The organism is Burkholderia sp. WP42, assembly GCF_000745665.1.
Lineage (GTDB): Bacteria > Pseudomonadota > Gammaproteobacteria > Burkholderiales > Burkholderiaceae > Burkholderia > Burkholderia vietnamiensis.
Window position 1 is genome coordinate 57672 of record NZ_JQJT01000017.1, and the last position, 112914, is coordinate 170585.

Consider the following 112914-nt stretch of genomic DNA (forward strand, 5'->3'; position numbering starts at 1 on the left):
CCGACCCGGCGCGGCACGCTCGCAGTCGCGGCGGCGCTGCTGTGCGGCGCCGGCGCGGTCGCGTCGCGCGCGGGCTGGTTGGGGCCGAAGGTTCTGCCCGGCGCGACCGCGTTCGCGATCGTTGCGTTCGCACTCATTTTCGCGGTTCGGGCGGTCGGCGATTTCCGATACGTCGGCTTCTTCAAGCGTGTCCGCGGGTCGCGCTTCGCGCGCATGGACACGCTGTGTTATTCGCCGCTTTGCGTGGCGCTGGCGCTGGCTTTCGCGTCGATGTACTGGGCGAGGTGAGCGGCGCGCGCGCCGGGTCGACCGGAGCCATCCGGCTGGCGCGCTCCTGCCTGCCGCCCGCCGTCTCGCGCTGCGGCGGCCGGCGATCGCGCCGCGCCATTTTTCAACTGTTGCGCTTCGCGATGCAATGGCATGCCTCGAACTCATTTTGCAATGGAACCGGTTCCATTTATAATGCGCAGCACGTCGCTTGCCCCTGACGAGGGCCGTGCGCGTCGCGCTTGCCGGTGGCGGGCGTGGCGTTCGAGGTAATTCGGGGGAAGGGCGATGAGGGCGGATGACGGCAATAGTCGTGCGTTTGCCCGACGATAGCCCGCGAAGAGGCCGACCATGCGCGGCGGCCCGCAGCCGGCACGCCGCGCGCGGGCATTGACGCACCGCGTGCGGCGTCCGGCCGATGCCGGACGCGCCGAGGTTCGCAGTGTTGCCAATCCAGGACGGCCGGCCGCACGCGGCATGGCTGCCGTGCCGGGCATGCCGCATGCGGAACGCGCCTTCCCGGATCTCGCCCCCAACGATCAACATCCCGACCATGTCCACGCCCACCGACAAATCCAACTCGCGGCGCCGCTTCCTGCGCACGTCGGTCGCCCTCGTGCCGATCGCCTCGGTCGCAGGCTGCGATCTGCGCTCGCCGCCATCTTCCGGCCGCCCGTCCGGCGCGGCCTCCGCGGCATCGGCGAGCGCCGAACGCGCGCCGTACAAGCCGACCTTCTTCGACGCGAAGGAGTGGGCGTTCGTCCAGGCCGCCGTCGACCGTCTGATTCCGGCCGATGCGGAAGGCCCCGGCGCGCTGGAGACCGGCGTGCCGGAGTTCATCGACCGGCAGATGGAAACGCCGTATGCGCACGGCGCGACCTGGTACATGCAGGGGCCGTTCCAGCAGGGCGTGCCCGAGCTCGGCTACCAGCTGAAGCTCGTGCCGCGCGACATCTACCGGCTCGGCATCGCGGCCGTCAACCGCTATTGCGAGAAGGCGCACGGCAAGGCCTTCGCCGATCTCGACGCGCCCACGCGCGATAGCGTGCTCGGCGCGCTCGAGAAGGGCGCGACGCCGATCGACGACGTGCCGTCCGCGGTGTTCTTCGGCCAGTTGCTGCAGAACACGCGCGAAGGGTATTTCTGCGATCCGGTGCACGGCGGCAATCGCGACATGGCCGCGTGGAAGATGATCGGTTTTCCGGGCGCGCGCGCCGACTTCATGGACTTCGTCAACCAGAACGGCAAGCCGTATCCGTACGGCCCAGTTTCGATCAACGGGGAGCGCACCTGATGGCCGCAGAACACAAGCCGCACGTCGATGCGGTGATCGTCGGCTTCGGCTGGACCGGCGCGATCCTCGCGAAGGAACTGACCGAAGCGGGGCTGAACGTGGTCGCGCTGGAGCGCGGCGAGTATCGCGACACCTATCCGGACGGCGCGTACCCGAACACGATCGACGAACTGACCTACAACGTGCGCAAGAAGCTGTTCCTCGACCTGTCGAAGACGACCGTGTCGATCCGGCACGGCGTGCAGGACACCGCGCTGCCGTACCGGCAGCTGGCGGCGTTCCTGCCGGGCGAGGGCGTCGGCGGCGCGGGGCTGCACTGGTCGGGCGTGCACTTCCGGATCACGCCCGAAGAACTGCGGCTGCGCAGCCACTACGAAGAACGCTACGGCAAGAAGTTCATCCCGGACGGGATGACGATCCAGGACACGGGCGTCAGCTACGACGAGCTCGAACCGTACTTCGATTTTGCGGAGAAGGTGTTCGGCACGTCGGGGCAGGCGTACCAGGTCGGCGGCAAGGTGGTCGGCGACGGCAACGTGTTCGAGGCGAACCGCAGCGATCACTTTCCGCTGCCCGCGCAGCTCAATACCTATTCGGCACAGCGCTTCTTCGATGCCGCGAAGTCGCTCGGGCTGCATCCGTACCGGTTGCCGTCGGCCAACACGTCGGGGCCGTACACGAACCCGTACGGCGTGCAGATGGGGCCGTGCAACTTCTGCGGCTACTGCAGCGGCTACGCGTGCTACATGTACTCGAAGGCGTCGCCGAACCTGAACATCCTGCCCGCGCTGCGGCAGACGCCGAACTTCGAGCTGCGCTCGAAGTGCCACGTGCTGCGCGTGGATCTCGACGACACGAAAAAACGCGCGACCGGCGTCACCTACGTCGATCCGGCCGGCCGCGAGATTCACCAGCCGGCGGATCTCGTGATCGTCGCGGCGTTCCAGTATCACAACGTGCATCTGCTGCTGCTGTCGGGCATCGGCAAGCCGTACGATCCGATCTCGGGCGAGGGCGTCGTCGGCCGCAATTTCGCGTATCAGAACCTGTCGACCATCAAGGCGTACTTCGACAAGGACACGTACACGAATCCGTTCGTCGGCGCGGGCGGCAACGGCGTCGCGGTGGACGATTTCAATGCGGACAACTTCGACCACGGGCCGCTCGGCTTCGTCGGCGGCTCGCCGCTGTGGGTGAACCAAGCGGGCGTGAAGCCGGTCAGCGGCATCGCGACGCCGCCCGGCACGCCGCAGTGGGGCTCGGCGTGGAAGAAGGCCGTGAAGGACAGCTACGCGCACACGATCTCGATGGACGCGCACGGCACCAACATGTCGTACCGCGACGTCTACCTGGACCTCGATCCGACCTATCGCGACTCGTATGGCCAGCCGCTGCTGCGCATGACCTTCGACTGGAAGGACAACGACATCAGGATGGCGCAGTACGTGACCGGGCAGATGAAGAAAATCGCGGAAGCCATGGGGCCGAAGGCGATCGGCGTGTCGACGCGCGAATTCGGCAAGCACTTCGATACGCGCGCGTACCAGACCACCCATCTGGTCGGCGGCGCGATCATGGGCACCGATCCGAAGACGAGCGTGCTGAACCGCTACCTGCAGTGCTGGGACGTGCACAACGTGTTCGTGATGGGCGCGTCGGCGCTGCCGCAAGGCATCGGCTACAACCCGACCGGGATCGTCGCCGCGCTGGCCTACTGGTCGGCGCGTGCGATCCGCGAGCAGTACCTGAAAAATCCCGCCCCGCTGGTGACCGCATGAACCGCACGATGAACTCTCGCAACGCGGCGCGCCGCGTGTTTCCGCTGCGGCGCGCCGCGTTGCTCGGCGCTGCATGGGCGGCGATCGGCGTCGCGGGTGCGCCGGCTGTCGCGCAACCTGCCTCTCAATCGGTCGCGCCAGCGCCCACCGCAACCCGCGCCGCGCAATCGGCGGACGCCGACCTCGTCAAGCGCGGCGCATACCTCGCGCGCGCCGGCGACTGCGTCGCGTGCCACACCGCGAGCGGCGGCAAGCCGTTCGCCGGCGGGCTGAAATTCGACACGCCGATCGGCGCGATCTATTCGACCAACATCACGCCCGACCGGAACACGGGCGTCGGCGGCTGGACGCTCGACGACTTCGCGCGGGCAGTGCGCGAGGGCGTGCGCAAGAACGGCGACACGATGTACCCGGCGATGCCGTATCCGTCGTACTCGCGCCTGTCCGACGACGACGTGAAGGCGCTGTACGCGTACTTCATGCACGGCGTCGCGCCGGTCGAGCAGCAGAACCGCGCGGTCGACATCGTGTGGCCGCTGTCGATGCGCTGGCCGCTGGGGTTCTGGCGCAAGATGTTCGCGCCGGCGCCGAAGCCGTTCGATGCGGCGCAGTACGGCGATCCGGTCGTCGCGCGCGGCGCGTATCTCGTGCAGGGCCTCGGCCATTGCGGCGCCTGCCATACGCCGCGCGCGGCGACGATGCAGGAGCGCGCGCTGACCGACGCCGGCGGTCTGGATTTCCTGGCCGGCGGCGCGGCGATCGACGGCTGGGTGCCGACGAGCCTGCGCGGCGAGCCGCGCACCGGGCTCGGCACGTGGAGCGAGACCGAGATCGTGCGGTTCCTGAAGACCGGCCGCACGCTCCGCACCGCGGCGTTCGGCGGGATGACGGACGTGGTCGGCCACAGCATGCAGCACCTGAGCGACGACGACCTGACCGCGATCGCGCGCTATCTGAAGACGTTGCCGCCGCGCGTGCAGGGCGAGCAGCCGCACGTGTACGACGCGGCGGCCGCCACCGCGCTGCGGGCCGGCGATGCGAGCAAGCCCGGTGCGGCCGTCTATCGCGACAACTGCATGGCATGCCACCGCAGCGACGGCCACGGCTACACGCGCGTATTCCCGGCGCTGGCCGGCAACCCGGTGGTGCAGGGCGATGATCCGACGTCGCTGATTCACGTGGTGCTCGAGGGCAGCGCGCTGCAAGGCACGCATACCGCGCCGTCGACGTTCACGATGCCGCCGTTCGGCTGGCGCCTGTCGGACCAGGAAGTCGCGGACGTGTCCAACTTCGTTCGCACCAGTTGGGGCAATTCCGGCACGCCGATCACGGCCGAGCAGGTCGCGAAGCTGCGCAAGCGCGTGCCGTCGACGCGACCGGAGCCGCCCCCCGGCGCACGCTTCCCGCAGGCGTCGCGCTGACGCGCGCGGCGGTTGCGCGCCGGTATTCGCCGCCGTGCGTCGGCGTGCGGCTGCGGCGACGGGCCGGCCGCCGCCGTGCGCAGCACCGTGCTGCCACGCCGCCATGGCGCGCCAGGCCGCGAATTTTTCGCGGCGGCGCGCCATTTCCTTGTCCCATCCCGTATCCTTTGGTTTTTGAGCCTTACTAAATAGTTACAAGACCTTGGGAGAGGGGATGCCACATGACGTCAGCCTGATTGCACTGCTCGCGGCCGGTTTCGGGCTCGCGATGGTCTTCGGTTATCTCGCGTCGCTGCTCAGGATGCCGCCGCTGGTCGGCTATCTGCTCGCCGGCATCGTCATCGGCCCCGGCACGCCGGGGTTCGTCGGCGATCTGTCGCTCGCGCAGCAGCTCGCCGAAGTCGGCGTGATGCTGCTGATGTTCGGCGTCGGTCTGCACTTTTCGCTGCGCGACCTGCTCGCTGTGCGCAAGATCGCGCTGCCCGGCGCGGTCGTGCAGATCACCGTCGCGACGCTGCTCGGCGGCGCGCTCGCGCTCGCGTGGGGCTGGAGCGTCGGCGCGGCGCTGGTGTTCGGCCTCGCGCTGTCGGTGGCGAGTACGGTCGTGCTGCTGCGTGCGCTGGAAGGGCGCGGGCTCGTCGAGACGGTCAACGGGCGCATCGCGGTCGGCTGGCTCGTCGTCGAGGATCTCGTGATGGTGCTGGTGCTCGTGCTGCTGCCGCCGGTCGCGGGCCTGCTCGGCGGCACGCCGCCCGGCGATGCGCAGGCGGCGGGCGGCGGCGTCTGGAGCACGCTCGGCGTCACGATGCTGAAGGTGGCGGCGTTCATCGCGCTGATGCTCGTGGTCGGCAAGCGCGTGTTCCCGCGCATCCTGTGGCTCGTCGCGCGCACCGGGTCGCGCGAGCTGTTCACGCTGTGCATGATCGCCGCGGCGGTCGGCATCGCGTTCGGCGCCGCGAAGCTGTTCGACGTCTCGTTCGCGCTCGGCGCGTTCTTCGCCGGCATGATGATGCGCGAATCGGAATTCAGCCGGCGCGCGGCCGACGAGACGCTGCCGCTGCGCGACGCGTTTTCGGTGCTGTTCTTCATTTCGGTCGGGATGCTGTTCGACCCGAAGGTGCTGATCGAACAGCCGCTGCACGTGATCGAGGTCGCGGCGATCGTGCTGATCGGCAAGACGCTGGCGGCCGTCGCGCTGGTGATCGCGTTCCGGTATCCGCTGAACACCGCGCTCACGGTCGGCGCGGGGCTCGCGCAGATCGGCGAGTTCTCGTTCATCCTCGCGGGTCTCGGCCGTGCGCTCGGCTTGCTGTCGGCCGAGGGGCAGAGCCTGATACTCGCGGTCGCGCTGATCTCGATCGCGATGAACACGCTGCTGTTCGCGATGATCGATCCGGCGCTCGCATGGATTCGCAAGCATTCCGCGTTCGCGCGCAGGCTCGAGGCGCGCGACGATCCGCTCGCCGCGCTGCCGATGTCGACGCCGCAGACGCACCTGACCGGGCAGGTCGTGATCGTCGGCTACGGCAAGGTCGGTACGCGCATCGCGCATGCGCTGGACGAGCGCGGGATCGCGTATGTGGTGGTCGAGCAGAACCGCGAGCTCGTCGAGAAACTGCGCGCGGACGGCGTCGCGGCCGTGTCGGGCGACGCGATCGAGCCGGTGGTGCTCGTGCAGGCGCACATCGCGCGCGCGGGGATGCTGGTCGTCACGCTGCCCGACGTGTTCGACGTGCGGCAGATCGTCGAGATTTCGCGCACGCTGAATCCGGCGCTCGAGGTCGTGTTGTGCACGAACAGCAGCGACGAGGCCGGCCTGCTGTCGAGCGAGGGCGTCGGCACGGTGTTCATGAGCGAGAGCGAACTCGCGCGCGCGATGACCGAACACGTGCTCGGCAGAATGGCCAGGCCTGCGGCGGTTGCGCATTGAGGGGCGTGGCGTGGGGCGGCGTGTGTCTTGCTGCTCGTGGCTCGCCGTTCGTAGCTCGCTGCTCGCTGCTCGTAGCTCGTAGCTCGTGGATCGCGGATCGCGGATCGCGGATCGCGGATCGTGGCGAACGGCGAACGGCGAGCGGCGAAGGGCGAAGGGCGAAGGGCGAAGGGCGAAGGGCGAAGGGCGAAGGGCGTGCGGCCGGGCGGCAGCACATGGCACAGGATCGTGCGGCGCGGGACGCGGGCCGTCTGCGGGCGCGGCGTCGGCAATGCGGCCAGCATCCGAAGCCCGAGCGCAACGCGTTCGACGCGGAGCGTCGCGCTGGCACGCTCTCGCCGCCGCGCCAGCCGGCTTCAGCCCGCCGCGGCGTCGGTCCGGGAGCTCACGCGCGGTCCGGCGTCCGCCGTCACCGGCGCCGTCGCTTTCCGCGCGGTTGACGTCTTCGGCGGCGCGGCCGAGTCGGCTGCCGCGGCCGTCTTTTGCCGCGCCGCTGCGCGGTTCGGCGCATTGGGTGCATCGGGCGCCGTCTCGAACGGCGCATCCGGCGGCACGCCGAGCAACTGCAGCGAGCCGCTCGTGATCGACGAGAACACCGGGCCGGCCACCGTGCCGCCGTAATAGCCCTTGCCGCGCGGCTCGTCGATCATCACCGCGACGATCAGGCGCGGGTTGCTCATCGGCGCCATCCCCGCGAACAACGCGCGATATTTCCCCTTCGCATAGCCCGTGCCCACCTGCTTGCGCGCGGTTCCGGTCTTGCCGCCGATCCGGTAGCCGTCGACGCGCGCGCGGCGCCCCGTGCCGCCCTCGCTGACGGCCAGCTCGAGCATCGAGCGGATGGCCGCCGCGGTTTGCGGCGACGTCACGCGATGGCCGCGATGCGCATCGGCCGTGTGCGGGTCGGTGCCGTTCTTCAGTAGCGACACCGGATGCAGCGTCCCGTCGCCCGCATACGCGGTGTACGTCTGCGCGATCTGCAGCAGCGACATCGACAGCCCGTAGCCGTAGGCCATCGTCGCCTGCTCGATCGGCCGCCAGCGCTTGTAGCCGCGCAGGCGGCCCGACGCGACGCCGGGGAACGTCAACTCGGGCGCACGGCCGATCCCGTACTCCTGGTACTTGTTCCAGATCGTCTCGGCGGGCAGATTCAGCGCGAGCTTTGCGAGCGCGACGTTGCTCGACTTCTGCAGCGCCTGCGCGACCGTCAGCGAGCCGTGGTTCGACGTGTCGTGGATCACGGCCGGGCCGATCCTGTAGGTGCCCGGCGACGTGTTGACGATCGTGTTCGGCGTGACCTTGCGTTCGTCGATCGACAGCGCGACGACCAGCGGCTTGATCGTCGAGCCCGGCTCGAACGTGTCGATCACCGCGCGGTTGCGCAATTGCTGACCGGTCAGCCGCGCACGGTCGTTCGGATCGAAGGTCGGGTAGTTCGCGAGCGCGAGGATCTCGCCGTTCTGCGCGTCCAGCACGACGACGCTGCCGGCCACCGCGTTGTTCTCGATCACCGCCGCCTTGAGCTGGCTGAAGGCGAGCTGCTGAATCCGCCGGTCGATCGTCAGCTCGATCGTCGCGCCGTGCTGCGCGGGCACCAGCGGGCGCGTGTCGGAGACGATGCGGCCGAGCCGGTCGCGGATCACCTCGCGCTGGCCCGACGTGCCCGACAGCCGCGCGTTGGCCGCGAGCTCGACGCCTTCCTGGCCCTTGTCCTCGACGTTCGTGAAGCCGACCACGTGCGCGGCCGATTCGCCTTCCGGATAGAAGCGCTTCGAATCGGCGATCTGCGTGATGCCGTCGAGCGCCAGCTTGTCGAGCCGGCTCGCGGTGTCGGCGTCGACCTGCCGCTTCAGCAGCACGAACGTACGATCGTTGCGCAGCCGGCGCTTCACCTCGGCGAGCGGCATGTCGAGCAGCTTCGCGATCTGCGGATAGTCGATTTCGGCGACCTGCTTCGGGTTCGCCCAGATTTCGTAGGTCGACAGGCTGACGGCGAGCATCGCGCCGTTGCGGTCGACGATGCGTCCGCGCATCGCATCGAGCTCGATCGTGCGCTGGTAGCGTTTCTGGCCTTCGCCGACGTAGAAGTCCTGATTCGCGACCTGCACCCAGAATGCGCGTCCGATCAGCGCGGCGAAGCCGGCGGACACCATGATCACGACGAACTTCGAGCGCCACATCGGCAAGCGCGACGCCAGCATCGGATGCTTGGTCGCGGCGGAATACGGGTCGGCGGGGTGGGTCTTCTTCTTTGCGCTCATGCAAGGGCCGGGTCGGGCCGCCGGGCGGCGGCAGGTCAGTCTGAATAATGTGATTGTAATAAATGAGTAAGCATTGCGTGGGGAAAGTGTGGGCCGCCGGCCGGCCGCTGCTGGCCGCGCAGCACAAGCAACGAGGACGACGGAAAAGAATGGACGCGCTCCGTGGCCGCGCGCGAGCCGCGACCCGCGAACCCGCGACACGTGCGCCGGCCGTTATTGCCGAGCTGGGCGGATTTACCCGTCCCCGATTAGTTTTCTCGCGCCAAAAGAAAAAGCGCCTCGTCGAGAGGCGCCTTATTGATGAATATCGAAATTAATATCGCGTATCGCGAAATGGGAATATCCCTAAAACCGCAGACGATTGCCGTCAAAAAAACTAACGCGCGACGGAAATAAATTCCTCGTATTCCGGCTCCGCGGTGGAACGATCGACCGCCTGCAGCCGCCAGGCTCCGTCGGGATGCTCGCCGGCGAGCACCGCAGGGCCTTGATCGCGCTGCATCGCGCTGAACGACAGGCCCTTCAGCTGACATACGGCGTTGCCGCTGTCCGCCGCGCACAGTGCCATCGCGCCTTCGACGTGGCGCACCTTGCCCCAGCTCGGAAGATCGATCCCCTCGTGTGCCTCGCGCGACCACAGCCCTTCCTCCGTGTCCACCCACAGCACTGCGTAAGCGTGGCGGGTTGCCGAGTCGCTGCCATTAATACGAATAGTGAGGCGCATTGGATCCTCTCCTGAAGAAAATCACACGTTCGACCGTTTTGGTTTGACCAGTCTAGATAGACTGTGGTGAAACGCAAGTGATAATCCTCAATAAATCGAATTGCGTGCATTCGTGTACGCCATGAAACGACGTCTGACGATCGGCCGAGATCCGAATCTCGCCGGCAAAGACCCGCCGTAGCGCGATCCGTGCGTCGCGGCGGCAAATCGAGTGGCTCCGGACATGCGACGACTCGGATCGACCGGCGTCGAAGTGTCGCGCCGGCGCCGTCACGACATACCCCGACATACGCATACAAATCCTCACACTTTCACGAAACTTTCAGGACAGACATCCGGACGATCGGGCCCCACACTGCCGGTTTCCGATCCTCTGTCGCGGACGCCCCTCCGTGGCGTCCCACGGCCTTCCACGCCGAGACGCGTTCGACGCATATCCCTGCGGCAGCGCAACGGGATCGGGAGCCCCGGGACCCATGCCAGTCCCGGCCGGCCGGGCGCGAGGCGCATCCCGTGAACCGGGGCCGCGCGGCGCCGCGCCGATTTTTCGAAGGAGACTATCGTGCTGATCTGGAAAACCGCGCTATCGCTCAACTGGCGCACGAGCCTCGTCTCGCCCGCCAGCGCACCGGTCGCGGCGGCCAACGTCGGACGGCTGGTGCTGACCGGCGCGACCGGCTTCATCGGCAGCAGCGTGCTGACGGCGCTCGTCAACGCCGGGTTGCTCGAACGCATCGTCTGCGTGGTGCGCGCGGACGACCGCGGCCACGCGCTCGCGCGGCTGCGCGAAGCCGCGCTGCGCGCGGGGCTCGCGCCGTACTGGGCGTCGCGTCTGAGCGACGCGAACGTCGCGCTCGGCGCACTCGGCGACGTGTGGCAGCGCGCCGACGCGCCGCGTCTGGCCGGCGCGACGCACGTGATCCACTGCGCGGGCCATGCGTCGCCGGCCGGCGGCGCGCATCTGCAGGCCGACCTCGCCGATTCGGTCGGCTTCGCCGCGCGCTTCGCGGATGCGCCGCAACTGCAGCGTTTCGTCTACGTCGGCACCGCCTACGCGCATGCGGGCCGCGGCGGCCTCGTGCATGAGGAGTCGCGCAGCGCGGGCGAAGCCGCGCAGGCCGCCCACGCGCTGCCCGGCGCGGTGCTCGCCGCCGACTACCTGCGCGCGAAGGCGGAAACCGAGCAGCGGCTGCGCGGGCTCGGGTTGCCGCTGGTGGTCGTGCGGCCGTCGCACGTCGTCGGCCATACGGTGCTGGGCACGCGGCCCGCGCCGAATTCGTTCTGGACCTTCCGCGTCGCGCATGCGGCGCGCCGCTTCACGGCGCGGCCGATGACGCGCATCGACATCGTGTCGGTCGACGACGTCGCGCGCGCGACGATGCTGCTCGCCGTGAAGCCGACGCTGATGCACGACGTGTACCACGTGTCGGCCGGTGACGAGGCGCCGCAGGTCGCGCAGATCGTGCGCGCAATGGACGAGGCGGCCGGCATGACGGCCGCGCCGCGCTACGCGGCCTGTGCGCCGGCCGAATTGCCGCTGGTGGTGCGCGACGTGCTGGGGCGGCGCGATGCGGCGCTGGAGCGCGTGATCGGCCGCGCGTTGCAGCGCTGCGCGGAGTTCGCGACGGTCGATCGCGTGTTCGACAACAGCCGCGTGCGCGACGAGATCGATTTCGAGCCGCTGCCGTTCGTCGATTACGTCGAGGAATGCATGCGCACGTCGCGCGGTGTCGCGGTAACCGAACTGGTGCGCGGCACGCCGCACTGATCGTTCGCGCCGTTCGCGCGCTTCGCTCGGGCCGCGCCAGCGGCCCGTCGCGGATCGGCCGCGGCGCGCCGCCCGGCGTGCGTCACGGCGCGTTGCCGAGTTCGATCAGCCGGTCGAGTGCGCGATAGATGTCGTCGAGGCCGTCCGCGCCGAACCGTGCTTCGAGCAGACGATACTGCTCGTCGATGCGCGGCCCGATTTCCGATACCAGCTTCCTGCTTTGCGGCGTCAGGCTCACCAGCAGCCGGCGCTGATCCTCCTGCGCGCGCGTGCGCGTGATCAGGCCGTCGCGCTCCATCCGCTCCAGCACGCCGGTCAGGCTCGGACTCAGGATGCAGCAGCGCCGCGCGATCTGTCCCGCCTCGAGCGCGTGCGCCGGTTCGCCGTCGAGCACGCGGACGATCCGCCATTGCTGTTCGGTCAGCGCGAATTCCTTGAGAATCGGGCGGAACATGCCCATCAGCGTCTCGCGTGCCTCGAGCAGCAGCATGGCCAGGTTGCGATGGTCTAGCGTACGGTTCATCGGCGTGGAGAGTGGGCGGGTACGCGGCAATCTTAACAGCGGCCGGAGATGAATTTCGCGTATCAGGGTAATCGAGGTTGTGGGCCGTCCATGCCGTACTTAAGATATTAATTATCGACGATGCGCCGCGACGCGCGGCAGGGGAACGACGCATGGAGCTGTCTTGCAGGACCGCCGGGGCGCCGCCGCTGCCGGTCGCGATCGGCACCGTGTACGGCGCGCTGCTGAACCAGCGCAGCGCGCTCGACGCGCTCGGCGACGCCGTTCATGCGCCGCCCTATGGCCGGCCGCCGCAGGCGCCGGTTCTATACATCAAGCCGGCCAATACGCACGCATGCGACGGCGCGGCGGTCGTCGTGCCGGCCGGCGTCGAGGCGCTGGAAATCGGCGCGTCGGTGGCCGTCGTGTTCTCGCGGCGCGCGACGCGCGTGCCGGCCGAGCATGCGTTCGATTACCTGCACGGCTTCACGCTCGCGAGCGACGTGTCGATTCCGCATCCCGACTATTACCGGCCCGCGGTGCGCTTCAAGTGCCGCGACGGCTTTTGCCCGCTGGGCCCGGCGATCGTGCCGGCGCACGCGCTCGCCGATGCCGACGCGATCGCGCTGAGCGTGAAGATCGACGGTGCCACGGCCGCCGCCGCCTCGACCGCCACGCTGATTCGCCCGGTGCGCGAACTGATCGCCGACGTGACGGCCTTCATGTCGTTCGACGCGGGCGACGTGCTGCTGCTCGGCGTCGCGGGCGGTGCGCCGCATGCGCGCGCGGGCAGCGCGATCGAGATCGCCGCGGCCGGCCTCGGCACGTTGCGGCATACGCTGATCGCGGAGCCTGCGCAATGAAGACCGCACGCGTGATCTACAACGGCGCCGTGCATGCGGCCGAGCCGGCCGACGACGGCGCGATCCGGCTCGATACCGGCCGCGTGCTCGCCGAAGCAGCCGTGACGTGGCTGCCGCCCGTCGTGCCGCGCACGACCTTCGCACTCGGGCTCAACTATGCGGATCACGCGAAGGAACTCGCGTTCGACGCACCGAGCGAGCCGCTGATCTTCCTGAAAGGACCGAACACGTTCATCGGCCATCGCGCGCATAGCGTGCGCCCGACGGACGCGACGCACATGCACTACGAGTGCGAGCTGGCCGTCGTGATCGGCCGGCCCGCGCGCCGCGTGAGCCGCGCGCAGGCCATCGACTGCGTCGCCGGCTACACGGTGGCGAACGACTACGCGATCCGCGACTACCTCGAAAACTATTACCGCCCGAACCTGCGCGTGAAGAACCGCGACACCTGCACGCCGCTCGGGCCGTGGCTCGTGAGCCGCGACGAGATCGGCGATGCCGGCGACCTCACGCTGCGCACGACGGTCAACGGCGTGGAGACGCAGCGCGGCAGCACGCGCGACATGATCTTCGACGTGCCGGCGCTGATCGAGCACATCAGCGGCTTCATGACGCTGTCGCCGGGCGACGTGATTCTCACCGGCACGCCGCAAGGGCTCGCGGACACGCAGCCCGGCGACGAAGTGGTGACCGAAATCGAACGGATCGGCCGGCTGGTGAACACGATCGTCGGCGAAGCGGACTACTATCGCGCCGGCTGAACCGGTCGCGCGAGGAGCACTGATGACCATCAAGCACTGGATCGACGGCCGCGAAGTCGCGAGCCGCGACACCTTCACGACGCTGAACCCGGCAACCGGCGACGTGATCGCCGACGTCGCGTCGGGCGGCGACGCCGAAGTCGATGCGGCGGTGCGCGCGGCGAAGGCGGCGTTTCCGAAGTGGGCGAACACGCCGGCCCGGGAGCGCGCGAAGCTGATGTGCAGGCTCGCTGAATTGATCGAGAAGCACGTGCCGATGCTCGCGGCGCTCGAGACGCAGGACACCGGCCTGCCGATCGCGCAGACGAGCAAGCAGCTGATTCCGCGCGCGGCCGAGAACTTCAACTTCTTCGCGCAGGTGTGCGTGCAGATGAACGGCCGCACGTATCCGGTCGACGATCAGATGCTCAACTTCACGCTGTACCAGCCGGTCGGCGTGTGCGCGCTGGTGTCGCCGTGGAACGTGCCGTTCATGACCGCGACGTGGAAGACGGCGCCATGTCTCGCGCTCGGCAACACCGCCGTGCTGAAGATGTCGGAGCTGTCGCCGCTGACCGCCGACCAGCTCGGGCGTCTCGCGCTCGAAGCCGGCATTCCGCCGGGCGTGCTGAACGTCGTGCACGGCTACGGCGCGACCGCCGGCGACGCATTGGTGCGCCATCCGGACGTGCGCGCGGTGTCGTTCACCGGCGGCACGGTCACCGGCAAGCGCATCATGGAGCGCGCGGGCCTGAAGAAGTATTCGATGGAGCTCGGCGGCAAGTCGCCGGTGCTGATCTTCGACGATGCCGATTTCGACCGCGCGCTCGACGCGTCGCTGTTCACGATCTTCTCGATCAACGGCGAGCGCTGCACGGCCGGCTCGCGCATCTTCGTGCAGCGCACGATCTACGACCGCTTCGTGCAGGCGTTCGCGCAGCGCGCGAACCGGCTGGTGGTGGGCGACCCGGCCGATCCGGCGACGCAGCTCGGCGCGATGATCACGCGCCAGCACTGGGAGAAGGTGACCGGCTATATCCGCCTCGGCGAGCAGGAGGGCGCGCGCGTCGTCGCGGGCGGCGCGCAAGCGCCGGCGGGCCTCGCCGCCCATCTGCGCAACGGCAACTTCGTGCGGCCGACCGTGTTCGCCGACGTCGACAACCGGATGCGCATCGCGCAGGAGGAGATCTTCGGGCCGGTCGCGTGCCTGATTCCGTTCGACGACGAGGACGACGGGTTGCGGCTCGCCAACGAGACCAGCTACGGCCTGGCGTCCTACCTCTGGACCCAGGACGTCGGCAAGGTGCATCGGCTCGCGCGCGGGATCGAGGCCGGGATGGTGTTCGTCAACAGTCAGAACGTGCGCGACCTGCGCCAGCCGTTCGGCGGCGTGAAGGAGTCGGGCACCGGCCGCGAGGGCGGCGAGTACAGCTTCGAGGTGTTCGCCGAGATCAAGAACGTCTGCATCTCGATGGGCTCGCATCACATTCCGCGCTGGGGCGTGTGACCGGCCGCCGCGCGCGCTTCGGTTCGCCGCGCCAGAACAGGAGACTTCACGATGGGCAAACTGTCCCTCGCCGCGAAGGTCACGCACGTGCCGTCGATGTACCTGTCCGAGTTGCCGGGCCGGCATCACGGCTGTCGCGACGCGGCGATTCGCGGCCACCGGCTGATCGGCGAGCGCTGCCGCGCGCTCGGCGTCGACACGATCGTCGTGGCGGACGTGCACTGGCTCGTCAACGCCGGCTATCACGTGAACTGCAACGCGCGATTCGCCGGCACGTACACCAGCAACGAGTTGCCGCATTTCATCCGCGACATGCAGTACGCGTATCCGGGCAACCCGGCACTCGGCCGCCTGATCGCGCAGACGGCCAGCGCGCGCGGCATCGCGACGCGCGCGCACGAGATCGACAGCCTCGAGCTCGAATACGGAACGCTCGTGCCGATGCGCTACATGAACGCCGACCAGCACTTCAAGGTCGTGTCGATCGCCGGCTGGTGCATGTGGCACACGCTCGACGAGAGCCGGCGCTTCGGCGAGGCGCTGCTCGAAGCGATCGGCAACAGCGATTCGAACGTCGCGTTCCTCGCGAGCGGTTCGCTGTCGCATCGCTTCAACGACAACGGCAGCCCCGAGGAATCGATCCACACGATCAGCCGCGAATTCTTCCGGCAGGTCGATCTGCGCGTGATCGAGCTGTGGAAGCAGGGCGACTTCAGCACGTTCTGCGCGATGCTGCCCGAATACAACGTCCATTGTCACGGCGAAGGCGGCATGCACGACACGGCGATGCTGCTCGGCCTGCTCGGCTGGGACCGCTACGACCGGCCGGTCGAGATCGTCACCGACTACTTCGCGAGCTCGGGCACCGGGCAGATCAACGCGATCTTCCCGCTCGACTGAGCGCCGCATTTTCCATCAGGAGCATTGCCATGCCACACATCGTCGTCGAATACACCGCGAACATCCGCGACGACGCGCACGTTCCCGCGCTGCTGCGCACCATCAACGCGACGCTGATCGCGCAGGGCGGCGTGTTTCCGACGGGCGGCATCCGCTCGCGCGCGATCGAGCTGCACGACTACTGCGTCGCCGACGGCACGCACGACGACGCGTTCGTGCACGTGACGCTGAAGATCGCCGCGGGACGCAGCGACGCCACCAAAAAGGCCGCGTGCGATGCGCTGTTCGCAGCGATCACCGCGCACTTCGCGCCGTTGTACGCGACGCGCTACCTTGCGCTGTCTATGGAGCTGATCGAGTTCAGCGAAACCGGCTCGTACAAGCAAAACAACATCCACGCCCGCTATCAGCGGGCCGGTTGAACCCCGCTCCCGAACCGACCATGCTCGAACCCGCCCTCATCGACCAGCTCGCGCGGCGTTTGCACGACGCCGAGCGCGAGCGCAAGCAGATTCGCCAGATTTCGCTCGACCATCCGGACATCACGATCGACGACGCGTACGCGATCCAGTGCGCGTGGGTGGCGCTCAAGCTCGCCGAAGGCCGCACGCTGAAGGGCCACAAGATCGGCCTCACGTCGAAGGCGATGCAGAGCGCTTCGCAGATCGACGAGCCCGATTACGGCGCGCTGCTCGACGACATGTTCTTCGACGACGGCGGCACGATCCCGACCGGCCGCTTCATCGTGCCGCGCGTCGAGGTCGAGCTCGCGTTCGTGCTCGGCAAGCGGCTCGGCGGCCCGCGCTGCACGATCTTCGACGTGTACGACGCGGTCGATTACGTGGTGCCGGCGCTCGAGATCATCGACGCGCGCAGCCAGTCGATCGATCCCGCGACGCAGCGGCCGCGCAAGGTGTTCGACACGATCGCCGACAACGCCGCGAACGCGGGCGTCGTGATCGGCGGCCGGCCGGTGCGGCCGCACGACCTCGACCTGCGCTGGGTCGCGGCGATCATGTCGCGCAACGGCGCGGTCGAGGAGACGGGCGTCGCGGCCGGCGTGCTGAATCATCCGGCCAACGGCGTCGCGTGGCTCGCGAACCGGCTGGCGCGTTTCGACGTCGCGCTGGAGCCCGGCCAGATCGTGCTCGGCGGATCGTTTACGCGGCCCTGCGCGGCGCGGCCGGGCGACACGTTCAGCGTCGATTACGGCCCGCTCGGCACGATCCAGTGCCACTTCGCGTGACGGGAGGGCAGGCGATGCAGATGCCGTCGAATGGCTTCAAGGCCGCGCTCGCCCGCGGCGATGCGCAGATCGGGCTGTGGCTCGGCCTCGCGAATCCGTACAGCGCGGAAGTGGTTGCGGGCGCCGGTTTCGACTGGCTGCTGATCGACGGCGAACATGCGCCGAACACGGTGCCGACGATCCTCGCGCAGTTGCAGGCGATCGCGCCGTATCCGTCGCATCCGGTCGTGCGCGTGCCGTCGAACGATCCGGTGATCGTCAAGCAGGTGCTCGATCTCGGCGCGCAGACGCTGCTCGTGCCGATGGTGCAGAGCGCCGACGAAGCGCGCGCGGCGGTGGCGGCGACGCGTTATCCGCCGCACGGGATGCGCGGCGTCGGCAGCGCGCTCGCCCGCGCGTCGCGCTGGAACCGGATCGGCGACTATCTGCAGCGGGCGAACGACGCGATGGCGGTGCTGGTGCAGGTCGAGACGCGCGCCGGGCTCGATGCGATCGACGCGATCGCGCGGGTGGACGGCGTCGACGGCGTATTCATCGGCCCGGCCGATCTGGCCGCCGATCTCGGGCATCTGGGCAATCCCGCGCATCCGGACGTGCAGGCGGCGATCGACGGCGCGCTCGCGGCGATCAAGCGTGCCGGCAAAGCGCCGGGCATTCTCAGCGCCGATGCGGCGGCTGCGCGGCGCTATCTGCGCGCGGGCGCGTCGTTCGTCGCGGTGGGCGTCGATACGACGCTGCTCGCGCGCAGCGCGGAACGGCTGGCCGCGCAGTTCAGGAACACGGGCGGCGACGCTTCGACGAACGGCGACGCAACGTATTGACGATGCGGGCGGTGGCGCGGTGGGGCGATGAAGCGTCGAGCCGCCGCGCGCCGGCATTCGGGAACCCGCGCCGGATCGCGACGCCCGCCCGCTATGCCGCCCCGCGCACTGCGCTGCCCGCGACCGGATATTTTCCCGGCGTGGTGCCGGTCGCGCGGCGGAACATGTCGATGAAGGCGCTCACGTTGTCGTACCCGAGATCGAGCGCGATCGTCGTCACCGGCGCGCCGTCGGCGATTTTCTCGAGCGCGCGCAGCAGCCGCGCCTGCTGACGCCATTGCGCGAACGTGAGCCCCGTTTCGGCCACGAAGCGGCGGCTCATCGTCCGCGCGCCGATGCCGGCCCATTCGGCCCACTCCTCGAGGCGCCTGTTGTCCGCGAGATTGGCGGCCAGCGCGTCGGTAATGCGCGCGAGCCGCGGCTCCTGCGGCCGGATCAGGCCGAGCGATTCCGCCGGCGCCGCGGCGATCTCGTCGAGGATCACGTCGGCGATGCGCGTCTGCGCCGCGTCGAGCGCCGCGCCGTCCCAGCTCGCCGCACGCTGCACGGCCTCGCGCAACAGCGGCGTGGTGCGGATCGCGCGCGGCGCGGCGGGCAGCGACGCGCATCGCGCGGGCGCGATGAACGCCGACCAGCCGGCGATCGGACCGAACGAGTGCAGCGAATGCCGGAAGTGCGGCGGAATCCACACCGCATGGATCGCGGGGACGACCCATTGCTGATCGTCGAGGCCGATCGACACCAGCCCGCTCAGCGTGCCGACGAGCTGGCCGCGCGCGTGCGCATGCGATGGCGTCACGCGCGGGTCGCGCTGCGTGAGCAGCGCGGCGGCGACGAACGGGCCGTCGTCGGACGCGATCAGATGAGCAGGAAGCAAGGGATCGGGCATGGCCGGATTTCAGTATCGAATGGCTTTTATACCGGAGATTGGCCGGCGCTGCACGCGTACATTGGGCGCATCGACAACCCAAGGGAGTGCTGCACGATGCGAGCCGAACAGGTCCTTCCCGACCATGCCGACCAGATCGACGCGTGCGGAACGACGATCCGCAAGGGCACGGTCGCGGCGTTTCTGATCAATGCGCGCGTGCTGGCCGACCCGCATGCGGAGCCGGCCGAGCGCGCGCGTGCGGAAGCGGACACGATCGCCGCGTTGCCGGCGTTGCGCGCGCTCGGCCTGTTCGACGTGCTGGAGGTGCGCGACGCCGCGCTGCGCGCGTGGCTCGCCGCCCGATGACCGGCGCGCCACCTTGGCCGCCATCCCGATTCAAGGAGTGAACATGAAAGCTGCAGTCGTCACGGGCGCCGGCGAGCGTCCGGTGTATATGGAGTTCGACGCGCCGCGCGCGCTGCCCGGCCATCGGCTGGTGGACGTGGCGGCATCTGCGCTGAGCCGCCTCGCGCAGGGGCGGGCGGCGGGCACGCATTATTCGTCGAGCGGTCGCTATCCGTTCGTCGTCGGCGTCGATGGCGTCGGACGCACGGACGACGGCCGGCGCGTGTACTTCTTCGGCGCGCCCGCTCCGTTCGGCGCGATGGCCGAACGCACGATCGTGCCCGACGACCGCTGGGTGCCGCTGCCGGACGATCTCGACGACGTCTCGGCGGCGGCGCTCGCGATCCCCGGCATGTCGTCGTGGGCCGCGCTGACCGAACGCGCGCGGCTTGCCGCCGGCGAGACGGTGCTCGTGAACGGCGCGACCGGCACCTCGGGCCGGCTCGCCGTGCGGATCGCGAAGTATCTGGGCGCCGCGAAGGTGATCGCGACCGGGCGCGATTCGGCTGCGCTCGATGCGCTGCTGGACGCCGGCGCGGATGCGGTCGTGTCGTTGCGGCAGGACGACGCCGAGCTGGTGCGCGCGCTGGAGCCGCATTTTCGCGCCGGCGTGGACGTCGTGCTCGACTATCTGTGGGGCGGCAGCGCCCGCGCGGGGCTCGTCGCCGCGGCGAATGCGACGGACGAAGGGCGCCGGCTGCGTTTCGTGCAGATCGGCTCGATCGGCGGCGCCGACGTCTCGCTGCCGGGCGCCGTGCTGCGCGCGACGGCGATCGAGCTGATGGGCAGCGGCCTCGGCAGCGTGCCGATGCCGCGTCTGCTCGCGGCGATCCGCGGCGTGTTCGACGCGGCCGCGCCGGCGGCGCTGTCGATCGACACGCGCACCGTGCCGCTTGCCGCGGTCGGCGAGCATTGGGCCGATACGGACAGCCGGACGCGCACGGTGTTCGTGATGCGCGATCGATAAAGCGGGAGCACGGCGCGCATCGAACGCGTCCCGGCCGTCGAGTGCTCGCACCGGCATCGGCATCGACGCCGGCGCCCGCGGCGCGTCTCGCCCTCGAGCCGCGCCGCGGGCCGGATCCGCGTCAGAAGCGCTGCTGAATCCCCGCCGTCACGCCGACCTGCGTCGTCCCGTATCCGGCGACATCGCGCGACACGCCGACCTTCTCGCCATGCTGCGCGATCGCGAACGCGCCGGCCGCATACAGCACCGTGCGCTTCGACAGCGCGTAGTTCGCGCGCACCGACACCAGCGTCGGATCGGCGTCGCTGCCGCCCTTGATGTTCTGGTGATAGACGGCGGCGATCATCGAGAACGTCGGCGTGAACTGGTACGTGCCGCCGACCCACATCATGTCGCTCAACTGGTTCGCGGCGCGCGTATGGTAGGTGCGGCGGTAGTTGCGATAGCCGGCCATCGTTTTCAGGCTGCCGAAGTCGTAGCTGACGCCCGCGTGTATGCCCTGAACGTAGTTGACGGTATCGGTGGGCGCGACGCTGTCGGCCGCGCCGTTCTGCCGGTCGAACGTGACGACCGCCGCGAACGGGCCGGCCTCGTAGCCGAGCGCGAAGTCGTACTTCGAACTGGTCTTCACGCTGCCCGGCACGTTGCCGAAGCCGTACAGCGCGCCGAACCGGAAGCCGCCGAACTCGCCGTCGTAGCGCACGGCGTTCGACGCGCGCGTGAACAGCCCGTCCTTGCGCGCGCCCGTCGCCATCGACGACGTCGCCCACGAGTAGTTCTGTGCGTAGCCCATCGGGTCGAACGGCAGCATGTAGTCGTAGGTGACGGTGAAGTTGCGCCCGAGCGATACCTCGCCCCATTTGCCTTTCAGGCCGACGGTCGCGCGGCGCGCGAAGATCGCGTCGGGGCCGTCGTCCGACGCGCCGTTCGCGAGGTCGATCCCGCTTTCGAGGCGGAACACGGCTTTCAGCCCGCCGCCGAGATCCTCGACGCCGCGCAGGCCCCAGCGCGACGTGTTCTTGTTGCCCGACTTGAGCTTGAACGAATCGCCGCCGTCCGGCGCGGCGTGATTCGCGTATTCGATGCCGGCGTCCATGATCCCGTACAGCGTGACCGACGACTGCGCGTGCACGGCGCCGGCCGCGACGCCGACCGCGAGGGCCGGCACGCTCACGCGGGCGGTGCGGGCGAAACGTTGAACGCATGACTTCATTGACGGTGTCTCCTGGTTCGTTGTGGGTTCGGTGAAACGGATGCGCGGCGCGCGGCGCACGCCGGGGAGCGCGCGCCGCATGCGGGTTGAAACGGGGTGGAACGGGTGGGGGATGCGGCGGCGCGCGGGCCGCCGCAGGCGTGTCAGCCCGCCTTCGCGAACGCCCAGCAGTCGTTGGCCGGGAATTCGATCCAGTGCGCGCCCGCCGCGCGCGGTGCGTGGCCGAACGCGCGCAGCCGCATGTCGCCGCGATGGAACAGGTATTCCCAGCGATCGCCGAGATACATCGACGTGACGAGATCGGCCTGCAGCCGGTTCGCGCCGGGGCCGTCGACGACCTGCACGCGTTCGAGCCGGATCACGGCCTGCGCGGGCTGGCCGGGCGCGAACGCGTCGCGCGCGAGCGCCTGCAGCTGCCAGCCGTCGCCGGCCAGCGTCACGCGCTCGCCGTCGACGGCCGCGACGCGCGCATCGATCCGGTTGTTGCTGCCCATGAATTCGGCCGTGTACAGCGAGCGCGGTGCGCCGTACAGCTCGGCCGGCGTGCCTTCCTGCTCGATGCGGCCGTTGCGCAGCAGCAGGATGCGGTCGGACATCGCCATCGCCTCGGTCTGGTCGTGCGTCACGCACAGCGCCGACAGGCCGAGCGACACGATCAGTTCGCGCAGCCACGCCCGCGCTTCCTCGCGCAGCTTCGCGTCGAGGTTCGACAGCGGCTCGTCGAGCAGGATCACCGGCGGGTTGTAGACGAGCGCGCGCGCGATCGCGACGCGCTGCTGCTGGCCGCCCGACAGTTGATGCGGGAAGCGTTCGGCCAGATGACCGAGGCCGAGCTGGTCGAGCGCGGCATGCACGCGGCGCTTCTGTTCGGCAGCCGCCACGCGGCGCAGCTTGAGCCCGTAGCCGACGTTGTCGGCGACGGTGCGGTGCGGCCACAGCGCGTACGACTGGAACACGAGGCCGAGCGAGCGCTGTTCGACGGGCAGGTCGATGCGCTGCGCGCCGTCGAAGAACACGCGGCCGTCGAGCTGGATGCGCCCGCCGGACGGCTGTTCGAGGCCGGCCACCGCGCGCAGCAGCGTGGTCTTGCCGCTGCCCGACGCGCCGAGCAGGCACACGACTTCGCCGGCCTTCAGTTCGAACGACACGCCGTTGAGGATCGGGTTGGCGCCGTAGCTGAGATGCAGGTCGTCGACGATGAGCTTATCCATGAAGTTTCACTCCGAAGCGCAGGGCCACGCCGAGTCCGGCGCCGACCATCGCGATGTTGATGACAGACAGTGCGGCGACCTGGTCGACGGCGCCGGTCGCCCACAGCGACACGAGCAGCGCGCCGATCACTTCGGTGCCGGGCGACAGCAGGTAGACGGCCGTCGAGTATTCGCGCTCGAAGATCATGAAGATCAGCAGCCACGCGGCGAGCAGCCCGAAGCGCACGAGCGGCAACGTCACGTCGAGCGACACGCGGCTGCGCGTCGCGCCGACGCTGCGGCCGGCTTCCTCGAGTTCCGGGCCGACCTGCAGCAGCGCGCTCTGGATCAGCCGCATCCCGTACGCGAGCCACACGACGGTGTACGCGATCCAGATGCTCCACATCGAGTTCTTCAGCTCGCGCAGGCCCGGCACGAACAGGAAGATCCACAGGAACGCGAGGCCGGCGAGCAGGCCCGGCACCGCGCGCGGCAGCAGCACGAGGTAGTCGAGCAGCCGGGTCGCCCAGTCGTGGCGGCGATGACCCGCGAACGCGACCAGCGAGTAGAAGCCGACCGCGAGCGCGCCGCCGATCACGCCGATGCCGAGCGTGTTGACGATCGCGCGCACGAGGTTGTCCTGCTCGAACAGTTCGACGAAGTTCGCCAGCGTCAGCACGTCGGCGAGCGGCACGCCTTCGCCCCAGTTGGTCACGAACGCGCGCAGCACGATGCCGGAGATCGGCACGATGACGGTCAGCGCGAGCCACAGCGCGACGATCGCGAGCGCGACCCAGCGCCATGCGCCGAGCGGCAGCACGGTCGAGCGGCCGGCCTTGCCCTTGACGGTGACGAAGCGGTTCGCCGTCTTCAGCAGCCGGCGCTGCAGCAGCACCAGCGGAAACGTGATCGCGACGATGCACACCGCGACCGCGGCCATCAGGTGATACGACGGCACGCCGAGCTTGTTGGTCAGCTTGTACAGGTAGGTGGCGAGCACGAGGTGGCCTTCGGGGTCGCCGAGCACGAGCGGCAGCCCGAACACCTCGAAGCCGAGGAAGAACACCAGCACGCCGGCGAACAGCAGCGCGGGCATCGTCATCGGCAGGCTCACGTCGAGCGCGACGCGGAACGGACGTGCGCCCGTCACGCGTGCGGCTTCCTCGACGTCCGAGCCGAGATTGCGCAGCGCCGCCGACGAGTACAGGTACACGTGCGGCACGTGCGTGAGGCCGACGATCACCGTGATCGCGAGGATCGAGTACACGTTCCACGGCACGTCCTGCACGCCGAACAGCTGCCGGAACCAGACCGAGTAGAAACCGACCGGGCCGGCCGCGACGACGTAGCCGAACGCGAGCACCATCGGCGACACGAACACCGGCGTGAGCAGCAGCGGCTCGAGCCAGCGGCGGCCGGGCAGGTCGGTGCGCACCATCAGGAACGCGAGGATGCCGCCGAGCGGGATCGAGATGAACAGCATCCCGCCGGCGATGATGAACGAGTTCTTCACGGCCGACCAGAAATCGGGATCGGCGAAGATGAAGCGGAAGCCTTCGACGCCGAGCGTCTTGTTCGCGTCGAAGAACGGCGCGGTGAGCAGGCTCTGGAACAGGATGAAGCCGAGCGGCAGCGCGACCGCGATGGTCAGCACCGCGACGACGATCCAGCGCAGCATGCCGGCGAGCGGCTGCAGGCCGTTGGCCGGGAGCGCGGGGATCGCGTCGCCGGGGCCGGTGGTGCGCGCAACGGCCGGCGTCGTTGCCCGTGTGCTGGTTGAAAGCATGAGTACACCCCTGCGGCCATCCGGATGGCCGCCTACGGAAAGTCGGTAACGGGAAGCGGCCGGCCCGCGGCATTTTCGGCGGGCGGCCGGGGCTCGGCGGGTCAGCGCATCAGCGGATCAGCGCTTGATCGCCTGCTGCCATTGCTTCAGGAATGCGAGCCGCTTCGACTGGTCGAGATACACGAGCAGGCCGGTGCCGATCTGGATCGGCTTCAGCGAGTCGCCGAGCTCCTTCGTGAGGCTCGCGGCCGACGTTTCGCCGGCGACGTCCGTGCGGATCGCGTACAGGTTCGCCTGGTTCGCGATCAGCGTCTGGCCGCGCTTCGACAGCAGATAGTCGACCCACAGCTTCGCGGCGTTCGGGTTCTTCGCCTTCTTCGAGATCGTCGCGAGGCGGCTCACGACCTGCGTGTAGTCCTTCGGAAACACGTAGCCGATCGACTTGTCCTTCTTCGCCTTCGCGTATGCATACGAGCCGATGATGTTGTAGCCGATCAGGTTCTCGCCGGACGAGATGCGCTCCATCATCGCGCCCGTGCTCGACTGCAGTTTCGGGCCGGTCGCGCCGATCGCCTTCACCAGCTCCCACGTGACCTTTTCGTTCACGTGCGCGTCCTGCGTCAGGTAGTTGAAGCCGACGCCGGACTTCTCGATGTCGTAGGTCGTGACCTTGCCCTTGAACTTGTCGGCCTGCGTCGTGAGCAGCCGGATCAGGTCGGCGCGCGTCTTCGGCACTTCGTTCTCGGGGATCAGGCGCTTGTTGTAGACGATCGCGAGCGGCTCGAATGTCGTGCCGTACGCCTGCTTCTGGTATTGCGCCCATTGCGGCACGTGCTGGCTTTCGGGCGAATCGTACGACGCCATCAGGCCGTCGTTGACGAGCTTCACCTGCAGGTCCATCGCGGAGCTCCACAGCACGTCGGCGCTCGTGCTGCTGGCGGCGTTCTCGCTGATGTAGCGGTTGTACAGCTCGGTGCTGTTCATGTCGTTGTATTCGACCTTCACGCCGTACAGGCTTTCGAAGTCCTTGATCAGCGGGCGCACGAGGCCCGTGTCGGTGGTCGAGTAGACGATCAGCTTGCCTTCCTTCTTCGCGGCGTCCACGACGCCCTGATAGCTGCCCGGATATCCGGCGGGAACCTGTGCGACGGCGGTGCCCGCGACGAGTGCCAGCGCGGCGGCGAGCGGCTTCGGTGCAAACGGCATGTCTTCCTCCAGTGATGCGTGTGTGGTTCGAGTGACGCGGATGTTAATTGCGCGGCACTTTCAGCCTGCTTTCATTTTCTTGAGCAATCGCGTCCGGCGGGTCATGGATTTCCCGGAGACGATGGGGCTGCGGGCGCGGCTGCGCGGGCGCGCAACCGGTATTTGCGCGAAGCGTCGGCGCGGAAAGGATCATGTAATGTAGCGGCCTGTCGCTGACCTTACGGAATCCGAATGCGTGTGCTGCTCGTCGAAGACAACCCGAACCTCGCGCAGTCGCTGCACGACGCGCTGAGCGCCGCGCGCTTCGCGGTCGATCACATGGCGGACGGCGAAGCCGCCGATCACGTGCTGCGCACGCAGGACTACGCGCTGGTGATCCTCGATCTCGGGCTGCCGAAGCTCGACGGGCTCGAGGTGCTGCGCCGCTTGCGCGCGCGTCGCAATCCGGTGCCGGTGCTGATTCTCACAGCGCACGGTTCGGTCGAGGACCGCGTGAAGGGGCTCGATCTCGGCGCCGACGATTATCTGGCCAAGCCGTTCGAACTGACGGAGCTGGAAGCGCGCGCCCGCGCGCTGATCCGGCGCAGCCTCGGCCACGAGCACTCGCGGATCGAATGCGGGCCGCTCGCGTACGACAGCGTCGACCGCAGCTTCCAGCTCGCCGGCGCAGCGCTGTCGCTCACGCCGCGCGAACGCTCGGTGCTGGAGGTGCTGATCCTGCGCAACGGCCGCGCGATCAACAAGGAGACGCTGTCGGAGAAGATCTTCGGGCTCGACGAGTCGGTGAACGCGGACGCGATCGAGATCTACGTGTACCGGCTGCGGAAAAAGCTGGAGAACACCGGCGTCGCGATCGTCACGCTGCGCGGGCTCGGCTACCTGCTCGAAGCGAAGGCCGCCGCATGAGGCGCGCGCCGACGCATCCGCGGGCGGCGGCGTGACGATCCGCCCGAACCTGCGCACGCAGGTCGCGCTGTGGCTGCTGCTGCCGCTGCTCGGCCTGCTCGCGCTCGACTCGTGGCTCACCTACCAGCGCGCGATGAGCGCCGCGCACGTCGCGTTCGACCGCACGCTGTCGTCGTCGCTGAAGTCGATCCGGGAAGGCGTGCGGCTCAACGACGGCGAGATCGAGGTCGACCTGCCGTATCTCGCGCTCGAGATGTTCGAGTCCGGGGACGGCGGCAAGATCTACTACCTGATCCGCGACGATCGCGGCCGCACGATCACCGGCTACCCCGACCTGCCGCTGCCGCCGCGCGGCGGCGCGCTGTTCGTCACGCAGTACTACGACGTCGTGTATCGCGGCGAGCAGTTGCGGATGGCTGCGCTGCGCGTGCCCGTCCACGACGTGCCGAGCGCGCAGACGCGCATCGTGTGGGTGATGGTCGGCGAGACGATCGAGGCGCGCCAGGCGCTTGCGCGCGAGATCCTGACCGGCTCGCTGCTGCAGGAAGGGCTGCTGGTCGTGCTGGCGCTCGGGATCGTGTGGCTCGGCGTCGGGCGCGGGCTGCGACCGCTGAACCGGCTGTCGGCGACGGTCGCCGCGCGCAGCGACGGCGATCCGACGCCGCTCGACACGGCCGGCATGCCGAGCGAACTCGCGCCGCTGGTCGAGTCGATCAATCTGTACATCGCGCGCACGCAGCGGATGCAACTGGCGCGGCGGCGTTTCTTCGCGGATGCCGCCCATCAGCTGAAGACGCCGCTCGCCGCCGTGCAGGCGGGTGTCGAACTGGCGCTGCGGCCCGACGAGCAGCCGCGCGCGACTGCGCATCTGCGGCGCGCGAACGGCGCCGTGCGGCAGGCGGCGAAGATCGTCCAGCAATTGCTGTCGCTGTCGCGGCTCGATTCGGACAGCGGCCACGCGGTCGCGCATCAGCCGGTCGCGCTGCACCGGATCGCCCGCAGCGCGACGCTCGACTGGTCGCCGGTCGCGCGTGCGCGCGACATCGACCTCGGCTTCGAGCACGATGCCGACGTCGACGTACTCGGTCAGCCGGACCTGCTCGGCGAACTGATCGGCAACCTGATCGACAACGCGATCCGCTACGCGGGCGACCGCGCGGTGATCACCGTGCGCGTGTCGCGCGACGGCGCGCACGCGCGCCTCGACGTGATCGACGACGGGCCGGGCATTCCGGCCGGCGAGCGCGACGCGGTGTTCGAACGCTTTCATCGCGGCAGCACCACGCAGACGATCGAGGGCACCGGGCTCGGGCTGTCGATCGTGCGCGAGATCGCGCGCGTGCATCGAGGCAGCGTGACGCTCGCCGATGCGGACGGCGGGGGATTGATCGTGACGGTGTGGCTGCCGGTGTTGCCGGAGGCGGGGTAGGGACTGGTGGTGGAGGCCGAGCGGCTGAGGCGGCCGTTACGAACGAGCCTCGGAACCGGCGCGTCAGAAGGCGGCGCTACGAACGAACGTTGGCGCCGAGCAGCAGCAAAACCGACGCGCCGCGAGCGACGCGTCCACTTCCCCTCAGTCCCCGAACCCCAGCTGCGCGTCGAGCGCCTGCCCGACCTCGAGCCATGCGCCCGCGCCCGCGACGACGATCGCGTTGATGCCGAACGTCAGCGCGCCGTCGAAGTTCGGGTTCGCGCGATACGTCTGCATCGTGTCGGTCGGCTCGTGCGGCCATTGCGGGTTCGGCTCGCCGCTCGCCTGGTCGATCGTCGGGATCGGGCAGCGCGTGCACAGCTTCACGAGGCGCAGCCGCACGGGCGTCGCGCCGGCCGCGTCGAGATGCTCGACGAAGTCTTCCTCGTACGCATCGAGGTCCGACACGACGAGGTTCGGGCGGAAGCGGTTCATCGGAATCGCGGGCGCGCCTTTCGCGGCGAGCCGCGCGTTCAGGTCGTCGAGCGACGACTGGCCGATCACGAGCAGCGGATAGCCGTCGGCGAACTGCGTGTGGGTATCGACGTCGCCGGTCCATTTGCGGTTGCAGCCGCGGCGCGCGCCGTCGCCGAAGCGGGCGAGCTTCAACGGCGTACCGACGAATTGCGTGAGCCATGCGGCCGTCTCGGCGCCCGTGTCGATCGCGTCGACGGTGTCGCGCCACACGGTCGCCGCCATCGCGGGCGTGGCGGGCGTCGCATCGCCGTCGAGCGGCGTGCGGATCTCGGGCATGCCCGGCGCGTTCAGCACCAGCGCGTCGTGCTCGAGCGCCGTGCGGATCAGCGCGAGCCGCGGATGCGTGCGCTGCGTGATCATCATCCCGTCGGGTGTGGTGATCAGCCAGTGGCGATCGTACGCGAGGCCCGTCTCCAGCAATTGCGCGCGCGGCAGCGCGATGCCGGCGCAGGATTTGATCGGGTAGACGAACAGTTCTGAAATGGCTGGCATGACGCTGGCTGGCAAACACGGGATGGGCGAATCGCGATTGTGCCAGATCGTGCGCCGGCCGTTTGGACGGTTGCTCGCGTGTTTGCCTGCACCTGCCTGCCTGCGCGCGCGGCGCCGGCCGGTCACGCGAGCGGGAAGCCGCGGTCGAACGTCGCGCGCACGTCGAGCGGCTCACGCAGTAGCCCGGCCTTCAGATAGAAATCGGCGGTGCGCTGCTGCTGCGCGATCACCGCCGCGTCGATCGGTTGCCAGCGCGTGTTGCGCCGCTCGAACTGCAGCTTTGCCGGCGCCGGCGGGATGCCGATGATGCGCGCGAGCGTCGCGGAATACGCGTCGACGTGCCGGTACGACCACGCCTGCGCACGCACCACGCGTTGCACGAAGTCGCGCAGCACGTCGCGCTTCGCCGCGATCGCGGCATCGGTGGCCGCGATGTAGCTGAGGCCCGACCACAGCCCGCGGCCGTTGACGAGCACGCGCGCGCGGCCGCTCGTTTCGGCGAGCGCGGTGTACGGTTCCCACGTCGCCCATGCGTCGATCGATCCGGTGGCGAGCGCAAGCATCGTGTCGGCCGGCGGCAGGAAGCGGAACGACACGGCGTCGGGCGGCAGGCCGGCCGCATCGAGCGCCTTCAGCGTGACGAAATGGCCGATCGAGCCGCGCGTGGTGCCGATGCGCTTGCCCTTCAGATCGGCCGTGTCTTTCAGCGCTGCGTCGGGCCGCACGAGCACCGCGGTGCCGTATGGGTCCGAGCGGTTCGCGCCGATCACCTTGAGGCGCGCGCCCGACGCGAGCGCGAAGATCACCGGCGCGTCGCCGATCGGCCCGCAGTCGACGGCCGCTGCGTTCAGCGCTTCGGCGAGCGGCGCGGCGGCCGGAAACTCGGTCCACGCGATGTCGTAGGCGACGCCGTTCAGCTCGCCGGCTGCTTCGAGCAGCGCGCGCAGCCCGCCTTTCTGGTCGCCGGCGCGCAGCAGCGGCCGCGTGCCCGATTGCGCATGGAGGATGGCCGGCGCGGTGCCGAAGGTGGCGGCGAGTGCGCTGGCCTGCGCGAGGAAGTGGCGTCGGTTCGGATTCATCGTCGGGTCGGTTCGGTTCGGGCGGAGAAACGGTTCGGGGTGTCAATGCGGCAGCCCGGCCTGCACGTCCTGCACGGGCTCGCTGTCCACGCGCAGCAGCAGCGCGGTCAGCGGATCGGCGTTTGCGGCGTCGTCGGACGGGCGCGTGCTCGTCTGTGCGCGGCATAGCAGGTCGTCGGCGGACCAGCCGCCGCTGCCCGGCAATGCGCGGGCGCGCAGCCAGCCGCGCCGGTCGGCGAGCAGCTGCGTGCCGCCGAACGCAGCGGGCGGCACGCCCGCGATCGTCGCGAACGCCTGCCAGGCGCCGGCCGTCGTCGCGACGCAGTTCGCGCGCGCGCCGGCCGGCGCGTTCGGTGCGGCCGACGTACGAGCGTCGTCGCCGGTCACGAGCAGCGTCTGCCAGCGGGGATCCTCGCGAGGCGGCGTGGCGCCCGCGGCGAGCGCGACGATCCGCACGCGCTGGCCATCGCGCCAGCGCGCGAGCGGCTGCGGCGCGGCGTCGCCGCAGCGCACGTCGAGCGCCGGCAGCGGGACGGGCACGGGCCACGCGCCCTCGGCGCGCGCACCGCTGCCGGCCGACAGCGCTTTCAGGTAATCGAGTACCGCCCACGTGTCGGCCGGCCCGAGCGTCGCCGCAAAGCCCGGCATCGAGGTCGCGCCGTGCGCGTCGCGGGTGCCGTGGCGCACGCGCCAGTACAGTTCGCCGTCCAGCCGCCGCGCGAGCAGCGCGCCCGCGAAGGTCGGCGGCCAATGCGCGAGCGTCGCCGCGAGCGGTCCCTCGCCGCGGCCGTCCGCACCATGACAGGCCGCGCAATGCTGCCCATACAGGCGCGCGCCGTGCGTCACGTTCGCGACGGAAAACGGTTCGGGATTGCGCTGGAAGCTGGTCGGCACGGCGGGCGCGAGCCACAGCGAAGCCGGCGGCCACGGCGCGAAGCAAGCGCCGGCGAGCGCGGCGATCGACGCGGCCGCACGGTACTTGCGGCTCGCGATCGCGACGCAGCCGAGCGCCGCGGCGAACACGGTCGCCGCGACGGCGAACGCAAGCTGCCGCGTGAGGCCGGCGTCGATGCGCAGCGTTTCGAGCGCGACCCGCTGCGCCCACGGCCACGCGGCCTGGCCGTCGGCGTTGCCGGTCAGGCCCAGCGCATGGAGCGTTTGCGCACACGCGAGCTGCGCGCGATACAGCAGTTGCAGGAACCGCAGCGCCCAATCGGCAAACGGCAGCGCGTTCATCCGCGCCGCGCGTGTCGAGGCAAAGCGCCGGTTCGGCGAGCGACGCCGTGCATCTACCAGCTCGCATCGAGTCCGAGATGCCGCAGCGCCTCGTGGCGCAGCTCGGCGAGCCGCGGATCGCCGCGATGGCGCGGATAGGGCAGGTCGACGCGCAGCTCCGCGACGATGCGCGCCGGCCGCGGCCCGAACACGATCACGCGCTGGGCGAGAAACAGCGCCTCCTCGACATCGTGCGTGACGAGCAGCGCCGAGAAGCCGTCGCGTTGCCACAGCGCGGTGAGCTCGGCCTGCATGGTCAGGCGCGTCAGCGAATCGAGCTTGCCGAGCGGCTCGTCGAGGATCAGCAGGCGCGGGTCATTGACGAGCGCGCGCGCCAGCGCGACGCGTTGCGCCATCCCGCCCGACAGCTGATGCGGAAACGCGTTCGAGAATTCCTGCAGCCCGACGCGCGCCAGCGCATCGTCGACGCGATGCTGGGCGCGGCGAGCGACGCCGCGCGCTTCGAGGCCGAGCGCGACGTTGGCGCGCACGCGACGCCACGGGTAGAGCGTCGGGTCCTGGAACACGACGATCCGCGACGGGTCGGGCTGCTCGATCGGCACGCCGTCCTGCGCGATCGTGCCTTGCCGCGCGGCATCGAGCCCGGCGACGAGCCGCAGCAGCGTCGATTTCCCGCAGCCGCTCGGCCCGAGCAGCGCGACGAACTCGCCGGCGGCGACCGACAGCGTGACGTCGTCGAGCACCGGCAGCGGGCCGCCGGGGCCGTCGAACGCATGACTGACGCGGCGGACGTCGATACGTGCACCGCGCGGCGGCGTGGCGTTTCCGGCGACGGGCGCGGTCGCGGCGAGCGGTTCCACAGCGGCGGCGCTTACCATTTGACGGTTCCTTTCTGCCAGGCGAGCACGCGGTCGCGCACGGCGAACAGCAGCGCGATCAGCCCGGAAAACAGCAGCGCCATCACGATCAGCGCCGCATACATGTTCACGTACGATGCCCAGCCCTGCGCCCAGCTCAGATACCAGCCGAGCCCCGACTTGACGCCCATCATCTCGGCCACGACGAGCACCGTGAACGATGCGCTGAGCCCCATGAAGATGCCGACGAACACGTGCGGGAGCGCGGCCGGAATCGCGACGCGCAACACCAGGAAGCGGGCGTTCGCGCCGAGCGTGCGGGCGACGTCGTAGTACTGCCGATTCACGCTCGCGACCCCCGACCACGTCAGCACCGCGACCGGGAAGCCGGTGGCCAGCGCGATCAGGAACGCGGCGGCCGAATAGCTGGTCGGGAAGAAGTAGAACGTGAGCGGCAGCAGCGCGGTGGCCGGCACCGGCCCGAGCACGCGCAGCACCGGATGCACCCAGTAGCCGATGCGGCGCGACCAGCCGATCGACACGCCGACCGCGAACCCCACCGCGACGCCGTACGCGAAGCCGAGCGACAGCAGCTTCAGCGTGTTGGCGGCGCTGCCGGCGAGGCGCGGCCAGTCGTCGACGTAGACCTCGATGAGCGCCTGCGGCGGCGCGAAGAACGGCGTCGGCAGCCACGCGGTTTTCGCGGTCGCGACCTCCCATGCGGCGAGCACGAGCGGCAGCGCGACGAGCCACGGGCCGGCCGGCCGCACGCGGGCGAGCTGCGCGCGCGTGGCCGGCACGCGCTGGCCGAGCGTCGCGGCGAGCAGCAGCAGCGCGGCGATCGCCCATGCGGCGGCGCCGAACGCGTCGGTATACGCCCAGTCGCTGAAACCGGCGATGCGGTTGGGCCACAGCCGCGTCAGCGCGCCGAGCGCGCTCCACGCGAGCGCGGCGGCGACGCCGGTCGGCCAGTTGCGCGCGCGGCGCGCTTCGGCGGCGAGCGTCGCGTCGCAGGCCGTGCAGCCGGCCGCGGACGCGGCGGCCGCGGATGCGCCCGCGATGGACGCGCGGCGTGCGGCGGAGGCGGGTTCGATCGTCGACATCGGCTCACCCCAGCACGTTCGCATAGACCTGCTGCGCGAAGCGCTGCGGGTCGGTGCTTTTCTTCAGCACGTTGATGCGGCGGAAATCGTCCGCATAGAACGCGATTTCCTGCTGCAGGTCGACGTTGGTCGGATGGTGCGTGTAGGTCAGCGTCGCGTACAGCTTGCGCAGGTCGTCGGGGCTGATCTTCGGCGAATACTTCGCGAACACCTTCGCGGCTTCGTTCGGGTTGTCATGCGTGTATTCGGTGGCCTGCACGATCGAGCGCGCGAGCGCGGCCGCCGCCGGCCGATCGTTGCGCACCAGTTCGCCGCGCGCGCCGACCACGCAGCACACCTTGCGCGCGTATTCGCCGGACAGGTTCGTCGCGAGTTCCGCATACGCGCCGTTGCTGCGCTTTTCGAGCAGGTAGAGGTTCGGGTCGCCGTCGGCGATCGCCTGGATCTCGCCCTTGTCGACGGCGACGCCGAGCAGGTCGGCCGGATACTGGCGCCACGTGATGTCGCGCTCGGGGTCGATGCCGTTCTTCGCGAGCAGGATCGAGAAGAAGTGCTTGCCGGGCGCGGCGAGATCGCTGACGCCGACCGTCTTGCCCTTGAGCGCCTGCAGCGTCGTGACGCCGGCCGCCTTCGCGCCGACGAGCCGCACGCAGCCGCCGTGCGAGCTGCCGATGATCTTCACGTCGAAGCCGGCTTCGAGCGGCTTGAGCCAGCGATGGATCATCCCGACCGCGGCGTCGGCCTTGCCGGTCGCGATCGCTTCGAGCAGCTGGTCGGTCGAGCCGCTGTAGTTGATCAGGTCGACCTTCAGCCCGTTCTTTTCGAAGAAGCCGCGTTCCTGCGCGACGACGATCGGCGTCAGGCAGAACGCGTTCTGGTTCCATGCGAACGTGAGCTTTTTCAGCGGCGCCGCGGACCAGGCCTTGCGGCCCAGTGTGATCGCGGGCGCGGCCAGCGCGACGGCGCCAGCCGCGCGCAGCAGCCGGCGACGCTTGTCGCTAGGGGCGCCGGCCGGCGCGGGTGCGGTGGTATCGGTCATTCGTGTGGTCTCCGGTTCCGGTCGTGCGCAAGGGCGCTCAGTCGAGCAGGTCGGGTTCGTCGGCGACGACGCGTTGGAACAGGCTGTCGAACGCGTGCAACGCGCCGTCGGGGCCGCCGATCTGGCCGTGCGTGTGCCGCGCGGTCGCGTGATCGATCGGTTGCGGCGTGCCGGCCGCTTCGGCCAGCAACTGCGTATGCGCGGCGTTGTCGAGCGCGATGTACCACCACGCGGCCGCCTCGACGCTCGGGCCGGCCGTCAGGATGCCGTGGTTCTTCAGGATCACGCCCTTGTGCGTGGAGCCGTCGGGCCGCGCGAGCGCATCGGCGATGCGCGCGCCTTCGCTGGTGTCGACGACCATTCCCGTGAAGTCGTCGAACAGCGCGTGGTCCTCGTAGAACACGCACGCGTCCTGCGTGAGCGGATCGAGTGGGCGGCCGAGCGTCGACCACGCCTTGCCGTAGGTCGAATGCGTATGGGCGGCCGCGACGAGATGCGGATGCGCGTCGTGAATCGCCGCGTGGATCGCGAACGCGGCCTTGTTCAGCGGCCGGCTGCCGATCGCGGTTTCGCCGCGCGCGTTGACGAGCAGCAGGTCCGACACCTTGATCTGCGAAAAATGCACGCCGAGCGGATTCACCCAGAAGTGGTCGGGCAGCTCCGGATCGCGCGCGGTGATGTGGCCGGCGAGCCCGGCCGCGAAGCCGAAGCGCGCGAACAGGCGGAACGCGGCCGCGAGCCGCTCCTGACGGTGGCGGCGCTCGGCGGCGACGTCGATGCGCGGGGCCGGCGGATCGAACCAGAAGTGCTGGCGCGGCGCCTCGGCGAGCACGAGGCCCGACGCGGTGCGCGTGCGCGACGTGGAAGACAGGACGGCGGACATGGCGATGGTCTCCGTGCGTCAGGCGGCGCGGCGCGCGGCGTCGCGGGCGGCGACGCCGCTGCGCACGCGCGGGATCAGTTCGCGGCCGTAGTCGAGCGCGTCCTCGAGCGGATCGAAGCCGCGGATCAGGAACGTCGTCACGCCGAGGTCGTAGTAGTCGAGCAACGCGTCGGCGACCTGCTCGGGTGTGCCGACCAGCGCGGTCGAATTCGAGCGCGCGCCGGTGAGTTTCGCGATCTCGGTCCACAGCCGCTTGTCGACGCGCGAGCCGCGCTCGGCCGCCGCGAGCAGACGCCGCGCGCCTTCGCTCTGCTGCGGGTCGCCGGTGCCGAGGCCCGCGGCGTCGCGCAGCCGGCGCGTTTCGTCGAGGATCCGGTGGGCGCGCGCCCACGCTTCGTCCTCGGTGGCCGCGAGGATCGGCCGGAACGACACGGAGAAGCGCACCTGCCGGCCGTGTTTCGCGGCTTCGGCGCGCACGCGGGTCGTGAGGTCGCGCACCTGGTCGAGCGATTCGCCCCACAGCGCATAGACGTCCGCGTGCTTGCCGGCGACCGCGAGCGCCGCTTCCGACGCGCCGCCGAAATAGATCGGCACGTGCGGCTTTTGGTGCGGCTTCACTTCCGAGTAGCCCTGCCTGAAGCGATAGTGCGCGCCGTCGTGATCGAACGGCTGCGACTCGGTCCAGATGCGGCGCAGGATGCCGAGATATTCGTCGGTGCGCGCATAGCGTGCGTCGTGGTCGAGGAAATCGCCGTCGCGCTGCTGCTCGCTGTCGGAGCCGCCCGAGATGAAGTGCACGGCGAGGCGGCCGCGGCTGAACTGGTCGAGCGTCGCGATCTCCCGCGCGGCGAGCGTCGGCGCGATGAAGCCGGGACGATGCGCGAGCATGAAGTGAATGCGCTCGGTCGCGGCGGCGGCGAACGCGATCGTCAGCGTCGCGGACGGGCTGGTCGAGTGATGCGGGACGAGAATTCGGTCGAAGCCGGCCGTTTCATGGGCGCGCGCGAAGTCGCGCACGTAGTCGGGGTCGACGGCCGGGCCAGTGGCCGGATGAATTTCCGACTGCTTCTGGCTCTGGATCATGCCGATGAATTCAACGCTCATCTCGGTCTCCGATGCAAGGAAGGCCCGCCGTGCCAGCTGCGGCCGGCGGGGCAGGAATGCAGCGCAGATTACCGTCCGGATCAGGCGCAACGGAAATAACGATTGCCGATTTCAATATCAGATTTGCATGGTTTGGGCGGGCACCATGCTGCGCATACGCTGTGCGCTCCGAATGGATCGACAGGGCGTCTGCCGGCGCTTGTGCGGGCTTGCTGCCGCACGGGCGCAAACGGTCGGCGCGCACGCATGCCGAGCGGCGAAGTCGGCGCGCAGACGGCCGTCGGCGCGGGCACGGCGCTCGCGCGTCGATCCAACGCTGCCCCGCTACCCGTCACCGAAGGGAAACCGTACCGATGTCCGCCAGCCTTGCTGCTTCCGCGCCGCTTCCGGCGCAATCGTCACTGCGTCATCTGCCTGCCGACGATGCACGCGTCGCCGCGTTGCTCGAGCGGCTCGCGCCCGAACTCGCCGCCGACGCCGCGCGCAACGACGTCGACGGCCGTTTCCCGCACGAGAACTTCGCGCGGCTGCATCGCGCCGGGCTGATCGCGCAGGTCGTGCCGCGCGAGCACGGCGGCGCGGGCGCGACGCTCGCGCAGGCGAGCCGCATCGTTGCCGCGATCGCGCGCGCCGACCCTGCGACCGCGCTGGTGCTGACGATGACGTATCTGCAGCATCGCGCGCTCGGCCGTGCGGACAGCCGCTGGCCTGCGCGCGTGAGGCGCGCGGTGTTCGACAGCGCCGTCGACGAAGGTGCGCTGATCAACGCGTTGCGGGTCGAGCCGGCGCTCGGTTCGCCGTCGCGCGGCGGGCTGCCGGAGACGATCGCGCGCCGCGACGGCGACGGCTGGCGGCTGTCGGGCCACAAGCTGTACAGCACCGGGATTCCGGCGCTGCGCTGGCTGGCCGTCTGGGCGCGTACCGACGAGCCCGAGCCGCGCGTCGGCGTGTTCCTGGTGCGGCGCGACGGCGACGGGCACGACGACGCGCGGATTCGCGTGATCGAAAGCTGGGATCATCTGGGCCTGCGCGCGTCGGGCAGCCACGAGGTCGTGTTCGACGACGTGTGGCTGCCCGCCGATCATGCGGTCGACGTGCGCGCGCCCGGCGCGTGGGCCGTGTCGGCCGCGAGCCATGCGGACATCGACGCGCAGACCGACCAGCAGGCATGGATGGTCGCGCTGCTCGGCAGTCTCTACGATGCGGTCGCGCGCGCGTCGCGCGACTGGCTGCTCGGGTTCGCGACGACCCGCGCGCCGAGCGGTCTCGGCGCGCCGCTCGCGACGCTGCCGCGCGTGCAGGAGGCCATCGGCGAGATCGAAGGCTGGCTGCACGCGAACCGCGTGCTGCTCGACGAGCACATCGCGCGCACCGATGCGGGCGACGCGCCGACGGTGACGACGAGCGGCCTCGTCAAGCGAACCGTGACGGAGCAGGCGATCCGCGTCGTCGAGCATGCGTTGAAGCTGTCCGGCAATCACGGGTTGAGCCGCCACAATCCGCTCGAACGTCACTATCGCGACGTGCTGTGCGGACGCGTGCATACGCCGCAGGACGATGCGATCGCGGTGGCGGCCGGTCGCGCGGCGCTCGATGCGGCAGCGGCGGCGGCGGCGCGCAACGCGCCGAGCGACGCCGCGAGTTCGCGCAGCGCGCCGCACGCTGCGCGGGCATTCGATCGAAGCGATGCGTAAGGACGGCGGTGGGGCGCACCGCGCAGGCCGGCTCGCACCGTGCGGGCGTCGCTGGCCGGGCTCGCGCGGCCACATCTGCGCGCTGGGCGAAGGCGCCGCAGACTTCCGCGAGACTCCGCACGCGTTGCGCGATCACTGGCTGCGTGATCCCGAGCCCCGCCGAGGTGCAGCTCGGTCCGGCCCGGCGTTCGGCAACGCACGACCACCACAAAGCATCGATATCGCTGATTTTCACGTTTGTTCTGCATGCACCACCAGGTGCATCATGACGATCGATCAAGCCGGGCATTTTTATTCGAGGAGACCCCGATGAGTACGCTTTCGTTGCAGCACACGCCGCTGCGCCCGTTCGTCGAAGGCCTGGGCGCCTTGCTCGCGTCGGGCGCGAACGAGGCGCGCATCCTGGACGACGGCGGCGCGCTGCTCGCCGCGCTGGTCGCGCGCGACGACTGGCTGCCCGACGCGTTCGCGCAACCCGATCCCGAGCGCTACCGGCAGTACCTGCTGCATCTCGACCCCGACGAACGGTTTTCCGTCGTCAGCTTCGTGTGGGGCCCCGGCCAGGCCACGCCGATCCACAACCACACGGTGTGGGGGCTGATCGGCATGCTGCGCGGCGGCGAGTTTTCGCAGCCGTACCGGCTCGACCCGACCGGCAAGCCGGTGCCGTCGGGCGACGCAGTGCGGCTGCAGCCGGGCGAGGTCGAGGCCGTGTCGCCGCGCATCGGCGACATCCATCGCGTGACCAATGCGTACGCCGATCAGGTGTCGATCAGCATCCACGTCTATGGCGCGAACATCGGCAAGGTCGAGCGCGCCGTGTTCCTGGACGACGGCACCGTGAAGCCGTTCATCTCCGGCTATTCGAACGCATGACCCGCAGCGCGGCGGGCCGCGCCCGGCATCCATCCGACGCCCGCTTCGCTTTTCAACGACTTCAACCGAATCCGACCGAGACACCGTGACGCAATCCGCCGATTCCCTTCCCCGTTTTCCCGTCGCGACGTACGAAGACGTCCGCGCACGCCTGCTGGCACGCGACGAACTCGCGCTGATCGACGTGCGCGAGGAAGATCCGTACGCACAGGGCCATCCGTTGTGGGCCGCCAACTTGCCGCTGTCGAAGCTCGAACTCGACGCATGGACGCGCATTCCGCGCCGCGACACGCCGATCGTCGTCTTCGGCGAAGCCGGCGGCGAGGATCTCGCGCCGCGCGCCGCCGCGAAGCTCGCGCAGCTCGGCTACACCGACGTGCGCGTGCTCGACGGCGGCCTCGCGGGCTGGCGCGCGGCCGGCGGCGAGCTGTTCATCGACGTCAACGTGCCGAGCAAGGCGTTCGGCGAATGGGTCGAAGCCGAGCGCCACACGCCGTCGCTGTCCGCCGAGGAAGTGCAGGCGCTGATCGACGCGCAGGCCGACGTCGTGATCGTCGATGCGCGCCGCTACGACGAATACCAGACGATGAACATCCCGACCTCGACCAGTGTGCCGGGCGCGGAGCTCGTGCTGCGCGTGCGCGCGCTCGCGCCGAACCCGGCGACTCAGGTCGTGGTGAACTGCGCGGGGCGCACGCGCAGCATCATCGGCACGCAGTCGCTGATCAACGCCGGCCTGCCGAACCCGGTGGCCGCGCTGCGCAACGGCACGATCGGCTGGACGCTCGCGGGACAGACGCTCGAGCATGGCGCCGCGCGGCGCTTCCCGGACGACGTCGAACCCGCGCAACGCGACGAAGCGCGCCGCGCGGCGCGCGCGGTGGCCGAGCGCGCCGGCGTGCCGCGCATCACGCTCACCGAACTGGCCGCGCTCGACGAGCCGGGCCGCACGCTGTACCGCTTCGACGTGCGCACGCCCGAAGAATACGAAGCCGGCCACTTGCCGGGCTTCCTCGGCACGCCGGGCGGCCAGCTCGTGCAGGAGACCGATCATCACGCGGCCGTGCGCGGCGCGCGGATCGTGCTGGCCGACGACGACGGCGTGCGCGCCGACATGACCGCGTCGTGGCTCGCGCAGATGGGCTGGGACGTGCGCGTGCTCGAACCGGTCGATCCGGCCGCGTTCACCGAGCGCGGCCAGCCGCCGCGCGCCGTGCCGGCCGCGCCGCAGGCGGCCGAGGTGGCGCCTGCGACGCTCGCCGGCTGGCTGCGCGAAGCGGGCGCCGGCGAGATCGCGATCGTCGACGTGACGACCAGCGCCAACTACGTGAAGCGCCACATCCCCGGCGCGTGGTTCGTCGTGCGTGCGCAGCTGCGCGACGCGCTCCGCGCGATCCCGCCTGCGCAGCGCTACGTGTTCACGTGCGGGTCGAGCCTGCTCGCGCGCTTCGCGGCCGACGACGCGCGCGCGTTGCTGCCGGCGTCCGCGCCCATCTCGGTGCTGACGGGCGGCACGGCCGCGTGGATCGACGCGGGGCTGCCGCTCGAGCACGGCGACACGCATCTGGCTTCGCCGCGCGTCGACCGTTACCGGCGGCCGTACGAGGGCACCGACAATGCGAGCGCGGCGATGCAGGCGTATCTCGACTGGGAGTACGGGCTGGTCGAGCAACTGAAGCGCGACGGCACGCACCACTTCCGCGTGATCTGAGCGCGGCGCGGCAAGCGCGGGGCAGGCGAGGCGGGGGGGCCGCGCACGGCGGTCGGTCGGTGCGCCGGCGGCAGCAGTCGCGCCGGATGCACTAAACTTGCGGGACTTTTGCATCGCCGCGTCGGGCCGCGTCTCGCGTGCACGCGGCGGTGCGGCGAATCGCGGGCCGGCGCGGGCGCCCGGCGCCGGTTGGCGGCCGGCGCCCGCGCCGGCCGACCCTGACCGACCCATGACGACTCATACCGAACCCGCCTACCTGCTCGGCGATCTGCTGAAAAACGTTTCCCGCTCCTTCTACCTGACGCTGCGCGTATTGCCCGACGGCATGCGCGAACCCGTCGGCCTCGCCTATCTGCTCGCGCGCGCGGCCGACACCATCGCCGACACCGCGCTGGTCGCGCCCGAGCGGCGCGCGACGCTGCTGAATGGCCTGCGCGACGAGATCGAGCGGCTCGGCGACGGCGCGGCGCTGTCGCGCTCGCTCGACGACGTGACGCGGATGCAGGCCGATTCGCACGAGCACGTGCTGCTCGGCTCGATGGAGCCGATGCTCGCGCTGCTGCGCGCGCAGCCGGACGCGGACCGCGCGGCGATCCGCAAGGTCGTCGCGACGCTCACGTCGGGGATGGAGTTCGACCTGCGCACGTTCCCCGACGAGCAGTCGGGGCAGGTCGCGTCGCTGCCGACGCGCGACGCGCTCGATCGCTACACGTATCTGGTCGCCGGCTGCGTCGGCGAATTCTGGACCGACATGACGGCCGCGCACACGCGCGCCGCGCGCGGCTGGGACTGCGCGGACATGCGCGAGAAGGGCATCCGCTTCGGCAAGGCATTGCAGATGACCAACATCCTGCGCGATTGCCCGAAGGATCTGCGGATCGGCCGCTGCTATCTGCCGGACGACGTGCTGGCCGCGCACGGCGTCGGCGTCGCCGAACTGATGGCGCCGCACGCGTCGGCGCGTGCGCGCGGCGTGCTGGTCGACCTGCTGCGCGTGGCGCTCGACCTGTATCGCGACGCATGCCTGTACACGCTCGCGATTCCGCGCCGCTTCGTGCGGCTGCGGCTGGCGTGTCTGTGGCCGATCATGATCGGCCTCGAGACGCTCGAACGCCTCGCCGGCCACGACGCGTGGCTCGATCCGGCCCGGCCGGCGAAAGTGCCGCGCAAGCGCATCTACCGGATCATGGCGGCGTCGCTCGCGCTCGTCGGCTCGAACGCGGCGGTTCGTGCGCGCCTGAACGCGCTCGTCGGCGCGGTCAACGCGCGGCTCGCGCAGACGGGCCGCGCGTCCTGACGCGCGCCGAGCCGCGCTGCCGGCAGCAGCGTCGCTCGGCGGCATTCTTCCGCAGCATTCTTCGGCCCGCGTTCGCGGGCCGTTTCCATTCAGCGCCCGTCTCCGTACAAAAACGTTTTCACGATTTCGTGTTCCGAAATGTGGCTGTCATGAATGTCAGCGATCCTGCGCGGCGGTGTGATCAGTCTTCGGCCAGGGGGCCGCGCCTCGGCCGGGCACTTTGTGCCGAAGGCGTCTGACGACATCGGGCGGTCGCGTTGCACCCGTAAAAATGTAAAGCTAGGGTTTTCACCGGGAAATGCCGGAAAGGCCCGCTGCGTAAGCGTTTTCAGGTGTTAGGTAACCGCTTGGTGAACCACCGCGTTGCGTCGATCATACGATGACCGACCGCACGTGTTGGGAAACGATTGGTAATCCGTCAGAATCGCACCGGCATGTACTCGCACATGTGTCAGTCATAAAACCACACCAGAAAAGAAATCATTCTTTGAGGACGGAGAATCAATGAAAAAGCGCGTCGCTTTCGCCATGACGGCAGCGGGTCTCGCAGCCGCAACCGCAGCCCACGCTCAGAGCAGCGTGACCCTGTACGGTATCGTCGACAACGCCATCGCTTGGCAGAACAATTCGTCGGGAACCGGCGCGACCTCGGGCGGCCACTCGAAGGTGCAGATGGCCACCGGCATCTGGGCAGGCAGCCGCTTCGGCCTGAAGGGCAGCGAAGACCTCGGCGGCGGCACGAAGGCGATTTTCCAACTGGAAGCCGGGTTCAACGCGAACAACGGCTCGTCGCAATGGGCGAACGGCATCTTCACGCGTCAGGCGTGGGTTGGCCTGACCAACCAGACGTACGGTACGCTGACGGCCGGCCGTCAGTACACCGCGTACTACACGCTGCTGTCGCCGTATAGCCCGACGACCTGGCTGACCGGTTACTACGGCGCACACCCGGGCGATATCGACTCGCTCGACACCAGCTACCGCGCGAACAACTCGCTCGTCTACATGTCGCCGAAGTTCTACGGCTTCACGGTCGGCGGTTCGTACTCGCTCGGCGGCGTCGCAGGCAGCTTCAACCGCGGCTCGACCTGGAGCGCGGCGATCCAGTACCTGAACGGCCCGGCAGGCATCGCGGTCGGCTTCCAGAAGGTCAACAACTCGACGCTCGGCGGCGGCGTGTGGGGCGACAACTCGACGGTCACGAGCGGCGGCCAGCCGGCCGTGTCGTCGATCAACAGCGGCTACCAGACGGCGCAAACGCAGCAGCGCCTCGGTGTGACGGCCGGCTACCAGTTCACGCCGGCATGGGACGTGTCCGTGTCGTACACGAACGTCCAGTACGTTCCGGGCGTCGGTTCGGCGTTCCGCAACACGGCGATCTTCAACACGGCAGGCGCCGTGCTGCATTGGAAGGCAGCGCCGCAGTGGGACTTCGCGGCAGGCTACTCGTACACGGCGGCAACGCAATCGAACGGCATCTCGAGCTCGGCCAAGTACCACCAGGTCACGCTGTCGCAGTACTACAGCCTGTCGAAGCGCACGGGCCTGTACGCAGTCGAGGCTTACCAGCACGCAAGCGGCAACACGCTGAACAAGACTGGCGGCATCCAGGCAGCAACGACGTCGATCGGCGACGGCGTGGGCGCAGGTTCGAAGCAGAACCAGATCGCTGCCGGCGTTGGCATGATCCACCGCTTCTGATGTCGCGCGGCGCGCGAGCGCCGCTCACGGCATGCGGTACGAAACCGGCCTTCGGGCCGGTTTTCTCGTTTACGGCGCGTGCCTTTGTGTGGCGCCCCGATCACTGGTCGATCGGCGACTTCAGCGGCTGATGCTCGCCGGTCAACCCGAACACGACGAGCTGCGCCGGTTCTGTCGCGCTCGCATTGCGCGACACCATGTGGCGCGAGCCGGGCGGCTCGTACCAGCCTTCGCCGGCGCGATAACGGCGCAGCGGGCCGTCGTTCACCTGCGACAGCACTTCGCCTTTCGACACGACCGCGAACACCGAGCCGAGATGCTTGTGGGCGGCGGATGCCTGACCGGGCGCGTAGTCGACGGTCGCGACCACCGCGAGTCGGCCCGGCGCTTCGGGCACCGGCTGCTGCAGGATGGCGTGCACGTTGTCGCCGCCGTCGTGCGCCTGCGCGGCGGCCGGCAGCGCGACGCCCAGCGCGAGCGCCGCGCCGACGAGCGCGCGGCGCAACGTCATGCTCGTTTGCGTCATCGTCGGCTCCTTACTCGGGCATCTTGCGGAACGCGATCGCGAAGCGGTTCCACGAATTGATCGTGGCGATCAGCATCGACAGGTCGAACAGTTCTTCATCGGTGAAGTGCGGCCGGACGGCTTCCCACACCGAATCGGGCACGTGGCTGCCGGCGACGAGCGTCAACGCTTCGGTCCATTCGAGCGCTGCGCGTTCGCGCTCGGTGAAGAACGGCGTCTCGCGCCACGTGACGACGGTCGCGAGGCGGCGATCGGTTTCGCCGCCCTTGCGGGCATCGCTCGTGTGCATGTCGACGCAGAACGCGCAGCCGTTGATCTGCGACGCGCGCAGGCGGACCAGCTCGGCGAGCGGCTTTTCGATCGAGCACTTCGCGAGGAATTCCTCGGCGTTGCGCATCACCTTGATCGCGTTCGGGTTGGCGGTATAGAAGTTCAGGCGGGGTTGCATCACGGGTCCTCATTCGGTTGGTGCGCACGGCGGCGCGACAGGACCCACTTTAAGCGTGCCACTGGCCCGCTTGAATGACCAATTCCGGGGAAAGTCAGGTGACCACCGGCATCGCACCGGCACCCCCGGATTTCAGCAGCACGGCGAGCCGGGCGAGCGCGGTGTCGATGCGCAGCGCGTCGATTCCGCCGTATCCGAACAGCAGCCCGGCGCGTGCGCCCGCGCCGACGTGGAAGCCCGAGATTCCGTACAGCCCGATGCCTTCTGCGCGGGCCGCCCGGATCAGCGCCGTTTCGTCGAGCCCCGGTTTCAGCGGCGCGGCCACGTGGATGCCGGCGGTCGGCACGATCGCGTCGAACCAGTGCGCCAGCTCGCCGTGCAGATGCGCGAGCAGCATCTTGCGGCGCGCGTCGTAGTGCTTCTGCACGCGCCGCAGATGCCGCGCGAAATCGCCTTCGAGCATGAAGCGGGCGAGCGCCGCCTGCGTCAGCGTGCAGCTGTGCCAGCCGACGATCTGCCGCGCCTTCGCGAGCGCGCCGCGGAGCGCGCGCGGCGCGATCGCATAGCCGATCCGCAGTTCGGGAAAGATCGTTTTGGAGAACGTGCCGACGTACACGACGAGGCCGGTACGGTCGAGGCTCTTCAACGATTCCACCGGCCGGCCCTCGAAGCGGAATTCGCCGTCGTAGTCGTCTTCGACGATCACCGCGCGGCGGCGCTGCGCCCATTCGAGCAGCGCGATGCGCCGCTCGAGCGTCATCGGCATCCCGAGCGGGAACTGGTGCGACGGCGTCACGTAGACGAGCCGTGCGTCGTCGGGTAGTTGCTCGATCACGAGGCCGTGCGCGTCGACCGGCACGCCCGCCACCGTGGCGCCGAGTGACGCGAACGCCGCGCGCGCGGGCGGATAGCCGGGATTCTCGACGGCGACCACGTCGCCGGGCCGCAGCATCACGCGCGCGACGAGGTCGAGCGCCTGTTGTGCGCCCTGGGTGACCAGCACGTCGTCCCAGCCGCACGCGACCGCGCGGCTGAACCCGACGTAGCGGGCGATCGCGCCGCGCAGCTGCGCGTCGCCGGCAGGGTCGTGGTACTGGCCGGGGCCGCGCGCCTGCTGGCGCAACGCGTGATGCAGGCAGCGCCGCCACGCGTCGAACGGGAACAGCGCCTTGTCGGTCACGCCGCCGCGGAAGTCGAACGCGGGCGAGTCCTGCGGCGCTGGCATGGCGAGCGTGTCGGGCAGTTCGTCCCACAGCGCCAGTGCGCTGACGGCGGCGGGCGGCGGCGTGCCGTCGACCAGCGACGCGGCGGCCGCGGCCGCATGCGGCACGCGCGCGAGGCCGTCGGCGACGAACGTGCCGTCGCCCGCGCGCGCGGTCAGATAACCCTCGGCGACGAGGCGCTCGAACGCGTCGAGCGTCGTCTTGCGCGATACGCCGAGCTGCTTCGCGAGATCGCGGGTGGACGGCAGCCGCGCGCCGCCTTCCAGCCGCCCGTCGACGATCGCGGTGCGCAATTGCCGGAAGATTTGCCCGGTCAGGTCGTGCCGGCCTTCGATGCGGATCGCGATGTCCATTGCAGTGGTTACCTCGACGTAGCGGAATGGGGTGTCGGTCAGCATACCGGAACAGCGGCGGCAGAGCGGCGTGAGCGGATCGCGGATGGGTCGGTGGGCGGACGAGCCATTGCGGCGCGGGGAGGCGGCGGCCGCCCTGCGGTGGATCCCGCCGGTGGATGCCTGCGGTCGATCCGATTGGACCGCCGCTCGCCGCTGCCTTAGGATCGACTCCATTACCGCGACCGGAGTGCCCTCATGCTGTCCGAAGACGAACTCGCGTTGCTCGATGCGATCCGGGCGACCGGTAGCCTGTCGCGCGCCGCCGCGCGGCTCGGCAAGGCGCCGTCGACGATCTCGCACGCGGCGCGGCAGCTCGAAACCCGCTTCGACGCGCTGTTGTTCGACCGGCGCGGCTACCGGCTGCAGCTCACGCCGGCCGGTCAGCTGCTGACCGACGAGGCGGCGCGCCTCGCGCTCGACGTCGCGCGGCTCACGCAGCGCGTGCGGCAGGTCGCGAGCGGCTGGGAGGACCGGCTGTGGATCGTCAGCGACGAGGTGCTCGAGTTCGATACGCTGCTGCCGGTCGTACGCGCGTTCGATGCGCTCGAGTCGGGCGTGTCGCTGCGCTTCACGCACGAGGTGCTCGGCGGCACGTGGGAGGCGCTGCGCGACGGCCGCGCCGATCTGGTCATCGGTGCGACCAACGAGCCGCCGGCCATCCCCGGCTTCAAATGGTTCGAACTCGGGGCGATGGAATGGGTGTTCGCGGTCGCGCCGCGCCATCCGCTCGCATCGGTGGCCGGGCCGCTCAGCCGCGACGCGATCGGCGCCCATCGCGCGGTCGTGGTCGCCGATTCGTCGCGCCGGGCCGTCGGCCGCGCGTACGGGCTGCTCGGCGGCCAGTCGCTGCTCGCGGTGCCGTCGATGCGCGCGAAGATCCTCGCGCAGCGCGACGCGCTCGGCGTCGGCTGGCTGCCGCGCCGACGCGCCGCGACGCTGCTGGCGCGCGGCGAGCTGCTCGAGAAGGAGACCGCCGATCCGCGCGAACCGAACGTGCTGTACGTCGCGTGGCGCGGCGACCGCGACGGCCGCGCGCTGCAATGGTGGCTGGAACGGCTGCGCGAGCCGCGGCTCGCGCAGCGGTTGCTCGACGGAATCGACGTGACCGGGTGAGGGCGCGACGCGCGGCGCAAAGTGCGGCTCCATCGACTCGTTCGACGTTTTCGAACGTGTTCGTCGTGCCGCTCGTACGGCACGGCCGGGCGACGCGCGCATCCTGTGTTCACGGTCAACTCACCGGTTCACAGGAGAACATCATGCAACGCTTCGAAGGAAAGACGGTACTCGTCACGGGCGGCAACAGCGGCATCGGCCTGGCGGCCGCACGGGCATTCGCGGCCGAAGGCGCGCGCGTCGTCATCACCGGCCGCGACGAGCAGACGCTCGAAGCGGCCCGCGCGACGCTCGGGCACGGCGCGCTCGCGATCCGCAACGAAGTCGGCAGCGTCGCGTCGGCGCGCGCGCTGGCCGACGCGCTCGGCGCGGCCGGCGTGCGGCTCGATGCGGTGTTCGTCAACGCGGGCGTCGCCAAACTCGCGCCGTTCGCGGACACCGACGAGGCGCTGTGGGACCTCGTGTTCGACACCAACGTGAAGGGCGCGTATTTCCAGATCCAGGCGCTCGTCCCGCTGTTGAATCGCGGCGCGTCGATCGTGATCAACGGCTCGATCAACGCGCATATCGGCATGCCGGGCTCGTCGGTGTATGCGGCGAGCAAGGCCGCGGTCAATTCGTTGGCGAAGACGCTGTCGACGGAGTTGCTGCCGAACGGCGTGCGCGTGAACGTGGTGAGCCCGGGGCCGGTCCAGACGCCGCTGTACGGCAAGCTCGGGCTCGACGCGGCGACGCTCGACGAGACCGCCGACAAGATCAAGGGGCTCGTGCCCCTCGGCCGGTTCGGCACGCCTGACGAAATCGCTTCGACCGTGCTGCATCTGAGCGCGCCCGAATCGGCGTTCATCGTGGGCGCGGAGATCATCGCGTCGGGCGGGATGGGCTTGCTCTGAGCGCGTGGCCGGCGCAGCGGCATGCGTGCCGCTGTGCCGGCCGGGCGTTCGTGTCGCTAGCGCGCAGAAGCCACGCAGTCGCCTTCGCCGGCCCGGTCGTGCGCGCCGAGCGGCGTCACCGTCAGTCCCGAGAACGTCGCAGTGCCCCGTTCGACGAATACCGAAACCCGGTCCGCGTCGGCGGGCGGGAAGACCACGTCCGTCAGCACCGTGCGGCCGCCGTTGGCAAACACTTCGACGGACCCGCGATCGACGATGATGTCGAGTCGCAGCAAGCCGTTCTCGAGCGGCAAGGCGACGATGTGCTGGCGGCTGAAGGTGGCGGCGAAGTCAGGTGTGCCGGAGCGTGAGCGGTCGAGCGTCAGCGTGCGCGCGGCGGTGTCGTACACGATGCGCGTGCCGATCGAGCCGTCCGCCGACGCCCGCACGACGACGCCTGCGCGGGCCGCCTGCCCAGGTGCGATCGTCACCTCGATGCGTTGTGCGACGCCGCGGGTGGCCGGCGGCAATGCGCGCGCGGCCGAATCGACTTCCAGCGTGCCCACGTGCACCGCGGGCCGCCGGTCGGCCCAGCCGGTGAATGCAGCGGCCGGCGTGACGACGAGCGTCGGCTCCCCGTCGATCGTCTCGAGTGCGAGTTCGCGCGGCAACGTCATCGCGCCGCGCCACGGCGCGGTCGGCGATTTCGCCGCGTAGTCCCAGTTGCTCATCCACGCGATCGCGAGCGGGCGGCGGCCCGGCGCACCGGAAAACGTCCCGGCCGCGTAGAAGTCGGCGCCGTGATCGACCCAGCGGAATTGCGCAGGGTCGGAGCCGGCCGGGGCGACACGGTCGGGAACGAACGTGCGGCCGTCGAACTCGCCGACGAAGTACATCGCGCCGGAGCCGCCGGCAATCGACCACGGATTGACGTTGACGATCATCACCCACTTGATGTGCCGCGGATCGTCATCGACGGGCAGCGGCACGAGATCGGGCATCTCCCACAGCGCGCCGGCATGCGGCACGCCCGGCAACGTGAAGTCGCTCAGGAACGACCAATGGATCAGGTCGTCGGAACGGTAGAGCTTGACCACCTGCGCGTCCGCGACCACCGTCGTCATCAGCCAGTAGCGCCCCGGCGCGTACCACGAGACCTTCGGGTCGCGGAACGCCTTCGATTCCGGATCGAGCGTCAGTACCGGATTGTGCGCGTACGGTTGCCAGCTTGCGCCGTGGTCGAGGCTGTACGCGATCGACTGCGCCTGGGTGCCCGGCGGGTGCCCCGAACCTTCCTTGTAGACGCTCGTGTACACCGCGATCAGCGGCGTGTCGCCCGGCGTGCCGAGGCCGGAAGTGTTGTGCGGGTCCGCGACGATCGAGCCGGAGAAGATTTCCTCGGTCGCGTTCGCGCGCATGGCGACCGGCTGCTCGTGCCAGTGGACGAGGTCGGTGCTGGTCGCATGGCCCCACGACATGTTGCCCCAGTCGGCGCCCAGCGGGTTGTACTGATAGAACAGGTGATAGCGGCCGTTCTCGTAGACGAGGCCGTTGGGGTCGTTCATCCAGTTGCGTTGCGGCGTGTAATGGAATGCGGGCCGCCATTGCGGCGTGCCGTCGGCGGGCGTTGCGGTGCAGGCGGCGCTCGCCGCCTGTACGCCGGCCGAGCAGGCGAGCAGGAGTCCGGCGAGCCGGAGGAAAAAGCAGGGGAAAGTCGATGTCATGCGAGAGGCCGGGCGTCGTCGTGCGGGGCGGGAGAGAAGCGCGCACGCTGCCGGCGCCGGCTGCATGCGCGTGATGGGGAACGGAAGGCGAGGCGCACGCGCGACACGCGCGACGTGCGCCTCCGCAGCAGGCGGCGTGTGCCGCCTGAGCCCGTTACGGCCGCGTGCCGGGGCCGCCGTCGTTGTGGCCGGCGCCCGTCGCCGGCAGATTCGACGGAATCTCGCCGTATCCGCCGAGGCCGCCGCGGCCGTAGCTGCGGTCGACCGCCGTCGACGTGCCGTTGATGTTCACCTTCACGGTCGGCGCGAGCGTGCCGCCGCGGCGCGGGCCGATCGCGTCGATGAACGACTCGACGAGCCCGCCCGGCATCACGTAGTGCGAATACGACTGGAATTCGCGCGGATTCTGATTCGGGTCCTGCGCATACGGGGCGCCGGCCGGTGCGGAGAAGTCGGTCGGGTTGCCGAGCACGAGGCCGCTGCCGCCGTTCAGCGGCTGGAAGTCGCTGCGGATGCCGTTGCCGACGAAGCCGTAGACGCCGTCGGGGCCGTCGACGCCCGCGGCCATCGTGGTGCGGTGGCTGATCGTGAACAGGTAGTACTTGCCGTCCTTCAGATAGATCTGCGGGCGCTCCGTCTGGTCGTCGACGCAGTTCGCCGACAGGATCGGCGGCAGGAACTTCCACTCGGTGAGTTGCGGGTCGGTGGCCACCGCAAGACCGACGTTGGCCTTTTGATACACTGCGCCCGCGTTCATCACGGCGTTGAGGTCCTCACGGTACGGATCGTTCGGCGCGTAGCCGAGATCGGCTTCCGTGCAGGTGCGTGCGCCGCGGGGGCCGCCGGTATTGCCTTCGAACACCATGTAGGTCTTGCCGGGGTGTGCGGGATCGGTGAACACGAACGGGTCGCGGAACGAGAAGTAGGTGTTCTGCTGGCCGGTCTGGTAGTAGTTGCCGTCGGGCTGCAGCAGCGCCTTGTGGTCGTCGAAGCCGGTGAACCACACATGCTTGTCGTCGGCATGGATATGGCCGTCGGCACGCGTGATGATCGCCTGCGGCGGCGTGATGTCGGCGCCGCCCGGTGCCGAGCGGTTGAACGACGTCGCGGTGTAGTACAGGCTGACGTTGTCGCCATGCGTGAGGCGCGCGGAGCCCGACCATTCGGCGTTGTTGGTCATCGGCGACGTGCCGAACACCTTCACGCTCGCCCCGTCCGGGAACAGATGCCCGCCCCAGATCCAGCCGCCGTTCGCCGGCCGCAGCGCTGCCGGCACGCCCGCGCGGCGATAGAAGAAGCCGATGCGCGCATGCACGTGGCGGTCGTCGAAGGTATAGCCGGCGTGCGGGTCGGCGGTCAGCGAGAAGATGACTTCCCAGCCCTTGTAGCTGAGCTGGTTCGCGCGCAGGTCCGCCAGCGGCCAGGTGTCCCACACCCAGACGTCCGAGTTGATCAGCGGGAAATCCTGCGGGATGGCGGGCATCGTCAACGCCTGCGGCAGCGAGTTCCGGTCGGCGCCGGACGTGTGCGACTGTGCGACGATCTGACGGATGTCCGCACGGGTCCAGCGCATCGTGAAGTTGCTCTCGGGGTCATGCGCCTGCTGCGTGTGAGGCGTGGGCGCGGGTGCGCCGGCGGTCTGCGCTTGCGCAGCGCCCGCGAAGGCGGCCAGTGCGGCGCCGGCGAACAGCAAACGTTTGGCCGCGGTCGCGCGGCAAAAGGGAAAGCGTGTCATGGCGGTGAGTTGTCCCGTTGACGGTAAAGGTGAACGAATGACGGCGGCATCGATGTCCAAACCGGTTTGGATACTATTTCAAACCGGTTTGGTCGTCAAAAGATAATTTTTTGACGGTATTAATTGCTGTCCGGAAATAATTGCCGCGCCGCTGGTGGGGCGCGACTCGAGCGAGGAGCAACGTGAAGGTGAATCTGAAGGCGCTGTCGGATGCGCTCGGGCTGTCGCGCACGACGGTCAGCCGTGCGCTGAACGGCTATGACGACGTGAGCGAGGCGACCCGCGAGCGTGTGATGAGGGCTGCGCGCGAACTCGGCTATGTGGCCGACCCGACCGCACGCCGGCTCGCGACGGGGCGGGCCGACACCATCGGCATCGTTTATCCGTTCGGCGCGGGCGATCTGGGCGACCCGCGTTTCGGCGAAGTGGTCGCGGGCGTGACCGAGCGGCTCGCGGAACGCAATCTCGACTTCATCATCGCGGCCGCGCGGCCGAACGCGGAACTGGACACCTATCGGCGCCTCGTCGAAGGCAAACTCGTCGACGGCTTGATCGTTGCGCGCACACTGGTCGACGATCCGCGGCTCGCCTACCTGCGATCGAGCGCGTTTCCGTACGTCGCCTACGGCCGCACCCGCGTCAGCGAGCCCTATGCGTGGTTCGATTTCGACAACGAGGCGGGCGCGCGCGACGCCGTGCGGCGGCTCATCGGCCTCGGTCATCGCCGTATCGCGATGATCAGCGCGCCGCTGGCGCTCAATTTCGCGATGCAGCGCCGTGCCGGTTATCTCGCGGCGCTGCGCGAGGCGGGCATCGAGCCTGATCCGGCATGGCAAATCGAATGCGCGTTTACGCGCGACGGCGGACGCGAAGGCGTCGAGGCGCTTCTCGCCGCATCCGAACCGCCGACGGCGCTGCTCGTCGACAACAACATCGCCGGCTGCGGTGCGTTTCGCGCGCTGGTCGAACGCGGCCTGCGCCTCGGCCACGACATGTCGTTGATCGTCTACGACGGCGTGCCGCCCGATGTCGCGCTTCCGCATCGCGTGACCGCGGTGGTGCAGCCGACCGGCCATACGACCGGGCGCGCGCTGGCCGAGCTGATGCTCGGGCTGCTTGCCAATGGCGTGCACGGGCAGCGGCTGGAGCACCCGGTGGTCGAGATCGGCGACACGGACGGGCCGCCGCCAGGCTGAGCGGTGCGGCGACGCGGCGGTGCGAGGCGAGGGCGAGCCGCCGGTCGTCGGCCCGGTGGAGTTCGCCCGCTCCACAAAAGCCATGACATCGACAGGGTGTAGTCGACGCGACTAGACGACCGGTCTAATTCGCGACTATCATCCCGTCTCGACAGTGCAACGAGACAGCCGCCATACAGGCCTGTGCGCCGAAGTCCTGTCGATCTGGGCGGAACTTCCGTCTTTTTTATGCCTTTCAACTAGACGACTGGTCTAATAGCCAGGCAAACATATTCTGCGTGGACGGGCACGTTGCCGCGCGGCGACGGCCTAACCGGCAGGCGCCAAGTCGTCGCCGGCAGCGACAAGCGGCACGCGCCATGCGCGACATCGACCGCCGCCGCGACGCGGCCCGATCCACCCGATTCGAAGGAGTATCCGATCATGAAGATTCTGGTTGTCCTGACCTCGCACGACACGCTCGGCGACACCGGCAAGAAAACCGGCTTCTGGCTCGAGGAGCTGGCCGCGCCGTACTACGCGTTCAAGGATGCGGGCGTCGAGCTGACGCTCGCGTCGCCGAAGGGCGGCCAGCCGCCGCTCGACCCGAAGAGCAGCGATCCGTCCGCGCAGACGGACGCGACGCGCCGCTTCGACGCCGATCCGGCCGCCAAGGCCGAACTGGCGGCCACGCGCAAGCTGACCGACGTGTCGGTCGACGACTACGACGCGGTGTTCTACCCGGGCGGCCACGGCCCGCTGTGGGATCTCGCCGAGGATCTGCATTCGATCGGCCTGATCGAGCGCGCCCTGTCGGCCGGCAAACCGGTCGCGACCGTCTGCCACGCGCCCGGCGTGTTGCGCCACGTGAAGGACCCGGCCACCGGCGAGTCGGTCGTGCGCGGCAAGCGCGTGACCGGCTTCACCAACAGCGAGGAAGCGGCCGTCGAGCTGACGGAAGTGGTGCCGTTCCTCGTCGAGGACATGCTGAAGACCAACGGCGCGCAGTTCGAGCGCAGCGCCGACTGGGCGCCGCACGTCGTCACCGACGGGCTGCTGATCACCGGGCAGAACCCCGCGTCGTCGGCGCCCGCGGCCGAGGCGCTGCTCGCGAAGCTCGGCCGCCAGTAAGCGCGTACCCGGCGCGGCGATTGTCGCGCCGGCTCAATTTGCGCCGGCGCGCTTGGTTCGCGCGCCGGTCGCCCCAAAACGTTCCGCCGTGCGCCTCGCACGGCGGCTCACCCCGTCGTTTTGCCTGACCAACACAAAGGAGTGGTGGATGTCTGCCCTGTTCGAACCGTTCAAACTCAAGGATGTCACGCTGCGCAACCGTATTGCGGTGCCGCCGATGTGCCAGTACGTCGCCGAGGAAGGCGTCGTGAACGACTGGCATCACGTTCATCTGGCCGGCATCGCGCGCGGCGGCGCCGGTCTCGTGATCGCGGAAGCGACGGCCGTGGCGCCGGAAGGCCGCATCACGCCGGGATGCGCCGGCTTGTGGACCGATGCGCAGGCCGAAGCATTCGCGCCGTCGGTCGCGGCGATCAAGGCGGCCGGCGCGGTTCCCGGCATCCAGATCGCGCATGCGGGCCGCAAGGCGAGCGCGAACCGTCCGTGGGAAGGCGACGACCACATCGCGGAAGGCGACCCGCGCGGCTGGCAGACCATCGCGCCGTCGGCGATCCCGTTCGGCGCGCATTTGCCGAAGATGCCGCGCGCGATGACGCACGACGACATCGCGCGCGTGCAGGCCGATTTCGTCGCGTCGGCGCAGCGCGCCCGCGACCTCGGCTTCGAATGGCTCGAACTGCATTTCGCGCACGGCTATCTCGGCCAGAGCTTCTTCTCGGTTCACTCGAACCAGCGCGCCGACGAGTACGGCGGTTCGGCCGAAAACCGCGGCCGCTTCCTCGTCGACACGCTGAAAGCCGTCCGCCGGGTATGGCCCGAGCATCTGCCGCTGACCGCGCGTCTCGGCGTGATCGAATACGACGGCCGCGATGAAGAGACGCTCGCCGAATCGATCGCGCTCGTGCAGCGGATGAAGCAGGAAGGGCTCGACATGCTGAGCGTGTCGGTCGGCTTCTCGACGCCGGATGCGCAGATTCCGTGGGGGCCGGCGTTCCTCGCGCCGATCGCGCAACGCGTGCGCCGCGAGACCGGCCTGCCGGTGTCGTCCGCGTGGGGCATCGACACGCCGCAGCTCGCGAATCGCGTCGTGGCCGAGCAGCAGCTCGACCTCGTGATGGTCGGCCGCGCCCATCTGGCCGATCCGCACTGGCCGTACTATGCGGCCAAGCAGCTCGGCGTCGAGCGTCCGTCGTGGACGCTGCCCGCGCCGTACGCGCATTGGCTCGAACGCTACCGCGTCGCCGACAAGGTGGCCTGAGCCAGAGCGCGAGCACGCGCCGTGCATTTGACAATGCTTGGCAAGGCGCGTGCCTCGCGTCGCGACATCGATGGATAGAATGGCGGTTCGTGCAGGCATGCGGCCTGCGCGAACCGCCGTTCCTACTTTCCGAGGTGCCATGACCGCACAGGTCCCGCCGTCAAACGACATCGCCGCGCGGCCGCGCGCACAGCAGATCGCCCGCGTCGTGCTGTATGCGGCGCTGCTGGTGCTCGCGTTGTGGGTGATCCGCGATTTTCTTCCCGCCATCGCGTGGGCCTGCGTGATCGCGATCGCGCTGTGGCCGCTGTTGAAGCGCTTCGAATCCAACCGCTGGTTTCGCGACCGGCCGACCCTGATCGCGACCGTCGTCACCGCGGGCGTCTCGCTGCTGGTCGTGCTGCCGGTCGCGATCGCGCTCGGCCAGGCGATCGCGCAGGCGCACGACCTGCGCATCTGGCTGCACTCGATCCAGGACAACGGCATCGCGCTGCCCGACGTGGTGAGCCGCTTGCCTTACGGCTCCACGCAGATCGCCGACTGGTGGCAGGCCAATCTCGGTCACCCGCTGCACGCGGGCACGGCGATGCATGGCGCGAACGGCGAGAAGGTCATCGCGTTCGGGCGGCAATTCGGCACGAAGCTCGCACACGCGCTGTTCGAATTCGGCTTCATGCTGGTCACGCTGTTCGTCATCATGCGCGCCGGCCACCAGCTGTCGGGCGCGTTGCTGCTGGGCGCGCGGCGTGCGTTCGGACGCGGCGGCGCCGCGCTGATCGAGCGGATGGTCGCGGCCGTGTACGGCACCGTGACGGGGCTCGTCGTCGTCGGGCTCGGCGAAGGCGCGATTCTCGGCGTCGCGTACGCGCTGGCCGGGCTGCCGCATGCGGCGCTGCTCGGCTTCGTGACGGCCGTGGCGGCGATGCTGCCGTTCTGCGCGCCGATCGTGTTCTGCGGCTCCGCGCTGTGGTTGTTCGTGCAGGGCGCGACGGCATGGGCGATCGTCGTGCTGGCGCTCGGCATCGTCGTCGTGTTCGTCGCCGAGCATTTCGTGCGGCCGGTGCTAATCGGCAACTCGACGCGGCTGCCGTTCCTGCTGGTGCTGTTCGGGATCCTCGGCGGCGCCGAGACGTTCGGGCTGATCGGACTGTTCGTCGGCCCCGCGCTGATGACCGTGCTGACGATGCTGTGGTCCGAGTGGGTCGCATGACGACGGACGCGCCGGCCGGCGCGTCGGCGCGCTGCGCTCGCGCGGGCGCATGTGCAGGCCGCATGTGCAGGCCGCGTGGCGGCGCAACGATGCATGACGATTCGCTCGCGTGCCGTGCGGCGTCGGCCGGCGCGCCGGCCACCTGTCTGTAGATTTCTTTTCGATCCGGACCCAAAGGTCGAGTAGCATGGGGCTTTCGATCACGCCGGCATGGCGCAGCAGGTTTCCCCGAGCATGCGATTGATTCCGTTGTCCCGTCCCGCCGCGACGCTGTCCCTGGCCGCCAGTTGCCTGATGCTGCATGGCTGCGCGTGGTTCGACTCGTGGCTGCCGTTCTCGTATTCACGCACGCCGTTGCCGCGCGCCGCATCGCGGCACGGCGCGACCCGCGCCGACGTCGTGCGCGCTGCCGGCAACCCGCGCAGCGTGTGGATGGTCCGCAACGGCAGCGGCGTCTGCTACAACTACTTCATCGAACACGGCAACGAACACCGGCCTTATTTCGTCGTGTTCGACAAGGCCGGCGCGGTCACGCGATCCGGCTTCGACACCTGCATGGATGCCGACCGCAAGGGCATGCTCCAGTCGCACAAGGCCGCCGCGCGCTAGTACGACGGCAAGGCAGACGGCAAGGCGCAAGGCCCGCCGTCGTGCGCTGTCACACTGCCGTCACGCGATCGTGTCTACCACGCCGCCGTCGACGCGCAACGCGGCGCCCGTCGTCGCCGACGCCTGCGGCGAGCAAACGTACACAACCAGATTCGCGACTTCCTCGGTGGTCGCCGGCCGCTGAATGATCGAGCTGGCGCGCTGGCTGCGCACGAAATCGACCGCGACGTCGTCGATGCTGCGGCCGGTTTCGTCGGCGGTCTGCTTCAGCAACGCGCGCACGCCTTCCGACATCGTCGGGCCGGGCAGCACCGAATTGACCGTCACGTTGGTGCCGGCCGCGAGCTTCGCGAGCCCGCGCGCGATCGCCAGCTGCGCGGTTTTCGTGAAGCCGTAATGAATCATGTCGACCGGAATGTTCAAGCCCGATTCCGACGAAATGAACACGATGCGCCCCGTGTTGCGCGCGAGCATCCCCTTCAGGTAGTGCCGCGCGAGGCGCACGCCCGACATCACGTTCATCTCGAAGTAGTGCGACCACTCGTCGTCCGCGATGTCGAAGAAGGGCTTCAGCCCGTAGATGCCGGCATTGTTGACGAGGATGTCGGCGTCCGGCGTGTGCTGCGTGACACGTGCGACGCCTGCGGCGTCGGACAGATCGGCGGCGACGCCGTCGAATTGCGCGCCGGGCACCGTGGCGCGCAACTGTGCGAGGGCGGCTTCGACCGACTCGTCGCTGCGCCCGTTGACGATCACGCGCGCGCCCGCACGCGCGAGCCCCTCGGCGATTGCCAGCCCGATGCCGGCGGTGGAAGCGGTGACGACCGCGGTCTTGCCTGTCAGATCGATGTGCATGAGCGTACCGGTGAAAGAAGGAAGGGAGCCGCCGCGTGCGCCGCGGCGGGTGGAACCCAAAGCTTAGGCGATTCGGCGGCAACGCGTCCGTTCGCTGTTGCGCCGCGCCGCGCAGTCTTGTACGGTGTGCGTTTGCCGTCCGAACCGGGAGCCTGTCGCGTGAGCCGTTCCGCCCGTCCTGCCGCCGTGCCGTCGCCGTTCTGGCGCGACACCGCATTGCCGTTCATCGAGGCGCGCAGCGTCGACGACGGCCGGTCGATCTGCTACGCGAAGCACACGCACGACACGTTTTCGCTCGGCGCGATCGTCGGCGGCACGAGCACCTATCTGAACGGCGCGCGCAAGGATCACGTGGGGCGCGGCGTGCTCGTGATCGTCGATCCCGAGCAGGTGCATGCGTGCAATCCCGACGGCGCCGATCCGTGGGCATACCGGATGGTCTACGTGGACGTGCCGTGGCTCGCGCGTCTGCAGCATTCGCTGGGACGCAGCCCGAACTGCGATTTCCACGGCTTCGCCGCGAAGGCGACGCAGCGGCGCGACCTGTTCGCGCAGTTCGGCGGCTTCTATCGCACGCTGGTCGCGGCCGAGGTCGATCCGCTCGGCAAGGAAAGCGCGGCGGTCGAGTTCTTCACCGCGCTGCATCGCGCGCTCGACCGCGCGTTGCCGGCCGGTCGCCGGCCGGGCGCCGACAACGCCAAGCTCGCGCGCGCGGCCGACTACATCGCCGCGCATTGCCGTCAGGCCGTCACGCTCGATGCGATCTGCGCGGCCGCCGGCCTGTCGCCGTCCTATCTGATCCGCGCGTTCAACGCCCGTTACGGGATGACGCCGCACGCATTCCTGATCGACCGGCGCGTGCAGTACGGCCGCGCGGAGCTGCGGCGCGGCCGGTCGATCGCCGACGTCGCGCTCGATGCCGGCTTCGCGGATCAGGCGCATTTCCAGCGCGCGTTCCGCCGCATCGCGGCCGCGACGCCGGGCCAGTATCGAAGCGCGGCGAGTTGAGGCGAGCAGTGCGGCCGTCATCATCGACGGGCGGCCGCATGCAACGAAGCGCCGCCGCTACACGTCGAGCAGATACAGCGCGCTGCCGGCGAGCAGCAGCGCCATCGCGCGGTTGAACAGCCGCATCCGGCGCGCGTTCGCGAGCCGTTCCCGCAGCGCGGCGCCCGCGTACGCCCAGCATGCGATCGACGCAAAGCAGATCACCAGATACAGCGCCGCGAACTGCCACACCTGTGCGCGGTCGCCGTCGGCCGCATAGGCGCCCATCGCCGCCACACAGGCGAGCCACGCCTTCGGGTTGAGCCACTGCATCGCGGCGCCTGCGGCCGCCGACGGGCCAGCCGCGTCCGCTGCATGCGGGTCGGCCGGCAGCCGGCCGTCGTCGAGCGCGAGCCGCAACGCGAGGTAAAGCAGGAACGCGATACCCGACCACTGGATCGCCGTGGTCAGCATCGGCCAGCGCGCGAGCGCGGCGTGCATGCCGAGGCCGATCAGCAGGAACAGCGCGACGAAACCGAGCGTCGCGCCGGCCGCATAGCGCAGGCTCGCGCCAAGACCGTGGCGTGCGCCCGCGCTTAGCGCGACGATGTTGACGGGACCGGGTGTGATCGACGACGCCAGCGCGAACGCGGCCATCGAAACCAGCATGCTCATCAGGTGTCTCCATGCGACAGGTTGAAAGTCGCATCGAGACTACGGGCGCCGCGTCGGCCCGTATTGAAGAAAACTGCCCTCGGCGCGCGGACCGTCAGCGCAGCGCGCGCGATGCCTGCGCCAGCACGGGCGGCCCGTCGGCCTCGACGCCGCGCGCGGGAGCGCGGCCGTCCGCATGTATCGCCACGGAGAAGCCGAACGTGTTGACGCCGCCCGAGCAGGTGACGAACACGCCGCCGCCGTGCATCTCCGCGACGGCCTTGACGATCGACAGCCCGAGCCCGTGGTTCTCCTTGCTGTTGGCGCGCGCTTCCTCGAGCCGGTAGAAACGCTCGAACACGTGCGCGCGCTGCTCGCGGTCGATCGGCTCGCCGGGGTTCGCGACCGACACGTCGACGAGCGTGTCGCGGCGCGCGATCGTGACGGTCAGCGTCGCACCGGGCGCCGAATGCTGGATCGCGTTGATCAGCAGGTTCGTCATCGCGCGCCGGAACAGCGACGGATCGACGGCCGCGCGCGCATCGCCGTGCAGCTGCACGCGCAATTGCGCCTCGTCGAGCGGAATTTCGAGGAAGTCGAGCATGCGCCGCACTTCGTCGGCGAGCGACACGTGCTTCAGGTCGGTCGCGCGCTCGCCGCGATCGCTGCGCGACAGGAACAGCATGTCGTTGATGATCACGCGCAGCCGTTCGAACTCTTCGAGGTTCGACTGCAGCGTCTGGCGCATCCGGTCGACCGAGCGGTCGCGGCTCGTCAGCGCCACCTGCGTCTGGCCGATCAGGATGCTGATCGGCGTGCGCAGCTCGTGCGCGACGTCCGCGTTGAACGCCTCGAGCCGCGCGTAGGTCTGCTGGATGCGTTCGAGCGCGCCGTTGAACGATGCGGCGAGCTCGCGCAGCTCGGTCGGCAGCGCGTCGGTGTGCAGCCGCTGACGGCGGCTGGTCGCGCTGACGGCCGCCGCGTCCAGCGACAGACGCTCGAGCGGCGCGAGCCCGAAGCGTGCGACCGCGCGGCCCAGCAGCAGCGTGACGGCGCTGGCGATCGCGATCAGCGCCGCGAGCGTCCACGCGAAGCGGCGCAGCATCCGCTGCGTGCGTTCGCACGACGACGCGACGATCAGCTTCAGGTCCGGGCGCTCGCCGCTGCCGGCGATCGGGATGGTCTTCGTCATCACGTCGTAGCTGCTGTGGTTCAGCGCGTACTGCTGGAATGCGCCGAGCGGCGGGCCGACGGGCACGCCGTCGACCGGGCGGCCGAAGCGGAAGTCGGCGTCGGGGCTGTCGATCTGGTAGCGCGTCGATCCGTCGGGCGGTTCGAGGTCGGCGAGCTTGTCCTGCATCAGCCGGCCGCGCATCGCCGTGGTCGCATGCGACACGATCATCTGCGCGACCTTCGCGCGCGTGTCGATCGTCGCGCGCAGCTCCGCGAACAGCTGGCGTTCCATCACTGCGAACAGCCCGCAGCCGACCAGCGAGAACACGAGCAGCGACACGATGCCGAACATCGCCGCCAGCCGCAGCGTGATCGAGCGCTTCATGCGTGCCTCTCGCTGTCGCCGTCGTCGCGCGCCTCGAGCACGTAGCCCATGCCGCGGATCGTATGCAGCAGCTTGTCCGTGAACGGGCCGTCGAGCTTCGCGCGCAGTCGCTTGATCGCCGTCTCGACGACGTTCGCGTTGCTGTCGAAGTTCACGTCCCACACCAGCTCGGCGATGGTCGTCTTCGACAGCACGTCGCCGCTGCGCCGCGCGAGCACGCCGAGCAGCTGGAATTCCTGGGCGGTCAGGTCCAGGCGCGTGCCGTCGCGCGTCGCGCGGCGGCCGATCAGGTCGACGCGCAGATCGCCGATCGAGATCAGCGTCGATTCCTGCACGCGCGCGCGGCGCGTGAGCGCGCGCAGCCGTTCGATCAGCTCGAGGAACGAGAACGGCTTGGTCAGATAGTCGTCGGCGCCGCCGCGCAGCCCGCGCACGCGATCGTCGACGCGGTCGCGGGCGGTCAGCATGATCACGGGCGTCTGCTTCTGCCCGCGCAACGCGCGCAGCACGCCGAAGCCGTCGAGCTTCGGCAGCATCACGTCGAGCACGACCACGTCGTAGTCGAACTCGACGGCCTTCCACGCGCCGTCTTCGCCGTCGAGCGCGGTGTCGACGACCCAGCCTTCCTCGGTCAGGCCGCTCTTCAGGTATTCGACGACCTTCGGTTCGTCTTCGACGATCAGGACTTTCATGGACAGGTTCGCGTAACGGATTGAGGGCCGGCGTGCGCGCCGGGCTGCACGGCCGCGGTGCCGGGCCGCGACGGCGGCGCGATGCGTGCGATTTCGGTCGCGCTCGGTGCCGCGATGCTGCATGACTAGCCGCTGCAACGACCGTGCGGCGGCGCCTTGCGCGCGCGTGCCGCGAGCCGCAAATCGACGCGCGGACTTCGAATGATAGGTGACGGCGCGCAACGCGTTACTGGCGCGAAACTGGCGGAATTGTCAGGATCGCGCGCGGCGGCGCGCGCCGATTCGTCGGATTCGTCGGGTTCGTCGCGCCGAACCTGCGCCGCTCAGATCTGCTCCATGCCGACCCGCGCGAGCGCCGCCAGATCGACGACCTCGATCTGGTTGTAGGCGAGCCGCAGCACGCCGCGTTTTTCGAGCTGCTGCAACGCCTGGTTGATCCGCTGCCGCGACACGCCGACGAGCATCCCCAGTTCCTCCTGCGAAATCGCGAGCGACGGGCCGGTGTCCGGGTACAGCGCCGCGTTGAACAGCTGGGCGAGCGACTGCGCGACCCGCGCATCGACGTCGAGCAGCCTGCTGTTCTGGATCGACGCGATGAACTCGCCCATCCGGTTGTTCAGCTGATGAATGACGAAGCGCGTGAACGGCAGGCTGGTGTCGAGCAGCGCGTGGAACGTGTCGACCGGCACCATCAGCACGGTCGAGCGCTGGACCGCAACGACCTCGTACTTGCGCAGCTCGCGCTTGATCACGCTGCCTTCGCCGAACCAGCCGCCCGACGGCACGCCGGAGAACGTGCAGCCGCGCCCCGAGGCGTTGAAGATCGCCAGCTTCAGCAGGCCGCGATGCACGCCGATCCAGTACTCGGACGGCGCGAGCCGCTGCGCGATCACGTCGCCGGCCTCGTGCCGCTCGGCGTGCGACTGCGCGAGCACGAGCGCCTGGTGCTCGGGCGCCAGCGCGCGAAACCATGCGCACTGGCCGAACATCGTGGCGAGGTCGGGGAGTGGGGCGGGCTCGGCGGGGACGATGGGGGCGGCCGCCGCCACGGCCGAGTCGGGTGCGTCAAATGCGCCCGGTCCGGCCGGAGTAACGGTCGCGACGGCCGGGACGGTCAAGTCGGCCGACTGGTCGTCCGGCGGCTCGGCGTGGGGCGCGGCCGTCTCGGGCGGCGCAACGGGATGGTCGTGCATGGGTGCGGGTTTGCGAGGATAGGGATAACGCGAAACGCTCGAAAGGGACTCTGTCGTTTCGATGACAGACGGCTCACAATAGCGCCCGTTAGGCTATCGGCAATTGAACCACATCAAAGCAGGCCGCCGTGCATGCGCGCCGGCCGAAAGAAGACGGAGACAGGATCATGACCCAGATGTTCGAGGCCGGACTCGGCCGCCGCGAAGCCAACTACGTGCCGCTCACGCCGATCGATTTCCTGGTCCGCGCGGCGGAAGTCTACGGCGCGCGGCTCGCGATCGTGCATGGCGACGTGCGGCGCACGTGGGCCGAGACCTACACGCGGGCCAAGCAGCTCGCGAGCGCGCTGGCCCGGGCCGGCGTCGGGCGCGGCGAGACGGTCGCCGCGCTGCTGCCGAACATTCCCGCGATGGTGGAAGCGCACTTCGGCGTGCCGATGGCGGGCGCCGTGCTCAACACGATCAATACGCGACTCGACATCGCGTCGATGCTGTTCATGCTGCGGCACGGCGAAGCGAAGGTGCTGATCGTCGACACCGAATATGCGGAGCTCGCGCATCGCGCGGCGCTGGAAGTGCCGGGGCTGAAGATCGTCAGCGTCGCCGACGCGATGCCCGCCGATCCCGCCCGTTTCGCCGGCGCGACCGACTATGAAGCGTTCGTCGCGAGCGGCGACCCCGACTACGCCTGGACGCCGCCCGCCGACGAGTGGGAGGCCATCGCGCTGAACTACACGTCCGGCACGACCGGCGACCCGAAGGGCGTCGTCTATCACCATCGCGGTGCCTATCTGGCGGCGATCAGCAACATCCTCGAATGGGACATGCCGAAGCACGCCGTGTATCTGTGGACGCTGCCGATGTTCCACTGCAACGGCTGGTGCTTCCCGTGGGCGATCGCCGCGCGCGCGGGCGTCAACGTCTGCCTGCGCAGGTTCGACGCGAAGACCGTGTTCGACCTGATCCGCAACGAGCGCATCACCCATTACTGCGGCGCGCCGATCGTGCAGAGCGCGATCGCGAACGCGCCGGCCGAGCTGCGCGCCGGGATCGACCACAAGGTGCATGCGATGGTCGCGGGCGCCGCGCCGGCGCCGGCCGTGATCGCCAAGATGAAGGAAATCGGCTTCGACCTGCTGCACGTGTACGGGCTGACCGAGGTGTACGGCCCGGCGACGGTCTGCGCGAAGCAGGCGCACTGGGACGACTTGCCCGACGACGAGCGCGCGCGGCTCAATGCGCGCCAGGGTGTGCGCTACCACCTGGAAGCGGGCGCGACGGTGCTCGATCCGGACACGATGGAGCCGGTGCCGGCCGACGGCGAGACGCTCGGCGAGATCATGTTCCGCGGCAACATCTGCATGAAGGGCTACCTGAAGAACCCGCACGCGACGGACGAGGCGTTCCAGGGCGGCTGGTTCCATACGGGCGATCTCGGCGTGCTGACGCCCGACGGCTATATCCGGATCAAGGATCGCCGCAAGGACATCATCATTTCGGGCGGCGAGAACATCTCGAGCATCGAGGTCGAGGACGCGCTGTACCGGCATCCGGCCGTCGAAGTCGCGGCGGTGGTCGCGATGCCCGATCCGAAGTGGGGCGAGGTGCCGTGCGCGTTCGTCGAGCTGCGCAACGGGATGAGCGCGACCGAGGACGAAATCTTCGCGCATTGCCGCCAGCTGCTCGCGGGCTTCAAGGTGCCGAAGGTCGTGCGCTTCGGCGAGCTGCCGAAGACCTCGACCGGCAAGATCCAGAAGTTCCAGCTGCGCAACGCAGTCGGATCGGACAAGGCGATCGACCTGGCCGGCGACAAGAAGTAACGAAGTAACGGGCCGGTCGCGCGGCGGCGGCGTAGCACGTCACGCGCTGCGCGCCAGCCGGAACACGCTGACGGCTTCCGACAGTTGCGCGGCCTGGTCGCGCAACGCGACCGCCGCGCGCTCGGCCGCCGAGATCAGCGTCGCATTCTGCTGCGTCGCGTCGCCGATCTGCGTGATCGCCAGATTCACCTGCTCGATGCCGGTCGACTGCTCGCGCGACGCGGTGCTGATTTCGCCGATCAGCGTGCTGACCTGCTCGACGCGCTGGACGATGTCGCGCATCGTGCCGCGCGCGGCGTCCGCGATCCGGTAACCCTGTTCGACCGTGGTCGCCGATTCGGCGCTCAACCCCTCGATCTCCTTCACTGCGGCGGCGCTGCGTTGCGCGAGCGCGCGCACTTCGGCCGCGACCACCGCGAAGCCCCGGCCGTGCTCGCCGGCCCGTGCGGCCTCGACCGCCGCGTTCAGCGCGAGGATGTTGGTCTGGAACGCGATGCCTTCGATCGTGGTCGTGATTTCGGCGATCCGGCGCGTCGTGCGGCCGATGTCGTCCATCGTCGCGACCACGCGCTGCACGGCCGCGTCGCCGTCGGTGGCCGCCGCCGACGCGTGCGCCACCAGCGCATCGGCCTGCGCCGCGTGCTCGGCGTTCTGCTGCACGGCGGTCGTGATCTGCTCCATGCTTGCGGCCGTTTGCTCGACGCTGCTCGCCTGCGTCGCGATCCGCGCAGCGATGTCGCTGCTGCCGGCCGCGATGCCGACCGTCCCGCTCGCGATGTCCGAAGCGCTGCCGCGCACCTGCGCGACGATCCGGGCGAGGCCGTCGCCGATACCGTCCACCGCCTGCACCAGCCGGCCGATTTCGTCGTTGCCGGCGACGCCGCGCGCGGTCGCGCCATCGCGGATCCGCACGCTGAGATCGCCGGCCGCATAGCGTTCCGACGCACGGGCCGCCGCATCGAGCGGCCGGCTCACGACGCGCCGCACGACCAGCACGAACAGCCCCGCGAACGCCGCCACCAGCACGGCCGCGATCATCAGGAAGCGATTGCGCAGCGTGCGCATGCCGGCCAGCAACTCGTCGTCGAGCGCGATGCCGCCGACCAGCCATTGCCATTGCGGGATCGTCGTGAACGACACGAATTTCGCGGTGGGCTGCGCGTCGTGCGCGGCCGGGTCGAGCGACGTGTACGCGAGCCGGCCCTGGCCGGCGGCGAGCATCTGCGCGTACGGCGCGCGCGTGTCGTCGGCGCGCTGCCCGGCCGCGTCGGGATGGACGACCAGCGTGCCGCGCGAGGCGCCCGGCGACGCATCGACGACGAAGTAGTAGCCGTTGTCGCCGATCTTCAACGCGCGGATGCCGTTCTCGACGACCTGCAGTTCCGCGCCGACGTCGAGACCGACGAACAGTGCGCCGATCACGCGGCCGGTCGCGTCCGTGACCGGCTTGTATTGCGTGATGTACGGCCGGCCGAACAGCTTGGCGAGGCCCGTGTAGCTGCGTCCGGCGACCAGCGGGCCGTACGCCGGGCCGGCGCGGTCGAGGCGCGTGCCGACCGCGCGCGTGCCGTCCTGCTTCTTCAGCGACGTCGTGATTCGCACGAAGTCGTCGCCGTCGCGCGCGAAGATCGTCGCGATCGCGCCGCTTTCCTGCAGAAACTGGTCGGGGATCGCGTAGTCGAGATCGAGCGGCTGGCCGCCGGCCGACAGCACGGGCGCGGCGACGCCGCCGATGTCGACGGTGCGCGCCGGATCGAGCGAGAAATCGGCCGGCAGGAAGCTCGCGAACAGCGCCATCGCGCGGTTGGCTTCGGCCGACAGCGCCTTGTCGAACATCTCGACCATCGCGCGGATCGACTGCTCCTTGTCGGCGATGCGTGCATGCGCTTCATCGGCCAGCTGCTCGCTGGCGAAGTGGGCGAGCGCCCATGCGAACGCGGTGAACAGCAGTGCGACGAGTACACACGCCAGCGCGGCCAGACGCGCGCCGACGCTCGCCCGGCCCAAGTGGGTCAATCTCATGGGAATCCTGAGTGGGTGTGAGGAGCGGAACGCACGCGTCACCGCAGACTGTAAGGAGTACGGCAGCTTCGGCGGATTCTTTAGCGATGCGAAACCGGCCGGGTGCGCAGTGGGCGCGCGCGCCGGCATGCTGGAGCGGACGCCGTCAGCGCGTCACGAGCCACGCGATGACCAGATACCGCGCGACTTTCGCGATCGTGACGATCGCCGTGAAGGACCACAGCGGCTCGCGCAGCACGCCGGCGATCATCGTCAGCGGATCGCCGATCACCGGCGCCCAGCTGAGCAGCAGCGACCAGCGGCCATAGCGCGCGTACCAGCGCTCGGCGCGCGCGAGCGCGGCCGGTTTGATCGGGAACCAGCGGCGCTCGCGGAAGTGTTCGATGCCGCGGCCGAGCGCCCAGTTGATCACCGAGCCCGCGACGTTGCCGACGCTCGCGACGAGCACCAGCGCCCACGCGGGCTCGCGAGCGGCGAGCAGCAGGCCGGCGAGTACGGCTTCGGACTGGAGCGGCAACAGCGTCGCCGCGATCATCGACACGGCGAACAGGCCGCCGTAGGTGAGGAGTTCGGACATCGCGCGATTGTACTGGGCGCGTGGAGCGGGGGAGTGTTCTTGGCGGGCGATGGCGGTGGGCAGCGCGGTGCGATCCACGCGATACGGTCTATGCGATGCGATCTACGCGCGAAGGCTGATGTGGTGTGGCCGCGCGGATGCGGCCTATGAGCTGCGATCGCGATCTATGCGACAGAGTTGCGTAAGTCGAGACCTGATCTCTCAGTCAGCGTCAGACAAGGCCTGAGATTGCTCTTTCCGTCACTTCATCGAGGGCCGTGATCGATCCGATTCGGACAGTCGAAGCTTCCGACCGCCGACACTTCATGATGCAGTTTCTCTTAAGCGTGATTCAAAACTTTGACCGGTCCAAATGGGTCTTGTGTGTTACATGGCTTAAGATAGGAACCTATAATTCCAACGCGCGATGAACTGCTGCCATTAAAACATCCCTATCGATTGCTGAATTCACAGGGAATCGTTCAAATTCTTGGCCGACTCGAAGGTCGGCGTAAAGCCCCGTCGCATCTTCGTGGAAGTGCAGAAAAGATCGAGATTTTCTGTAAAAAACACCGGTTGAACGTTCACGTAAGTCCGGAAACTCACGCAAGTCGCGAAGGGTACTTTCAAGCTGCCCGAGCGCTGCTAGACCTGCGTGTTTCACGGGGTTCCATCCTTGTGGTTAGTCGGTCGACGTCCGTTGCAGGAAGCAAGCCGACCGGTTCCTGCGGAGGACAGCAAACTATTCGTGGCAACTGCACAGCTCGAATTCGTGGCCCTCGGAGTCGCTGAGAACAACGCTCTGCATGGTCTCAATGTTTAGCGCATCGAGAACGACTTTTGCTCCAAGAGCCTTCGCGCGTTCCACAAATGTGTGCAAGTCAGATATATCGAACTCGAACACCGGTACGCATCCGCTACCGGCGAACTCATCACCGAAATCGTTCAGTAATAACCCGAATCGGATTTCACCTAGCGAAAACTCGGCCCATCTCTCCGTCTTGCGGTTCGGCGGCTGCTCTAATAGATTTTCCCAGAATGTTGCGGCCCGCTCGAGGTTATTCACTTTCAAATAAGTGCTTCGGATTCGCATCGAAATGCTCCGGGAATGGGTCTCGCAAGGCGCAGAAAATTATAGCGGTTCAAAAATATGATGCTAATGATCGTCGACGGCCTACGTCCCGGTGCCGAATGTCCCAAAGTGCCGAACCGAGTCAGCCGATGCGGCGAGTCGACGCGATACTGCCCACGCGGTCTGCTCTATGCGACGGACCTACGCGGCCCGGCCACTCCCGCGCCGCAAATTCCGGGCTACCGCGCGTCACACGGGCGCAATCACCGACGCGCCCGCCCGCGGCCCTCAGTTCCAACCGGCCATGATCGCGCCCATCCCGACCAGCAGCCCGCCCGTCACGCGGTTCATCGCGTGCATCCGCGCGGGTCGCTGCAATGCGCGGCTGAGCCGGTGCGACAGCAGCGCCATCGATGCCATGCCGCCGACGAACAGCAACGCGAACGTCGTCGCGAGCAGCAGGAATTGTCCGTTCAAGCTCCAGTCCGCATTCGGGACGAGGAATTGCGGAAAGAACGACGGGAAGAACAACAGCGTCTTCGGGTTCAGCCCGGACGTCGCGACGCCGCGCCAGAACAGCGCGCGTCCCGATTCGGCGTCGCGCGCGGCGTGGCCGGTCGCGGGCGTCGCGGCCGCCGCAGCGTCGGCCGGCGCGCGGCTCAGCCATTGCTTGCAGCCGAGCCATACGAGGTAGGCGGCGCCGGCCCAGCGCAGCACGGCGAGCGCGTGCGTATCGAGGTGGACCAGCGAGTTCAGACACAGCGCGGTCAGTGCGAGCTGCAGCAGCACGGCGAGCGTGCCGCCCCATACGCAGGGCAGCGCGCGGCGCCAGCCGGTGCGCAATGCCTGGTTCATCGTGAGGAGGTTGACGGGGCCGGGCGCATAGATGAGGACGGCCGATGCGGCGACGAACGACAGATAAAGCCGGAACGACATGACAGGGACCACGGAACAGGGGTTCGGGCGCCGGCCCGGACAACCGGATAGGCGTACGGGAGGCGGGTTTCGCATGCCTGCGTGACCGGCGCCGCAACTCGTGATTGCGGTCGGACATCCGTCGCGAGGGGGTTGTCGCAGCGGGCGCGCCGGTCGACAGGCATGGAGAAAATGTATCAAGCGCGGCGGTTAAAAGGCTTCCTGTTTTCCGGCGAAGGGCCGCTCAAATCGGAACCTCGTTCGGCTAGAATGAAAATTCTCAGTAGAAAATTCCTTTTGCCATGGCCACCCGCGAACGCACGCCAAAAACCCTCGACAACCAGGACCGCAAGATCCTCGCTGCACTGCAAAAGAACGCGCGTCTGTCGAACGCCGAACTGGCCGAACAGATCGGCATGTCGACCACCGCCTGCTGGAACCGCACGCGGCAGCTCGAACTCGACGGCTACATCGACGGCTACGTCGCGCTCGTCAACCAGCGCATGCTCGGCTACGCGGACATCGTGATCCTCGAAGTCACGCTCGATCGCCACGAGGACGATGCGCTGGGCCGCTTCGGCGCGGAACTCGCGGCGCTGCCGGAGGTGCTCGAAGCGTATCTGGTGTCGGGCGAGTACGACTACTGGATCAAGGTCGCGGTGGACGGCACGGCCGGCTACGAGCGCTTCCTGCGCGAGAAGCTGTACCGGATTTCGAGCATTCGCCACAGTCGCTCGATGTTCGCGCTGCGGTGCATGAAAGACGTGCCGTCGATTCAGGTGTGACGACGCGGGCGCGGCCGGCTCGGCCGTACTCCGGTCGAAGTGGGGAAGGCGGCTACCATCGCGCCGCCGAGGCGCCGCTGCGCGCGGCGTTCGAACCGGGCGCAGCGGCTACCGATCCAGGGCACCGACGGCAATTGAAAGCGGATGAATCTTCCGCGACGCGGCGGCCGGCGCTGTCGGGTGCGCCTTCGGTGTTTCCGCGAGACGCCCGGACGTCGCTGCGTCTATCGGACCGCTGAACCGGCGGCTGGTAGCACCAAGCGGGCCGTGCCGGTCGGCTCGACGCGCGCTTAGCGCGGCAGTCGTGCATGTGCTTGCGCGATGATTTCGCAGTTTTCGAGGTGCAGTGCCCAGGCTTCCGCGATCAGATCACCAATACGTGCAAGCCAGCCAGCGGATTCGGCAGAGCGGTTCGAGACATTAGACGTTTGCATGACGAAACCCCATTTGGGTGGTGATTAGGGATAACCCTAATGATAGAGAAACATCGCCACCTTGTGAAATGCGATTTCGTTATATGAGAATTCCTGACGGTTATCGTTGCGACTGCACAACAACGGACCTGCATGCCTTCGCCGGGAGGTGACGGCCAGCAGCGTCGCGGCCGCGCCGTCACGGCATTGCGACGTGGGCAACACGCCGGCGAGCACCGCCGAGGGACGGCAAGCAACCGCAGGCAATCACCCGCCGATCCACCCGAACCGCCACGACAGCCGGCGCGCGGCGGCGAGCAGCGTATGAGCGAGTTCGCTGTCCGTCCCGCGCGGGAAACCGCGCGACGAGCCGATGATCGCGATCACCAGCCGAATGCTGCCCGTGTGATCGAACACCGGCGCGGCGATCGTCCCGATACCGGGCACCGGCGCGTCGAACGCGAAATCGAGCTGGTCCGCGCGGATCGTCGCCAGCCGCGCACGGAACCCGTCGTCCACTTGCGTCGCGCCGCCTGCCAGGCGCACCGGCTCGTCGGCCAGCAGGCCGGCGAGCACGTCGTCGGACATGCCGGACGCGAACACGCGTCCGATCGCGGTATTCACCAGCGACATCACGGTGCCGACCTGCAGGCTCACGTGCTGCGGCCGCGCCGATTCCTCCAGGCGAATCACGGTCGGGCCGAGCGGCCCGAGCGTCGCCGCGGCCACGCTCATGTCGGTCGCGGCCGCGAGCGCGACGATCTCGGGCTCCGCATCGCGCGTCGGCGACACGCGCTGCATCGCGATCAGCCCCAGCGCCAGGCCGAGCGGACCGCCGTCGAAGCAGCCGGCGTCGTCGCGGCTCAGCAGGCCGATCTTCTGCAGGCTCACCAGATGCGGAAACGCCTTGGCCGCCGGCATGCCGGCCGCCGCCGCGAGGTCGCGCAACGGCAGCCCGCGGCCGGCCGATACGAGTGCGAGCAGCAACTCGCCCGTGCTGTCGAGTGCGTTGATGCCGCGCTGTGCTTTCGCATCGTCGCCGAGGGCGGGCGGGATGCGCGGCACGGCCGGCGTGCCCGGCCGCACGTCGGGCGCGGCGTCGAGCGACGCAGTGGCTTGCCGTGCCGCGTCGCGCAGGGCGGTCGCGATCGGGCCGTCCCAGCCGACATCGATCGAGCCGCTCGGGCCGATCACCGTCAATGCCAGCTGCAGCCGTCCGTGTGCGTCGAGCACCGGCACGCACATCGCGCTGACCCCAGGGCTGGGCCGATCGACGCTGCGCTCGATGCCGCGTGCGCGGATCGCGTCGAGTTCGGCGCGCGACGGGTGCGCGTCGGCCCGGGCATGTGCGTCGGCGTGTGTGTATTCATGCGCATCTGCACCGGCGGCGTGGCTCGCCGTCATCGCGTCGAGCTGCGCAGGATCGCCGAACGCGCGAAACACGCGGCCGGTGGCCGTCGCGTCGAGCGACATCACCGAGCCGACGTGCAGGTTCATGTGCAGCGGATAGCCGCCGTGCTCGATGCGCACGATCGTCGGCCCGAGCACGCCCGGCACCGACAGCGCGACGCTCAAGCCCACCGTTTCGGCGAGCCTGGCCGCATGCGGCAGCGCGGCCCGATAGGCCGGCTGGCGCTCGATCGACATCAGCCCGAGTCGCAGCGACAGCGGGCCGGGCTCGTAGTTGCCGGTCAGCGCGTCGCGCTTCACGAGCGCCAGCCGCGTCAGGCTGACCAGATAGGTGTGCGCCTGCGCGCTCGACAGGTCGGCCGCCGCCGCCAGCTCCGACAGCCCGAGCGGCTTGCGCCGGCGCGCGAGCGCGTCGAGCAGCCGGCCGCCGACCTCGACGCTCTGGATGCCGCGCTGCGCCTTCGGCGGCGCGTCGTCCGCGCTGACTTCATGGTTCTGCACGCGTTGATTCTTCCGATGACGAAACCCCGCATGGTATCCGACGCCCCTTGTCGAGCCGGTCCGCAGGTTTACCCGTATTAAACAATAGCAAGCGCGTTTGTCATTGACAAATAATCGACGCAGGACGATCATCGGCTCACTCCCTTCAACACATGGCTCGCAGCCACGGAACGCAACATGGCCAAAGCATTCGCCTCCCAAGCCGATCTCGAAGAGAAGAAGATCACCTGGACGCAGCTGTCCGAGAACGCGTACGCATACACCGCCGAAGGCGACCCGAACTCGGGCGTGATCGTCGGCGACGACAGCGTGCTGATCGTCGACACGACCGCGACGCCCGCGATGGCGCAAGACCTGATCGCGAAGATCCGCAGCGTGACCGACAAGCCGATCAAGCACGTCGTGCTGTCGCATTACCACGCGGTGCGCGTGCTCGGCGCGTCCGCATATTTCGCCGAAGGCGCGCAGCACGTGATCGCGAGCCGCGGCACCTACGAGATGATCGTCGAGCGCGGCGAAGCGGACATGAAGTCGGAGATCGAGCGCTTCCCGCGGCTGTTCGCGGGCGTCGAGACGGTGCCCGGCCTGACCTGGCCGACACTCGTGTTCGAGCGCGAGATCACGCTGTTCCTCGGCAAGCTCGAAGTGAAGATCATGCACGTCGGCTCGGGCCATACGAAGGGCGACACGATCGTCTGGCTGCCGTCGCAGAAGGTGCTGTTCTCCGGCGATCTGGTCGAATACGACGCCGCGTGCTATTGCGGCGACGCGCAGCTCGAACAGTGGCCGGCCACGCTCGAGGCGTTGCGCGCGCTCGGCGCCGACAAGCTCGTGCCGGGCCGCGGCCCCGCGCTGCTGAGCCCGGCCGACGTGAACAAGGGCCTCGACTACACGAAGGACTTCGTGACGACGCTGCTCGAGCAGGGCCGCAAGGCCGTCGAGCGCAAGCTCGACCTGAAGGCGTCGATGGCGCTCACGCGCGAAGCGATGGACCCGAAGTTCGGCCACGTGTTCATCTACGAGCACTGCCTGCCGTTCGACGTGTCGCGCGCGTTCGACGAGGCGAGCGGCATCACGCATCCGCGCATCTGGACCGCGCAGCGCGACAAGGAAATGTGGGCCGCGCTGCAGGACTGAGGGCGGCTCGGCGGCGCGGCGTCCGCGCGGACGTCCGGCCGTCGTTCTGACGGCGCGCATCGGCGCGCCGCGTTCCGATCTCACAAGAAAGCAGGGCGCACGCACGCCCTCGGAGACTGCCGCGCGCTCGCATCGCGCGGCCCGTTTGGAGACAGACATGCCCCAACCGCTTCCCGCCGAAGCGACGCTCGCGCACGCGAGCGCCTCGGCTTCCGCTTCCGCTCCCGCCTTCGAATCCGCCGGCGCGCCCGCAGCGGGCGATGCGCTGCTGTTCCGCAAGATCGCGTGGCGCATCGTGCCGTTCCTGTTCCTCTGCTACGTCGTGTCGTTCCTCGACCGCATCAACATCGGCTTCGCGCAGCTGCAGATGAAGCACGACCTCGGCTTCAGCGACGCGATGTACGGGCTCGGCGCCGCGGTGTTCTACGTCGGCTACGTGTTCTGCGAGGTGCCGAGCAACCTGCTGCTCGCACGCTTCGGCGCGCGCCGCACCTTCATGCGCATCATGCTGCTGTGGGGGCTCGCGTCGACCGGCATGATGTTCGTGTCGCAGCCGACGCATTTCTATGTGCTGCGCTTCCTGCTCGGCGTGTTCGAGGCCGGCTTCTTCCCCGGCATCGTGCTGTATCTGACCTACTGGTTCCCGTCGAACCGGCGCGCGGCGGCGATCTCCGTGTTCTTTGCCGGCGTCGCGGTCGCCGGCGTGCTCGGCGGCCTGCTGTCGGGCTGGATCATGCGCGACATGAGCGGCGTGCTCGGGCTGCACGGCTGGCAGTGGATGTTCGCGATCGAGGGCGCGCCGGCGATCGTGCTCGCCTGCTTCGCGTTCACGTATCTGGTCGATCGCCCGCAGGACGCCGCGTGGCTCACGCCCGACGAAAAGGCGCGCGTCGCGGCCGTCTGCGGCGATGCCCGCGCGCACGGCGCGCACGACCGGCGCAGCGTGGCGGCCGCGCTCGCGAATCCGCGCGTCTACCTGTTCGCGTTCGTCTACTTCTCGCTCACCTGCGCGTCGCTCACGCTCAACTTCTGGATGCCGCTGATGATTCGCGACTTCGGCGTCACCGACGTCGTGGCCGTGAGCCTCTACACGGTCGTGCCGAACGCCGTCGGCGCCGTCGGACTGATCCTGATCGCGCGCCGCTCGGACCGCACCGGCGAGCGCCGCCGGCACTTCGCGTGCTGCACGCTCGGCGGCGCGCTTGCGCTCGCGGCGCTCACGCTGCATCTGCACAGCTTTGCGGCGATGCTCGCATGCCTGTCGATCGCGGCGACGCTGATCTTCGCCGCGCTGCCGATCTTCTGGGCGGTGCCGACCCGCTACCTGTCGGGCAACGCGGCGGCGGCCGGGATCGCGCTGATCAGCAGCATCGGGATCACGAGCGGCATCGTCAGCCCGTGGGTGATCGGGATCATCCGCACCCGCACCGGCAGCATGGATCTCGCCGTGTACCTGCTGGCCGCGCTGCTCGCGCTGAGCGGCGTCGCGCTGCTGGTGGGGGTGAAGGGCGACGCGGGGCGACGGGGGTGATTTAGGGGCGAGCGCCGCCGCGCTACCGCGCAACCACATAACGCGCCGCCGGCGCGTTCGCCGACAGATGCGGCGCCATCGTGCGACGCGCGGCGTCGTATGCTTCCCATTCGTCGGCCGCATGCAGCGACGGAATCGTCACGAGCTCGCCGCGATCGAAGCCGACCAGCGCCGCGTCGACGAGCTCGGACGCCGACATCACGATCTCCTTCGGCAAGTGCTCGAGCGGCAGGCCGCCGGTCTGCCAGAATTCGGTCGCGGTCGCGCCGGGCAGCACGGCCTGCACCTGCACGCCGCGCTCCGCGAGTTCGTGATGCAGCGACTGGCTGAACGCGAGCACGAACGCCTTGGTGCCGCCGTACACGCCGTTGAGCGTTTCCGGCGACAACGCGACGATCGACGAGATGTTGATCACCGCGCCGCGCCCGCGTGCGACGAAGCCGGGCACGGCCGCATAGGTCAGCCGCGTGAGCGCGGTGACGTTCAGGTCGATCATCCGCGTCATCGCGTCGACGTCGCTGTCCAGCAGCGCCGCGTGCGTGCCGACGCCCGCGTTGTTGACGAGCAGCGTGATGCTCGCGTCCTCCTTCAGCTTCGCCTCGACGGCGGCGAGCGACGCGCGATCGTTGAGGTCCGCGGCGACGATCTCGACGCTGCGCCGCGTGTCGTTCGTGATGCGCTCGGCGAGCGCGGCCAGCCGGTCGCGATTGCGGGCGACCAGGATCAGGTCGTAGCCGCGGCGCGCGAGGCGGTCTGCGTAGATTGCGCCGATGCCGGACGATGCGCCCGTGATGACGGCCGTACCGCGATGTGCTTCAGTCATGATGTCGCTCCGTGTTGGGACAAAGGTTGAGTGCATGGCTGCATTCTGGCGTCGAATCGCCGCGACACAAATGACGTAGATGGGTATGATTTCGGACATCGGGCCGGTCAATCGCGATCGCGACGCCCGCCCGCCCGCCTCCGGAGATATGCATGCACCGCATCGGCTTTCTGCTCAGCGACGGCTTCCAGATCATGGCGCTCGCCGCGCAATCGGTGTTCGAGTACGCGAACCTGACCGCGGGCGAGCCGTTCTACGCGATGGACAACTATTCGGTCGACGGCGGCGAGGTGCGCTCGTCGCTCGGGCTGCGGGTCGCCACGCGGCCGTTGCGCGGCCGGCGCACCGACGTCGACACGTGGATCGTCGCGGGCGTCAACGATCCGTTGGCGTCGCCCGCGCCGGCCGCGGTCGTCGCGTTCCTGCGCCGTGCCAACCCGCGCGCGCGGCGGATCGCCGGCATCTGCACGGGCGCGTTCGTGCTCGCCGAGGCCGGGCTGCTCGCACAGCGCCGCGCGACCACGCACTGGGCGCTCGGCCGCGACATGCAGAAGCGTTTTCCGGACGTTCGGGTCGAGGAGGACCGCATCTACATCGTCGACGGGCCGGTGTGGACGTCGGCCGGGATGACCGCGGGCCTCGATCTCGCGCTCGCGATGGTGGAGAAGGATCTGGGCGCAGAGGCCGCGCGCTCGGTCGCGCACAAGCTAGTGATGCAGCAGCGCCGCGCGGGCGGGCAGTCGCAGCATTCCGAAATGCTCGATCTCGCGCCGAAGTCGGACCGGATCCAGAACGCGCTCAACTATGCGCGGCAGAACCTCGGCCGTGCGCTGACCGTCGAGGCGCTGGCCGACGCCGTGCACCTGAGCCCGCGGCAGTTCAGCCGCGTGTTCACGCTCGAAACCGGGCAGTCGCCGGCGAAGGCGATCGAGCGGCTGCGGCTCGAGGCCGCCCGGCTGATGATCGAGCAGAGCCGGCATTCGCTCGACGTGATCGCCAAGGAGAACGGCTTTCGCGACCGGCGGCATCTGCGCGATGCGTTCGTGCGCGGCTTCGGCGTGCCGCCGCAGGCGATCCGGCGCGACGCGCGCGCAGACGTGGGCGAAGCCGGCTGACGCGTCGCGGCGCCGTCTGCGCGCGTTATAAAAATCGCGCAGAATCGCGTCGATATCCTTCGCGAGGAGACACGATGCACGCCGTCCCGTTCAACATCGAGATTCCGGATCATGCGCTCGCCGACCTGCGCCGGCGCCTGCGCGACACGCGCGTGCCGCTGCTGACGCCTGCCGAGCCTTGGCAGCAGGGCGTCGACGGCGCGTGGCTGCGCGACCTGACCGCGTACTGGGCCGAACGATTCGACTGGCGCGCGGCCGAGCAGGCGCTGAACCGCTTGCCGCAGTTCGTCGCGGACGTCGGCGGGCAGCGCGTGCATTTCATCCATCGGCGCGGCGCGGGGCCGAACCCGTATCCGCTCGTGATCACGCACGGCTGGCCAGGGTCGGTGTTCGAATTCGACGCGCTGATCGAGCGCCTGTGCGACCCCGCCGCGTTCGGCGGCGACCCGCTCGACGCGTTCGACGTCGTCGTGCCGTCGCTGCCCGGCTTCCTGTTCTCGCCGCCGCCGGCGGCGCCCGGCGTCGCGGCATTTCAGGTCGCCGACTGCTGGGCCGCATTGATGGCCGGACTCGGCTATCGCCGCTTCGGCGCGCAGGGCGGCGATCTCGGCGCGGGCGTGTCGATCGCGCTCGGCGCGCGACATGCGGACGTGGTCGACGGCATCCACCTCAACTACCTGCCGGGCAGTTACGAGCCTGCGATCGACGCGGCCGCGCCGCTGACCGACGAAGAACGGGCGTTCGTCAGGGAGCGCGCCGAATGGGCCGCGCTGGAAGGCGGCTATGCGCATGTGCACATGACGCGGCCGCAGACGCTCGCCGCCGCGCTCAACGACTCGCCGGCCGGGCTCGCCGCGTGGATCGCCGAGAAGTTTCGCGCGTGGAGCGATTGCGACGGCGACGTCGCGCGGCGGTTTTCGCACGACACGCTGCTGACCGGCATTTCGCTCTACTGGTTCAGCGCGTGCATCGGCTCGTCGATGCAGATGTATTGGGAGAACCGGCTGCAGCCGATGCGCTTCGCGGCCGGGCAGCGCGTGACGGTGCCGATCGCGTTCGCCCGCTTTCCGAAGGAGATCAGCCGGCCCCCGCGCAGTTGGGTCGAACGGGTGTTCGACGTCGTGCAGTGGACCGACATGCCGAGCGGCGGCCATTTCGCCGCGATGGAAGAACCGGACCGGCTGGTCGACGATATTCGGCGGTTCTTTCGGCGTTTTCGATGATGGGCGGCGGGCGGGTGGCAGACGCGGACGAGCGGAGCCGTCCGCCGTCCGCACGGTCGGCCTCGCGGCGCGCCGCTGTTGCCCGTCTTAGCGGGTGACGAAGGCCGTCGCGTCGTGCGGTGCGGTACGCGCGTGCTTGCGCTGGCGCAGCAGCGCGACGCGGCAATTCTCGCGGGCGGTCTCGCGGCCGTCGTCGTCGAGCAGCACGAGGTCGCCGCGCATCACGTTCAGCGTGATCACGTCGTCGCCGGGCGCGCCGAGCGTTTCCGGCGTATGGACCGACCCGGCCGGTTCGAGCACGGTCGAGCCGGCGTGCGCGATCCAGTCGTACTCGCGGTAGCGCCATGCGCCCTGCAGCGTGTGGACGAACACGTCGCCGTCGTGGCGATGACGCGGCAGCGTGCCGCCGGCCGGCATCTTCAGCAGGGCGGTGAGCGTGTCCTCTGCCGCGTTGATGTGCAGGTACTTGATCGCGAGCCCCGGCAGGTCGGCGCTCATCGGCAGCCACGGCAGCGCATCGCCGGGCAGGCAGGAAATCGGCGGCAGGTCGGTGGAGAGCGGGGCGGACGGCTGCATCATGGCGTGAGGCGGAGCGGAAACGGGAAGTGCGCATTATCGCAGAGGCGGATCGGGCGGCCGATGGGGCGCGCGGCGGTCGGCGCCGGGCACGGGGGCAACCGCCGACCGCCAACGGCGGTTCCACACATGCGCCGACCTCCCGGCTACTTTGCCCGACGCGGCCGCCTCAATGCCCCGCCTACGCCCGCTCCCCCGATCCTTCGCCCGCATGCCCCGCCGCATGCGCGGCCTCGAGGCACGACTGGAACAGCAAAGCCGCCCGCGACGGCCGCGGCGAGCGCCGCAGCAGGCTCACGAAGCGGCAGCGGTAATTGAACCGATGCGGCGCGATCGGCTGCATCAGCCCCTTGTTTTCGAAGCTCTCCGCGTAATGGTCGGGCAGGAAGCCGAGATAGCGCCCGGACAGGATCAGCGTCGCGATCGATTCCTGGTCGGAGGCGGTCGCGCTGCGCGTGAGCTTCGCGCGATGACTCAGCTCCATGTTCGGCGAGTGAAAACCGAGCCCCGCGAACGCATGGTTGCGGATCGAGGTCCACGTGAGCTTGCCGTGCGGCGCGTCGTAGAGCGGATGCTGGCGGCCGCAGTACAGCAGCATCCGCTCGTCGAACAGTTCCGCATAGACGAGGCTACCCGAGTTGCGGTGCGCGGGAATGATCCCGACCTGATAGCTGCCGTCGATGATCCCGCGCTCGACCTCGTTGATCGACGCGACATGCAGGTTCAGCGCCACGTCCGGCGCCTCGTCCGCGAACTGGCGGATCGCGTCGCCCAGCCGGGCCTGCGGATTGGTGGCCGTCTTGTCGAATACGGCGATGTGCAGTTCTCCTCCCATCTTGTCGTGAATGCCGTCGATTCTGCTGCGAAACGCCTCCATCGACGCCAGCAGCCGCAGCGTCTCCTCGTAGACGGTCTGCCCCTCGGCGGTCAGCGTGAAACCCGCGCGGCCGCGCCGGCACAGCACCAGGCCGAGGCGCGTTTCCAGATCCTTCACGTGCCGGCTGATGGTCGAGATGCCGATATTCAGCTCGAGTTCGGCGGCCGCCATTCCGCCGCACTGGACCACGCCCTTGAACACCCGCAGCAGCCGCAGGTCCATGTCGCTGAGCTGCCCGAGCAGCGCGCGGCTCTTCGGTTTCTTTGCTTGCATAGTTGCGCAAGTGAACATTGATATTGCGATATTCAAAAGACTAATCGGCGTCCCGACAATGCGCAACATCATTACCCGTACGAGGGGCGCACCGCGCCGACCCACATGACCGACACGATCTCCGCCAGCCAGCACGAAGACACGAACCTCCGCACCGACGCCGCATGGCTCGACGCGCACTGGATGCCGTTCACCGCGAACCGTCAGTTCAAGTCCGACCCGCGGATGATCGTGTCCGCCAAGGACGCCTATTACACGGACGCCGAAGGCCGCAAGATCTTCGACGGCCTGTCGGGCCTGTGGTGCACGGGCCTCGGTCACGGCCGCACGGAAATCACCGAAGCGGTGAGCCGCCAGATCGCGCAGCTCGACTACGCGCCGGCGTTCCAGTTCGGCCACCCGAAGTCGTTCGAGCTCGCGAACAAGATCAAGGAGCTGACGCCGGCCGGCCTCGACTACGTGTTCTTCACGGGCTCGGGCTCGGAGGCGGCCGACACGTCGCTGAAAATGGCCCGTGCCTACTGGCGCGCGAAGGGCAAGGGCACGAAGACGCGCCTGATCGGCCGCGAGAAGGGCTATCACGGCGTGAACTTCGGCGGCATCTCGGTCGGCGGGATCGGCGCGAACCGCAAGCTGTTCGGCCAGGGCATCGACGCCGATTTCCTGCCGCACACGCAGCTCGCCGAAAACAAGTTCTCGCGCGGGATGCCGGATAACGGCGCCGACCTCGCCGACCGTCTGCTCGACCTGATCACGCTGCACGACGCGTCGAACATCGCGGCCGTGATCGTCGAGCCGTTCTCCGGTTCGGCAGGCGTGGTCATCCCGCCGAAGGGCTATCTGAAGCGCCTGCGCGACATCTGCACCGCGCACGACATCCTGCTGATTTTCGACGAGGTCATCACGGGCTTCGGCCGCTCCGGCGCGATGACGGGCGCCGATGCGTTCGGCGTGACGCCCGACATCATGAACTTCGCGAAGCAGGTGACCAACGGCACGCAGCCGCTCGGCGGCGTGATCGCGACGAAGGAGATCTACGACACGTTCATGGCGGCCGGCGGCCCCGACTACATGCTCGAGTTCCCGCACGGCTACACCTATTCGGCGCACCCGGTCGCGTGTGCGGCCGGCGTGGCGGCGCTCGACCTGCTCGTGAAGGAAGACGCGGTCGCGCGCGTGCGCGATCTCGCGCCGCATTTCGAGGCGGCCGTGCACGGGCTGAAGGGTCAGCGCCATATCGCCGACATCCGCAACTACGGGCTCGCGGCCGGCCTGACGATCGCGGCGCTGCCGGGCGAGCCGGCACGGCGTCCGTACGAGATCGCGATGCGTTGCTGGGCGAAGGGTTTCTACGTGCGCTACGGCGGCGACACGATCCAGCTCGCGCCGCCGTTCATCGCCGAGAAGCGCGAGATCGACAACCTCGTCAACGCGCTGTCCGACGCGCTGAACGAAGTCGACTGAGCGAGCGCCGCGTCATCGCGACCACCGCGGTCACCGACGTGACCGCGACCAACGAATCGACGAAAGAGCCATCCATGAAACACGACAGCAATGTGACTTCCACCCTCGGCCATCTGATCGACGGCAAGCGCGTCGACGGCGGCAGCCGCGTGCAGCCGGTGTTCGACCCGGCCACCGGCGAATCGCACAAGAGCGTCGCGCTTGCCGACCAGCTGACCGTCGACGCCGCGATCGCGTCCGCGCAGGCCGCGTTCCCGGCGTGGCGCAACACGCCGCCGCTGAAGCGCGCGCGCGTGATGAGCCGCTTCAAGACGCTGCTCGAAGAGCATGCGGACGAACTGTGCGCGCTGATCACGGCCGAGCACGGCAAGGTGCTCGCCGATGCGATGGGCGAACTGCAGCGCGGCATCGAGAACGTCGAATATGCGAGCTACGTGCCCGAGCTGCTGAAGGGCGAGCACAGCAAGAACGTCGGCCCCGCGATCGACTCGTGGAGCGAGTTCCAGGCGCTCGGCGTGGTCGCCGGCATCACGCCGTTCAACTTCCCGGTGATGGTGCCGCTGTGGATGTGGCCGATGGCCGTCGCGTGCGGCAACACGTTCGTGCTGAAGCCGTCGGAGCGCACGCCTTCGTCGACGCTGCGCATGGCCGAGCTCGCGCTCGAGGCCGGCCTGCCGCCCGGCGTGCTGAACGTCGTGAACGGCGACAAGGAGGCGGTCGACACGATCCTCACCGACGCGCGCGTGAAGGCGGTGAGCTTCGTCGGCTCGACGCCGATCGCCGAGTACATCTACTCGACCGGCTGCGCGAACGGCAAGCGCGTGCAGGCGCTGGGCGGTGCGAAGAACTTCGCGGTCGTGATGCCCGACGCCGACATCGACAACGCGGTGAACGCGCTGATGGGCGCCGCCTACGGTTCGTGCGGCGAGCGCTGCATGGCGATTCCGCTCGTCGTCGCGATCGGCGATGAAACGGGCGACCGCATCGTCGCCGGGCTCAAGGCCGAGATCGAAAAAATGAAGGTCGGCCCCGGCAACGGCGCGGGCGTCGACATGGGGCCGCTCGTCACGAAGCAGCACTTCGACAAGGTCACGGGCTTCGTCGACGCGGGCGTGGCAGCCGGCGCGACGCTGGTGGTCGACGGCCGCGGCGTGAAGGTCGACGGCCACGACGGCGGCTACTACCTCGGCCCGTGCCTGTTCGACCACGTGAAGCCGGGCATGCCGATCTATCAGCACGAGATCTTCGGGCCGGTGCTCGGCGTGATCCGGCTGAACTCGCTCGACGAAGCGATGGCGCTGATCGACGCGCACGAATACGGCAACGGCACGTGCCTGTTCACGCGCGACGGCGAGGCCGCGCGCTATTTCAGCGACAACATCCAGATCGGCATGGTCGGCATCAACGTGCCGCTGCCGGTGCCCGTCGCGTACCACTCGTTCGGCGGCTGGAAGCGCTCGCTGTTCGGCGATCTGCACGCTTACGGCCCGGACGCGGTGCGGTTCTACACGAAGCGCAAGACGATCACGCAGCGCTGGCCGTCGGCCGGCGTGCGGGAAGGGACGGTGTTCAGCTTCCCGTCGAACCGCTGACGCGTTCGCGGCTGCCGCGCCCGGTGCGCGGCGCCGCGTGTGCGAAGCAACGCAGGCCCGCGCCGAGCGACGATCGGCGCGGGCTTTTTCATGCGTGCGGCCCGTGTGGGCGCGGCGAACGCGCGCGAACGGCGCCTACGGCGCGACCACGTGCCATGCGTTCTTGAAGTTGTCGCCGTTGCGGTCGCCCTGTTTCATGTCCTTCGAGAAGAAATACAGCGGCTTGCCCTTGTATGCCCATTGCGGGCTGCCATCGTCGCGCTTGACGATCGTATAGGGGCCGACCGGCACATCGGTCGCGCTGGCCTTGTACGGCGGCCAGAGCGCTTCGCACTGACCGCTGCACGCGCTGGTGCCCGCGTTCGGTTTGTCCTTGTCGAACGCGTAGACGGTCATGCCGTTCGCGGCGACGAGCGCGCCGTTTTCGACTTTGGTGATCGAGCCTTGAGCCGACGCCGAAACGGACGCCATGGCGAGCAGGGCGGAACTGACGAGCAGCACGGCTTTCATGGATACCTCCTGATGGTCCGGTGGGCGGCACAATTGCGCACACGGCCGGGCGTGCGCGCAATTGCGGGGCGTGGCGCCGGAACGCGGCGCCGGCGCCGCCGGTGCGGGCGTCGGACGGTCGGACGGTCGTGCGCGCCGCATGCACCGACACGCTCCATTCACCATAGGCGGTTTTCGGCGCGGCTGCGAGAAGAAGCGGGCGCGCATCGGCGCCGCTGGGGGTATGCAGGCGCGCGTGCGGCTGCATCGGTGGGGCGGGCGGCGATTGGCGATTGGCGGAAGCGGTGCGAGCGTTCGCGGTCGGAAGCGTTGGCGCGCGCCGACGTCGGGCGCACGCGCGAACGCGCGGCGGCTGACGCGGCGATGTGCGACAGACGACGCAGCCCGTAGCACCGCAGGCGCCCGCGGCTCCGTAGCGCCTCGATACCGCAGCACCGCATACGGCAGCATCGCGGCACGGCAATACGGTGACACGGCGAAACGGCAATACGGCGAAACGGCGAAACGGCGAATCGGCGAAACGGCGAAACGGCGAAACGGCGAAACGGCGAAACGGCGAAACGGCGACAACCCGTCGCCCTCCACCCGCCGACCTTTCAGCGCTACATCGGCAGCGCGCCGAACGCGGCCAGCACGACCGGCATCGCGAATGCGGCCGCAATCGTCTGGAACGCGGTGATGCCTGCCATCAGCGGTGCATCGCCGCCGAGCTGGCGCGCCATGATGTACGACGAGGACGACGTCGGCAGCGCCTGGAACAGCAGCGCGATCGTCAGCGCGGCATCGCCGAGCCCGAACAGGCGGCCGGCCGCGAGCGTCGCAAGCGGCATCGCCATGAACTTGAACGCAGACGCGATACACATCGGCTGCATCCAGCCGCGCGCCGCGTCGAACCGCAGCGCAGCGCCCACGCACAGCAGGCCGAGCGGCATCGACGCGGCGCCGAGCGCGCGCACGGCCGGCTCGATCGCTGGCGGAAACGCGATCCCGCCCGCCTGCATCGCGATCCCGAGCGCGCAGCCGACGACCAGCGGATTCGACACGATCCGGTGCACGAGCGCCCATGCGCCGAGTCGCGTCGCGCCGAAGCGCGCGAACACCAGCACGCACATCAGGTTGACGGTCGGCACGATGGCGGCGACGCATACGGCCGCGAGCGCGATCCCGCGCGCGCCGAACAGCCCGGCGGCGAGCGCCGTGCCGACATAGTTGTTGAAGCGCACCGCGCCCTGGAACACCGACGTGAAGCCCGCGCCGTCGACCTGCACGAACCGGCGAACCAGCAGCACCAGCGCCGCGACGACCGCGGTCGACCCGACCAGCGCCGCGGCGAGCGGCACGACCGGCAGCGCTTGCAGCCGCGCATTCGCGAGGCCGTGCGCGAACAGCGCGGGCAGCAGCACGTAATAGCAGAGCCGCTCGGCTTGCGGCCAGAACGCGTCGCCGATGAAGCCCGTGCGCCGCAGCCCGTGGCCGAATGCGACGAGCAGCGCGACCGGCGCGAGCGCGAGCAGGACGGGGCCGATCATCGGCGCGCCCTCAGGCAGGCGGCGAAGCACGGCGACGCGGGAATCCAGCGGGCAGGCGACATGACGGCGGGCGATCGAAAGAGTGACGATGCCGCCAAGTTAGCACGCCGATCCAGCAGCAATAATGGTTAATTATCGGGCGTTCAATGAGAAATTCTCATCGCTGACGCGGTGACTTCGGCCGCCAGCGCACGCGCGAAGCGCTCGGCCGGGCGCGATTGATGTTCGAGCAGCACGACCTCGCGGCCCATCTGCGGCTCGCCGAACGGCAGGCGCGTGACGGGCGGCAGCCGCGCGAGCGTCGCGTCGGGCAGCGCGACGATCGCCGCGCCGAGGCCGCGCGCGACCATCCGTGCGATCGTCTCCGCGCTGTCGAGCACCATTTGCTCGCGCACGCGCACGCCGATGCGGCGCAGCTCGGCGGCGATCATTCGGCCGGCCCAAGCCTGCGCGTCGAAGCGGATGAACGGCAGCGCGTCGAGCAGCGTGCGCGCGTCGCGCTGCGTCGCGTGCGGCGGCGCGAGCAGCCAGAAGCGGTCTTCGTACAAGGTGGTCCACGTGAGCGCGGGCGGGTGCGGGCGCACCGGGCGCGTCGTGATCGCCGCGTCGAGCTCGCCGGCGGCGACGCGGTTCGCGAGTTCGGCCGACATGCCGGCCGACACGTGCACGCGCAGCGACGGATGCGCGGCGCGCAGCGCCAGCAGCGCATCGGGCAGCGGGCCCGACAGCGCGGTCTGGATCGCGCCGATGCGCAGCCGGCCGACGAGCTTCTTCTCGTCGCTGAGCGCATCGGGAATCCGGTCGACCAGCGCGAGCACCTGTTCGGCCTGCGCGAGCAGAATGTTGCCGGCTTCGGTCAGCACCGGCTGACGGCGCGACCGGTCGAACAGCCTGACGTTGTATTCGCTTTCGAGCGCCTTGATCTGCAGGCTCACCGCCGATTGCGTAAGGCCGATCGCTTCGCCGGCGCGTGCGAAGGTCCGGTATCGGGCGATCGCGACCAGCGTTCTGAATGCGCGTAGTGACATGGATTCGGTGACGTAGACGGCCCGCGCCGGCACGCGGATTGCTCAGGATGCCGGTCGCGCGCGGCGACAACCGCTGCGCGTTCAGCCGGCACGCTGGCCCACATCATGCCCGCGCGCCCGCGACCCGGCAATCGCGGCGGCGCGGGCCTGCGGCCTCGCTGCCGCATGATGTCTGCCCGATGCTTTCGGGGCGACGCACGGCCGTTGCGTTCGCCCCGGCTTTCTTCGGAGGTAACGACGATGCCCGACGACCCCGGTGAGGTTGCACGCGCGAGCTACCGCGCGTACGTCGACAAGGACCGCGACGCGATCGAAGCGCTGATTGCGCCGGATTTCCATTTCACCAGCCCGCTCGACAACCGGCTCGACCGCGACGCGTATCTGGCCCGTTGCTGGCCGAACAGCGCGCTGCTCGCCGGTTTCCGGTTCGTCGACGTCGCCGTGCACGGCGAGTACGTGTTCGTCGTCTATGAAGCCGACACGACGAGCGGCAAGCGCTTCCGGAACGCGGAGCGATTACGCGTGCGCGATGGTCGGATCGTGGAGGCTGAAGTGTATTTCGGCTGGTACGTGCCGCATCCTGCGCCCGACGGCGGGTTCATCGCGTCGGCAGGGTGACGGTGTGGCGGGACGGCTGCTGGATGCGGTGCGCGAGGTGAGGCGAGGCGAGGCGATGTGGCGCCCAGGGCGGCGGGCCTGAAACGACCACGCCGCTTCAATCGAAGCGGCGTGACGGGCAATGCGGTTGCAGCGATCGGCCGGCTCGTCGGGCGCGCGCGCAGGCAATGCGGACGATGCGCGCGCGGCGGGCCGGGCCATGACGACGCGGCGTCATGCTCAGCTGCCGAAGTAGACGTTGCAGAAGCTGACGGGGCCCACGCAGGCGTTCGGATCTTCCTGCTTCGATTGCGTACGATCGACACGGCCTGCGGCCTCGACGGTTTCGGCGCGGTTCGCCGGTTGCTGTGCACCGTCGGCCGGGGCGGGCTGGGCGTGCGCGACGGCAGCGGTGAGCGACAGGGCAACGACGGCGAGATACAGCGGCTTCATTTGGGGCTCTCCTGGGTCAGTACCGGCGTCGCCGGCAGTGACCAAACTATAAGCTCGCGGTGCCTAAAGATTAATCACCGCGGGTGTAGAGCTTATTTCCAATCGCAACAAGGGTGAGGTTGCGTGCGCATCGATCGCCGTCGCAGCCGACACGGTTTCCGCCGCCTTCAGCCGTAGTGACGATTGAACGGCGCATCCTTGTCCAGCAGCGCGCTGCGGAGGAAGTGCAGGCAGCCGATGATGCGCTGCATGCGGTGGCGCTCGTCGGGCACCGCGTACCACGCATGCAGCGTATGCTGCGCGGCGCGGATCGCCAGATTCACCGATTTCAGCGTGCGGGCGTGGTGGCTTGGCGTCGGATCGTCGAAGAAGCGCGGTAGCTCGTGCAGCACCGCGTCGACCGATGCGGTCCAGTGCAGCGTCTGCGGCGGCTTCGTTGCGCAGAACTCGTTCATCTCGTCGCGCAGGTCGATGACCGCGTGGCCGACCTCGAGCGTCGACAGCATCCAGCGCAATGCAATCCGATGCTGGCGCGTGCGCTTCACGAGCAGCGTGCGCAGCTGCGCCATCAGGTCATGCGTGCTCGACTGGAACCGCGCGGCGAGACCTTCGCGCGTGTCTTCGCAGGCGAGCGTGACCTGGCGGCGCAGATCGTGCGCGATGCGCGACGTGAGCCACGGCATGTGCGTCGGAAACACGACCGCGAACATGATCGAGCAGGCGAGCAGCGCGACGACGACCGCGACGCCGTTGTTGATCAGCAACTCGGGCGTATACGAAATCGCGTTGTCCGGCCCGGCCAGCAGACAGAAGAACACCGCAAACCCGATCCCGTAGCCGGACAGGCCCGGTCGCATCGCGAGAAATGCGCCGAGGCCGAGCACCGGCGTGAGCGCCGCGCACAGCAGCGGAAAGCCGTCGATGTTCGGATAGACGTAGCACAGGCACACGTAGCCGACGGCCGTCGCGAACGCCGCGCCGACGCTCATCTGTGCGACGAATTTCGGCGCGCGCGGCGACGTCGAGCTCAACGCGCACGCGATGGCCGTGGAGATCACGGCCAGCGAACCGCTCGGCCACTCCGACGCGATCCAGAACGCGCTCATCGCGCCCACGGCGACGAGCGTGCGCAGGAACGCGAAGCCGACGAAGAACGAATTCGTCTTCACCGCGTAGTGCGTGACCGAGCGCTCGAACGCGTGATCGTCGCGGTCGAGCGACGCGTTGGTGTCCGCATAGCCGAGATACTCGCCGATGAAGCGATACATCAGCTCGATCGCGGTATCGAAATCGAGCAGGCCGCCGGCCGCATGATCCTCGATCGCGCGGCGCGACGCGCGTGCGGCCTTCGGCAGCGCCGCGTGGAAGCGGCGCAGTTCCAGCAGCGCGCCGGTCGTCGTCGTGATGCCGCGCTGCCGCTCGTCGCGCAAGGCGGCGATCCGCTGCGCGAGGCCGTCGAGGTGCGGCGCGATCGCACCGAGCACGGCGTCCGACTGGTTCACGCGCAGGCGCTTGATGAGCTGGTGCAGCGCGTGCAGCCGCGTGCAGGCGTTCATGAACTCGCTGTTCAGCCGCGCGAGCCGGCGGCTGCGTGCGCGAATGTGCGGGTCTTCGAACGATGCGAACGCACGGTTCGCCTCGAAGCCGACGATCTCGTCGACGAAGTCGGCGAAGCGCCGTTCGAAGTCGCCGCGCGCCAGCTCGCCGGACAGCGCGCTGGCCGCAAACGAGGCGAACTTCACGCGACGCGCGGCCAGCGAGCGCATCAACGCCTTCGCGGAACTGAGCGGCAGGATCAGCGCGCTGACCGCGCCCGAGCAGGCGATCCCGAGCGCGACTTCGGCGGCGCGCGTGAGCGCCGACTGGAACAGCGTCTGCGGCGTCATCACCGCGGGCAGGCCGATCAGCGCGGCCGTGTAGCCGGCGAGCACGAAGCCGTACCAGCGAAAGTGACGGTTGCGCACCGCGAGCGCGATGCAGCTGCCGATCCACAGCGTGATGCCGGCCATGTACAGCTCGGGCTGCTGCGCGAACAGGCCGCCGAGCGCCAACGCGGCCACCAGGCCGGCCGCCGTGCCGAGCACGCGGTAGAAGCTCTTCGCGAACACCATCCCCGACAACGGCTGCATCAGCACGAACACGGTGGTCATTGCGGTGCGCGGCTGCGACATCTCGAGCCGCATCGCGATGCCCATCGCGAGCAGCGCGGCGAGCACGGTCTTGGCGAGGTGCAGCCAGATCAGCCCGTCGCTCGTCGCCCAGTCGCGTGCGGCTTTGCCGAGCGGATCGAGCCAGGTGTTCCATCGTGGCGGTTCGATGGGAGGTTGCTCGATCGCAGGTTGTGGCTTCATGAAAAGGCAGAGGTCCGTGCGGTGCCGTCGTGCGGCCGAACAGGACCAGTCGACTGATGAGGCACCGATTGTAGGAGCGCCGCGCGTGTGCATTAACGCAGTTGCAGGGAAACGATAGTTGCTGGCGTGGCAACAATCTGTCGCACCCGCTGGAGGAAAATGACGGCTCTGCTACAGGTGGCTTACAGGAATGGATACGCTACAAAACATGCGCGTGTTTACGCGCGTGGTCGAGACAGGCAGTTTCACTGCCGCCGCACAATCGCTGAACTCGACGACGGGCGCGATGTCGCGCGCGGTGTCCGAGCTCGAAGCGCGGCTGCGCACTCGTCTGATGAATCGCTCGACCCGCCGCCTTGCGCTGACCTCGGCCGGCGAAAATTATTTACGGCGCTGTCGCCAGATTCTCGCCGACGTCGATCGCGCGGAGGAGGAGGCGAGCTGCGCGCACGAGCGCCCGGCGGGCGTGCTGCGCATGCACAGCTTCGCGAGCGTCGGCCATCACTACGTGATGCCCACGCTCACGCGCTATCACGCGCAGTATCCGGACGTGTCGATCGAACTGTCGCTGTCGCAGCGGATGCCCGACCTGTTCGACGGCACGAGCGACATGGCGGTCGTGACCGCGTCGTCGCTGCCCGATTCGGAACTCGTGTCGCACCTGCTCGGCTCGACCTTCAGCATCCTGTGCGCGTCGCCCGAATACGTGACGCGCCACGGCGCGCCGGAGCATCCGACCGATCTCGGCGCGCACGCGTGCCTGACGCTCTGCACGCCGGCGTTCCCGACGCACGAGTGGGTGCTCGAAGGCGCCGACGGCGTCGAGCAGATCCATGTCGCCGGGCCGGTGCAAACCAACACGGCCGAGTCGCTCGCGCTCGCGATCCGCGACGGCCTCGGCATCGGCATGCTGCCGCTGTATTCGGCGATCGACGCGTTGCAGGACGGCACGCTCGTGCGCGTGTTGCCGAGCCACATCCTGCAGAAGATGAACGTGTATGCGCTGTATCCGTCGCGCCGTTTCGTCGACGCGAAGGTGCGCACCTGGGTCGAGATGCTGCGCGCGCAGGTGCCGGGGATGATCGCGCACGACGTCGAGATGCTGCAGGCGATCGCGCGCGAGAGCGAGCCGCAGGAAGCCTGAGCGTGCTGCACGAGCGGCGAACGCCTGCCCTGTGTGGGTTGCGCGGCTCGCATCGCTTGCGGGGCGTCGTGTAGAAGCCGTGCGCCGTGCCGCGCCCGCATGATGCGTATCGTGCGGGCGCGGCGTCGTTTGATGCGCGTTACAGCGAAGGCTTCGCCGCCACGCCCGATTCGGTCGCGCCGCCTTCGGCCGGGCCGTACGCGCGTTGCGCCGCATCGCGCGCGGCGAGCCGCTTGGCCGCGAGGCGCTGCTGGGCGGCCATGAGATCGTCCGGGTAGTTGCCGGCGTCGCCGAGTGCCGGGTTGTAGCCGACCGATTCGAGATCGTAGAGCTCCTGAAGCACCTGCGCGCGCGTGACGGGCACCTTGGCCGACTGGGCAAACGACAGGGCCGGAGCGACGAGCAGCACGGCAGCGGCGGCGGTGACGACGAGCGATTTCACGAGATTCTCCTGTACACGGGGTGAGGCCGGTTCGACGATCGCGATGCATGATCGCAATGCGATTCGATCCATGGATGCCAGTCTATTCAGCGCACGCAGGCGCAAAAACCCCGATTCCAGGCAGGCAGCTTCTCAGATGGAACAACATTCTCGGATGCAGCATGAATGAACGCCGCCCGCGTCGGATGAACCGGCCGGTCAGGGCAGGTTCATCGTTGCGGGCGGCGTTCAGATCAGACGAATCGACGCTCAGAAGCGCGTGCGCATGCCGATCGTGCCGACGATCTGGTTGGCGGTGGTCGATGCGCCGCCCGACGTGTTGATGAACGCCTGGTAGCCGCGGCCCGATGCGTGCTGATACATCGCTTCCGCGTACAGGTCGGTGCGGCGCGACAGCTTGTAGACGGCCTGCAGGTCGACCTGGTGCCACTTCGGATCGGTGCCGTGCTTGCTGTCCGGATTCGACACGCTCGCGTCCGTGTAGACGTAGGCTGCGCCCAGGCTCACGGCCGGCGTCACCGCATAGCGCACGTTCAGGTCGTAGTTGTTGAACGCGACCTGGCCGGTCGAGCCGAACGAACCCGAGTTGTCATACTGCGAGCGCGTATAGACGAAGCCGACGGTCGCCGGGCCGAACACGTAGCTGAGGCCGCCGCCGTACGAACGCATGCGGTCCGCGCCGACCGACCAGCCGCCCTGGCTCAGGCTCTTCGCTTCCGCGACGTCGGTCGCGCCCGGGCTCGCGCTGGTCGAGCCCTTGGTGCCGTTCATCTGCAGGTACGCGCCGGCGACCTTCAGCGGGCCGTTCGTGTAGCTGGCCGCGAAGCTGTAGGCGCGGTTGCTGCCGAAGTTCGTCGCGTTCGAGAAGCCGTACAGCGCGCCGACCTTGAACCCGGCGATCGTGTCGCTCGTGTACTTGACCGCGTTGTTGATACGCACCGAGTGGTTCAGGTTGTCGTTGTCGAACGGATGCGCGAAGCCCGTGTCACCGAAGTCGCCGGACGTCGCCGACAGCGGCGCGACGAAGTCGACCATCGTGTCGTACTGGCGGCCGAGCGTCAGCGTGCCGTAGCCGGCTTCGCTCAGGCCCACGTATGCGTGCCGGCCGAACAGCTTGCTGTCCTGGCCGAGCGCGCCGTTGTTCACGTTGAAGCCGTTCTCGAGCACGAACAGCGCCTTCAGGCCACCGCCGAGATCTTCGGAGCCCTTCAGGCCGAAGCGGCTGCCGTTGATCGTGCCGCTCGTCATGCGCCAAAGCGATGCGCCGCCCGCGTTGTTGGTATAGGCGATGCCGGCGTCGATCAGGCCGTACAGCGTGACCGAGCTTTGTGCATGGGCGAGCGGCGCGAACAGCGCGGTCGTGCATGCGGCGGCAACGAGGGTTTTCTTCATCTGACAGCTCCTGCGTGTGGATGGATGACCAAAGTTCGGCGCAAGTTTAGGGGGGCGCGCGCCCGATTCGCGCGACGGCCGTCCGGAGACACTGTTGCGAGTTACGCAAAAGTGTGTCACACGGAGTTCACAAATCGCTGCAGCCGCGGAACCATACGCGTTTTCGTCGCCGATGCGCTCCGCAAGACGCCGGCTGGGTGTGCGGCGTGTCGCAAATCGACAACATGCAGGCTCGCCGGTGCGAGCAGTTGATCGGCGCGCGGCGCGCATGGACAATGCACAGGCCCATACCGAGATCCGGAGATTCCGATGGTCACGCCCCGCCGACCTTCCTTCAGCAGCGCGCTGTGCTATCGCGACCCGAAAGGCGCGCTGGACTGGCTGGAGCACGCGTTCGGCTTCGAGCGCGCGATCGTCGTCACGACGCCGGCCGGCGACATCGCGCACGCGGAAATGACGTTCGGCGACGGTCTCGTCATGGTCGGCGGCGCCTGGGCCGACTGCATCGCGTCGCCGGAGGACACCGGCGGCCGCAATACCCAGCACGTCCACGTGCATCTTCCGGACGACGCCGACATCGACGCGCACTGCGAGCGCGCGCGTGCGGCCGGCGCCGAGATCCTGCAGCCGCCGGCCGACCAATTCTACGGCGACCGCACGTATCGCGCGCGCGATCCCGGCCGGCACGTATGGACCTTCGGCAAGCACGTGCGCGACGTGACGAACGACGAAATGCGCGCGGCGACCGGCCTGGCGATCCACACGTTCCATTGAGCGCGACGCGGCATCTCGCTCACCCGTTCCCACCCGCGGCCCGCGGTGGCCGCTTCACGCCTGGACCCACATGAACGTCATCAATGCGCGCCTGCGCGGCCGCGACGGCCTGTTCACGATCGGCATCGACGCCGACACGATTACCCGCATCGACGCGCAGCATGCGCCGCTCGAGCCCGGCCACGCCGCCGACGTCGACGCGGGCGGCCGGCTCGCGATCGCGCCGCTCGTCGAGCCGCACATTCATCTCGATGCGGTGCTCACGGCCGGCGAGCCGGCCTGGAACATGAGCGGCACGCTGTTCGAGGGGATCGAGCGCTGGTCCGAGCGCAAGGCGACCATCACGCACGACGACACCAAGGCGCGCGCGCATGCGGCGATCGGCATGTTGCGCGATCACGGCATTCAGCACGTGCGCACCCACGTCGACGTTACCGACCCGACGCTCGCCGCGCTGAAGGCGATGCTCGAAGTGAAGGAGGAGGCGCGCGGGCTGATCGATCTGCAGATCGTCGCGTTTCCGCAGGAGGGCATCGAGTCGTTCGACGGCGGCCGCGCGCTGATGGAGCAGGCGATCGACCTCGGCGCGGACGTGGTCGGCGGGATTCCCCATTTCGAGAACACGCGCGAGCAGGGCGTCAGCTCGATCCGCTTCCTGATGGAGCTGGCCGAGCGCACCGGCTGTCTCGTCGACGTCCACTGCGACGAGACCGACGATCCGCAGTCGCGCTTTCTGGAAGTGCTCGCGGAAGAGACGCGCGTGCGCGGGATGGGCGCGCGCGTGACGGCCAGCCACACCACCGCGATGGGCTCCTACGACAACGCGTACTGCTCGAAGCTGTTCCGGCTGCTCAAGCGCGCGGGGCTGAACTTCGTGTCGTGCCCGACCGAGAGCATCCATCTGCAGGGCCGCTTCGACACGTTTCCGAAGCGGCGCGGCGTCACGCGCGTCGCCGAACTCGATCGCGCCGGGCTGAACGTGTGCTTCGGACAGGATTCGATCAAGGATCCGTGGTATCCGCTCGGCAACGGCAATATCCTGCGCGTGCTCGACGCCGGCCTGCACATCTGCCACATGATGGGCTACCAGGACCTGCAGCGCTGCCTCGACTTCGTCACCGACCACGGCGCGACGACGATGCATCTCGGCGAGCGCTACGGGATCGAGGTCGGGCGCCCGGCCAGCCTCGTCGTGCTCGACGCCGACAGCGACTACGAAGCGGTGCGGCGGCAGGCGAAGGCGACGCTGTCGGTTCGCCACGGGAAAATCATCATGCGGCGGGAGCCCGAGCGCATCACGTATCCGGCGTGACGCGTTCGGCGCGGCGCACCGCGGCTTCGTTTCCCCGATATAGTCGAGAAACGCATGAGTTGATTCGAAAAAGACGTTTGCCTCATGATCGGCCGGCACCTACGATGCGTTCCTGACAGCGGCGTGCATGGTGCGCGCCGCGGCGTCGATCCTGACTCGCCTGCCCATGCGCCCCGATCTGCCGTCCGCCCCCACGCCTGTTTCGCCGCCCGCCAGCCCGTTCGCGCGGATCGCCATCGTCACGGTCCTGACCGGTATCGGAGCCGGCTTCGGCGGGATGCTGCTCGCGCTGCTGCTGCATGCGATCCAGCACGTCGCGTACGGCTACGACCTCGCGCATGTGATCGGCGCCGAGAGCTTTCTGACCGGCGTGACGCGCGTCGAGCCGCTGCGGCGGGCCGGCGTGCTGATCGTGTGCGGGCTCGTCGCCGGCGGCGGCTGGTGGGCGCTGTACCGTTACGGCCGGCCGCTCGTCAGCATCCGGCGCGCCGTGCGCGCGGCCGATCCGCGCATGCCGTTGGTCAGCACCACGGTTCATGCGCTGTTGCAGATCGTGACCGTCGCGCTCGGCTCGCCGCTCGGCCGCGAGGTCGCGCCGCGCGAAATCGGCGCGCTGCTCGCCGGGCGGCTCGCGCAGCGCGCGGGGCTCACGCCCGCCGACTGTCGGCTGATGGTCGCGTGCGGGGCCGGCGCCGGCCTCGCGGCCGTCTACAACGTGCCGCTCGGCGGCGCCGTGTTCGTGCTCGAAGTGCTCGTCGGCACGTTCGATCTGCGCGCGCTGGTGGTGGCGCTCGTCACGTCGGCGCTCGCCGCGGCCGTCGCGTGGCTTGGCCTCGGCAACGAACATCAGTACACGGTGCCGCCGTTCGTGCTGAGCACGCCGCTGGTGGCGTGGTCGATCGTCTGCGGGCCGCTGTTCGGCTTCGCCGCGTACGGCTTCGTGCGGCTCACGACCCGCGCGCGCGCCGATGCGCCGAAGGGCGCGTGGCTGCCGGTGCTCGCGCTCGTCAACTTCGCGGTGATCGGCTTGCTCGCGATGCGCTTCCCGCAACTGCTCGGCAACGGCAAGGGGCCGGCGTCGCTCGGTTTCGACGGCACGCTGACGGTCGGCCTCGCGGCCACGCTGCTCGTGCTGAAGGTGCTGATCGAAGCGGGCAGCCTGCGCGCGGGCGCAGAGGGCGGGCTGCTGACGCCGGGGCTTGCGAACGGCGCGCTGCTCGGCGTCGTGCTGGGCGGGTTGTGGAGCGCCGTGTGGCCGGGCGCGTCGGTCGGCGGCTGCGCGCTGGTCGGCGCGACCGCGTTTCTCGCCGCGTCGATGCAGATGCCGATCACGGCCGTCGTCCTGCTGCTCGAATTCACGCGCGCGAATCACGACAGCCTCGTGCCGATGCTGCTGGCCGTGGCCGGCTCGCTCACCGCATACCGGTTCGCGCAGCAGCTCGCGCAACGCCGGGCGAATGCGGTCGCGGCGGTGGGCGTCGGCGCGACGGCGGCTCGCTAGGGGGCGTACGCAGCGCATCGCCGCGCATGCGCCGGCCGCGCGCCGTTCAGGCAGAATCGGCATTCCGTTTCCTGCCGATGGACGCCGCCATGACCGATCCGACTCAGCCGAGCGCGCGCGACGCATACGCGAGCTTCGCGCAACGCTACGCGGACATCGCGCCGACCAAGGCGCACAACGCGCTGTACGAACGCCCGGCGTCGCTGGCGCTGCTCGGCGACGTCGCCGGCCTCGCGGTGCTGGACGCCGGCTGCGGCCCCGGCATCTGCAGCGAGCACCTCGCGCGCCACGGCGCGACCGTCCACGCGTTCGACATCACGCCCGAGATGGTCGCGCTCGCGCGAGCGCGCTGCGCCGGGCTCGCGGTCGAGGTGGCGCAGGGCGATCTCGCGGCGCCGCTCGACTGGCTGCCCGAGCGCGCCTTCGACAAGATCCTGTGCTCGCTCGCCTTCGACTACGTGCGCGATCTCGCCGTGCCGCTGCGGGAATTTGCGCGCGTCGCGCGGCCGGGCGCGACGCTGGTGTTCTCGATGGCGCATCCGATGCGCGACTGGATGGACGAGCGTACGCGCGGCGACGGCACGTACTTCGAAACGAGCCGGTTCGGCTTCCACTGGTCGGGTTTCGGCGAACCGAAACCCTATGTCGAAGCGTGGCGCCGGCCGCTGGCCGAGATCCTGAACCCGCTCGCCGACGCCGGCTGGCGGCTCGACCGCTTCGTCGAACCGACGCCGCTGCCGCAGATGAAGGCCGTGTCGGAACGGCTCCATGCGGAGCTGTCGCGCTCGCCCGCATTCCTCTGCATCCGCGCGCGCCGCTGACGCCGCCGACGCCACATGCGCGGCCGGCGTCGTGCGCGGGCTACTTCTGCGGCGCGTCGGTCAGCGTGCCGAGGAACGCCTCGATGTCCTTGATGTCCTGCTCGGTCATCGCGGGCCGGTCGCCGGGCTTGCGGTCGAACGGCGCATCGGTCACGTCGACGTTCGCGCGGTATTGCGGCGGAATGTCGTCGTATTCGTCGACCTTGCCGTCCGCGCCGCGCGGATAGAACTTCTGCGGCGCGATGCTGCGCTCGTTGTAGAACGCCATCACCTGATCGAGCGTGTGGAACACGCCGTTGTGGAAGAACACCTGGCGCGTCGCCGCGTTGCGCAGCGTCGGCGTGAGGAACATCCCGCAGTACTGCGTCTGGTCCTTCAGGTCGTCGCGGAACGGCCCGCACACGCCGAGATCGTGGAACGCCGGGTTGCGGTTCGCCGCGAGCGCGCGGTTGCGCGGCACGCCGAGCGCCTCGTACTGGTAGTCGGTGAACATCGGCGGCAGGCCGTCCTTGCCCGGCTGCGACAGATGGCAGCCGGCACAGTTGGCCTTGGCCGGATCGTTGAAGAGCCGCAGCCCGCGCAGCTCGGTCTGCGTGAGGCGCGCGCGGCCTTCCAGCCAGCGATCGTACTTGCTGTCGTACGGATGGAACGACCGGTCCTCGACCTGGTATCGCGCAATCGCGAACATCGCCTCCGATACGACGAGCTGCGGGCTCGCGAACACGCGCGGGCCGAACAACTGCTCGAAGCGCGCGCGATGCGGCGACTGCGCGAGCTTGCGCGCGACGTCGTCGATGCTCGCGTTGGCCATCTCGACCGGGTTCAGCAGCGGCCCGAAAGCCTGCTGCTGCAGCGTGTCGGCGCGGCCGTCCCAGAACATGCCGCCTTGCGGCACGAGTTGCGGCGCGGCCGCCGTGCCGGCCACCTTCTGCGCCTTGACCACGCCGGCAGCCGACGCCGCCTGCTGCGCGACGCTCGGCGCCGCGTCGTTTTCGCCCGCATCGGGGCCGATGCTGAAATTCGGCTGCCGGTACAGATACATCAGCGACGGCGGCGGGCGGTAGCCCTGCTGCGTCATCGTGAGGCCGCCGGGCTGCACGTCGAGCGCGTTCGGCGGCCCGTAAGCGCGGTCGGGGCTGTGGCACGACGCGCACGACTGCTTGCCCGATGCCGACAGCGACGGATCGAAGAACAGCGCGCGCCCGAGCTGCGCGACCGCGGACAGCGGCTGCACGGGCGGCCGCTGCAGCACCACGGGATGCGGATTGGCGCCGGTCCAGTTCGCGACGACCTCGCCGATCGCGGCCGGCGTGCGCGCCGGAAACGCGACCGCGAAGGCGCCGTAGCCGAGCACGGCCGCGGCGAGCACGAAGGCCGCGCGGCGCAGCACGCGGGTGGGGGAGCGCGGCGCGGCGGCGCCGGGCGTGTCGGGGGACGGGTACGCGGGACGAGCTGTCATGCTGTGGGTCGAGGCGGTCGGGCGCCGCACGCGGCGGCGCTTGAAATGGAAACGGCCGGCGCGCGATGCGCCGGCCGACAGAGGCCGGTCAGGCGGTACCGGTCAGTTCGCCGGCGCCGCGCTCAGCACGGTGCCCTGGGTCGGATCGAGATACAGCGGCGCCGTGTTCGGCTTCGACGAGAAGTCGAACAGCCCGCGCAGGTCGCCTGCGACCGCATCGAACGAGCCGCCGCCGATGCGCTGGCCGCCGAGCCAGTTGTCCTCGATGAAGCGCAGGACCGATGCCTGGTCGATCAGCGTGTGGTCGACGTAGTTCTGCTTCGCGTACGGCGAGATCACGACCAGCGGGATGCGCACACCGGGGCCGCAGCGGCCGTTCACGGTGCTGCCGTTCACGCCGGTGGTGCCGCCGGAGCCGCACTTGCCGTTGCCGTTGAGCTGGTCGACCGCGTCGGACGACGCATGGGTCGGCGGCGTGTACACGTGGTCGTACCAGCCGTCCGAGTCGTCATACGTGACGATCACGGCCGTGTTCTGCCAGTCCGGCTGCTGCTGCAGGAAGTTGACCACCTTCGTCACGAACGCCTGCTCGTCGAGCGGGTCCGAGTAGCCGGCGTGCGCGTCCTGTGCAGCCGGCGCCTTCAGGAAGCTGACCGACGGGAAGTTGCCTGCCTTCACGGCCGCGAAGAAGTCGTCGCTGTCGTACTGGTGGTTCGCCGGCTCCGCCGTCTTGCCGTCCGTCTGGACGCTCGAGCCGATCGCCGCGATCGAGCTCGGCCGCGTGTGCTGCGGGTTCGACGTCGACGCGTAGTACTGGAACCAGTTGTGATGCGGGATGTAGTCGGCCGTCGCCGCGTTCACCGCGGTCGCGACCGTGCTGCGCGCGCAGCCCGTCGTGCCGTTGCCGTTGGTCGTCGACAGGTTGAAGCCGCCCATGAAGCCGCCCCACGTGATCTTCGCGGCGTTCAGCAGGTCGCCGATGTTCTTGCCGCTCATCATCGCCTGGTCGGTCGTGCTCGAGCACACGTCGTAGCCGGGGTCGACGTCGTTGATCATCGTGAGGCCGCCCTGGCCGTCGTTGATGTAGTACGACGTGGCCGCGAGCGTCGACGGCTGCTTCGACGTCTTGACGATCTGCATCCCGTTGGTCTGGCCCGCGATCAGGTTCAGCGCGCCCGGCGTCGACGGGCCGTAGACCGTCGTGTACGCGTTGTCGCTCATCGAGAAGCGCTGCGCGTAGTTCCACAGTGCCGTGACGGTGTTGCCGTCGAAGTAGCCCATCACCTGGCCCTTCGTGCCGAACGCGCCGGCGCCGCCCGCCGACGCCTTGCCGGTGTATTTCGGGAACAGGTCGGCGAGGCCGTTGTCCGCGGCCAGCTGTTCGGCCGTGTACGCGTGGTTCTGGTCGGCCGTGGCGGCCTGTGTGCGATCGAGGCGGAACGGATTGGCCGCGTCGGTGCCGTTGGCGGTGTTCGTGAAGTTCGGGTTCGCGGTGAGCAGCGTGCCCGTCAGCCCGTTGATCGACGGCGTGCCGGCCTTCGCGGTGAACGCCGGCTCGCCGGCCGGGTTCGTCGCGTTCGGGTAAGTGCCGAAATAGTGGTCGAACGACACGTTTTCGCCGTAGATCACGACGACGTGCTTGATCGGCGTGGCGGTCTGCAGCGCATCCTGCGACGACACCGCGGGCGTCGACGAGGGACCGTCGCTGCCGCCGCAGGCGAACAGCGCCAGTGTGGCGCCGGCGCAGGCGGTGACGAGCAAGGCTTGACGAAACATCGGGAAACTCCAGGTAGGTTGTTCGACGAAGGAGCGCCGCTGCGTCACCGGGGCGGTTCGGCGCGGCGCTCGTGGTAGAGCCCCGGCATTGAAACAGCTTGGTATGAAGATATGGGGGCGGAGCGGTTTCGCGATCATTGCGTGCCGGTATCGATTCCATTACGCCGCGCGCCGATGCGAAAGACAGTGGAAAGGAACGGCGCGCGTTCAGGCGCGTGCGATGACGGCGGCGGCATGTGTCGGCATCGCCGAGGCCCGCCTCGTGCGCCTCCTGCGTCGCGCGGCCGGTCGCTCATTCGGCGAAGCCGGTCCGCAAGCCTTTTTTGACAAGCACGGGACGGATTCTTACGATGATCGGCCTGCGGCGACCCATTCCGCGTCGCTGCCGTCAGCGAGTGTCCAACGTGCCGATTCCCGTCCTGTTCGCCGTCCTGTGTGCCGCCTTCCTGCATGCGTCGTGGAATGCGCTGGTGCGCAGCAGCGGCGACCGGCTGCGCTCGGCCACCGTCCTGCAGATCGCGATCGGGTTGTTCGCGCTGCTGTTCCTGCCGGCCGCCGCGCCGATCGCGGCCGCGAGCTGGGCGTGCGTCGTCGCGTCCGCGGCGATTCACGTGGTCTACACGCTGCTGCTGGTGCGCGCGTACGAGCACGGCGACCTGAGCGTCGCGTATCCGGTCGCGCGCGGCACCGCGCCGCTGCTCGTCACGCTCGGAGCCGCCGCGTTCGCGGGCGAGCGCCTGAGCGCCGGCGCTCAATGCGGACTCGTCCTGATCTGCGCGGGCATCATGGCGATCGGCCTCGAGCGGCGCGCGGGCGCGGCGCACCGGATGAAGCAGGTGCTGCCGATCGCGTTCGCGACCGGCGTTTCGATCGCCGCGTACAGCGTCGTCGACGGAATCGGCGTGCGGGAAAGCGGCAGCACGATCGGCTATGCGGCGTGGACGTTCGTGCTGACCGGGGCGCTGATGGCCGCGTACTACAGGCTGCGGGCGGGGCCGCTGCGGCTCGCGCAGAATCTCGCCGACACCGCGAAGGCCGCGTGCGGCGGCGTGTTCGCGGCGCTCGCCTACGCGATCGTGATCTGGGCCATGGCGCGTGCGCCGATGGGGCCGGTGTCCGCCTTGCGCGAAACGAGCGTGGTATTCGCGGCGCTGATCGCGCGCGTGTATCTCGGCGAGCGGCTGACGCCGCGTCGCGCGGCCGGATGTGCGGTGATCGCCGGCGGCGCGCTGCTGATCAGCGCGTTCGAAGCCGTGCGCTGAGCAAGGCGGCCCGCGCTGCGCGGCAGCGCATCAGGTTTCGACCGGCATCGCGCTCGTGCATTTGATTTCATCGAGACAGACGCTCGAATGCACGCCGCTCACGCCGGGAATCCGCATCAGCGTCTCGAGCAGGAACGTCGACAGGCCTTTCAGATCGCGCGCGACCACCTTCAGCACGTAGTCGATATCGCCGGTCACCGAAAAGCATTCCTGGATCTGCGCGAGATCCGACACGAGCTTCTGGAATTTCGACAGGTCGCGGATATGCCCGCGCTCCATCGTCACGTGCACGAACGCGGTGACGCCGAAGCCGAGCGTGTCCGGGCACAGGCGGGTTTCGTAACGGCGGATCGCGCCGATCTCCTCGAGGCGCCGATGGCGCCTGAGCGTCTGCGCGGGCGACAGGCCGACCGCCTTCGCGAGATCGAGGTTCGACGCACGGCCGTTCTCCTGCAGCACCGCCAGCAAGTGGCGATCGACGCGATCGAGAACCGGTTCAGGCATTTTTGTTTCCTCATCTGTCTCCCGCGTGCAATCTTATCTCATAATGTAGGGTTTGCATGAGCGGGTTACGCAACCCGATTTCGCGGTCGCGACGCTAAACTGACGCCGGATTTTCGCGTACGGCCGCGACCATGCGGGCGATGGCGGCCCTCCGCGGCAGGTCCGGCGGGCCTGCGGACGAAGGGGCGCCGCCGCGCGAAGATCGCAGTCCCCAACCCGGCGCCTCCACGAACGGTGGCCGGCACAGTAAAACAGCGCCCGGCACACCGAGGCGCGCCGCACCGCTTCGGGCGGAGGCGGACAGAACGGAGAAGACATGGTTTCTGGAAACGAGAAGGACGGCCTGAAGCGGGGGCTGAAGAACCGGCACATCCAGCTGATCGCGCTCGGCGGCGCGCTCGGCACGGGGCTGTTCCTCGGCATCGCGCAGACGATCAAGATGGCCGGCCCGTCCGTGCTGCTCGGCTATGCGGTCGCAGGCGTCGTGGCGTTCTTCATCATGCGCCAGCTCGGCGAGATGGTCGTCGACGAGCCGGTCGCCGGTTCGTTCAGCTACTTCGCCGACAAATACGTCGGCCATTTCACCGGCTTCCTGTCCGGCTGGAACTACTGGGTGCTGTACATCCTCGTCAGCATGGCCGAGCTGTCGGCCGTCGGGATCTACGTGCAGTACTGGTGGCCGGGCGTGCCGACCTGGGTGTCGGCGCTCGTGTTCTACGTCGCGATCAACCTGCTGAATCTGGCGAGCGTGAAGTCGTACGGCGAGACGGAATTCTGGTTCTCGATCATCAAGGTCGCGGCGATCGTCGGCATGATCGGCTTCGGCGGCTGGCTGCTGGTGAGCGGCCACGCGGGGCCGGAAGCGAGCATCGCGAACCTGTGGCAGCACGGCGGCTTCTTCCCGAACGGGGTGTCGGGCCTCGTGATGTCGATGGCGGCGATCATGTTCTCGTTCGGCGGGCTGGAGCTGATCGGCATCACCGCGGCCGAGGCCGACGATCCGAAGCACAGCATTCCGCGCGCGACCAACCAGGTGATCTACCGCATCCTGATTTTCTACATCGGCGCGCTGGCTGTGCTGCTGTCGCTGTATCCGTGGGAGAAGGTCGTCACCGGCGGCAGCCCGTTCGTGCTGATCTTCCATGCGCTGAGCAGCAACCTCGTCGCCAACGTGCTGAACGTGGTCGTGCTGACGGCCGCGCTGTCGGTCTACAACAGCGGCGTGTACAGCAACAGCCGGATGCTGTTCGGGCTGGCGACGCAGGGCAACGCGCCTAAGGTGCTGTGCTCGGTGAACCGGCGCGGCATCCCGCTCGCCGCGCTCGGCGCGTCGGCGCTCGCCACCGGCGTCTGCGTGCTGGTCAACTACTTCATGCCCGGCAAGGCGTTCGAGGTGCTGATGGGGCTGGTCGTGTCGGCGCTCATCATCAACTGGGCGATGATCACGCTGATCCACCTGAAATTCCGTCAGGCCAAGCGGATCGCCGGGGAGCAGACTTCGTTCCGCAGTCTCGGCTATCCTTTCACGAATTATCTGTGCCTGGCGTTCATGGCCGGCATTCTGGTCGTGATGTACCTGACGCCCGATCTGCGCCTGTCGGTGTACCTGATCCCGGTCTGGCTCGCGGTGCTCGCGATCGGGTATCGCTTCCGCCAGAAGAATGCCCGCTATGCGCTCGGCGACGGCGCATCGGCGCGCTGACGCAGGCCCGCACCCGATCACTCCTACGAACCAGACCGACATAGCCATGTTCGAACACATCGACGCGTACCCGGGCGACCCGATCCTGACGCTCAACGAGAACTTCCAGAAGGATCCGCGCGACCAGAAGGTCAACCTGAGCATCGGCATCTATTTCGACGCCGACGGCCGGATTCCGGTAATGGCCGCCGTGCGCGAGGCCGAAACCGCGCTGCAGCGCGACGTCGGCCCGAAGCCGTATCTGCCGATGGTCGGCCTCGCCGCGTACCGCGACGCGGTGCAGGCGCTGGTGTTCGGCGCCGATCACCCGGCGCGGGCGGCCGGCCGCATCGCGACCGTGCAGACGCTCGGCGGCTCGGGCGCGCTGAAAGTCGGCGCCGATTTCCTGAAGCGCTACTTCCCGGACGCGCAGGTGTGGCTCAGCGATCCGAGCTGGGAAAACCACCGTTTCATCTTCGAGCGCGCCGGCTTCACGGTGAACACCTACCCGTACTACGACGCGGCGACGGGCGGCCTGAAGTTCGACGCGATGCTCGCGGCGATCGACGCGCTGCCGGCGCGCAGCATCGTGCTGCTGCATGCGTGCTGCCACAACCCGACCGGCGTCGATCTCGACGAAGGCCAGTGGGAGAAGCTGATCGACGTGATCGAGGCGCGCGAGCTGCTGCCGTTCGTCGACATGGCGTATCAGGGCTTCGGCGCGGGCCTCGACGCCGATGCGTTCGCGGTGCGCGAGCTGGCCCGCCGCGGCGTGCCGGCGCTCGTCGCGAATTCGTTCTCGAAGAACTTTTCGCTGTACGGCGAGCGCGTCGGCGCGCTGAGCGTCGTGTGCGAGGATGCGGACGCGGCCGAGCGCGTGCTCGGCCAGCTGGCCGGCGCGGTGCGCTCCAACTACAGCAACCCGCAGACGTATGGCGCGAAGCTCGTCGCGACCGTGCTGAACACGCCGGCGCTGCGCAAGCAGTGGGAGGAGGAGCTTGCCGCGATGTGCCGCCGGATTGCGCGGATGCGCCAGGCGATCCACGACGGCCTGCGCGACCACGTGAGCGGCGAAGCGCTGACGCGCTACGTGAAGCAGCGCGGGATGTTCACGTACACCGGGCTGACCGAGACGCAGGTCGACGCGCTGCGCGACGTGCACGGCGTCTACATTCTGCGTTCGGGCCGCATGTGCGTGGCCGGCCTGAACGATTCGAACGTCGGCATCGTCGCCGATGCGATCGGCAAGGTGCTGAAGAGCGGCGTCTGAGGGGCGTCCGAGCGGCGTCCGGGCACGCCCGATCGTCCTGACGAAACCGGCTGTCTCCCGCGCGGAGGCAGCCGGTTTTTTGTTGTGCGGCGCGGGTGCGGCAGTACGATACGGAATCGAATCCGTAGCAAAGGAGCGGCATGGCAATTCGAATCGTACGGCTCGGCACGCCGCGGGCGGCCGGCGAGGGCACACGGATCGGCACGGTGCGGCGGCCGCCGCGCGGCGTGCCGAAGGCGGAATTCGCGTCGCGCGACTACTATGACGTGTGGCTGCCGACGCTGTCGCCGAGCGCGGAGCTCGTGGCCGACGCGCAGGCCGCCGAGACCGACGCGCAGTGGCACGCATTCACGCGCCGGTTCCGCGCCGAGATGGCGCACGGCGACGCTCCCAAGGTGCTCGACCTGCTCGCCGCGTTGTCGGCGACGAGCGCATTTTCGATCGGCTGCTACTGCGAGGACGAGCGCCGCTGCCATCGCAGCGTGCTGCGCGAACTGCTCGAGGCGCGCGGCGCGACGATCGCTTCGGACGCCGACTGAGCCCATGCGGCGGCGCGATCGGGCACGGCGGCGGCGCGCGCTGCGGCCCGGTTGACGTGGGTCAATCGGACGGTGGCGCGGGCCGTTATGCTCATGGCTTGAATCGTCCCGACGATGACAGGCGCACAAATGCAGATAGCCTTTCCACCGGAACCGCCCGAGTATCGCGGGCGTGACCTGGTCGTCGCGTTTTCGGCGCGGGTCGACGGCCACGGCGTGCCGTGCGCGATCACGGCGGAAGCACTCGAAGACCATTTCGGTGCGCGCTCGCTGCTCGAGCGCGACTTGCTGGTTGCATTCGAAGCACACCGGCCGGCGATCGAGGCGATGGCGGCCCGGATGCTCGCCGAAATCGGCGGCCGGCCGGTGTTGCTGCACAGCGGCCACTTCCGGATGGCCGACTGACACTGCAGGAGGGCGCATGACACTGCAAGGCACGATTCATGAACGCGACTGGTCCGTCGAGATCGAGACGCGGCAATGCGAATCCGGCGGATTCCGCTGCCGTGTGACGGTCGAGCACGGTGCCGGGACGACGCACTTTCATCATACGTTCGAGCACAGTCATGCATATCCGACCGAGCACGAGGCGGCGATCGAAGGGCTGCGGGCCGGGATGACGTGGATCGAAATGAAGGCGGCGCAGACATTCAGCGTGTGAACCTCGCGCGCCGATCGTGTGTGGATCGATTGCCGGATTCGGCAACAGGCGGACTTGTAGGACAGGCAACGTGGTCGACCAGCGTGTGACCCGTCAGGAGGGAGCAACATGGGCGTGGGCATGCAGATCGTCTGCGTCGGATTCGCGGGTTCGGCCGCGCTCGAAGCTGAAGCGGGCGCGCAACTGGTGCGGCTCGAGCGCTTCCACGCGCGGGTCGACGAGTGTCGCCTGGCAATCGAATCTCGCGCGACGGGTGACGACGACGCGCTGTACGACGTACGGCTCGAATTGCTGATGAACGGCCGTGCGGTGGCGCCGGTGCCCGCCTGCAGCGGCGTCGACGTGAACGAAGCGATGGGGCGTGCGTTCGCCGCGGCCGAGCGGGTGTTGTCCGCGGGGCACGCGGACGATCCGCTGTCGCCCGCATTGTCGGCGGCCGAGACGGGCACCGCCGCGCACTGACGTGCGACCCGCACCGGCACGCGCTGGAGCGCGCCGGCGCCGCACGCGCGACCGGTTACACCTGCGCGAGCGCCGGCGCGTCGATGATCCGCACGCGCTTGCCGCGCGTTTCGATGAGCGCGTCGCGATGGAAGCGCGAGAACATCCGGCTGACGGTTTCGAGCTTCATCCCGAGATAGCAGCCGATTTCCTCGCGCGTCATCCGGAGGTTGAACTCCGACGCCGAGTAGCCGCGCGCCTCGAAGCGTGCAGACAGATCGAGCAGGAAATGCGCAACGCGCTGTTCCGCCGACATCGTGCCGAGCAGCAGCATCTGGCTCGATCCGCGCACGATCTCGCTGCTCAGCATCTGGTAGATGAAATGCTGCATCGACCTCAGCTCGCGGCACGCGGCCTCGAGCGCGGCGAACGGGATCACGCACACGACGCTGTCCTCGAGCGCGATCGCGTCACAGCAATGGTGTCCATGGCCGACGCCCTCCATGCCGAGCGTTTCCCCTGCGATCTGAAAACCCGTCACGTGTTCGCGGCCGTCGCGATGCATCATCACCGTCTTGAACGAGCCTGCGCGCACCGCGTACAGACTGTGGAACGGATCGTCGGTGCGAAACAGCGTGTCGCCCTGGCGCACCTGTCGCGTCGCGCAGATGATCGCGTCGAGCCGGCTGTACTCGGCGGCGGTCAGTTGCGGCGGCAGGCACATCGAGCGCATCACGCAGGCCGAACAGCGGACTGCGCAATGCTTCGCGCCGTCGTGACGCGTGGACGCGGGAAGCGGGACGTTCGGCCGGGGCGCGATGGCGGGATCGGCGGCGCAGGCGGTGGCTTGATGCATGAGTCACTCCGGCTCGGTCAGGGCTGGTGCGCGCGAGCGTGCACCAGCGATTCGATCACGTGGCACGCGGCGTCGAATTCGACGGTCTTGTCGAAGAAGTAGTCGGCTCCGGCCGTCGCGCATGCCTTTCTGAATGCGGGCGCCGAATGATTCGTCAGCACAATCGTGACGATGCGCGGCACGGCCTTCGACAGCGCGCCGATCAGATCGAGGCCGCTGCCGTCCGCGAGGCGCAGATCGACGAGCACGACGTCCGCGTGCGTGCCGCGGATGTGCGTCAGCGCATCCTGGCCGTCCTCCGCCTCGCCGACGACCACGACGCCGCGAATCGCGCCGACGAGCAACGCGATCCGTTGCCGGACGGCATTCGCGTGGTCGACAAGAAACACCCTGAGCGCGGCGGCGGGTGGCAGGCTGGCATTCATCCGGCCAGTATCGTGTTGCGCCGCCGAAAAGGAAATCGGCCGAACTGGAAGTTTTTGTAGGGGAGTTCGGCGCGTTGTAGGGCGTTTCCTACAACGCCGTCGGGGAATCGGCAGTGCGGCGGGGCGTGCAGCTGGTCGTCCAGCTGGTCGTGCGGTCGGCGGCGCGGCGCTGCCGGGAGCGTCGCGCCGCCGTCGAATCAGCCGCGCTGGCGCGCGTCCAGCGCGTCGCGCGCCGTGCGGCACGCGGCCAGATCCCACGCGGCGCAGCCCACGGTCTTGAACAGCAGCGGCCCGCTGCGCTCGAACGCGCCGCGCAGCACGTCGGCGAGCGACGCGACGCGCTGCCAGTCGACCTGCGCGACGATCAGGTCGCCGGCCTCGTGGCGCGCGCCCGCCGGATCGTCGACCACGAGCCGGCTCGCGCGCACCGTTTCGGCGTCGATTTCGGCGGCGTCCGCGGTAAATGCGCCGACCCCCACCACGAGCCGGCCTTCGCGCGCCGCTTCGCGGTAGACGGGCGTGCGGCTCGTCGTCAGCGTGACGACGACGTCGATCGCATCGGGAATCGCGTCGCCGTCGAGCGGCGCGAGCTGCGGCGCCTGCGCGCGATGCGCGGCGCAGAACGCCGCGGCGCTGCCCGCGCGCGAACCGCGCACGTGCAGACGCGCAGCGGGGAAGATCGCCGCGAGCGCCTCGGCGTGATTGGCCGCCTGCTTGCCGGTGCCGATCAGCAGGATGTCGCGCGGTGCCGCGCCGTGCAGCGCCTGGATCCCGAGCGCGGTGACGGCTGCCGTACGGCGGCCGGTGACGGTCGGGCCGTCGAGCACGAAGCGCAGCGCGCCGGTCGTCGCGTCGTACGCGCTCACCTGGCCGAGGATCGTCGGCAGCCCGCGCGCGGCGTTGCCCGGGCATACGTTCACGAGCTTGTGGCTTGCCAGATCGCGCGCGCTGGACGGCATCGACAGCATCACGCCGCCTGCCTGCAGCGGCACGACCAGGCGTTCGGGGCTGACGATTTCGCCCGCCGCGTAGTCGGCGACGGTCTGCGCGAGCGTGGCGAGCAGCGCCGGGTAGTCGAGCAGGGCGGCCGTTTCGGTGGCGTCGAACGAGGGGATCGGGCTGGCAGCGGTCATGGTGTGGGTCGGTATGGTGGTGAAGTCGGTGGGTGCATGCTGCGCGTGCTGCAGTCGGCGGCCCGTGCCGCGAGCGGCAATCGCCATTGTGGATCAAATCTATACCAATTTGGTGGCATCCGGCAAGCTGGAAGGTCGGCATTTCGCTGAATTTGGTTCTAATATCCGTCCAGATGGGTCGTTGCACCTGTCGGCGCCGATGCCGCTCCGGTATAGTGCGAACCCGTTCCAGACCACGCCCGGCCCAGGGCAGGAGCCGCAGATGATGTCCGCACGTCCCGAATCGCCCGAAGCCGGTTTCCGGCCGTTGCAGATCTACGAACAGGTCGCGGAGAAGATCCGCGACGAGATTCGCGCGGGGCGTTACGCGGCCGATTCGCGGCTGCCGTCGGAGCGCGAGCTCGCGGCGCTGTTCCAGGTCGGCCGCCCGGCCGTGCGCGAAGCGCTCGGCGCATTGCAGAACGAAGGGCTGGTCGTCACGAAGCGCAATTCGGGCACCTACGTGGTGGCGGCGCCGCTCGACGTGCTCGCGCAGCGCGGCGATGCGCGCGACGCGGCCGATGCCGACTTCAGCCCGACGTCGACGCTCGACGTGCGGCTGATCCTCGAGCCGGCGATCGCGCGTCTCGCGGCGGCCCAGGGCCGCGCCGATCCCGTCGCCGAAGGCTATCTCGCGCAAATGGAAACCATCGCGGACATCGACGACCCGCACCAGCGCGCGCTGTGGAACGACAGCGACCGGCTGTTCCACCGGCAACTCGCGTTGATGACCGGCGACCCGTTGATCGTGAAGATCGCCGACGAAGTCGCGAAGACGATGGATCAGCCGTTGTGGAAGCGTCTGAAGGACGACGGCATCTACGATGCCGGCCGGATCCGGCTGTACGTGTCGGAACATCGGCTGATCTACGAGGCGATCGTGTCGGGCGACGCCGATGCGGCTGCGTTCTACGTCGAGCAGCACATTCGCCGCGTGCGACGCGACATCGCGCCGAAGTAGGGTGGCGGTGGCGGTTTGGTTCTGAGCGCGACCAAAGGCGACGCACATCGGGCGAGGCTGGTCGGAGGTTGACCGGGTTTATGGTGGATTGGCTCGATACATAACCAATCGCCGGGCCACCTTATCGGCGGCCCGGCGTTTGGCCCATCCGAGCCACGGCCGTCGCGCGCGGCATCCACGCAGCAATTCGCCGTGACGGCGCCGCCGATCGGCGCGGCACGCGCGCTGAATGCGCCGAAAGGGCCGAACGCTCTAAACCAGCTAAGGCAGCACCGACCGCGCCCGCTTGCCGTCTCCCCGACGCATAGCGCAGCTTCCCACTGCGCACACCCGCCTTTTTCGACAAGAAATCACCCGCGGAACCCCGCCAAACGGGCGCCGCCCGGAATTGCGCCCGACTTTTGGTACGATGCAGCCTTTCCAGCAGATCCCCCACCCGCGTGAATCGCCGAAACGTGTCGTCAGTGCGTGAGCTCCTTGCCAAATGGGCCGCGCGCGCCCAACCCGTCGCGGCCGCTGCCGCCGTGCCCGTCAAGCGCGTACTGGCCAGCGCCTGGCGCCATCTCCGCCATCCGACGCGACGCGGCGCGTTGCGCGCCGCCGCCGCCGTGCCCGTGCTGTTCCTGCTCTACGTGCTCGCGCTGATACCGTTTACGCCGGGCATCGGCGACATCCGCAAGGCGCGCGTCGATCAGCCCGCGCAGGTGCTGTCCGCCGACGGCAAGGTGCTCGCGGAATTCAAGCCGTCGAACCGCGAATGGGTGTCGCTCAAGCAGATCTCGCCGCACATGGTCGACGCGCTGATCGCGACCGAGGACCATCGCTTCTACGAGCACCACGGCCTCGACTGGAAGCGCACCGCGTCGGCGGCGCTCCATACGTTCTCGGGCGATCGCCAGGGCGGCTCGACGATCACGCAGCAGCTCGCGCGCAACCTCTATCCGGACGAGATCGGCCGCGCGCCGACGCTCACGCGCAAGGTAAAGGAAGCGATCACCGCGCTGAAGATCGAGGCCGTGTACAGCAAGGAGCAGATCCTCGAGACCTACCTGAACACGGTGCCGTTCCTGTACAACGCGTACGGCGTCGAGATGGCCGCGCGCACCTATTTCGACAAGTCGGCCGACGAGCTCGACGTGCTCGACGCCGCGACGCTGGTCGGGATGCTGAAGGGCAACAGCTACTACAACCCGGTGCTCAATCCGGAGCGCGCGCTGCAGCGTCGCAACACGGTGCTCGGGCAGATGGTGAAGTACGGCAAGCTGTCGGCGGCGCAGTTCGCGCAGTTGCAGCGGCGGCCGTTGCGCATCGACTTCGAGCGTCAGAAGGAGCCGCCGGGGCCGGCGCCGCACTTCGCGCAGCAGCTGCGCAAATGGCTGATCGGCTGGGCCGACCGCAACGATTACAACATCTATTCGGATGGGCTGATCGTGCGCACGACGATCGATTCACGGCTTCAGCAGATCGCGACGCAGGCGCTGACGCAGCAGGCGAACCAGCTGCAGGGCATCGCGAACAATGCGTGGAGCGGCAGCGACGGTTGCGGCACGGACAACGAGGTGTTTCGCACCTTCATGCGCGAGTCGCCCGAATACAAGGCGGCGCAGGACGCCGGCAAGAACGACGCGGCCGCGATGAAGCAGCTCGCGGCCGACCGCGGCTTCATGCGCGCGCTGTGCAAGGCCAAGACCGACGTGCAGGCCGGGTTCGTCGCCATCGATCCGCGCGACGGGCAGATTCGCGCGTGGGTCGGCAGCCGCGATTTCACGAGCGAGCCGTTCGATCACGTCGCGCAGGCGCGGCGTCAGCCCGGCTCGACGTTCAAGCCGTTCGTATATGGCGCCGCGTTCGCGAGCGGGATGACGCCCGACGACACCTTCATCGACCAGCCGGTCGAGATTCCGCTGAAGGGCGGCGAGATCTGGCGGCCCAACGACGATGTGCCACCGTCGGGCAAGCCGATGACGTTGCGCGATGCGCTCGCGCTGTCGCGCAACCGGATCACCGCCCAGGTGATGGAGAAGGTCGGCCCGGCGGCCGTCGCGCGGCTCGCACGCGACATGGGCGTGCGCGAAAGCCCGCTCGAGCGCGTGCCGTCGCTTGCGCTCGGCACGAGCCCGGTGACGCTGAAAGAGATGGTCGCGTCGTACGCGACGATTGCGAACGGCGGGCTCTACACCGAGCCGCAGATGGTGACGCGCATCGAAAACCGGCAGGGCGACGTGCTGGCCGAATACGCGCCGGCGCCGCCCGAACGCGCGCTCGACGGCGAAACCGACAAGACGCTGCTCGACGTGATGCGCGACGTCGTCACGCGCGGCACCGGCAGCAGCATCCGCACGCGTTTCGGCGTGCGCGGCGACGTGGCCGGCAAGACCGGCACCACGCAGGACAACGCGGACGGCTGGTTCATTCTGATGCAGCCGGGACTCGTGGCCGGAGCCTGGGTCGGCTTCGACGACGGTCGCGTGACGCTGCGCAGCGACTATTGGGGGCAGGGCGCGCACAGCGCGCTGCCGATCGTCGGCGAGTTCTTCCAGCGGGCGCAGCGCGCGCGGATCGTCGATGCGAAGCTGAAATTCGATACCGAGCCGTCGCCGGGGTGGTTCGCGTCGGTGCGGGAGCGCGTGACCGACCTGTTCGACGGCTGGTTCGGACCCGAGCCGAAGAAGGCGCCGACGCGCGTCAGGACTCAGCGTATCGAGCGGCAACCCGACGCCGATGCGGCCGCGGCTTCGGCGGCCTCTGCAGCATCGGCGCCGGAGGCTGCGTCCGGCGGCATCGTCGAGCAATGGATTCCGGCATCCGAGGTGGCCGCATCGGCGGCCGCGATGTCGGGCGGCGCGTCGCAAGCACCGGTCTTGCCGCCGCCGGCAGCCGGCAGCGCGGGGAACGCGGGCGGCGCCGGGCCGGGTGCGGCATCGGGCGTCGCGCCTGGGCCGGCGCCGGCGCCTGCGTCGCCGGAGAGCGCCAGCAGTTCGCAATGAGCTTGCGATCGGCTGTC

General features: G+C 69.1%; 101 protein-coding genes (1 of these 101 cut by a window edge). 53 read left to right on the plus strand and 48 right to left on the minus strand.

Annotated features, from left to right (window positions below):
• The 5 genes from EX20_RS10410 to EX20_RS10430 form a co-directional block, all read left to right on the plus strand.
• A protein-coding gene (locus EX20_RS10410) for a DUF3995 domain-containing protein (protein ID WP_011882077.1) crosses the window boundary here: on the plus strand, nucleotides 1–288 show its 3' portion. 129 nt of this gene lie to the left of the window's left edge; 288 of the gene's 417 nt are visible here — the last part of the coding sequence; the start codon falls outside the window, past its left edge; the stop codon is at nucleotides 286–288.
• 532 nt (nucleotides 289–820) lie between these two features.
• Complete coding sequence (locus EX20_RS10415) at nucleotides 821–1561, plus strand: gluconate 2-dehydrogenase subunit 3 family protein (RefSeq protein ID WP_034193480.1); 741 nt, start codon at nucleotides 821–823, stop codon at nucleotides 1559–1561.
• Nucleotides 1561–3339 carry a GMC family oxidoreductase gene (locus EX20_RS10420; protein ID WP_034193481.1) on the plus strand — a complete coding sequence of 593 codons (1779 nt, stop codon included), beginning with the start codon at nucleotides 1561–1563 and terminating at the stop codon, nucleotides 3337–3339. Before EX20_RS10415 ends, EX20_RS10420 begins: the two co-directional genes overlap by 1 nt.
• Complete coding sequence (locus EX20_RS10425) at nucleotides 3336–4760, plus strand: c-type cytochrome (RefSeq protein ID WP_034193482.1); 1425 nt, start codon at nucleotides 3336–3338, stop codon at nucleotides 4758–4760. Before EX20_RS10420 ends, EX20_RS10425 begins: the two co-directional genes overlap by 4 nt.
• Nucleotides 4761–4974: 214 nt before the next feature.
• A complete protein-coding gene (locus EX20_RS10430; protein WP_011882081.1) occupies nucleotides 4975–6690 on the plus strand; it encodes a cation:proton antiporter domain-containing protein in 1716 nt (571 codons plus the stop codon).
• 356 nt (nucleotides 6691–7046) lie between these two features.
• On the opposite strand, the gene EX20_RS10435 is transcribed toward EX20_RS10430, so the two are convergent.
• Both EX20_RS10435 and EX20_RS10440 read right to left on the minus strand, forming a co-directional pair.
• Entirely contained in the window at nucleotides 7047–8951 is a 1905-nt protein-coding gene (locus EX20_RS10435; RefSeq protein WP_034193483.1) for a peptidoglycan D,D-transpeptidase FtsI family protein, read from the minus strand.
• A gap of 376 nt (nucleotides 8952–9327) precedes the next feature.
• Nucleotides 9328–9675 carry a DUF3564 family protein gene (locus EX20_RS10440; RefSeq protein WP_034193484.1) on the minus strand — a complete coding sequence of 116 codons (348 nt, stop codon included), beginning with the start codon at nucleotides 9673–9675 and terminating at the stop codon, nucleotides 9328–9330.
• Between the two features lie 562 nt (nucleotides 9676–10237).
• Between EX20_RS10440 and EX20_RS10445 the strand changes: the two genes are divergently transcribed.
• Nucleotides 10238–11443 (plus strand): SDR family oxidoreductase, encoded by a 1206-nt coding sequence (locus EX20_RS10445; RefSeq protein ID WP_034193485.1) that lies wholly within the window; start codon nucleotides 10238–10240, stop codon nucleotides 11441–11443.
• Between the two features lie 82 nt (nucleotides 11444–11525).
• Here the strand turns inward: EX20_RS10445 and hpaR are convergent, their stop codons facing one another.
• Nucleotides 11526–11966 carry a homoprotocatechuate degradation operon regulator HpaR gene (gene hpaR, locus EX20_RS10450; RefSeq protein WP_011882085.1) on the minus strand — a complete coding sequence of 147 codons (441 nt, stop codon included), beginning with the start codon at nucleotides 11964–11966 and terminating at the stop codon, nucleotides 11526–11528.
• 152 nt (nucleotides 11967–12118) lie between these two features.
• Here hpaR and EX20_RS10455 point away from each other — a divergent pair, with 152 nt between their 5' ends.
• Genes EX20_RS10455 through hpaI form a run of 7 tightly spaced genes read left to right on the plus strand, consistent with a single transcriptional unit; the run spans nucleotide 12119 to nucleotide 18022 of the window.
• Entirely contained in the window at nucleotides 12119–12808 is a 690-nt protein-coding gene (locus EX20_RS10455; RefSeq protein WP_034193486.1) for a fumarylacetoacetate hydrolase family protein, read from the plus strand.
• Nucleotides 12805–13569 carry a fumarylacetoacetate hydrolase family protein gene (locus EX20_RS10460; RefSeq protein WP_034193487.1) on the plus strand — a complete coding sequence of 255 codons (765 nt, stop codon included), beginning with the start codon at nucleotides 12805–12807 and terminating at the stop codon, nucleotides 13567–13569. Before EX20_RS10455 ends, EX20_RS10460 begins: the two co-directional genes overlap by 4 nt.
• A 22-nt stretch (nucleotides 13570–13591) precedes the next feature.
• On the plus strand, nucleotides 13592–15055 hold the full coding sequence (gene hpaE, locus EX20_RS10465) for a 5-carboxymethyl-2-hydroxymuconate semialdehyde dehydrogenase (protein WP_034193488.1): 1464 nt from the start codon (nucleotides 13592–13594) through the stop codon (nucleotides 15053–15055).
• Between the two features lie 51 nt (nucleotides 15056–15106).
• A complete protein-coding gene (hpaD, locus tag EX20_RS10470; RefSeq protein ID WP_011882089.1) occupies nucleotides 15107–15955 on the plus strand; it encodes a 3,4-dihydroxyphenylacetate 2,3-dioxygenase in 849 nt (282 codons plus the stop codon).
• A 29-nt stretch (nucleotides 15956–15984) separates the two neighbouring features.
• Nucleotides 15985–16377, plus strand: a complete 393-nt coding sequence (locus EX20_RS10475; RefSeq protein WP_014724986.1) for a 5-carboxymethyl-2-hydroxymuconate Delta-isomerase — start codon at nucleotides 15985–15987, stop codon at nucleotides 16375–16377.
• Nucleotides 16378–16397: 20 nt separating this feature from the next.
• On the plus strand, nucleotides 16398–17201 hold the full coding sequence (gene hpaH, locus EX20_RS10480) for a 2-oxo-hept-4-ene-1,7-dioate hydratase (RefSeq protein WP_034193489.1): 804 nt from the start codon (nucleotides 16398–16400) through the stop codon (nucleotides 17199–17201).
• Nucleotides 17202–17215: 14 nt separating this feature from the next.
• Nucleotides 17216–18022, plus strand: a complete 807-nt coding sequence (gene hpaI / locus EX20_RS10485) for a 4-hydroxy-2-oxoheptanedioate aldolase (protein ID WP_011882092.1) — start codon at nucleotides 17216–17218, stop codon at nucleotides 18020–18022.
• 91 nt (nucleotides 18023–18113) lie between these two features.
• On the opposite strand, the gene EX20_RS10490 is transcribed toward hpaI, so the two are convergent.
• Nucleotides 18114–18911 carry an AraC family transcriptional regulator gene (locus EX20_RS10490; RefSeq protein WP_011882093.1) on the minus strand — a complete coding sequence of 266 codons (798 nt, stop codon included), beginning with the start codon at nucleotides 18909–18911 and terminating at the stop codon, nucleotides 18114–18116.
• A gap of 96 nt (nucleotides 18912–19007) precedes the next feature.
• Here EX20_RS10490 and EX20_RS10495 point away from each other — a divergent pair, with 96 nt between their 5' ends.
• Nucleotides 19008–19259, plus strand: a complete 252-nt coding sequence (locus EX20_RS10495; RefSeq protein WP_014724983.1) for a hypothetical protein — start codon at nucleotides 19008–19010, stop codon at nucleotides 19257–19259.
• A gap of 43 nt (nucleotides 19260–19302) precedes the next feature.
• Entirely contained in the window at nucleotides 19303–20265 is a 963-nt protein-coding gene (locus tag EX20_RS10500; RefSeq protein ID WP_034193490.1) for a quinone oxidoreductase family protein, read from the plus strand.
• Nucleotides 20266–20386: 121 nt separating this feature from the next.
• On the opposite strand, the gene EX20_RS10505 is transcribed toward EX20_RS10500, so the two are convergent.
• The 4 genes from EX20_RS10505 to EX20_RS10520 all read right to left on the minus strand — a co-directional run bounded on the left by EX20_RS10505 (nucleotide 20387) and on the right by EX20_RS10520 (nucleotide 25660).
• A complete protein-coding gene (locus EX20_RS10505; RefSeq protein WP_034193491.1) occupies nucleotides 20387–21478 on the minus strand; it encodes a porin in 1092 nt (363 codons plus the stop codon).
• Between the two features lie 143 nt (nucleotides 21479–21621).
• Nucleotides 21622–22689, minus strand: a complete 1068-nt coding sequence (locus EX20_RS10510) for an ABC transporter ATP-binding protein (protein ID WP_034193492.1) — start codon at nucleotides 22687–22689, stop codon at nucleotides 21622–21624.
• A complete protein-coding gene (locus EX20_RS10515) occupies nucleotides 22682–24454 on the minus strand; it encodes an ABC transporter permease (RefSeq protein WP_011882098.1) in 1773 nt (590 codons plus the stop codon). Before EX20_RS10515 ends, EX20_RS10510 begins: the two co-directional genes overlap by 8 nt.
• Before the next feature lie 117 nt (nucleotides 24455–24571).
• A complete protein-coding gene (locus EX20_RS10520) occupies nucleotides 24572–25660 on the minus strand; it encodes an ABC transporter substrate-binding protein (RefSeq protein WP_011882099.1) in 1089 nt (362 codons plus the stop codon).
• Nucleotides 25661–25891: 231 nt separating this feature from the next.
• On the opposite strand from EX20_RS10520, the gene EX20_RS10525 reads away from it, so the two are divergent.
• On the plus strand, nucleotides 25892–26566 hold the full coding sequence (locus EX20_RS10525; RefSeq protein ID WP_011882100.1) for a response regulator: 675 nt from the start codon (nucleotides 25892–25894) through the stop codon (nucleotides 26564–26566).
• Nucleotides 26567–26597: 31 nt separating this feature from the next.
• Nucleotides 26598–27995, plus strand: coding sequence for a sensor histidine kinase (locus EX20_RS10530; RefSeq protein WP_011882101.1), 1398 nt, complete (start codon nucleotides 26598–26600; stop codon nucleotides 27993–27995).
• 144 nt (nucleotides 27996–28139) lie between these two features.
• On the opposite strand, the gene EX20_RS10535 is transcribed toward EX20_RS10530, so the two are convergent.
• The 8 genes from EX20_RS10535 to EX20_RS10570 form a co-directional block, all read right to left on the minus strand.
• Nucleotides 28140–29006: an MOSC domain-containing protein gene (locus tag EX20_RS10535; RefSeq protein ID WP_011882102.1), complete on the minus strand. Its 867-nt coding sequence runs from the start codon at nucleotides 29004–29006 to the stop codon at nucleotides 28140–28142.
• A gap of 122 nt (nucleotides 29007–29128) precedes the next feature.
• The gene (locus EX20_RS10540; RefSeq protein WP_034193493.1) at nucleotides 29129–30085 is read right to left on the minus strand and encodes an ABC transporter substrate-binding protein; all 957 of its coding nucleotides are present in this window, start codon (nucleotides 30083–30085) and stop codon (nucleotides 29129–29131) included.
• 42 nt (nucleotides 30086–30127) lie between these two features.
• Nucleotides 30128–31321 (minus strand): c-type cytochrome, encoded by a 1194-nt coding sequence (locus tag EX20_RS10545; RefSeq protein WP_034193494.1) that lies wholly within the window; start codon nucleotides 31319–31321, stop codon nucleotides 30128–30130.
• A 53-nt stretch (nucleotides 31322–31374) separates the two neighbouring features.
• On the minus strand, nucleotides 31375–32199 hold the full coding sequence (locus EX20_RS10550) for an ABC transporter ATP-binding protein (RefSeq protein ID WP_034193495.1): 825 nt from the start codon (nucleotides 32197–32199) through the stop codon (nucleotides 31375–31377).
• Complete coding sequence (locus EX20_RS10555; protein WP_014724973.1) at nucleotides 32193–33281, minus strand: ABC transporter permease; 1089 nt, start codon at nucleotides 33279–33281, stop codon at nucleotides 32193–32195. Before EX20_RS10555 ends, EX20_RS10550 begins: the two co-directional genes overlap by 7 nt.
• Nucleotides 33282–33285: 4 nt before the next feature.
• Entirely contained in the window at nucleotides 33286–34320 is a 1035-nt protein-coding gene (locus EX20_RS10560) for an ABC transporter substrate-binding protein (RefSeq protein ID WP_034193496.1), read from the minus strand.
• 37 nt (nucleotides 34321–34357) lie between these two features.
• Nucleotides 34358–35203, minus strand: a complete 846-nt coding sequence (locus EX20_RS10565) for a class II aldolase/adducin family protein (protein ID WP_014724971.1) — start codon at nucleotides 35201–35203, stop codon at nucleotides 34358–34360.
• 18 nt (nucleotides 35204–35221) lie between these two features.
• Nucleotides 35222–36307 carry an LLM class flavin-dependent oxidoreductase gene (locus tag EX20_RS10570; protein WP_014724970.1) on the minus strand — a complete coding sequence of 362 codons (1086 nt, stop codon included), beginning with the start codon at nucleotides 36305–36307 and terminating at the stop codon, nucleotides 35222–35224.
• Nucleotides 36308–36660: 353 nt separating this feature from the next.
• Here EX20_RS10570 and EX20_RS10575 point away from each other — a divergent pair, with 353 nt between their 5' ends.
• The 5 genes from EX20_RS10575 to EX20_RS10595 all read left to right on the plus strand — a co-directional run bounded on the left by EX20_RS10575 (nucleotide 36661) and on the right by EX20_RS10595 (nucleotide 43586).
• A complete protein-coding gene (locus tag EX20_RS10575) occupies nucleotides 36661–38001 on the plus strand; it encodes an acyl-CoA dehydrogenase family protein (RefSeq protein WP_034193497.1) in 1341 nt (446 codons plus the stop codon).
• 309 nt (nucleotides 38002–38310) lie between these two features.
• Nucleotides 38311–38877, plus strand: a complete 567-nt coding sequence (locus EX20_RS10580; protein WP_014724967.1) for a cysteine dioxygenase family protein — start codon at nucleotides 38311–38313, stop codon at nucleotides 38875–38877.
• An 85-nt stretch (nucleotides 38878–38962) separates the two neighbouring features.
• Complete coding sequence (locus tag EX20_RS10585; RefSeq protein ID WP_034193498.1) at nucleotides 38963–40588, plus strand: rhodanese-related sulfurtransferase; 1626 nt, start codon at nucleotides 38963–38965, stop codon at nucleotides 40586–40588.
• Between the two features lie 229 nt (nucleotides 40589–40817).
• Entirely contained in the window at nucleotides 40818–41885 is a 1068-nt protein-coding gene (locus EX20_RS10590) for a phytoene/squalene synthase family protein (RefSeq protein WP_034193499.1), read from the plus strand.
• Nucleotides 41886–42389: 504 nt separating this feature from the next.
• Nucleotides 42390–43586 (plus strand): porin, encoded by a 1197-nt coding sequence (locus EX20_RS10595; protein ID WP_011882114.1) that lies wholly within the window; start codon nucleotides 42390–42392, stop codon nucleotides 43584–43586.
• Nucleotides 43587–43686: 100 nt separating this feature from the next.
• Here EX20_RS10595 and EX20_RS10600 read toward each other — a convergent pair whose 3' ends face one another.
• The 3 genes from EX20_RS10600 to EX20_RS10610 form a co-directional block, all read right to left on the minus strand.
• A complete protein-coding gene (locus EX20_RS10600) occupies nucleotides 43687–44112 on the minus strand; it encodes a cupin domain-containing protein (RefSeq protein WP_011882115.1) in 426 nt (141 codons plus the stop codon).
• A 10-nt stretch (nucleotides 44113–44122) separates the two neighbouring features.
• Complete coding sequence (locus tag EX20_RS10605) at nucleotides 44123–44560, minus strand: carboxymuconolactone decarboxylase family protein (protein ID WP_011882116.1); 438 nt, start codon at nucleotides 44558–44560, stop codon at nucleotides 44123–44125.
• Nucleotides 44561–44654: 94 nt separating this feature from the next.
• Nucleotides 44655–46136 carry a MocR-like pyridoxine biosynthesis transcription factor PdxR gene (locus tag EX20_RS10610; protein WP_014724964.1) on the minus strand — a complete coding sequence of 494 codons (1482 nt, stop codon included), beginning with the start codon at nucleotides 46134–46136 and terminating at the stop codon, nucleotides 44655–44657.
• Between the two features lie 237 nt (nucleotides 46137–46373).
• Here EX20_RS10610 and EX20_RS10615 point away from each other — a divergent pair, with 237 nt between their 5' ends.
• Together EX20_RS10615 and EX20_RS10620 are read left to right on the plus strand one after the other, a co-directional pair.
• A complete protein-coding gene (locus EX20_RS10615) occupies nucleotides 46374–47291 on the plus strand; it encodes a LysR family transcriptional regulator (protein WP_011882118.1) in 918 nt (305 codons plus the stop codon).
• A 143-nt stretch (nucleotides 47292–47434) separates the two neighbouring features.
• Nucleotides 47435–48184, plus strand: a complete 750-nt coding sequence (locus tag EX20_RS10620) for an SDR family oxidoreductase (protein ID WP_034193500.1) — start codon at nucleotides 47435–47437, stop codon at nucleotides 48182–48184.
• A 56-nt stretch (nucleotides 48185–48240) separates the two neighbouring features.
• Here EX20_RS10620 and EX20_RS10625 read toward each other — a convergent pair whose 3' ends face one another.
• Together EX20_RS10625 and EX20_RS10630 are read right to left on the minus strand one after the other, a co-directional pair.
• Nucleotides 48241–49887 (minus strand): glycoside hydrolase family 32 protein, encoded by a 1647-nt coding sequence (locus EX20_RS10625; protein WP_034193501.1) that lies wholly within the window; start codon nucleotides 49885–49887, stop codon nucleotides 48241–48243.
• Between the two features lie 154 nt (nucleotides 49888–50041).
• Nucleotides 50042–51622, minus strand: coding sequence for a glycoside hydrolase family 68 protein (locus EX20_RS10630; protein ID WP_034193502.1), 1581 nt, complete (start codon nucleotides 51620–51622; stop codon nucleotides 50042–50044).
• Between the two features lie 182 nt (nucleotides 51623–51804).
• Between EX20_RS10630 and EX20_RS10635 the strand changes: the two genes are divergently transcribed.
• From EX20_RS10635 to EX20_RS10655, 5 genes are all read left to right on the plus strand, one after another.
• Nucleotides 51805–52818: a LacI family DNA-binding transcriptional regulator gene (locus tag EX20_RS10635; RefSeq protein WP_034193503.1), complete on the plus strand. Its 1014-nt coding sequence runs from the start codon at nucleotides 51805–51807 to the stop codon at nucleotides 52816–52818.
• A gap of 423 nt (nucleotides 52819–53241) precedes the next feature.
• Complete coding sequence (locus EX20_RS10640; RefSeq protein ID WP_034193553.1) at nucleotides 53242–53928, plus strand: type 1 glutamine amidotransferase domain-containing protein; 687 nt, start codon at nucleotides 53242–53244, stop codon at nucleotides 53926–53928.
• 148 nt (nucleotides 53929–54076) lie between these two features.
• Entirely contained in the window at nucleotides 54077–55186 is a 1110-nt protein-coding gene (locus EX20_RS10645; RefSeq protein ID WP_034193504.1) for an NADH:flavin oxidoreductase/NADH oxidase, read from the plus strand.
• Between the two features lie 139 nt (nucleotides 55187–55325).
• Nucleotides 55326–56396: an AI-2E family transporter gene (locus EX20_RS10650; protein ID WP_014724958.1), complete on the plus strand. Its 1071-nt coding sequence runs from the start codon at nucleotides 55326–55328 to the stop codon at nucleotides 56394–56396.
• Nucleotides 56397–56630: 234 nt separating this feature from the next.
• Nucleotides 56631–57005 (plus strand): hypothetical protein, encoded by a 375-nt coding sequence (locus EX20_RS10655; RefSeq protein WP_011882126.1) that lies wholly within the window; start codon nucleotides 56631–56633, stop codon nucleotides 57003–57005.
• 60 nt (nucleotides 57006–57065) lie between these two features.
• On the opposite strand, the gene EX20_RS10660 is transcribed toward EX20_RS10655, so the two are convergent.
• The gene (locus tag EX20_RS10660) at nucleotides 57066–57860 is read right to left on the minus strand and encodes an SDR family NAD(P)-dependent oxidoreductase (protein ID WP_014724956.1); all 795 of its coding nucleotides are present in this window, start codon (nucleotides 57858–57860) and stop codon (nucleotides 57066–57068) included.
• A gap of 159 nt (nucleotides 57861–58019) precedes the next feature.
• Between EX20_RS10660 and EX20_RS10665 the strand changes: the two genes are divergently transcribed.
• On the plus strand, nucleotides 58020–58868 hold the full coding sequence (locus EX20_RS10665) for an AraC family transcriptional regulator (protein ID WP_034193505.1): 849 nt from the start codon (nucleotides 58020–58022) through the stop codon (nucleotides 58866–58868).
• Between the two features lie 57 nt (nucleotides 58869–58925).
• Here EX20_RS10665 and EX20_RS10670 read toward each other — a convergent pair whose 3' ends face one another.
• The 4 genes from EX20_RS10670 to EX20_RS10685 all read right to left on the minus strand — a co-directional run bounded on the left by EX20_RS10670 (nucleotide 58926) and on the right by EX20_RS10685 (nucleotide 62944).
• Nucleotides 58926–59522: a LysE family translocator gene (locus EX20_RS10670; RefSeq protein ID WP_011882129.1), complete on the minus strand. Its 597-nt coding sequence runs from the start codon at nucleotides 59520–59522 to the stop codon at nucleotides 58926–58928.
• Nucleotides 59523–59616: 94 nt separating this feature from the next.
• Entirely contained in the window at nucleotides 59617–61059 is a 1443-nt protein-coding gene (locus tag EX20_RS10675) for a heavy metal sensor histidine kinase (RefSeq protein WP_034193506.1), read from the minus strand.
• On the minus strand, nucleotides 61056–61751 hold the full coding sequence (locus EX20_RS10680; RefSeq protein ID WP_034193554.1) for a heavy metal response regulator transcription factor: 696 nt from the start codon (nucleotides 61749–61751) through the stop codon (nucleotides 61056–61058). The genes EX20_RS10675 and EX20_RS10680 overlap by 4 nt, the downstream gene beginning before the upstream one ends.
• Before the next feature lie 323 nt (nucleotides 61752–62074).
• Entirely contained in the window at nucleotides 62075–62944 is an 870-nt protein-coding gene (locus EX20_RS10685; protein WP_232355810.1) for a Crp/Fnr family transcriptional regulator, read from the minus strand.
• A gap of 167 nt (nucleotides 62945–63111) precedes the next feature.
• Here EX20_RS10685 and EX20_RS10690 point away from each other — a divergent pair, with 167 nt between their 5' ends.
• Nucleotides 63112–64764, plus strand: a complete 1653-nt coding sequence (locus EX20_RS10690; RefSeq protein ID WP_034193507.1) for an acyl-CoA synthetase — start codon at nucleotides 63112–63114, stop codon at nucleotides 64762–64764.
• A 39-nt stretch (nucleotides 64765–64803) separates the two neighbouring features.
• Here the strand turns inward: EX20_RS10690 and EX20_RS10695 are convergent, their stop codons facing one another.
• The 5 genes from EX20_RS10695 to EX20_RS10710 form a co-directional block, all read right to left on the minus strand.
• Nucleotides 64804–66786, minus strand: a complete 1983-nt coding sequence (locus EX20_RS10695) for a methyl-accepting chemotaxis protein (protein WP_034193508.1) — start codon at nucleotides 66784–66786, stop codon at nucleotides 64804–64806.
• A gap of 145 nt (nucleotides 66787–66931) precedes the next feature.
• A complete protein-coding gene (locus tag EX20_RS10700; protein ID WP_011882135.1) occupies nucleotides 66932–67363 on the minus strand; it encodes a YqaA family protein in 432 nt (143 codons plus the stop codon).
• 388 nt (nucleotides 67364–67751) lie between these two features.
• Nucleotides 67752–68006, minus strand: a complete 255-nt coding sequence (locus EX20_RS30575) for a hypothetical protein (RefSeq protein WP_072465343.1) — start codon at nucleotides 68004–68006, stop codon at nucleotides 67752–67754.
• Between the two features lie 78 nt (nucleotides 68007–68084).
• A complete protein-coding gene (locus EX20_RS10705) occupies nucleotides 68085–68435 on the minus strand; it encodes a VOC family protein (protein WP_034193509.1) in 351 nt (116 codons plus the stop codon).
• Nucleotides 68436–68702: 267 nt separating this feature from the next.
• On the minus strand, nucleotides 68703–69350 hold the full coding sequence (locus EX20_RS10710) for a LysE family translocator (protein WP_034193510.1): 648 nt from the start codon (nucleotides 69348–69350) through the stop codon (nucleotides 68703–68705).
• 281 nt (nucleotides 69351–69631) lie between these two features.
• On the opposite strand from EX20_RS10710, the gene EX20_RS10715 reads away from it, so the two are divergent.
• The gene (locus tag EX20_RS10715; RefSeq protein WP_011882138.1) at nucleotides 69632–70114 is read left to right on the plus strand and encodes an Lrp/AsnC family transcriptional regulator; all 483 of its coding nucleotides are present in this window, start codon (nucleotides 69632–69634) and stop codon (nucleotides 70112–70114) included.
• Between the two features lie 680 nt (nucleotides 70115–70794).
• Here the strand turns inward: EX20_RS10715 and EX20_RS10720 are convergent.
• On the minus strand, nucleotides 70795–72438 hold the full coding sequence (locus tag EX20_RS10720) for an IclR family transcriptional regulator (RefSeq protein WP_034193511.1): 1644 nt from the start codon (nucleotides 72436–72438) through the stop codon (nucleotides 70795–70797).
• A 177-nt stretch (nucleotides 72439–72615) separates the two neighbouring features.
• Here EX20_RS10720 and EX20_RS10725 point away from each other — a divergent pair, with 177 nt between their 5' ends.
• Nucleotides 72616–73575, plus strand: a complete 960-nt coding sequence (locus EX20_RS10725; RefSeq protein ID WP_034193512.1) for an MBL fold metallo-hydrolase — start codon at nucleotides 72616–72618, stop codon at nucleotides 73573–73575.
• Nucleotides 73576–73732: 157 nt separating this feature from the next.
• On the plus strand, nucleotides 73733–75106 hold the full coding sequence (locus tag EX20_RS10730) for an MFS transporter (RefSeq protein ID WP_034193513.1): 1374 nt from the start codon (nucleotides 73733–73735) through the stop codon (nucleotides 75104–75106).
• 22 nt (nucleotides 75107–75128) lie between these two features.
• On the opposite strand, the gene EX20_RS10735 is transcribed toward EX20_RS10730, so the two are convergent.
• The gene (locus tag EX20_RS10735; protein WP_034193514.1) at nucleotides 75129–75929 is read right to left on the minus strand and encodes an SDR family NAD(P)-dependent oxidoreductase; all 801 of its coding nucleotides are present in this window, start codon (nucleotides 75927–75929) and stop codon (nucleotides 75129–75131) included.
• A 152-nt stretch (nucleotides 75930–76081) separates the two neighbouring features.
• Here EX20_RS10735 and EX20_RS10740 point away from each other — a divergent pair, with 152 nt between their 5' ends.
• Together EX20_RS10740 and EX20_RS10745 are read left to right on the plus strand one after the other, a co-directional pair.
• The gene (locus EX20_RS10740) at nucleotides 76082–77044 is read left to right on the plus strand and encodes a GlxA family transcriptional regulator (RefSeq protein ID WP_034193515.1); all 963 of its coding nucleotides are present in this window, start codon (nucleotides 76082–76084) and stop codon (nucleotides 77042–77044) included.
• A 74-nt stretch (nucleotides 77045–77118) separates the two neighbouring features.
• Nucleotides 77119–78267, plus strand: a complete 1149-nt coding sequence (locus EX20_RS10745) for an epoxide hydrolase family protein (RefSeq protein WP_034193516.1) — start codon at nucleotides 77119–77121, stop codon at nucleotides 78265–78267.
• Between the two features lie 87 nt (nucleotides 78268–78354).
• Here the strand turns inward: EX20_RS10745 and EX20_RS10750 are convergent, their stop codons facing one another.
• Nucleotides 78355–78846 carry a 2,4'-dihydroxyacetophenone dioxygenase family protein gene (locus tag EX20_RS10750; protein WP_011882145.1) on the minus strand — a complete coding sequence of 164 codons (492 nt, stop codon included), beginning with the start codon at nucleotides 78844–78846 and terminating at the stop codon, nucleotides 78355–78357.
• Nucleotides 78847–79024: 178 nt separating this feature from the next.
• Nucleotides 79025–79993, minus strand: coding sequence for a LysR family transcriptional regulator (locus EX20_RS10755; RefSeq protein ID WP_011882146.1), 969 nt, complete (start codon nucleotides 79991–79993; stop codon nucleotides 79025–79027).
• A gap of 105 nt (nucleotides 79994–80098) precedes the next feature.
• Here EX20_RS10755 and EX20_RS10760 point away from each other — a divergent pair, with 105 nt between their 5' ends.
• Nucleotides 80099–81457: an omega-aminotransferase AptA gene (locus tag EX20_RS10760; protein ID WP_011882147.1), complete on the plus strand. Its 1359-nt coding sequence runs from the start codon at nucleotides 80099–80101 to the stop codon at nucleotides 81455–81457.
• Nucleotides 81458–81531: 74 nt separating this feature from the next.
• Nucleotides 81532–83049 (plus strand): CoA-acylating methylmalonate-semialdehyde dehydrogenase, encoded by a 1518-nt coding sequence (locus EX20_RS10765; RefSeq protein WP_034193517.1) that lies wholly within the window; start codon nucleotides 81532–81534, stop codon nucleotides 83047–83049.
• Between the two features lie 135 nt (nucleotides 83050–83184).
• Here the strand turns inward: EX20_RS10765 and EX20_RS10770 are convergent, their stop codons facing one another.
• The 3 genes from EX20_RS10770 to EX20_RS10780 all read right to left on the minus strand — a co-directional run bounded on the left by EX20_RS10770 (nucleotide 83185) and on the right by EX20_RS10780 (nucleotide 86116).
• A complete protein-coding gene (locus EX20_RS10770; RefSeq protein WP_034193518.1) occupies nucleotides 83185–83559 on the minus strand; it encodes a COG4315 family predicted lipoprotein in 375 nt (124 codons plus the stop codon).
• 602 nt (nucleotides 83560–84161) lie between these two features.
• Entirely contained in the window at nucleotides 84162–85088 is a 927-nt protein-coding gene (locus EX20_RS10775) for an AEC family transporter (RefSeq protein WP_011882150.1), read from the minus strand.
• Between the two features lie 143 nt (nucleotides 85089–85231).
• Nucleotides 85232–86116, minus strand: coding sequence for a LysR family transcriptional regulator (locus EX20_RS10780; protein ID WP_011882151.1), 885 nt, complete (start codon nucleotides 86114–86116; stop codon nucleotides 85232–85234).
• Between the two features lie 240 nt (nucleotides 86117–86356).
• Here EX20_RS10780 and EX20_RS10785 point away from each other — a divergent pair, with 240 nt between their 5' ends.
• Nucleotides 86357–86734, plus strand: coding sequence for a nuclear transport factor 2 family protein (locus EX20_RS10785; RefSeq protein ID WP_011882152.1), 378 nt, complete (start codon nucleotides 86357–86359; stop codon nucleotides 86732–86734).
• 219 nt (nucleotides 86735–86953) lie between these two features.
• Here EX20_RS10785 and EX20_RS10790 read toward each other — a convergent pair whose 3' ends face one another.
• Nucleotides 86954–87166 (minus strand): hypothetical protein, encoded by a 213-nt coding sequence (locus tag EX20_RS10790; protein ID WP_011882153.1) that lies wholly within the window; start codon nucleotides 87164–87166, stop codon nucleotides 86954–86956.
• A gap of 167 nt (nucleotides 87167–87333) precedes the next feature.
• Nucleotides 87334–89517 carry an FUSC family protein gene (locus tag EX20_RS10795; RefSeq protein WP_034193519.1) on the minus strand — a complete coding sequence of 728 codons (2184 nt, stop codon included), beginning with the start codon at nucleotides 89515–89517 and terminating at the stop codon, nucleotides 87334–87336.
• A 190-nt stretch (nucleotides 89518–89707) separates the two neighbouring features.
• Between EX20_RS10795 and EX20_RS10800 the strand changes: the two genes are divergently transcribed.
• Nucleotides 89708–90661 (plus strand): LysR family transcriptional regulator, encoded by a 954-nt coding sequence (locus tag EX20_RS10800; protein ID WP_011882155.1) that lies wholly within the window; start codon nucleotides 89708–89710, stop codon nucleotides 90659–90661.
• A gap of 139 nt (nucleotides 90662–90800) precedes the next feature.
• Here EX20_RS10800 and EX20_RS10805 read toward each other — a convergent pair whose 3' ends face one another.
• Nucleotides 90801–91103: a DUF4148 domain-containing protein gene (locus tag EX20_RS10805; protein ID WP_034193520.1), complete on the minus strand. Its 303-nt coding sequence runs from the start codon at nucleotides 91101–91103 to the stop codon at nucleotides 90801–90803.
• Between the two features lie 249 nt (nucleotides 91104–91352).
• Nucleotides 91353–92495 (minus strand): porin, encoded by a 1143-nt coding sequence (locus EX20_RS10810; protein WP_011882157.1) that lies wholly within the window; start codon nucleotides 92493–92495, stop codon nucleotides 91353–91355.
• A gap of 309 nt (nucleotides 92496–92804) precedes the next feature.
• Between EX20_RS10810 and EX20_RS10815 the strand changes: the two genes are divergently transcribed.
• From EX20_RS10815 to EX20_RS10830, 4 genes are all read left to right on the plus strand, one after another.
• Nucleotides 92805–93269, plus strand: coding sequence for a VOC family protein (locus EX20_RS10815; protein WP_034193521.1), 465 nt, complete (start codon nucleotides 92805–92807; stop codon nucleotides 93267–93269).
• A 70-nt stretch (nucleotides 93270–93339) separates the two neighbouring features.
• Entirely contained in the window at nucleotides 93340–94581 is a 1242-nt protein-coding gene (gene codA / locus EX20_RS10820) for a cytosine deaminase (RefSeq protein WP_034193522.1), read from the plus strand.
• A gap of 166 nt (nucleotides 94582–94747) precedes the next feature.
• Nucleotides 94748–96082 (plus strand): chloride channel protein, encoded by a 1335-nt coding sequence (locus EX20_RS10825; RefSeq protein ID WP_034193556.1) that lies wholly within the window; start codon nucleotides 94748–94750, stop codon nucleotides 96080–96082.
• 89 nt (nucleotides 96083–96171) lie between these two features.
• A complete protein-coding gene (locus tag EX20_RS10830) occupies nucleotides 96172–96903 on the plus strand; it encodes a class I SAM-dependent methyltransferase (protein WP_034193557.1) in 732 nt (243 codons plus the stop codon).
• Between the two features lie 40 nt (nucleotides 96904–96943).
• On the opposite strand, the gene EX20_RS10835 is transcribed toward EX20_RS10830, so the two are convergent.
• Both EX20_RS10835 and EX20_RS10840 read right to left on the minus strand, forming a co-directional pair.
• Nucleotides 96944–98362, minus strand: a complete 1419-nt coding sequence (locus EX20_RS10835) for a cytochrome-c peroxidase (protein ID WP_034193523.1) — start codon at nucleotides 98360–98362, stop codon at nucleotides 96944–96946.
• A gap of 102 nt (nucleotides 98363–98464) precedes the next feature.
• Nucleotides 98465–100138 carry a phospholipase C gene (locus EX20_RS10840; protein ID WP_011882163.1) on the minus strand — a complete coding sequence of 558 codons (1674 nt, stop codon included), beginning with the start codon at nucleotides 100136–100138 and terminating at the stop codon, nucleotides 98465–98467.
• Nucleotides 100139–100542: 404 nt separating this feature from the next.
• Between EX20_RS10840 and EX20_RS10845 the strand changes: the two genes are divergently transcribed.
• Nucleotides 100543–101400, plus strand: a complete 858-nt coding sequence (locus EX20_RS10845; RefSeq protein ID WP_034193558.1) for an EamA family transporter — start codon at nucleotides 100543–100545, stop codon at nucleotides 101398–101400.
• Nucleotides 101401–101430: 30 nt separating this feature from the next.
• Here EX20_RS10845 and EX20_RS10850 read toward each other — a convergent pair whose 3' ends face one another.
• Nucleotides 101431–101904 carry an Lrp/AsnC family transcriptional regulator gene (locus tag EX20_RS10850; protein WP_011882165.1) on the minus strand — a complete coding sequence of 158 codons (474 nt, stop codon included), beginning with the start codon at nucleotides 101902–101904 and terminating at the stop codon, nucleotides 101431–101433.
• A 316-nt stretch (nucleotides 101905–102220) separates the two neighbouring features.
• On the opposite strand from EX20_RS10850, the gene EX20_RS10855 reads away from it, so the two are divergent.
• The 6 genes from EX20_RS10855 to EX20_RS10880 all read left to right on the plus strand — a co-directional run bounded on the left by EX20_RS10855 (nucleotide 102221) and on the right by EX20_RS10880 (nucleotide 106517).
• The gene (locus tag EX20_RS10855) at nucleotides 102221–103606 is read left to right on the plus strand and encodes an amino acid permease (RefSeq protein ID WP_011882166.1); all 1386 of its coding nucleotides are present in this window, start codon (nucleotides 102221–102223) and stop codon (nucleotides 103604–103606) included.
• A gap of 46 nt (nucleotides 103607–103652) precedes the next feature.
• Entirely contained in the window at nucleotides 103653–104855 is a 1203-nt protein-coding gene (locus tag EX20_RS10860) for an amino acid aminotransferase (protein ID WP_011882167.1), read from the plus strand.
• A 140-nt stretch (nucleotides 104856–104995) separates the two neighbouring features.
• Nucleotides 104996–105394: a DUF488 domain-containing protein gene (locus tag EX20_RS10865; RefSeq protein ID WP_011882168.1), complete on the plus strand. Its 399-nt coding sequence runs from the start codon at nucleotides 104996–104998 to the stop codon at nucleotides 105392–105394.
• A 114-nt stretch (nucleotides 105395–105508) separates the two neighbouring features.
• Nucleotides 105509–105799: a DUF1488 family protein gene (locus EX20_RS10870; RefSeq protein ID WP_011882169.1), complete on the plus strand. Its 291-nt coding sequence runs from the start codon at nucleotides 105509–105511 to the stop codon at nucleotides 105797–105799.
• Between the two features lie 16 nt (nucleotides 105800–105815).
• Entirely contained in the window at nucleotides 105816–106055 is a 240-nt protein-coding gene (locus EX20_RS10875; RefSeq protein WP_034193524.1) for a hypothetical protein, read from the plus strand.
• Between the two features lie 108 nt (nucleotides 106056–106163).
• A complete protein-coding gene (locus tag EX20_RS10880; protein ID WP_034193525.1) occupies nucleotides 106164–106517 on the plus strand; it encodes a hypothetical protein in 354 nt (117 codons plus the stop codon).
• A 55-nt stretch (nucleotides 106518–106572) separates the two neighbouring features.
• Here the strand turns inward: EX20_RS10880 and EX20_RS10885 are convergent, their stop codons facing one another.
• From EX20_RS10885 to lhpI, 3 genes are all read right to left on the minus strand, one after another.
• Nucleotides 106573–107352: a helix-turn-helix domain-containing protein gene (locus EX20_RS10885; RefSeq protein ID WP_011882172.1), complete on the minus strand. Its 780-nt coding sequence runs from the start codon at nucleotides 107350–107352 to the stop codon at nucleotides 106573–106575.
• Between the two features lie 17 nt (nucleotides 107353–107369).
• Nucleotides 107370–107777: a response regulator transcription factor gene (locus EX20_RS10890; RefSeq protein ID WP_014724922.1), complete on the minus strand. Its 408-nt coding sequence runs from the start codon at nucleotides 107775–107777 to the stop codon at nucleotides 107370–107372.
• A 197-nt stretch (nucleotides 107778–107974) separates the two neighbouring features.
• Complete coding sequence (gene lhpI, locus EX20_RS10895) at nucleotides 107975–108910, minus strand: bifunctional Delta(1)-pyrroline-2-carboxylate/Delta(1)-piperideine-2-carboxylate reductase (protein ID WP_011882174.1); 936 nt, start codon at nucleotides 108908–108910, stop codon at nucleotides 107975–107977.
• A gap of 262 nt (nucleotides 108911–109172) precedes the next feature.
• Between lhpI and EX20_RS10900 the strand changes: the two genes are divergently transcribed.
• Both EX20_RS10900 and EX20_RS10905 read left to right on the plus strand, forming a co-directional pair.
• Entirely contained in the window at nucleotides 109173–109910 is a 738-nt protein-coding gene (locus EX20_RS10900; protein WP_014724920.1) for a FadR/GntR family transcriptional regulator, read from the plus strand.
• A gap of 455 nt (nucleotides 109911–110365) precedes the next feature.
• Nucleotides 110366–112897: a penicillin-binding protein 1A gene (locus tag EX20_RS10905; protein WP_165927434.1), complete on the plus strand. Its 2532-nt coding sequence runs from the start codon at nucleotides 110366–110368 to the stop codon at nucleotides 112895–112897.
• Nucleotides 112898–112914: the final 17 nt, after the last annotated feature.

Bases quoted from the DNA above. Each gene is read 5' to 3' on its own strand.
- EX20_RS10885 (WP_011882172.1), bottom strand. From the start codon at position 107,352: ATGCATCAAGCCACCGCCTGCGCCGCCGATCCCGCCATCGCGCCCCGG.
- EX20_RS10740 (WP_034193515.1), top strand. From the start codon at position 76,082: ATGCACCGCATCGGCTTTCTGCTCAGCGACGGCTTCCAGATCATGGCG.
- EX20_RS10695 (WP_034193508.1), bottom strand. From the start codon at position 66,786: ATGAGATTGACCCACTTGGGCCGGGCGAGCGTCGGCGCGCGTCTGGCC.
- EX20_RS10610 (WP_014724964.1), bottom strand. From the start codon at position 46,136: ATGGACATCGCGATCCGCATCGAAGGCCGGCACGACCTGACCGGGCAA.
- EX20_RS10505 (WP_034193491.1), bottom strand. From the start codon at position 21,478: ATGAAGTCATGCGTTCAACGTTTCGCCCGCACCGCCCGCGTGAGCGTG.
- EX20_RS10515 (WP_011882098.1), bottom strand. From the start codon at position 24,454: ATGCTTTCAACCAGCACACGGGCAACGACGCCGGCCGTTGCGCGCACC.
- EX20_RS10545 (WP_034193494.1), bottom strand. From the start codon at position 31,321: ATGAACGCGCTGCCGTTTGCCGATTGGGCGCTGCGGTTCCTGCAACTG.
- EX20_RS10725 (WP_034193512.1), top strand. From the start codon at position 72,616: ATGGCCAAAGCATTCGCCTCCCAAGCCGATCTCGAAGAGAAGAAGATC.
- EX20_RS10550 (WP_034193495.1), bottom strand. From the start codon at position 32,199: ATGGTAAGCGCCGCCGCTGTGGAACCGCTCGCCGCGACCGCGCCCGTC.
- lhpI (WP_011882174.1), bottom strand. From the start codon at position 108,910: ATGACCGCTGCCAGCCCGATCCCCTCGTTCGACGCCACCGAAACGGCC.
- EX20_RS10760 (WP_011882147.1), top strand. From the start codon at position 80,099: ATGACCGACACGATCTCCGCCAGCCAGCACGAAGACACGAACCTCCGC.
- codA (WP_034193522.1), top strand. From the start codon at position 93,340: ATGAACGTCATCAATGCGCGCCTGCGCGGCCGCGACGGCCTGTTCACG.
- EX20_RS10675 (WP_034193506.1), bottom strand. From the start codon at position 61,059: ATGAAGCGCTCGATCACGCTGCGGCTGGCGGCGATGTTCGGCATCGTG.
- EX20_RS10640 (WP_034193553.1), top strand. From the start codon at position 53,242: ATGAAGATTCTGGTTGTCCTGACCTCGCACGACACGCTCGGCGACACC.
- EX20_RS10690 (WP_034193507.1), top strand. From the start codon at position 63,112: ATGACCCAGATGTTCGAGGCCGGACTCGGCCGCCGCGAAGCCAACTAC.
- EX20_RS10500 (WP_034193490.1), top strand. From the start codon at position 19,303: ATGAAAGCTGCAGTCGTCACGGGCGCCGGCGAGCGTCCGGTGTATATG.
- EX20_RS10595 (WP_011882114.1), top strand. From the start codon at position 42,390: ATGAAAAAGCGCGTCGCTTTCGCCATGACGGCAGCGGGTCTCGCAGCC.
- hpaD (WP_011882089.1), top strand. From the start codon at position 15,107: ATGGGCAAACTGTCCCTCGCCGCGAAGGTCACGCACGTGCCGTCGATG.
- EX20_RS10650 (WP_014724958.1), top strand. From the start codon at position 55,326: ATGACCGCACAGGTCCCGCCGTCAAACGACATCGCCGCGCGGCCGCGC.
- EX20_RS10625 (WP_034193501.1), bottom strand. From the start codon at position 49,887: ATGACATCGACTTTCCCCTGCTTTTTCCTCCGGCTCGCCGGACTCCTG.
- EX20_RS10865 (WP_011882168.1), top strand. From the start codon at position 104,996: ATGGCAATTCGAATCGTACGGCTCGGCACGCCGCGGGCGGCCGGCGAG.
- EX20_RS10700 (WP_011882135.1), bottom strand. From the start codon at position 67,363: ATGTCCGAACTCCTCACCTACGGCGGCCTGTTCGCCGTGTCGATGATC.
- EX20_RS10745 (WP_034193516.1), top strand. From the start codon at position 77,119: ATGCACGCCGTCCCGTTCAACATCGAGATTCCGGATCATGCGCTCGCC.
- EX20_RS10615 (WP_011882118.1), top strand. From the start codon at position 46,374: ATGCTGTCCGAAGACGAACTCGCGTTGCTCGATGCGATCCGGGCGACC.
- EX20_RS10810 (WP_011882157.1), bottom strand. From the start codon at position 92,495: ATGAAGAAAACCCTCGTTGCCGCCGCATGCACGACCGCGCTGTTCGCG.
- EX20_RS10425 (WP_034193482.1), top strand. From the start codon at position 3,336: ATGAACCGCACGATGAACTCTCGCAACGCGGCGCGCCGCGTGTTTCCG.
- EX20_RS10855 (WP_011882166.1), top strand. From the start codon at position 102,221: ATGGTTTCTGGAAACGAGAAGGACGGCCTGAAGCGGGGGCTGAAGAAC.
- EX20_RS10875 (WP_034193524.1), top strand. From the start codon at position 105,816: ATGACACTGCAAGGCACGATTCATGAACGCGACTGGTCCGTCGAGATC.
- hpaE (WP_034193488.1), top strand. From the start codon at position 13,592: ATGACCATCAAGCACTGGATCGACGGCCGCGAAGTCGCGAGCCGCGAC.
- EX20_RS10735 (WP_034193514.1), bottom strand. From the start codon at position 75,929: ATGACTGAAGCACATCGCGGTACGGCCGTCATCACGGGCGCATCGTCC.
- EX20_RS10575 (WP_034193497.1), top strand. From the start codon at position 36,661: ATGTCCGCCAGCCTTGCTGCTTCCGCGCCGCTTCCGGCGCAATCGTCA.
- EX20_RS10440 (WP_034193484.1), bottom strand. From the start codon at position 9,675: ATGCGCCTCACTATTCGTATTAATGGCAGCGACTCGGCAACCCGCCAC.
- EX20_RS10495 (WP_014724983.1), top strand. From the start codon at position 19,008: ATGCGAGCCGAACAGGTCCTTCCCGACCATGCCGACCAGATCGACGCG.
- EX20_RS10790 (WP_011882153.1), bottom strand. From the start codon at position 87,166: ATGAAGCCGCTGTATCTCGCCGTCGTTGCCCTGTCGCTCACCGCTGCC.
- EX20_RS10670 (WP_011882129.1), bottom strand. From the start codon at position 59,522: ATGAGCATGCTGGTTTCGATGGCCGCGTTCGCGCTGGCGTCGTCGATC.
- EX20_RS10840 (WP_011882163.1), bottom strand. From the start codon at position 100,138: ATGTTTCGTCAAGCCTTGCTCGTCACCGCCTGCGCCGGCGCCACACTG.
- EX20_RS10710 (WP_034193510.1), bottom strand. From the start codon at position 69,350: ATGTCGTTCCGGCTTTATCTGTCGTTCGTCGCCGCATCGGCCGTCCTC.
- EX20_RS10765 (WP_034193517.1), top strand. From the start codon at position 81,532: ATGAAACACGACAGCAATGTGACTTCCACCCTCGGCCATCTGATCGAC.
- EX20_RS10755 (WP_011882146.1), bottom strand. From the start codon at position 79,993: ATGCAAGCAAAGAAACCGAAGAGCCGCGCGCTGCTCGGGCAGCTCAGC.
- EX20_RS10570 (WP_014724970.1), bottom strand. From the start codon at position 36,307: ATGAGCGTTGAATTCATCGGCATGATCCAGAGCCAGAAGCAGTCGGAA.
- EX20_RS10455 (WP_034193486.1), top strand. From the start codon at position 12,119: ATGGAGCTGTCTTGCAGGACCGCCGGGGCGCCGCCGCTGCCGGTCGCG.
- EX20_RS10835 (WP_034193523.1), bottom strand. From the start codon at position 98,362: ATGACAGCTCGTCCCGCGTACCCGTCCCCCGACACGCCCGGCGCCGCC.
- EX20_RS10770 (WP_034193518.1), bottom strand. From the start codon at position 83,559: ATGAAAGCCGTGCTGCTCGTCAGTTCCGCCCTGCTCGCCATGGCGTCC.
- EX20_RS10750 (WP_011882145.1), bottom strand. From the start codon at position 78,846: ATGATGCAGCCGTCCGCCCCGCTCTCCACCGACCTGCCGCCGATTTCC.
- EX20_RS10680 (WP_034193554.1), bottom strand. From the start codon at position 61,751: ATGAAAGTCCTGATCGTCGAAGACGAACCGAAGGTCGTCGAATACCTG.
- EX20_RS10705 (WP_034193509.1), bottom strand. From the start codon at position 68,435: ATGCGAATCCGAAGCACTTATTTGAAAGTGAATAACCTCGAGCGGGCC.
- hpaI (WP_011882092.1), top strand. From the start codon at position 17,216: ATGCAGATGCCGTCGAATGGCTTCAAGGCCGCGCTCGCCCGCGGCGAT.
- hpaR (WP_011882085.1), bottom strand. From the start codon at position 11,966: ATGAACCGTACGCTAGACCATCGCAACCTGGCCATGCTGCTGCTCGAG.
- EX20_RS10525 (WP_011882100.1), top strand. From the start codon at position 25,892: ATGCGTGTGCTGCTCGTCGAAGACAACCCGAACCTCGCGCAGTCGCTG.
- EX20_RS10430 (WP_011882081.1), top strand. From the start codon at position 4,975: ATGCCACATGACGTCAGCCTGATTGCACTGCTCGCGGCCGGTTTCGGG.
- EX20_RS10520 (WP_011882099.1), bottom strand. From the start codon at position 25,660: ATGCCGTTTGCACCGAAGCCGCTCGCCGCCGCGCTGGCACTCGTCGCG.
- EX20_RS10620 (WP_034193500.1), top strand. From the start codon at position 47,435: ATGCAACGCTTCGAAGGAAAGACGGTACTCGTCACGGGCGGCAACAGC.
- EX20_RS10655 (WP_011882126.1), top strand. From the start codon at position 56,631: ATGCGATTGATTCCGTTGTCCCGTCCCGCCGCGACGCTGTCCCTGGCC.
- EX20_RS10580 (WP_014724967.1), top strand. From the start codon at position 38,311: ATGAGTACGCTTTCGTTGCAGCACACGCCGCTGCGCCCGTTCGTCGAA.
- EX20_RS10660 (WP_014724956.1), bottom strand. From the start codon at position 57,860: ATGCACATCGATCTGACAGGCAAGACCGCGGTCGTCACCGCTTCCACC.
- EX20_RS10435 (WP_034193483.1), bottom strand. From the start codon at position 8,951: ATGAGCGCAAAGAAGAAGACCCACCCCGCCGACCCGTATTCCGCCGCG.
- EX20_RS10590 (WP_034193499.1), top strand. From the start codon at position 40,818: ATGACGACTCATACCGAACCCGCCTACCTGCTCGGCGATCTGCTGAAA.
- EX20_RS10600 (WP_011882115.1), bottom strand. From the start codon at position 44,112: ATGACGCAAACGAGCATGACGTTGCGCCGCGCGCTCGTCGGCGCGGCG.
- EX20_RS10715 (WP_011882138.1), top strand. From the start codon at position 69,632: ATGGCCACCCGCGAACGCACGCCAAAAACCCTCGACAACCAGGACCGC.
- EX20_RS10645 (WP_034193504.1), top strand. From the start codon at position 54,077: ATGTCTGCCCTGTTCGAACCGTTCAAACTCAAGGATGTCACGCTGCGC.
- EX20_RS10825 (WP_034193556.1), top strand. From the start codon at position 94,748: ATGCGCCCCGATCTGCCGTCCGCCCCCACGCCTGTTTCGCCGCCCGCC.
- EX20_RS10685 (WP_232355810.1), bottom strand. From the start codon at position 62,944: ATGCACGACCATCCCGTTGCGCCGCCCGAGACGGCCGCGCCCCACGCC.
- EX20_RS10415 (WP_034193480.1), top strand. From the start codon at position 821: ATGTCCACGCCCACCGACAAATCCAACTCGCGGCGCCGCTTCCTGCGC.
- hpaH (WP_034193489.1), top strand. From the start codon at position 16,398: ATGCTCGAACCCGCCCTCATCGACCAGCTCGCGCGGCGTTTGCACGAC.
- EX20_RS10775 (WP_011882150.1), bottom strand. From the start codon at position 85,088: ATGATCGGCCCCGTCCTGCTCGCGCTCGCGCCGGTCGCGCTGCTCGTC.
- EX20_RS10780 (WP_011882151.1), bottom strand. From the start codon at position 86,116: ATGTCACTACGCGCATTCAGAACGCTGGTCGCGATCGCCCGATACCGG.
- EX20_RS10510 (WP_034193492.1), bottom strand. From the start codon at position 22,689: ATGGATAAGCTCATCGTCGACGACCTGCATCTCAGCTACGGCGCCAAC.
- EX20_RS10565 (WP_014724971.1), bottom strand. From the start codon at position 35,203: ATGTCCGCCGTCCTGTCTTCCACGTCGCGCACGCGCACCGCGTCGGGC.
- EX20_RS10795 (WP_034193519.1), bottom strand. From the start codon at position 89,517: ATGAAGCCACAACCTGCGATCGAGCAACCTCCCATCGAACCGCCACGA.
- EX20_RS10540 (WP_034193493.1), bottom strand. From the start codon at position 30,085: ATGAATCCGAACCGACGCCACTTCCTCGCGCAGGCCAGCGCACTCGCC.
- EX20_RS10870 (WP_011882169.1), top strand. From the start codon at position 105,509: ATGACAGGCGCACAAATGCAGATAGCCTTTCCACCGGAACCGCCCGAG.
- EX20_RS10475 (WP_014724986.1), top strand. From the start codon at position 15,985: ATGCCACACATCGTCGTCGAATACACCGCGAACATCCGCGACGACGCG.
- EX20_RS10555 (WP_014724973.1), bottom strand. From the start codon at position 33,281: ATGTCGACGATCGAACCCGCCTCCGCCGCACGCCGCGCGTCCATCGCG.
- EX20_RS10900 (WP_014724920.1), top strand. From the start codon at position 109,173: ATGATGTCCGCACGTCCCGAATCGCCCGAAGCCGGTTTCCGGCCGTTG.
- EX20_RS10830 (WP_034193557.1), top strand. From the start codon at position 96,172: ATGACCGATCCGACTCAGCCGAGCGCGCGCGACGCATACGCGAGCTTC.
- EX20_RS10420 (WP_034193481.1), top strand. From the start codon at position 1,561: ATGGCCGCAGAACACAAGCCGCACGTCGATGCGGTGATCGTCGGCTTC.
- EX20_RS10535 (WP_011882102.1), bottom strand. From the start codon at position 29,006: ATGCCAGCCATTTCAGAACTGTTCGTCTACCCGATCAAATCCTGCGCC.
- EX20_RS10605 (WP_011882116.1), bottom strand. From the start codon at position 44,560: ATGCAACCCCGCCTGAACTTCTATACCGCCAACCCGAACGCGATCAAG.
- EX20_RS10850 (WP_011882165.1), bottom strand. From the start codon at position 101,904: ATGCCTGAACCGGTTCTCGATCGCGTCGATCGCCACTTGCTGGCGGTG.
- EX20_RS10860 (WP_011882167.1), top strand. From the start codon at position 103,653: ATGTTCGAACACATCGACGCGTACCCGGGCGACCCGATCCTGACGCTC.
- EX20_RS10880 (WP_034193525.1), top strand. From the start codon at position 106,164: ATGGGCGTGGGCATGCAGATCGTCTGCGTCGGATTCGCGGGTTCGGCC.
- EX20_RS10785 (WP_011882152.1), top strand. From the start codon at position 86,357: ATGCCCGACGACCCCGGTGAGGTTGCACGCGCGAGCTACCGCGCGTAC.
- EX20_RS10460 (WP_034193487.1), top strand. From the start codon at position 12,805: ATGAAGACCGCACGCGTGATCTACAACGGCGCCGTGCATGCGGCCGAG.
- EX20_RS10560 (WP_034193496.1), bottom strand. From the start codon at position 34,320: ATGACCGATACCACCGCACCCGCGCCGGCCGGCGCCCCTAGCGACAAG.
- EX20_RS10490 (WP_011882093.1), bottom strand. From the start codon at position 18,911: ATGCCCGATCCCTTGCTTCCTGCTCATCTGATCGCGTCCGACGACGGC.
- EX20_RS10800 (WP_011882155.1), top strand. From the start codon at position 89,708: ATGGATACGCTACAAAACATGCGCGTGTTTACGCGCGTGGTCGAGACA.
- EX20_RS10730 (WP_034193513.1), top strand. From the start codon at position 73,733: ATGCCCCAACCGCTTCCCGCCGAAGCGACGCTCGCGCACGCGAGCGCC.
- EX20_RS10815 (WP_034193521.1), top strand. From the start codon at position 92,805: ATGGTCACGCCCCGCCGACCTTCCTTCAGCAGCGCGCTGTGCTATCGC.
- EX20_RS10890 (WP_014724922.1), bottom strand. From the start codon at position 107,777: ATGAATGCCAGCCTGCCACCCGCCGCCGCGCTCAGGGTGTTTCTTGTC.
- EX20_RS10630 (WP_034193502.1), bottom strand. From the start codon at position 51,622: ATGACACGCTTTCCCTTTTGCCGCGCGACCGCGGCCAAACGTTTGCTG.